Here is an 81,508-nt window from a genome sequence, read left to right as displayed (position 1 = left end):
CGGGGGCGGCGGCGCCGACGGGAGCTGCGCCGACGGGAGCAGCACCCGCGAGCGCCGGTTCCGGAGGCGCCGGAGGAAGTTCGAGTTCCTCGGGGGCCGGGGGCAGAGCGGGCTCAGCCGCCGCCGGGGCGCTCACCGCAGCCGCGGGCGGAACAGCGGCGTTCGCGGCCGCCGTCGCCGCTGCGACGGTCTGCTCGTCGGCGGAGCGGGGGCCGGGCACGGCGACACCGTCCTTGACGGCGCGCTTCTTCTCCGCACTCGGGGTCGCGGTCGTCGCTGCTGCCTTCGCCGTCGAGGCCTTTGCGCTCGAGCCGGCGGTCTTCGCAGCAGCGGGCTTCTTTCCCGCAGCGGCTGCGGACTTCGACGCGGTGGACTTGGACGCGGCGGGCGCCGACGCAGCGGACTTCGATGCTGGTGACGTCGACGCGGTGGGCTTCGACGCGGTGGAATTGGACGCGGCGGGCGCCGACGCAGCAGGCTTCGACGCGGTGGAGGTCGCAGCGGTCTTCGCGGAGGACGAGGACTTCGCGGCGCCCGCAGGCGACTTCGCTGCTGACGTCTTCGTGGAAGCAGTGGAAGTCTTCGTCGTCGAGGGTGTCGACGTCGACGCGGCCGAGGGGGATGACCCGGTCGCTGTCGTCGCTGCCGCGGATCCGGACTTCGGTGCGGCCGACTTGGCGGGAGCCGCCTGTGCCGAGCCCTTTTCCGCGACCGTGCGGGCCGCCGATTTCGCGGCCGTCGTCTTCGCCGCCGCACCCGCCGACATCGACGACGTCGTGGGTGCGGACGCTGCCGAGTTCGCTCCGGTCGTCGCAGCCGCAGGCTTCTTCTCCGCTGACGTCGAGGCCGACGCCTTGGTGGCAGCCGCGGGCTTCTTCGTCCCCGACGTCGAGGTCGACGCCGTGGTCGCCGACGTCGACGCGGATGTCTTGGTCGCCGAGGACTTCGCCGCCGACTTCGACGCCGCCGACTTCGACGCCGTTGCCTTCGCCGCGGGCTTCTTCGCTGCCGACGCCTTCGAGGTCGACGCCTTCGTCGCCGAGGACTTCGAGGTCGAGGACTTCGCTGCCGACTTCGAGTCAGACGCCTTCGCGGTCGACGTCGAGTTCGTCGACTTCGACGACGTCGACTTCGATGCTGTCTTCGAGGCAGCCGGCTTCGTCTTCGCCGCAGAGCCCGCAGTGCTCGTCGAGGTGGACGACCCCGCGCTCTTCGTCGCAGCGGTCCTGCGCGTCGAACCCGCCCCGCCTCCGCTCGCCTTGTCGTTCTTCGTGGTGGGGGTGGTGCTGCTCGAGGGGTGGTTCGTCATGGCAGTGCTCCTTACGGGAAACCGTCGGGCGCCATGGCGACGACCGAGGTCTCGTCGGCTCCGCTGTCGGCCCGGGAGACGTGCCTACAGCAAATGTGATGGGGACAACCTATCTCAGTTTTCAGCGTCTGTGGCTGATGGTTCAGCAAATGTGTGAATGGGAGGCGAAATCGTGACCACCGGGCGGTGCCCGGCAGTGGAAGCATCGGCGCTCGCCGATTCCCGCTGCCCGCATTCCGGAAGCTAGGCTTGAGCCGACCGATGCCTCTTTCGAAAGTGAGCTGATATGCCGGTGAACGCGGAGAAGCAGGGGGCGACCTACTCCCTGCCGCGCCCCTACGATGTCTCCCGGGAGGAGATCGCGGAGTTCGCTCGCGCGACGAACGCGGGGGCCGACTACCATTTCGACGCCGAGGCGGCTCAGGCCCTCGGATACCGCGACGTCATCGCCCCGACGACGTTCGCCGTGATCATCGCGCAGAAGTCCGAGGCGGCCTACATCACCGACCCGGACTCCGGCATCGACTTCTCGAAGGTCGTCCACGGCTCCGAGCAGTTCAGCTTCAACCGGCCCATCGTCGCCGGTGACAGCCTCAAGGCGACGACCCATGTCGACGGCGTCCGCGCCGCCGGCAGCAACGCGATGATCACCACCCGCACGGAGATCATCGACATCGCCGACCAGCCCGTGGTCACGGTGACCTCGACCATCGTCGTGAGAGGAGACGGAGAATGAGCCTCATCGATCTGTCCGAGCTGACGATCGGCGACGTCGTCGTCGAGACGGAGATCCCGCTGTCCCGGGCCTCGCTCATCGACTATGCCGCGGCCTCCGGCGACCACAACCCGATCCACTGGTCCGAGCGCTTCGCCGAGGAGGTCGGCCTCGAGGGCGTCATCGCCCACGGCATGCTCTCGATGGCCGTCGTCATCGCCCCGATCGTCGAGTGGCTCGGCGATCCCGGTGCCGTCGTCGACTACCGCACCCGCTTCTCCGCCCCGGTCCTCGTGCCCGACGCCGAGTCGGGACCGCCTTCGACCCCGACGACCTCGCTGCACCTCACGGCCACCGTCGGCGCCGTCGACGCGGCCGTGGGCACCCTGCGCATCGATGCCGCCGTCACCGCCGGTGATGCCGACGTGCTCAGCCGCACGCAGATCCGAGTCGGACGGTGAACCTCTCCGAGTTCACGACGTTCCACCTCGGCGGGCCCGCCCCGGATCTCACCGTCGCCCGGTCCCGGGACGACCTCATCGCCTTCGCCGAGGCGAACGGACTCGCACCCGGCGACCGGTCGATGCCGGACATCCTCCTCATCGGGGGCGGGTCGAACCTGCTCGTCTCCGATGCCGGATTCGCCGGGCCCGTCGGCGTCGTCGCGACGACCGGTGTGACGTTCACGGAGATCTCGGACACGGAGATGCAGGTGACCGCCGAGGCGGGGGAGAGCTGGGATGACTTCGTCGCCGCCACGCTCTCCTCCGGTCTCTCCGGACTCGAGGCCCTCTCCGGGATCCCCGGCTCCGTCGGCGCCACTCCGATCCAGAACGTCGGGGCCTACGGCACCGAGGTGGCCGAACTCATCACCTCCGTCGAGGTCTACGACCGGCTCTCCGGGCAGGTGCGGCGACTGACCGCCGCGGAACTCGAGTTCGGCTACCGCACCTCGGCGCTCAAACGCGCGGCACGAGCGGCGGGCACGCCCGCGCACATCGTCCTCTCGGTGACGTTCGCCCTGCCCCGCGGCACGGATTCCCTGCCGGTGCGCTACGCGCAGCTCGCCGGCGCCCTCGACGTCGCGATCGGAACCCGCGTGCCGGCCCTGCGGGTGCGCGAGGCCGTGCTCGACCTGCGCCGGTCGAAGGGAATGGTCCTCGACGAGGACGACCACGACACCTGGTCGGCGGGATCGTTCTTCACCAATCCGATCGTGGAGAGCCCCGAGGCACTGGCGGCGCTGCCGGCCGAGGCGCCGCGGTTCCCCGTCACCGATCCGCTCAGCGGGGCGACGATCCCCGGGCTGACGAAGACCTCGGCGGCGTGGCTCATCGAACGCGCGGGTTTCGGGAAGGGCTACGGCTTCAACGACCGGGCGAGCCTGTCGACGAAGCACACCCTGGCCCTGACGAACCGGGGAGGGGCGACGACGTCCGATGTCGTCGACCTCGCGCGCACGATCGTCGCCGGCGTCAATGAGCGGTTCGGGATCGTCCTCGAACCCGAACCGACCTTCATCGGCACCGAACTCTGACACGACGCCGCGCTTGACGCCGCGCCGGGCCCGCTGCGGCCCGCGCGCTAGTCGCTGCGGTCGGACTCGGCTTCTCCCCGCTCGGCATCGCCCCGCCCGGCCGCCCATGCATCGATGTCGGCTTCGGCCCGGGCGACCACCTCGGCGGGGGCCGCGGAGATCGCGAACGAGGACTTCGCCAGACCCGCGAGCTCGCCGTCGGTGAGACCGAGCTCAGCGGCGAACCGGTACTGGTCGGCCAGTCGGGTGTGGAAGATCAGGGGGTCGTCGGCGCCGAGGGCGATGTCCGCGCCGGCGTCGAGGAGCCGGCGCAGCGGGACGTGCTCGATGTCGGGATAGACGCCGAGGGCGACGTTCGATCCCGGGCAGACCTCGAGGCCGATGCCGGCCGCGACGATCTCGTCGAGCAGGCGCGGGTCCTCACCGGCGCGGATGCCGTGGCCCAGCCGGTTCGGCGCCAGCTCGGTGACGACGGCGCGGATGTGATCGGGCCCGAGCAGCTCCCCGCCGTGCGGGACGGAGAGCAGTCCGGCCCGCCGCGCGATGTCGAAGGCCCGGCCGAAGTCCGCCGTGGTGCCGCGGCGCTCATCGTTCGACAGGCCGAAGCCGACGACCTTGCCGGGGCCGGTGCCGGCATGGTGGGCCGCGAGCCGCGCGAGCATCCGCGCGTCGAGGGGGTGGCGGGTGCGCGAGGCCGCGACGACGATCGCCATCCCGAAGTCCTCATCGCTGGCCGCTGCCGCCTCGTCGAGGATGATCTCAAGCGCCGGGGTGATGCCGCCGACGTACGGGGCATACGAGGTCGGGTCGACCTGGAGTTCGAGCCACCGGGACCCCTCGGCACGGTCGGCGGCGACCGCCTCGCGGACGAGCCGCCGCATGACCTCCTCCCCGCGGACGACGCCGCGGGCCATGTCGTAGAGGCGCTGGAAGCGGAACCAGCCGCGCTCATCGGGGCTCAGCCCGGTCACCCTGTCGCCGAGCAGCTGCTCGGACATCGGCATCCCCGCCTCGGCGGCGAGGTCTTCGAGGGTGTCGGCCGACATCGAACCGGTGAAGTGGAGATGGAGGTGTGCCTTCGGCAGGGACACGAGCGGGTCCGTCATCTTCTCAAGGATAGCCGTGTTCGCCTGACGGACACCTGGGTGCCGCCTCCCTAGAATGGGTCCGTGTCACCCCGCCGCAAGACCTCAGCTCTCATCGTCCTCCTTGCCGTCATCGCCGCCCTCACGCTGCCCTGGGCGATCTTCTCGGCGCGGGCCGACCTCAGCTTCGGCCCCCATGAGGCGCAGTACCGGGTGACGGCGGATGCGCGGCTGACGCTCGACTTCGGGCCCTTGGGCTCCCTGCTCGTGCCCGCGGACGAGTTCCTCCCGCTCGGTCTCGGCCTGTCCGTCGACGTCGGGGAGATCCCGGTCTCCGGGGAGACTGAGGATGCCGCCTCGGCGCTGGGCACCGATGCCGCCGGCGGGGTCGGCGGGGGAGTCGTCGACGCCCTCGGCGGGGACATCGCCTCCTATGCCTCCCTCTTCTCGGCCCCGCAGACGCAGATCGATGAGATCGTCACCGGCCTGACCCGGGACATCCTCATCCGCTGGGCGCTCGCCGTCTGCCTCACCACAGGCATCCTCGTCGGGGTGACGGCGCTGCTCGGACCCGCCCGGATCGCCGCCCTCGGTCGGGCCCTGGCCGGGCGTGAGCTCATCGCCATCGGCTCCGTCGTCGTCCTCGTCCTCGGCGGTCTCAGCGCCCTCGTCCTCACCCGTCCCGCCCCGCCGCAGCCCGATCCGGCGTTCGCGGGCACTCCGCTCGCCGGCGCCGAGGTGACCGGCCGCCTCGGCGGCATCATCGATGAGGCGTTCACCGCGGTCAAGGAGTTCTCCGACGAGAACGACGCGTTCTACGACGCGGTCATCGCCGGTCTCCACGCCGGCTGGACGAACCGCCCGCTCAGCGGCGACTGGTCGGCTGCGGGCATGGTCCCACCGGCGTCGGGCAGCGCCGATGTCTCGACGTTCGTGCTCAGCTCCGACGTCCACTGCAACTACGGGATGGCGCGCGTCGTCGGCGACGTCGCACGGCTGACCGGGGCCGACGGGATCATCGACGCCGGCGATGTGACGATGACGGGCACCTCGGCGGAGAACTACTGCTTCGACGTCCTCGACGACGAACTGCCGCAGGACGTGCCGAAGATGTTCGTCAAGGGCAACCACGACTCGCAGGAGACCGCGAAGCACGCCCGCAGCCGGGGCTGGGCGGTGCTCGACGATTCGACCGCGCAGCTGGCCGGGGTGCGCTTCCTCGGCGGCCCCGACCCGCGGCGCACCGTGTTCGGCTCGGGCCCGGAGCTCGAGACGGAGCTGACCGCCGACGAGTACGCGGCGAAGCTGCGCGACGAGGCGTGCCGGACCGACTTCGACATCATGCTCGTCCACGACCCGCGCATCGCCCAGCCCGCCCTCGAGTCCGGGTGCGCCCCCTACGCCCTGAGCGGACACTGGCACCGGCAGGTGGGTCCCGAGCAGTTCGGCAGGGGAGTGCGCTACGTGAGTTCCACCACCGGCGGGGCGCTGGCGAACGCGCTGACGCCGGGTCCGCTGAAGATGGACGCCGAAGTGAGCGTCATCCGCGTCGACACTGTGACGAAGACGCCGATCGACGTCCAGACGATCACCGTCACCCCTGGTGAGGACGTGTCGATCGGCCCGTGGGTGCGCTTCCCCGCACCGCTGCCGCTCGTTGCGAGACCCGTGGCACCCGCGCCGTGAGGCGGGTGTCGGGGTGCGTGTCGGGCTCGGTTCGACGGAACCCGGTGGGAGACGGTATGCTCGTTTCTCGTGGTTGGGCACACCCTCGGATGGGGGCGTCGCCGAATCGAAGGGGTGTGGCGCAATTGGTAGCGCAACGGTCTCCAAAACCGTAGGTTGCAGGTTCGAGTCCTGTCACCCCTGCGCAGTTGACATCTGCCGCGGCTCTCAATCGCCGGGCAGGGCGCAGTCCTCGATTGGCTGAAGCAATTGTGCGATCCCCTGAAGATTCCGACCGAGTGAGGATGTGTGAGCGACACACCGGCAAAGAAGACTGGACAGGCTCCCGAGGCCACGTCCCGTCGCAAGAAGCTCGGATTCTTCGGACGAATCATCCAGTTCCTCCGCGAGGTCGTGGCGGAGCTGAAGAAGGTCGTCACCCCGACGCGCAAGCAGCTGGTCAACTACACACTCGTCGTGCTGGGATTCATCCTCGTCATGATGGTCATCGTCACGGTCCTCGACCTCGTCTTCGGCAAGCTCGTCGGGTTCGTGTTCGGCGGAACTCCGCTCTGGCCGCTGTGGTGACTCGCCGGCAGCGGCGATAACCTGGATACGATAGAACTTCTCACAATCCCCGTGCAGGGGACCACTACACGCGAAGCGAGGAATTGATCGGTGTCGGATACCAGTTCACCTGAAGAGGTCGACGCACCTGAGACCCCGGACGTCGCCGGTGAGGCGTCGACGGAGGATGTCGCCGAGGTGACCGCCGACGACGCGACGACCGCAGAGACCGACGCGACGGCTGCCGATGAGGGCGCGTCCGCCGACGAGGCTGCTTCCGCGGACGATGCCGCCGACGACTCGGCTGCCGACGACACGGACACCGCGGATGCGGACGAGTCCGCCGAGGCTGACGAGACCACCGAGGCTGCGGCCGGCGACGACGTCGACCCCGCCGAGGAGTTCAAGTCGGAGCTGCGCATGCAGGAGGGTGACTGGTACGTCATCCACTCGTACGCCGGCTACGAGAACCGCGTCAAGCAGAACCTCGAGAACCGTGCGGTGAGCCTCAACCTCGAAGACTTCATCTTCGAGTCGCAGGTGCCGATGGAAGACGTCGTCGAGATCAAGAACGGCCAGCGCAAGCAGGTCCGCCGTGTGCGCGTGCCCGGTTACGTGCTCGTCCGCATGGAGCTCACCGATGAGTCGTGGGGCGCCGTGCGCCACACCCCGGGCGTCACCGGCTTCGTCGGCAACGCCTACGATCCGGTGCCGCTGTCGATCGACGAGGTCTTCACGATGCTCGCCCCCGTCTTCGAGGAGCGTCAGGCCGAGGCCGCCGCTGCTGAGGGCCACGCCGCCGAGCAGGCCGCGAAGTCCGCTCCGATCACCGAGGTCGAGTTCGAGGTCGGCGAGTCCGTCCTCGTCAAGGAGGGCTCCTTCGAGGGTCACCCGGCGACGATCCAGGAGATCCGCCCCGACTCGCAGAAGCTCACCGTGCTGCTCTCGATCTTCGAGCGCGACGTTCCCGTCGAGCTCGGCTTCGATCAGGTCTCGAAGCTCTGACCTGAGAAACGCACTTCAGTCGCGACGGGGCCCGGTGAGAACCGGGCCCCGTCGCGTTCTGCGTCCACCCGCCCACGGTGCTGTGTTCCCGCTCACGACCATTTGCCTGGGGGAGAGCGGACATGGAATACTGGTGTGGTTTGATTGTCGTCTCTGTATCGGCGGAGGCGGCAGCGAATGATGCGCCGCTCGGCGCATGGAAACTCTCAAGATTAAGGACCGCATATGCCTCCCAAGAAAAAGGTAGCCGGCCTCGTCAAGCTCCAGATTCAGGCAGGTGCCGCCAACCCGGCGCCTCCGATCGGTCCGGCGCTTGCCCAGCACGGCGTCAACATCATGGAATTCACCAAGGCGTACAACGCTGCGACTGAATCCCAGCGCGGGAACATCGTTCCCGTCGAGATCACCGTGTACGAAGACCGTTCGTTCACCTTCGTTCTCAAGACCCCGCCCGCCGCTGAGCTCATCAAGAAGGCTGCAGGCGTGAAGTCCGGTTCGGCGACCCCGCACACCGTCAAGGTCGCTCACCTGAGCGCCGACCAGGTGCGTGAGATCTCGACGACCAAGATGCCCGACCTCAACGCCAACGACCTCGACATGGCTGACCGCATCATCGCGGGCACCGCGCGGTCGATGGGCATCACCACCGACATCGAGGTCTGAGGCTCCCCCTCGCACGGGTGAGTCACCAGACATTCCACTGTGGCAGGGCGGATGCGCCGCCCACACCACGACTGCAAGGAGAGAAGCAGATGGCAAAGCGCTCAAAGGCCTACCAGGCCGCGGCTGAGAAGATCGCCGCTGATGTGAAGTACGAACCGGCTCAGGCGATCGACCTGGCCAAGGAGACCTCGGTGTCGAAGTACGACGCCACCGTCGAGGTCGCCCTCCGCCTCGGGGTCGACCCCCGCAAGGCGGACCAGATGGTGCGCGGCACCGTCAACCTTCCGCACGGTACCGGCAAGACCGCCCGGGTCCTGGTGTTCGCCGCCGGCGACCGTGCAGAGGCAGCCCGCGAAGCAGGTGCCGACTACGTCGGTTCCGATGACCTGCTGGAGAAGGTGGCCAACGGCTTCACCGACTTCGACGCCGCGGTTGCCACCCCCGACATGATGGGCAAGGTCGGACGTCTCGGCAAGGTGCTCGGTCCCCGTGGCCTCATGCCGAACCCGAAGACCGGCACCGTGACCATGGATGTCGCCAAGGCCGTCACGGACATCAAGGGCGGAAAGATCGAGTTCCGCGTCGACAAGCACTCGAACCTCCACTTCGTCATCGGGAAGGCCTCCTTCTCCGAGCAGGCGCTGCAGGAGAACTTCGATGCCGCGATCGAGGAGATCCTCCGCCTCAAGCCGTCCTCGTCGAAGGGCCGCTACATCACCAAGGCGACGATCACCACGTCGAACGGTCCCGGCGTTCCGGTCGACGCAGCCGCGCTGCGCGCCTGATGCCGGCCGCGGACTGATCCGCGACCGACGCCTGAGTGGGGCGGGAAGTGAGACTCTCACTTCCCGCCCTTCGTCGTTCCCGCGCTTCGTCTTTCGCGCGCCGAGGCGGTGCACCGGCTGTACTCCACAGGTCATCTCGCCCCGCCCTGACCGCAGGGCCCCTCCCGCACCTTGCTCCCGGGACGGTTCGCGATAGGATTGTCCGTATCCTGGTCAACTGACTGACACCCGCCGATGGAGGTGGCACGGATCGCGATGCACTCGACACCGCTGCTGCGCGACGACTATCAGCTGATCGTGCGTCGGGCCCATGACAACCTCGCGAGTCCGGCACTGGCACCGCAGCCGGGCCTCGGCGTGCGCTCGACCGTCCTCGAATCCTGGACCCGCAGCCTCGACCGACTCCGCGATCCGGCGGGTGTGCATCCGACGGTCGCCTACGATGAGGCACAGCTGACCGAGGTCCGCCGCCGGCACCCGTTCCACTCGATCATGCCGCTGCTGCGGTCCCATCTCATCGAACCCGCCACCGAGGCGGGACTCCTCGTCGCACTCGGCGACGAACAGGGCTGCCTCCTCTGGGTCGAGGGGGAGAAGCCGGTCCGCAATCGTGCGGAGTCCATGGGCTTCGTTCCCGGGTCCGATTGGTCCGAGGACGCCATGGGCACCTCGGCGCCGGGCCTGGCGCTCCGCTCACGTTCAGCGGTGCAGATCAGCCGGGCCGAGCACTTCGCTAGCGAAGTCCACCCGTGGAGCTGCAGCGCCGTGCCGGTCACCCATCCCGTCACCGGCGAGGTCATCGGGATCATCGACGTCACCGGGGGAGACGATGCGGTCTCCGCGATCGTCCTGCCGCTGCTCAGCTCGACGGCGCAGGCCGCCTCGGCGGGACTCTCGCAGCTCTACGCCTCCGGCGACGGGACGACCGGGCCGGCTCCCGAGGCGACGACGGATGCGTTCCTCGAGGTGAGCGGTCCGACTCCGGTGATCAGCGGGACCGGCGGGCAGCGCATCGACCTGTCGAAGCGCCACGCGGAGATCCTCCTCCTGCTCCACCGCCACCCCACCGGCCTGACGAACGCGGAGCTCGCCGATCGGCTGTGGCCCCTCGGCGGCAGCGACGTCACGGTGCGGGCGGAGATCGCACGGCTGCGCAAGACGATCAGCCGCCTCGGCGACATCGAGGTCCTGGGTCGGCCCTACCGGATCCGGGGACGACTCGACAGCGACGTCGAGCGCACTCATCGGGCGCTGGCCGCCGGCGACGCCGAGACCGCGCTGTGCGCGTACCGGGGCGCGGTGCTGCCGGAGTCGGAGGCACCGGGGGTGCGGGAGATCAGTGCCGAACTCGATGTCCTGCTGCGGGAGACGCTGCTGACCGACGGGACCTGGCAGCAGCTGTGGCGCTACGCTGCGATGCCGCACGCCCAGGCCGACACCGAGGTGCTCATGGCCGTCCTCCGACTTGCGCCGCCCGATGCGCCTGAGCGCACGGCGGCTGTCGTCAGGCTCGAATCCCTCGGGCACTGACCGGCCGGACGACGATGCAACTGTGATGCAACGTTGCCGCCGGTAGCGTGAAGTCCAATCGGAGAGACCTCTCCCGAGGACATCGCAGCAAAGGAGTTGCCATGACTGTGTACGCCCGGCCCGGCGAGGACGGATCCCTCGTCACCTTCAAGCCCCGTTACGAGAACTTCATCGGCGGGGAGTGGGTGGCCCCGACGAACGGAAACTACTTCGAGAACCCCACCCCGGTGACGGGCCAGCCCTTCACCGAGGTGCCGGCGAGCACCGCCGAGGACATCGAACTCGCCCTCGACGCCGCCCACGCCGCCGCACCGGCCTGGGGGAAGACCTCGCCGACGGAGCGGTCGAACATCCTGCTGAAGATCGCCGATCGGATGGAGGAGAACCTCGAGATGCTCGCGGTCGCGGAGACCTGGGACAACGGCAAGGCCGTGCGGGAGACGCTCAACGCCGACCTGCCGCTGGCCGTCGATCACTTCCGCTACTTCGCGGCGGCCATCCGGGCGCAGGAGGGCGGGATCTCCGAGATCGACGAGGACACCGTCGCCTACCACTACCATGAGCCGCTCGGCGTCGTCGGCCAGATCATTCCGTGGAACTTCCCCATCCTCATGGGCACGTGGAAGCTCGCCCCGGCGCTTGCGGCCGGCAACGCCGTCGTCCTCAAGCCGGCCGAGCAGACTCCCGCGTCGATCCTCGTGCTCATGGAGCTCATCGGCGATCTGCTGCCGCCCGGCGTCGTCAACGTCGTCAACGGCTTCGGGCTGGAGGCGGGCAAGCCGCTGGCGTCGAACAAGCGGATCTCGAAGATCGCGTTCACCGGTGAGACGACGACCGGTCGCCTCATCATGCAGTACGCCTCGCAGAACATCATCCCCGTCACCCTCGAACTCGGCGGCAAGAGCCCGAACATCTTCTTCGCCGACGTCATGAGCTCCGACGACGCGTACTGGAACAAGGTGCAGGAGGGCTTCACGATGTTCGCCCTCAACCAGGGCGAGGTCTGCACGTGCCCGTCGCGCGCGCTCGTCCAGGAGTCGATCGCGCCGGAGTTCCTCGAAGCCGTCGTCAAGCGGACCGAGAAGATCATCCAGGGCAACCCGCTCGACACCGACACGATGATGGGCGCGCAAGCGTCGAACGATCAGCTCGAGAAGATCGTGTCCTACCTCGACATCGGCAAGCAGGAGGGCGCCGAGGTGCTCATCGGCGGAGAGCGGGCCGAACTCGACGGCGACCTCTCCGGCGGGTACTACGTGCAGCCGACGATCTTCAAGGGCGACAACGGCATGCGGATCTTCCAGGAGGAGATCTTCGGACCGGTCGTGTCGGTGACGACGTTCAGCGACTACGACGATGCGATCAGCATCGCCAACGACACGCTCTACGGCCTCGGCGCGGGCGTGTGGAGTCGCTACGGCAACACGACCTACCGGGCCGGACGGGACATCCAGGCCGGCCGCGTGTGGGTGAACAACTACCACGCGTATCCCGCGCATGCGGCGTTCGGCGGGTACAAGGCCTCGGGCATCGGGCGTGAGAACCACAAGATGATGCTCGACCACTACCAGCAGACGAAGAACCTGCTCGTCAGCTACTCGGACGAGGCCCTCGGCTTCTTCTGAGGGCTCGCCTCGAGCACCCGAACCCGTCCCGCGCGCAGCGCACCGACCCAGCTGCGCGCGGGGCACCCAAACCCCCTCGAGTCCCGGCGCTCACCCCAGCCGGAGGCGGCACCTGAACCGGACGATCCCTGCGATCCCGATGGTCTCTGCTATCACGGTGATCTCAGCGATCGACCCGCGAGGCCACCCCCACCTCGGCGCGATCTGTTCCCACCCGCCCCGGCTCCGGCAGCACGAGCACACCTTGTCACTTCGAACAGCACGGCGAGCCCAGGGCTGCCCACCCTGCTGCCCCCAGCCCCGGACGGTCCCGGCCACCCAGACCACGGCCCTCCGGACCATCCCGACCACGTTGCCCTCGGCCTCGAACACACCCGCCCCTCTGCCCGACCATCCCTCCGGCCCCGACCACCCAGGCCACGCCCTCCCAGATCACCCCGGCCTCACGCCCCTCTCACCCGGACGACCCCGACCACCCAGGCCACGCGATTCGCTCCGTGGCCCCAGCCTCACACCCCACCCCTCGCTGACGTGCTCCACGCCAGCCCCGCCTCGGCGATGCCCCTGTGCTCCCGCGGCGCCTCAAGCCAAACCCCGGCACCACCTATCACCGCATGACCATCACAACGAAGGAGTCGATGATGTCGGAAATGAAAGCAGCAGTCGTCGAAGGATTCGGCGAGGATCTCGTCGTCGGAGACAACACGATCCCCGAGCCCGGGCCCGGCCAGGCGCTCGTCAAGCTCATCGCCTCGGGCGTGTGCCATACCGACCTCCACGCCGCACATGGCGACTGGCCGATCAAGCCGCAGCTCCCGCTCATCCCCGGCCACGAAGGGGTCGGGATCGTTGAGAAGGTCGGCGAGGGCGTCACCGAGGTCGAGGTCGGCCAGATGGTCGGCAACGCCTGGCTGTGGAGTGCGTGCGGCGTCTGCGAGTTCTGCCGGCAGGGCTGGGAGACGCTGTGCGAGTCCCAGGTCAACGGCGGGTACGGCATCGACGGGTCGTTCGGGGAGTACATGCTCGTCGACGAGAAGTTCGCCGCGGTCATCCCCGACGGCGCCGACCCCTATGAGATCGCCCCGGTCCTCTGCGCCGGCGTCACCGTCTACAAAGGACTCAAGCGCACCGAGGTCAAGCCCGGTCAGTGGGTCGTCATCTCCGGCATCGGCGGACTCGGGCACATCGCCGTGCAGTACGCCGTCGCCATGGGCATGCGCGTCGTCGCCGTCGACGTCGCCGACGACAAGCTCGCACTGGCGAAGAAGCACGGTGCGGAGATCACCGTCAACGCGTTCGCCGAGGACCCTGCCGAGGTGATCCAGGAGAAGATCGGCGGCAGCCACGGAGTGCTCGTCACCGCCGTCCATCCGGCGGCGTTCGGCCAGGCGATCGGGATGACCCGCCGAGGCGGCACGATCGTCTTCAACGGCCTGCCGCCCGGCGACTTCCCGGCCCCGATCTTCGACATCGTGCTCAAGGGCCTGACGATCCGCGGCTCGATCGTCGGTACTCGCCAGGACATGGTCGAAGCTCTCGAGTTCTATGCCGCCGGGAAGATCCACCCGACGTACACGAAGCGCCCGCTCGAGGACATCAACGCGATCTTCGACGAGATGATCCACGCGAAGATCGACGGTCGCGTCGTCATCGAGTTCTGACCCGCCGAGGCGGTTCCGCCGCGGCGACGTTCGCGTTCGGTGGGCGAACGCTCGTGCTCGGTGAGGCGGGCATTTCGTCCGCCGAGGCGTGAGTCCCGCGTGCCGGAGCGCGAGTCCGCTCGTGGAGGCGTCGGTGCCGCGGGCCGGAGCGTTGATTTCTCCCGCCGCGGTGTCCCCAATCAGCCGTGGCCCCGTTGTCAGTGACGGGGCCACGGTTCTTCTGCGCATTTCTTCCTGCAGGCGGCTGCACTTCGCGCGGCCGACTGCGCAGCGGCCCGACACCAAGCGGGTCCTCGCTCCACCGGGCCGGCAGCCCCACGCGCCGGGCAGTTTGCGCCAGTTGGGTCTGAGATGGCCAAGGCAGCCTTGGCCATCTCAGACCCAACTGGCGCAAACCACTGGTCAGTCTGATCGGTGCGCGGTGCCTGCCACTGGTTGGGCTCACTTCGGTATCCAGGGCTCAGGTATTGAACTGAGCCCTCCGGCCCAGGGTGAGCCGGTTCACGGGCAAGAGCCGGTCGACTGCCTCGAGTGGGCACACGGTGACAGAGCACCACCTCGGCGAGAGCACATCTTGACCGAGCACCACCTCGGCGAGGACCGCGGTGCCCACCCACCACCTCGGCGAGGGCCGCGGGGCCCACCCGCCACCTCGGCGACCGACGCAATCCGGAACCGCGTAATGCAGTACTGGCCCGGGCAGCACTCCGCGGAACCGGACAGCGCCGCGCGGCCCTGGCGCGCAGTGCGGGGGAGGGAGCGGAACTGTGACCAGGCTCTCCGCGGTGGCGAACGATCTCGATTGGACGGGGCGCGGTCGACCTCGGTAAGCTGGAACCACCGAAGACCGTCGGTCTCTGTGGGAAATCAAGAATCCGCCATCGGATGATTGTGCTCGCAGACGAAGACTCCGCAAGGAGTGACCCTCGCAGGTGAGCCAGAGATCCTTCTGAAGTGAGAACCCCGTTCTCAGCCTCGAAGCGTTTCGCGCCTATCTGCGTGGAGCGCTTTTTTCGTTGTCAGGACCAGACCGGCGCCTGTACGAAAGGAATACCATGGCGAGGCCAGACAAGGCAGCCGCAGTCGAGGAGCTCAAGCAGCAGTTTGAGAACTCCGACGCTGTATTGCTGACCGAGTACCGCGGTCTCACCGTCGCGCAGATGAAAGAACTGCGCGTCTCTCTTGGTGAGAACGTCAGCTACGCCGTGGTAAAGAATACGCTGACCAAGATTGCAGCCAAGGAAGCCGGCATCGCCGGTCTCGATGAGCTCCTCAACGGGCCCACCGCGATCGCGTTCGTCAACGGCGAACCGCCTGAGGCTGCCAAGGCTCTGCGTAACTTTGCCAAGGCGAATTCTCAGCTCGTCATCAAGGGTGGCTACTTCGACGGTGCCGCCCTGACCGCTGAGAATGTCAACCAGCTCGCCGACCTCGAATCCCGCGAAGTGCTGCTTGCAAAGGCAGCCGGTGCCATGAAGGCAAGCCTCCACCAGGCGGCTTACCTCTTCACCGCTCCGCTGGTCAAGGCCGCGCGCACCGTCGATGCTCTCCGCGAGAAGCAGGACTCCGCTCCTGCCGAAGACGCCTGAGCACCACCCCACAAACCCGGTCACCGCAGGTGACCACCACAGGAAGGATTGGCCACCATGGCTAAGCTCACCGCAGACGAGCTCATCGAAGCTTTCAAGGAGCTCACCCTCATCGAGCTCTCCGACTTCGTCAAGAAGTTCGAAGAGGAATTCGACGTCGAGGCTGCTGCCCCGGCCGCTGTCGCCGTTGCCGCTCCGGCAGCCGGTGGCGGAGAAGCCGCTGCTGAAGAGAAGACCGAATTCGACGTCATCCTCGAATCGGCCGGCGAGAAGAAGGTCCCCGTCATCAAGGAAGTTCGCGGGATCACCTCCCTCGGACTGAAGGAAGCCAAGGACCTCGTCGACAGCGCTCCCAAGGCTGTCCTCGAAGGCGCTTCGAAGGAAGACGCCGACAAGGCCAAGGAAGTCCTCGAGGCTGCCGGCGCCACCGTCACCATCAAGTGACTTCTCTCGCGGCAGTCTGACTGACCGCGGATCGCAGAACCCCGCAACCGGCAACGGCTGCGGGGTTCTTCGCGTCCTCTCAGCCGTCGCGCACGCCCGCCGCACCGCAGCCGCCCGGGTCGCAGCCGCGGACGCAGAGTGTCGATGTCGAGAACGCAAATCGACATTCTCCGACCGGAAGTCGCCCGGCCCGGCCCTCGCACCGAGGCGATGGTGCCGATCCGCTACAACCCGACCGGCCCATTGCGGTCGGCCAGACCATAGAGTTGAGACCATGACGACGACCGACCGCCTTGCGAGGCAGCTGCGCGACCGGATCCGCACAGCCTGGGAAGCCGGTCCGCTGTTCATCGACCCCATCGTCGTTCCCGGCCTCACCGCCCGCCAGCGCGCATCCCTCGAAGCCGCCGTCGCCACCGCCGAGGAGTCGGGCATCCCGGTCTACGTCGCCGTCACTCCTCCGGCCTGGCTCGGAGCAGAGGAGGCCTGGTCGCGCTTCACCGCCGATCTCGCGTACTCGATGTTCGAGGGTTCGAACGCGGAGCAGGCCATCGTCGTCTTCGCAGAGACCGACGGCGGCGCGCGGCTGCTGTCCTACCTCGTCGACGACAACGGTCCGGCCGTCCCGCCCGGCATCGACGAGCTGCCCCGCTCGACCACCGACGATTTCCTGCCCCTCGAGCTTGCGGTGCCGTACCACCTCGAGATCCTCGTCGCTGCGGCCACCGGCGCACCTCCGCCTCCGCCTCTCGACTTCGATCCGGCGGACGCCGGGGAAGGCGGCAGCCGCGACTACATCGAGGCCACGGGACTCGACGATGCCAGTCCCGACACTCTGGTCCTCGCCGCTTCGGGTCTCGCCGCCCTGGGGCTGACCGCGTGGGTGCTCTCGCGGCGGGAGAAGTACGCGTGGCGATCGCAGCTGACCACCGGACCTGAACTCGTGCGCCGACACAATCTCGTCACGGCCGTCGAGAAGTCGCAGGCGGAACTCCCCGTCCCGAAGTCCACCGGTGATGAGGTCTGGGCCCTGCGCGATCGCGGTCTCCGCATCCAGGAGGCGATCGCCGCGATCGTCGCCGCGCACCCCGACTGGACCGAGCACCCCGACCATTCCCACCGGCAGGCGATCTTCGCTCTCACCCGCTCGGACAAGTGGGTGCGTTCGATGCTCGGTCGCCCCACGCTGCCGGACCCGGGAGACGCCGACGAGAGGAAGTCCTGCTACTTCTTCCCGGCTCATGCCAAACCGGTCAGCAGCTATGCGATGAGGCAGGCCGGCACCGTGCTCACGGTCAACGCGTGCGCGACCTGCATCGCCGACCTCGAGGCCGGACACGATCCCGTCTGCCTCATGGTGCCGAAGGATCCGAAGTCACCGCGGTCCCGCGCAGTTCCGTATTTCCAGCGTGACGACGCCTACGCGACCTCCGGATTCGGCAGCTTCGTCGACCTCGAGGTCGCGATCCTCGACTACGGGGTGCCGGGTGCATCGCGTCGGGCGCTGACGGAGGACAGGTCATGACATCGATGAGCGCACCCCGGAACCACTCCCGGACGAAGAACTGGACGCCCCTCGTCGTGCGGCTCGCGGCGGCGATCGTCGTCTTCGCCGCCGTGACCGTCGGCGCCGCACTCGTCAGCGCCTCCCTCTTCGATGATGCCAAGCAGGAGCGCATCGCCGTCGAGGACAGTGGGGAGATCAGAGTCGACTCCGTCTATTCCGACCGCATCGCCAGCGGTCTCGACGCCGACTACGATCGCACCCCCTACCAGCAGATCGCGTCCGGATTCGCCGAGGATCCCGTCTATGTCGACGACTACGCGGCATGGTCGGTCACCGATGCGGACCTCGAGGCGATCCGCTCCGAAGTCGAGGGTCTCGACGATCCGATCTTCGTCGCGTTCCTCACGACCTCCGACCTCGACGCCACCGACGGCGACCTCGACCTCGCTGCCGCCAGGATCAGCCGCGAGCTGCCGACGGAGACGGGGACGGTGCTCGCCTTCGACAGTATCCTCGAGGGCAGCGCGGAGAAGGGCATCGACAGGGAGGCGTTCTGGAACCGCCCGGACATCACCTCCGATGAGACCGTCTCCGGCGCCGCTCTCGCGTGGGTGCGCGAGCTGAAGACTGTCACCCCCGAGGAGCCGTACACCGATACGGAGTACGTCGCCGATCCCGGGGACGAGCAGGACCCCCGCGACCTCGCCTACCACCCCGGTTCGGCGATCACCGGAGCGACCATCGGTCTGGTCCTCGGTGCTGGCGTGGCCGCCGTCGCCGTGCCGCTCATCGTCTGGATCCGTCAGCGCAGGGAAGGGCGGCCGTCGACGGGGACGACGAAACGCGACGGCAACCGGTCGCGAACGAAGGAGGGGAACAGGCGATGAGCACGACACCCCAGCAGATCGCCGAGGCGCTCAAGGCCGATCCGTTCTGGATCGATCCGGCCCTCGCCGACACCCTCAATCCGACGCTCATCGACAAGGCGAAGACGACCGTCGACGGACTCGACTTCCCCGTCTACGTCATCGCCGTCGATGCCCACCGCGTCGATCGTGAGGAGCTCGAGCAGATCAAGGTGTTCCACGGCGGTGAAGGCGCATACGTCATGATCAACGGCACCGAGGACCTCGCCGTCGACGAGACGTTCGCCGACACGGACGAGAAGCTCGAGGTCATGGACCAGAACCTCAACGCCTCCGACGACTGGAACGTCTCCACCCCCTCGACGACGAAGCTCAACATCCTCCTCGGCTACTATGCCGATCCGCAGGAGCGCACCGACACCGAGGCGGTCACCGGGCAGGAGGTGCCCGGCACCGAGGTCGTCGACGACAGCGGATCCGGATCGTTCGCCCCGCTCTTCCTCGGTGCGGCGATCCTCGTCCTCGCGCTCGTCATCGCCGGTGTGTGGCTGGCGAAGTCAGCGCGGGAGCGCAAGCAGGACCGTGAACGGGAGCATGCCTTCACACTGCCGTCCCGGCTCCTCAACCGCGTCGACTCCCTCCAGCGCAGCGCGCTGCGGGACTCCATCAGCGGCGAGACGGCCGAGCTCGCCGAGACGCTCGGCCGCCTGCAGACCGCCGACCTCGATGCTGCCGAGGCCGACCGGGTCGAGCGCGCCCTCGACGCCTACCAGATGGCCCGCCGCATCGTCGATGACGAGACTGCGACGCGTCTCGACCTCGCCGGTGCGATGGTCCTCATCCGGCAGGCCGGACATGAGATCGCCGAGGCGGGTCGCAGTCCCAGGAAGCGCGGGGCCCGCAGGTCGACCGTTCCGCAGAGCCTGTGCACGATCAATCCGCTCCACGGCGAAGCGCAGACGACGTCGCGCGTCGACGCCGACGGGCAGAGCGTGCGGGTTCCCGTGTGCCGGGCGTGCGGCGACGACCTGCGCGCCGGCCGCGAACTCCGCTGGATCTTCGACGGTGATACGCCCTACGTCGAGGGGAACAGCGTGTGGTCGCGCACGCTCTTCGGTGCGATCGGCGGCGATCTCGTCACCGCCCTCCACCGCGAGCGCCCCGACCTCGACTGAGCCACACGAAGTTCCGGACGCGGAGTGTCGATTCGAGCGAACAACATCGACACTCTGCGTCCGGAAATCGCTGTGGCTCCGCCGCCTCGCCGCGGCTCAGGCCTGGGGGAGTGTCGTCTCCCTGGGGATCGTGCGGTCATGGTCACCGGGCATCGCACGGGAGGGCAGGGTCACCTCGGCGTCGGGTCCATGCTCATGCTCACGCTCCTGGGCCCCATCCCAGGCGTCCTCATCGTCGGCACCGAAGCCTCCGGTCGCCAGATCGGCACCCTCGGCCGGCTCACCGCCGAGATCCGACCCCGGGCTCTGATTCGGCACCGACGCGAGCCGGAAGCCGTCGAGGTCGGCGACCTGCCGCTCGACGAACGCCCGGTCGACCGGCACCCCGTGCCCGGGGACGAAGACCGTCGCCTGCGGGAACGCGAGGAGGGCGTGGAGGCTCTCGACCCAGTGGCTCAGCGACGCGTCGCTGCCGGCCTGTGGGGGAGCGCCCTCCTCGATGAGGTCGCCGGTGAAGACGACGCCGGCCTCGGGGAGGCTGACGACGACGTCGGCCGTGGAGTGTCCGCCGAGTACGGAGAGTTCGACGGCGGCATCGCCGAGGTCGATCGTCGTGGGCGCCTCACCCGCCTCGGCGATGGGGGTGACCTCGACGAGGAGGTCGCCGGGATCCTCGGGCAGCTCCCGCGTGAACGCGGCGGTGTCGGGATTCGACCGCAGCGCGTCGAGGGCGATCCACGTGCTCGCGGCCTGGTCCGCGGCGAACGCGGGGGAGGCGAAGACCCGGTCGATGCCGGCGTCGACGAGGGCCGCCGCACCGAGGTAGTGGTCCCAGTGATCGTGGGTGATGACGAGGTCGATGGGATTGGCGACGCCGTTGGCCTCGCGGCTGATCTCGGCCGCACGCGCGGCAAGCGCACCTGCCGCAGTGGGGCCGGGGCCGGCGTCGACGATGAGACTGCGATCGGCGCCGGTGATGATCCCGCAGTTGACGGCGGCCGGGTCGAACGTGAGCACGGTGATGGTCGTCATGGGCACAGTCTAGGACCGGTCGGACGCCGCGGACGGGAGGCGGTGGAATAGGATCGCTGATGCGGGGCAGCGTCCCCGCTCACCGACCACGGACAAGGAGATCGATGGAGATCACCCGCATCCTCGCAGGAACCCTGCCCGCTGAGCGGATCGACGCGACCGTCGCCGAGGTGGTCGCCTTCGACCGGATCATCAACGCCGACTCCGGGATGGGCGAGGATTTCGATCCGCTGCCCGCCGAGGTGCGGAAGCGACTGACCCAGCCGACCGACTACACGACGAACGAGTTCTGGCTCGGCCGCCTCGGCGGACGGATCGTCGCGAAAGGCATCGCCTATCTCGATCTCAAGGACAACCTCAACGGCGCGGAGATCCATGTCTCCGTCCACCCCGCGCACCGGCGGCGGGGACTCGGCGGCGAGCTCCTCGCCGTCATCGAGGCGGATCTGCGTGCGGACGGGCGGACCCGGCTGACGAGCTTCAACGAGGTTCCCGCGACCGCGGTCGCAGCGGATCTTCGGGGTGCGCGGATCGCCGCGGCCTCCGGGACCGGAGCGCTTCCGGCAGACCTGGCCGATGTCGCCTTCGCCCGCCGCTGCGGATACTCCCTGCGGCAGATCGAGAGGTGCGCGATCGCCCGACTCCGGCTACCGGAACATGACGTTGCCGAATTCGGCGACGGCTATGAGATCCTCACCTGGTCGGGGCCGGTGCCCGAGGAGCACCTCGATGCGCTCGCCGTCGTCCATCGGGCGATGTCGACGGACACTCCGGGGGCGGCCGACCTCGAAGAGGAGGAGTTCTGGGACGCCGAGCGCGTCCGTGCACTCGATCGGCAGCGCGCGGACGCGGGCGAGCGGATGCACACCGCACTCGCTGTGCGACGTCCCAGCCGGCACGACGGCGGCCCCACCGACCACGGGGAGTCCCCGGAGTTCGAGGTCGCAGGCTACACCGAGGCGGCTCACTTCGACGACCGCCCTGCCGTCGCCTTCCAGGGTGGGACGCTTGTGCTGCGCGACCACCGCGGGCATGGACTCGGGGCGAGGCTCAAGCGGGCCAACCATGGACAGCTGCTGCGGTCGAGTCCGGTCGAGCGCGTCTACACGTGGAATGCGGTGGAGAACGCCTGGATGCTCGCGATCAATGTCCGGGCCGGCTTCGAGACGTTCGCGTGGACCGGAGTGTGGAAGAAGGAGCTGCCGACGACCGCCTCGGCGGGGGAGAGGAACCACGCGAAAAGCATGCTTGCGTGACTTGACCGAATGCTATAAGCTTGATATTTGCGTTGCTGTGCCTGTGGCGTGCCTTCATATAGCGGGGGGCAGGTCAGTTCCACTCCAGTGAACCACGTTGTCGCCCGGTGTCGAAATCGACACACCCGGGGATCGGCAGCCGGTGAGCGAGTGGGGTAGCGACGTATCAATTGGTGAAGCACTCGGAAGGATCCCATTGGCCGCCGCCAACGATAACACCAGGACCGCTAATCCCCCCAAGAGAATCTCATTCGCGAAGATCCGCGAACCGCTTGAGGTTCCCGACCTGCTCGGACTCCAGACCGACAGCTTCGACTGGCTCATCGGATCGGAAGCGTGGCAGGACCGCGTCGCCGAAGCCATCGAAATCGGAGACGACTCCGTCGCGACCACGTCCGGTCTCGAGGACATCTTCGAAGAGATCTCACCGATCGAGGACTTCGGTGGATCGATGTCGCTGTCGTTCCGTGAGCACAGGTTCGAAGCTCCCAAGTACTCGATCGACGAGTGCAAGGAACGCGACATGACCTACTCGGCGCCGCTCTACGTGACCGCTGAGTTCATGAACAACAACACCGGCGAGATCAAGAGCCAGACCGTCTTCATGGGCGACTTCCCGCTCATGACCGACAAGGGCACGTTCATCGTCAACGGCACCGAGCGCGTCGTCGTCTCGCAGCTCGTCCGCTCGCCCGGCGCCTACTTCGAGTCGAGCGTCGACAAGACCACGGACAAGGACATCTTCTCCGCGAAGATCATCCCCTCCCGCGGTGCCTGGCTCGAGTTCGAGGTCGACAAGCGCGACCAGGTCGGCGTCCGCCTCGACCGCAAGCGCAAGCAGTCGGTCACCGTCCTGCTCAAGGCCCTCGGCTGGACCGAGTCGAAGATCCTCGAGGAGTTCGGCGAGTTCGAGTCGATCCGCGAGACCCTCGCCAAGGACACCGTCTCGACGCAGGAAGAGGCCCTGCTCGACATCTACAAGAAGCTGCGTCCGGCAGAGCCGGCGACCGCCGAGGCCGCCCGCAACCTGCTCAACAACCTCTACTTCAACCCGAAGCGCTACGACCTGGCCAAGGTCGGCCGCTACAAGGTCAACCGCAAGCTCGGCGTCGACGCTCCGCTGTCGGACTCCGTGCTGTCCGTCGACGACGTCGTCGCCACCATCCGCTACCTCGTCTCGCTCCATGCCGGAGTCGAGACGACGAAGGGTGTGCGCGACGGCGAGGAGATCGAGCTGCGCGTCAAGCTCGACGACATCGACCACTTCGGCAACCGCCGCATCCGCGCGGTCGGCGAGCTCATCGAGAACCAGGTCCGCACGGGTCTGTCCCGCATGGAGCGCGTCGTGCGCGAGCGCATGACGACCCAGGACGTCGAGGCGATCACGCCGCAGACGCTCATCAACATCCGTCCCGTCGTGGCCGCGATCAAGGAGTTCTTCGGAACCTCGCAGCTGTCGCAGTTCATGGATCAGAACAACCCGCTCGCGGGTCTGACCCACAAGCGTCGCCTGTCTGCGCTGGGCCCCGGTGGTCTCTCCCGCGACCGCGCCGCCATGGAGGTCCGTGACGTCCACCCGTCGCACTACGGCCGCATGTGCCCGATCGAGACCCCCGAGGGTCCGAACATCGGTCTCATCGGTTCGCTCGCCTCGTACGCGCGGATCAACCCGTTCGGCTTCATCGAGACCCCGTACCGCAAGGTCGTCGACGGTGTCGTCACCGACGAGACCGAGTACCTCACCGCCGATGACGAGCTCGACTACAACATCGCGCAGGCGAACGCTCCGCTGACCGACGATCAGCGCTTCGCGGAAGAGGAAGTCCTCGCCCGTCCGAAGGGCGGCGGCGGCGAAGCCGAGCTCGTGCTCCGCGACCAGATCGACTTCATGGACGTCTCCGCGCGTCAGATGGTGTCGGTCGCCTCGGCGCTCATCCCGTTCCTCGAGCACGACGACGCCAACCGCGCCCTCATGGGTGCGAACATGCAGCGTCAGGCCGTGCCGCTGGTCATGTCCGAGGCCCCCGTCGTGGGCACCGGCATGGAGTACCGCGCCGCGGTCGACGCCGGTGACGTCATCGTCGCCGAGAAGTCGGGTGTGGTCACCGAGGTGTCGGCTGACTTCGTCACCGTCCTCGCCGACGACGGCACCCAGCAGACCTACCGGGCCTCGAAGTTCAAGCGCTCGAACCACGGCACGTCGTACAACCAGCGCATCATCGTCGACGAGGGAGACCGCGTCGAGGTCGGTGCGGTGCTCGCCGACGGACCCTCGACCGAGGGCGGCGAGATGGCTCTCGGCAAGAACCTCCTCGTCGCGTTCATGTCGTGGGAGGGCTACAACTTCGAGGATGCGATCATCCTCTCGCAGCGCCTGGTCCAGGACGACGTCCTCTCCTCGATCCACATCGAGGAGCACGAGGTCGACGCCCGCGACACCAAGCTCGGTGCCGAGGAGATCACCCGGGACATCCCGAACATCTCGCCCGACGCCCTCGCCGACCTCGACGATCGCGGCATCATCCGTATCGGCGCCGAGGTCACCGACGGCGACATCCTCGTCGGCAAGGTCACCCCGAAGGGTGAGACCGAGCTGACCCCGGAGGAGCGTCTGCTCCGGGCGATCTTCGGTGAGAAGTCCCGTGAGGTCCGCGACACCTCGCTGCGCGTGCCCCACGGCGAGATCGGCACCGTCATCGGTGTGCGGGTCTTCGACCGTGAGGACGACGACGAGCTCTCGCCCGGCGTCAACCAGATGGTCCGCGTCTACGTCGCCCAGCGACGCAAGATCACGATCGGCGACAAGATGGCCGGCCGCCACGGCAACAAGGGCGTCATCTCGACGATCCTGCCGGTCGAGGACATGCCGTTCCTCGCCGACGGAACCCCCGTCGACGTCATCCTCAACCCGCACGGTGTTCCGCGTCGTATGAACATCGGACAGGTCTTCGAGATCCACCTCGGATGGATCTCCAAGCAGGGATGGAAGATCGAGGGCAGCCCCGAGTGGGCCGAGGAGCTTCCGCAGCTCGCCCGCGAAGCCGAGCCGGGCACCAACCTGGCCACCCCGGTCTTCGACGGTGCGCACGAGCAGGAGCTGCGCGGACTGCTCGACGCGACGACCCCGAACCGCGACGGTGATCGACTCATCGACTCCTCGGGCAAGGCCCAGCTGTTTGACGGCCGCTCCGGCGAGCCGTTCCCGTACCCGATCTCCGTCGGATACATGTACATGCTCAAGCTCCACCACCTCGTCGACGACAAGATCCACGCGCGCTCGACCGGTCCGTACTCGATGATCACCCAGCAGCCGCTGGGCGGTAAGGCGCAGTTCGGCGGTCAGCGCTTCGGTGAGATGGAAGTGTGGGCCCTCGAGGCCTACGGTGCGGCGTACACGCTGCAGGAGCTGCTGACGATCAAGTCCGATGACATCCCGGGCCGTGTCAAGGTCTACGAAGCCATCGTCAAGGGTGAGAACCTGCCCGATCCGGGAATCCCCGAGTCGTTCAAGGTCCTCATCAAGGAGATGCAGTCGCTGTGCCTCAACGTCGAAGTCCTGTCGTCCGACGGCGGCCAGGTCGAGATGCGCGACTCGGAGGACGAGGTCTACCGGGCAGCTGAGGAGCTCGGCATCGACCTGTCCTACCGCGAAGCCCAGACCGTAGAAGAAGTCTGAGCACTTCCACTTCAACCGACACAGATTTTCGATGAGCCCTGAGCTCATCACCAGGAAAGAGGATTTACGTGCCTGACGTCAATTACTTCGATGAGCTGCGGATCGGTCTCGCCACCGCCGATGACATCCGCGGTTGGTCGCACGGTGAGGTCAAGAAGCCGGAGACCATCAACTACCGCACCCTGAAGCCGGAGAAGGACGGACTCTTCTGCGAGAAGATCTTCGGCCCCACCCGTGACTGGGAGTGCGCCTGCGGCAAGTACAAGCGCGTGCGCTTCAAGGGGATCATCTGCGAGCGCTGCGGCGTCGAGGTGACCCGTGCCAAGGTGCGCCGTGAGCGCATGGGCCACATCGAGCTCGCCGCTCCCGTCACCCACATCTGGTACTTCAAGGGCGTTCCCTCGCGCTTGGGCTACCTGCTCGATCTCGCGCCGAAGGACCTCGAGAAGGTCATCTACTTCGCCGCATACATGATCACCTCTGTCGACGAGGAGTCCCGGCACCGGGATCTGCCGAGCCTGCAGAACAAGATCGACGTCGAGAAGCAGCAGATCGGCGACCGCCGTGACGCCGACATCGACCGTCGTGCCAAGAAGCTCGAAGAGGACCTCGCGGCCCTCGAAGCCGACGGCGGAACCGCGCAGGCCAAGAAGAAGCTGCGCGACGTCGCCGACAAGGAGATGGACAAGCTGCGCAAGAACGCCGATCGCGAGATCGACCGTCTTGAGCAGGTGTGGGACCGGTTCAAGAACCTCAAGGTCAACGACCTCGAGGGCGACGAGAGCCTCTACCGCGAGATGTTCGCCCGCTTCGGCCTCTACTTCACGGGTGCCATGGGCGCCGAGGCGATCCAGAAGCGCCTGCTCGACTTCGACCTCGAAGCCGAGTCCGAGAAGCTGCGCGAGCTCATCAACACCGGCAAGGGACAGCGCAAGACCCGCGCGCTCAAGCGCCTCAAGGTCGTCAACGCGTTCCTCACCACGGACAACAACCCCGAGGGCATGGTCCTCGACGTCGTCCCGGTGATCCCGCCGGAGCTGCGTCCGATGGTCCAGCTCGACGGTGGTCGCTTCGCGACCTCGGATCTCAACGATCTCTACCGTCGCGTCATCAACCGCAACAACCGCCTCAAGCGCCTGCTCGACCTCGGTGCTCCCGAGATCATCGTCAACAACGAGAAGCGGATGCTCCAGGAAGCCGTCGACTCGCTGTTCGACAACGGTCGTCGCGGTCGTCCCGTGACCGGACCGGGCAACCGCCCGCTCAAGTCGCTGTCGGACATGCTCAAGGGCAAGCAGGGCCGGTTCCGCCAGAACCTGCTCGGCAAGCGCGTCGACTACTCGGGCCGTTCGGTCATCGTCGTCGGTCCGCAGCTCAGCCTCCACCAGGCGGGTCTGCCGAAGACGATGGCGCTCGAGCTGTTCAAGCCGTTCGTCATGAAGCGCCTGGTCGATCTCAACCACGCGCAGAACATCAAGTCGGCCAAGCGCATGGTCGAGCGTCAGCACCCGCAGGTGTGGGACGTGCTCGAAGAGGTCATCACCGAACACCCGGTGCTCCTCAACCGCGCACCGACCCTGCACCGTCTGGGCATCCAGGCGTTCGAACCGCAGCTCATCGAGGGCAAGGCCATCCAGCTGCACCCGCTCGTGTGCTCGGCGTTCAACGCCGACTTCGACGGTGACCAGATGGCCGTCCACCTGCCGCTGAGCCCCGAGGCGCAGGCCGAGGCCCGCATCCTCATGCTCTCGGCCAACAACATCCTCAAGCCCTCCGACGGCAAGCCCGTGACCATGCCCTCCCAGGACATGATCATCGGTCTGTACCACCTCACCTCGGAGCGCAGGGGACTCGCCGGTGAAGGCCGGTCGTTCTCCAGCCTCGGCGAAGCCATCATGGCCTTCGACCACGGCGAGCTCGACCTCGGTTCGGCTGTGACGATCCGTCTCGAGAACGTCGTTCCCGGAACCGATCTCGATGTTCCCGAGGGCTGGGAGCCGGGCACGCCGCTCGACGTGGAGACCACGCTGGGCCGCGCGCTGTTCAACGACTACCTGCCCGCGGACTACACCTACGTGAACTCGACGATCGACAAGAAGGCGCTGAGCCGGATCGTCAACCACCTCGCGGAGGAGTACCCGAAGGTCGAGGTCGCGCACACGCTCGACAACTTCAAGTCCGGCGGCTTCCACTGGGCGACGCGCTCGGGCATCACCGTGGCGATGTCCGATGTCGTCTCGCCTGAGGCGAAGACGGAGATCCTCGAAAACGCCGAGGCGCTCGACACGAAGGTGCAGCAGCAGTACGAACTCGGTGCGCTCACCGATGACGAGCGTCGCAATGAGCTCGTCAAGCTGTGGACCGAGACCACCGAGAAGGTCGACCAGGTTATGCGGACGAACTTCCCGGAAGAGAACTCGGTGCTCCGCCTCGTCGAGTCCGGTGCATCCGGTAACTGGATGCAGGTCCGTCAGCTCGCCGGTATGCGCGGTCTGGTGACGAACCCGAAGGGTGAGATCATCCCACGTCCGATCACCTCGAACTACCGCGAGGGCCTGTCGGTGCTCGAGTACTTCATCGCCTCCCACGGCGCCCGCAAGGGCCTCGCGGACACGGCGCTGCGTACCGCTGACTCCGGCTACCTGACCCGTCGCCTCGTCGACGTGTCGCAGGACGTCATCATCCGCACCCAGGACACGGATTCGACCAAGGGCATCACCCTGCCCGTGGCCGAGCGTGACCACGAGGGCAACCTCGTGCCCCACGAGTACGTCGAGACGAGCCTCTACGGCCGCCTCACCGTCTCCGATGTCACGGACGCCGACGGCAACGTCATCGTTCCGGCGAAGACCGACGTCACGGCGGATGTCATCGACACCCTCGTGGCCGCCGGCGTCGAAGAGCTCAAGGTCTACTCCGTGCTCACCGCGGATTCGGACACGCAGATCTCGGCGATGCACTACGGTCGGTCGATGGCCACCGGCAAGCTCGTCGACATCGGCGAGGCGATCGGCACCGTCGCGGCTCAGTCGATCGGCGAGCCCGGCACCCAGCTGACGATGCGCACCTTCCACACCGGTGGTGTGGCGGCGTCCTCGGGTGACATCACCCAGGGTCTGCCCCGTGTCACCGAGCTCTTCGAGGCTCGCACCCCGAAGGGCTTCGCCCCGATCGCCGAGGCGACCGGTCGTGCGAAGATCGACGACAGCCGCAAGACCCGCTTCGTTGTCATCACCCCCGATGACGGCAGCGACGAGATCGAGCACGCAGTCTCCAAGCGTGCCCGCCTCCTCGTCGAGGACGGTCAGCACGTCAAGGCGGGCGAGCAGCTCGTCGTCGGCGCGGTCGACCCGAAGCAGGTGCTGCGCATCCGCGGTCGTCGTGAGGCCGAGCGCTTCCTCGTCGAGCAGGTGCAGAAGGTGTACCGCTCGCAGGGCGTGGGCATCCACGACAAGCACATCGAGGTCATCGTGCGCCAGATGCTGCGTCGCGTCACCGTCATCGAGTCGGGCGACACGAACCTGCTGCCCGGCGAGCTCGTCGACCGTGGGCGCTACCAGGCGGAGAACCGTCGCGTGGTCGCCGAAGGCGGTCAGCCCGCCTCGGCGCGTGATGAGCTCATGGGCATCACGAAGGCCTCGCTGGCGACCGAGTCGTGGCTCTCGGCTGCGTCCTTCCAGGAGACGACGCGCGTCCTCACCGAGGCCGCGATGGAAGGCAAGTCGGACACGCTCATGGGTCTGAAGGAGAACGTCATCCTCGGTAAGCTCATCCCGGCCGGCACCGGTCTCCAGACGCACCGCAACATCGTTGTGGAGCCGACGGAGGAGGCGAAGGCGGAGATGTTCACCAACAGCTACGGTGACTTCTACGCGGGCATCGGATCCGATTCCGGCTCCGCCATCCCGCTCGAGGACTACGACTACGGCGCCTTCAGCTGAGTCGGCATTGAGCTGCCGCAGTCCGGTCCGCTGACCGGCTGAGGCGACTCGGCCGCCTCCGAGTGCACGCAAGGGGCACCCACCGATTCGGTGGGTGCCCCTTCTGCATGCCCGCGACATGCTTGTGCCGATTGTGACTGTCGGCCAAAAGTCGTTCTGCAGGCAACCAGTCGATGGGCAGAACGACTTTTCGCCGACACAGCGTGCGTGTCGCAAACTTCTCGCCGGCAGAACCACTTTTGCCCAGCGCAACCGCTTCCGGCGCGGACACACTTCCAGCAGGCTGACTCACTTCCAGCCGGCGCACACTCTTCCAGCAGGCAGACACACTTCTGGCCGGCGTACGCGCTTCTTGCGGGCACTCGCCCGCGACACGCTTGTGCCGATTGTGACTGTCGGCCAAAAGTCGTTCTGCGGGCAACCAGTCGATGGGCAGAACGACTTTTCGCAGGCGCAACGTGCGTGTCGCAAACTTCTCGCCGGCAGAAACACTTCTGCCCAGCGCAACCGCTTCCAGCGCGGACACGCTTCCCGCCCGCAGCTGCACCGCAGACTCTCAGCCGAAGAGGACCTGCGCCTCTTCCCACCGGTCGAGCGGCACGGTCTTGAGGCTGTCGACGGCCGAGGCCATCTCGACGGCGACGATGTCGGTGCCCTTGAGGCTCGCCATCTTGCCCCACTGCTCACCGTGGGCGAGGTCGGCCGCGGCCATGCCCAGACGCGTCGAGAGAACCCGGTCGTAGGCGGTGGGGGAGCCGCCCCGCTGCAGGTGACCGAGGATCGTCGCGCGGGTCTCGATGCCCGTCTGCTCCTCGATGAGCGGCGCGAGGTAGTTGGCGATGCCGCCGAGGCGGGCCCGGCCCCGGGAGTCGACTCCGCGGTCGGCGATCTGCTCGTCGAGGCCCTCGGGCACGAAGCCCTCGGCGACGACGACGATCGGGGCGCGACCGCGATCCCGCGCCGAGGTCACCCACTGCCCGATCTGCTCCATCGACACGGGGAACTCCGGCATGAGGATCGCGTGCGCCCCGCCGGCCATGCCCGAGTGGAGGGCGATCCAGCCGACGTTGCGGCCCATCACCTCGATGACCATGCACCGGTGGTGGGACTCCGCGGTGGTGCGCAGACGGTCGATCGCCTCGGTGGCAATCGACTGGGCGGTGTCGAAGCCGAACGTGTAGTCGGTGTTGTCGAGGTCGTTGTCGATCGTCTTCGGCACGCCGACGATGTTGATCCCCTCCTCCTCGACGAGGCGGGAGGCCCCCGAGAGCGTCCCCTCACCGCCGATCGCGACGATCGCGTCGATGTCGTGCGCGGCGAGCACCTCCCGCATCCGCGCGGGACCCCCGTCCTCGTAGGGGTGGGTGCGGGAAGTGCCGAGGATCGTGCCGCCGCGTCCGGAGAGGCCGCGGACGTCGAGCATCGACATCTCGAACATGTCGTCCTCGAGCAGACCCCGCCAGCCGTCGCGGATGCCGACGAACGACGAACCGTGCGAGCGGATGCCCTTGCGGACGATGCCGCGGATGACGGCGTTGAGGCCGGGGCTGTCGCCGCCGGAGGTGAGGATTCCGATTCTCATGTCAGCTGTCCCTGGTCCTTTCCTCGGTAGCCTTTGGCCAAGTGCACGTCGTGGCCGGCCATGAGCGAGAACCCCTTGAGCACGACGGTGCCGTTCGAGCCGTCGCCTCTGGCCGACTGCCGGATCTCGTTGCCGGCCATGATGTTGATCGTCTCGTCCTTGATCTGCACGCCCGGCGGCACGTAGATGTCGTTGCCGGCCCACATCGAATACGCCACGAGTTCGACGGTGACGCCGGGACCCATGACCTCGGTGAGGTCGATGTTGTCCCCGCCCATGAGCGCGTACGTCGTCACCTCGGCGGTGCCGGCGGGCACGTCGATCTCCCGCCCGGACATGATCGCCACCGAGTTCACGGGGCTCGCCGAGCCCGGCGGGGCAGTCGGCGAGAGCGGCGCGGGTGCATTGCGCGGCACGATCTGGGCACCCGGGGTCGTTCCGCCCGTCTGCTGCTCGAGGCGGTGGTGGAGTTCGCGTCCTTCGGGCAGGTCGACGATGAGCGGAGCGAGCTCGTCGAGGTACTTCGCCCGGATCGCCTCGTCCTGCCGCTCGGCGGTCTCATCGGGGTCGAGGCGACCGCTGCTCACCGCCTCGGTGATGACGGCGAGGACGGCGTCGCGGTCGGCGTCGGAGGCCCGGATCCTCGGGCGGGACGGTGGTTCGAGCTGTTCGTCGGGCATGACCCCCAGTGTAGCGGCGGACACACTCTCCGGTGTCGGACGATTCACCGACGAGGCGGGACACGACGAAGGCGGTGCCCCGATAACGGGACACCGCCTTCTCACCTCTCCTCACAGGGCAGGTCATCCTCGCCGAGGCGGCCCACCACGGCGAGGAGAGACTGACCTCAGCGCTTGAGGTCGTAGCGGTCGGCCTCGACGACCTTCGACCAGGCATTGACGAAGTCGTTGACGAACTTCTCCTGTGCATCGTCGGAGGCGTAGACCTCGGCGATCGCGCGCAGCTCGGAGTTCGACCCGAAGAGCAGGTCGACACGGCTGCCCGACCACAGCTTCTCACCGGCCGGGGAGTAGGACTCGTAGAGGTTGGTCGTCGCCGAATCGCCGACGGCCTTCCACGTGTTGCCGAGCTCGAGGAGGTTGACGAAGAAGTCGTTCGTCAGCTCGCCCTTGCGGTCGGTGAACACACCGAGCTCGGAGTCCTCGTAGTTCGCGCCGAGGACGCGGAGTCCGCCGATGAGCACCGTGAGCTCGGAGGTGGTGAGCCCGAGCAGGCTCGCCTGGTCGAGGAGGAGATACTCGGCGGCCAGCGGCAGGCCCGGGGTGAGGTAGTTCCGGAAGCCGTCGTGGGTCGGCTCGAGGTAGGAGAAGGACTCGACGTCCGTCTGCTCCTGCGAGGCGTCCCCGCGTCCGGTCGACACGGGCACGGTGACGTCGAAGCCCGCAGCCGCGGCGGCGGTCTCGACGCCGACGGCCCCGGCGATCGCGACGACATCGGCGAAGGAGGCGCCGGTCTCGGCGGCGATGCGCTCGAGCACGCCGATCACCTCGGCGAGCTTGGCCGGCTCATTGGCCGTCCAGTTCCGCTGTGGTTCCAGCCGCAGGCGACCGCCGTTGACGCCGCCGCGCATGTCGGAGACGCGGTGCGAGGACGCGGCGGCCCACGTCGTCGACACGAGCTGGGAGACGCTGAGGCCCGAGTTGCGCACGGCCGCCTTGACGAGTTCGACCTCGCCGTTGTTGAGCGGGGTGCCCGCTGGGATCGGATCCTGCCAGATGAGGTCCTCGTTCGGCACCTCGGGTCCGAGGTAGCGGGTCGCGGGTCCCATGTCGCGGTGCGTGAGCTTGAACCACGCACGGGCGAACGCGTCCTCGAAGGCCTTCTGATCGTCCTTGAAGCGACGCGAGATCTTCTCGTAGGCGGGGTCGAAGCGCAGCGAGAGGTCGGTCGTGAGCATGCGGGGCTCACGGCGTCCCTCACCCTGGGCCATCGGCACCATGTCGTCGCCGCCGCCGTCGACCGGACGCCACTGGATGTGGCCGCCCTCGTTCTCGAACTTCTCCCACTCGTACGCGAAGAGGATGTGGAAGAACTCGTTGTCCCAGCGGGTCGGGTGGTAGGTCCACGTGACCTCGATGCCGCTGCCGATCGCGTCGTTGCCCGAACCGGTGCCGAAGTCGGACTTCCAGCCGAGCCCCTGCTCCTCGAGGGCACCGGCTTCCGGATCCGCACCCTTGTGGCTCTCGGGGCCGGCGCCGTGGGTCTTGCCGAAGGTGTGGCCGCCGGCGATGAGGGCGACGGTCTCCTCGTCGTTCATCGCCATCCGGCCGAAGGTCTCGCGGATGTCAGCGGCGGCCTTGACCGGGTCGGGTTCGCCCTCGGGGCCCTCGGGGTTGACGTAGATGAGGCCCATCGTCGTCGCCGCGAGCGGCTTCTGCAGCTCACGGTTGCCCGCGTAGCGCTTGTCGGTGCCCAGCCATTCGGTCTCCGAACCCCAGTAGACGTCGTTGTCGGGCTCCCACACGTCGGCACGACCGCCGGCGAAGCCGAAGGTCTTGAATCCCATCTGCTCGAGGGCGACATTGCCCGCGAGGATGAAGAGGTCGGCCCACGAGATCTTCTTGCCGTACTTCTTCTTCACCGGCCACAGGAGGCGGCGGGCCTTGTCGAGTCCGACATTGTCCGGCCATGAGTTGAGCGGCGCGAAGCGCTGCTGGCCCTCACCGCCGCCGCCGCGGCCGTCCTGGACGCGGTAGGTGCCGGCGGAGTGCCAGGCCATGCGGATCATGAACGGACCGTAGTTGCCGAAGTCGGCCGGCCACCAGTCCTCGCTCGTCGTCATCAGCGCGGCGAGGTCCGCCTTGAGCCCGTCGTAGTCGAGGGTGGAGAACTCCGCCGCGTAGTCGAAGTCGGCGTCCATCGGGTCGCGGGCGGGCTGGTTCTTCGCGAGGATCTTGAGGTTGAGACGGTTGGGCCACCACTGGGCGTTGGCGTCGCCCTGCAGGGGAGTGGTCAGCGATCCGGGTTCGGACGTCGGGTTGGCACCCGAAGACGTGTGGACGACTGGGCAGCCGCCTGCAGTGGAGGTGTCGGTCATGGTGTTCCTTTCGGTGTCGAGCCCCGGGCGGGCTCAGCTGATGGCGACGGAAGGGCGCAGCGAGAGCGCCTCCCGGCTCAGACGACAGAGGGCAGTTCGAGTTCGGGCTCCGGAGCCGCACTGCGACGGGCGCAGTCCGGGCACAGACCCCAGAACGTCACCTCGGCCTCGTCGATGACGAAGCCGTGATCGTGTGATGGGGTCAGGCACGGGGCCTGACCGACCGTGCAGTCGATGTCGACGATCCGGCTGCACTCCCGGCACACGAGATGGTGGTGGTTGTCGCCGATGCGCCGCTCGTACCGGGAGACGGACCCGGACGGTTGGATGCAGCGGAGGAGACCCGCCTCGGTGAGGGTGTGGAGTGAGTCGTAGACGGCCTGATGGGAGACCTCGGGGAGGTCCTGTCTGACCGCGCGGATGACGGTCTCGGTGTCGGCGTGGGGATGGGAGTCCACCGCTGCCAGCACCGCGACTCTCTGCTTCGTCACGCGCAGGGAGCTGGTCCGCAGGATCGCGGAATAGTTCCCCGTCGGCGCCTGTTGTTCCTCTGTCACCCCTTCACCCTTGCATGGTTTTCTTGAATGAGTCAAGGAAGCGACCCTGCTATATCGTGACCCGTGTCTCTCCGCCCGAGGGCGGCCGGGCGGAGCAGGATACGCCGCTTCCGGCGATTTTGACCGGAGGCTCGCGCACGCGATATTCTGGGAGGCGACTGATTGTGTTATCTGCGTCGTCGGACGATCATGCCAGGTGTGTTGTGAGGCCTGGACCCCGTGTGAGTGCGACCGGCGCAGGCCGCCCGACCGAGCAGAACCCTGCGCGCGCGTGTCCTTGCGACACTCCCGAGCGCAGGGTGCGTGAGGCCGCGTGGTTACTGGCATCGGGAGTCAAGCTTCACCCGGTGTTCAGTCGGATATGTCCCACGGTTCACAAACGCGACCTGCGTCGCGGCCGATGTGGGAATTAGGTTCATCGAGAAGCAATGGAGAACGCTTAGTGCCGACAATCCAGCAGCTCGTCCGCAAAGGACGGCATAACAAGTCCGCAGGGTCCGACGCCCCTGCCCTGAAGGGCAGCCCCCAGCGTCGCGGCGTGTGCACCCGTGTGTACACCACGACCCCCAAGAAGCCGAACTCGGCTCTTCGCAAGGTCGCTCGTGTCAAGCTCTCGAGCCAGATCGAAGTGACCGCGTACATCCCCGGTGAGGGACACAACCTGCAGGAGCACTCGATCGTGCTCGTGCGCGGTGGCCGTGTCAAGGACCTTCCGGGTGTGCGCTACCGGATCGTGCGCGGTTCGCTCGACACCCAGGGTGTCAAGGGCCGTCAGCAGGCCCGCAGCAAGTACGGAGCGAAGAGGGAGAAGAAGTAATGCCGCGCAAAGGTCCTGCACCGAAGCGACCGATCGTCGTCGACCCGGTCTTCAACTCGCCGCTCGTCACGCAGCTGATCAACAAGATCCTGCTCGACGGCAAGCGCTCGACCGCCGAGCGCATCGTCTACGGTGCCCTCGAGGGCACCCGCGAGAAGAACGGCAACGACCCGGTTGCCAACCTCAAGAAGGCTCTCGACAACATTCGCCCGTCCCTCGAGGTCCGCTCCCGCCGCGTCGGCGGTGCGACCTACCAGGTGCCGGTCGACGTCCGTCCTGCTCGTTCGACGACCCTGGCACTGCGCTGGCTCGTGGGCTACGCCCGCCAGCGCCGTGAGAAGACGATGACCGAGCGCCTCATGAATGAGATCCTCGACGCGGGCAACGGCCTCGGTGCCGCTGTCAAGCGCCGTGAGGACACCCACAAGATGGCCGAGTCCAACAAGGCCTTCGCCCACTACCGCTGGTGATCGTCGCCCTTGCCGCCCGATCGGTCTGCTGCGCAGACCGGTCGGGAGGGAAGGGTCTGCGGTCAAGTCATCGATTGAGAGAGAGACACCGTGGCACTTGACGTGCTCACCGACCTGAACAAGGTCCGCAATATCGGCATCATGGCCCACATCGATGCCGGTAAGACCACTACGACCGAACGCATCCTGTTCTACACCGGTGTGAACTACAAGATCGGCGAGACCCACGACGGTGCCTCGACGATGGACTGGATGGAGCAGGAGCAGGAGCGCGGCATCACGATCACGTCGGCCGCGACGACCTGCTACTGGCACGATTACCAGATCAACATCATCGACACCCCGGGACACGTCGACTTCACCGTCGAGGTGGAGCGCTCGCTCCGCGTCCTCGACGGCGCCGTCGCCGTGTTCGACGGCAAGGAAGGCGTTGAGCCGCAGTCCGAGACCGTGTGGCGTCAGGCTGACAAGTACAACGTTCCGCGTGTGTGCTTCGTCAACAAGATGGACAAGCTCGGTGCGGACTTCTACTTCACCGTGCAGACCATCAAGGACCGCCTCGGTGCGAAGCCGCTCGTCATCCAGCTGCCGATCGGCGCCGAGTCCGACTTCGAGGGCATCGTCGACCTTCTTGAGATGAAGGCCTACATCTGGCCTGACGAGTCCAAGAAGGGTCAGGACATGACCGAGATCGAGATCCCCGCGGATCTTGCGGACAAGGCCGAAGAGTACCGTGCCCAGCTCGTCGAGGACGTCGCCGAGAGCTCGGAAGAGCTCATGGAGAAGTACCTCGAGGGTGAGGAGATCTCGGTCGCCGAGCTCAAGGCCGGCATCCGCGCTCTCGTCATCGAGTCCGAGGCCTTCCCGGTGATGTGCGGTTCCGCGTACAAGAACAAGGGCGTCCAGCCCATGCTCAACGCTGTCCTCGACTACCTCCCCTCGCCGCTCGACGTGCCTCCGATGATCGGACACAACCCGAGCAACGAGGAAGAGGAGATCGTCCGCAAGCCCTCCGTCGACGAGCCGTTCTCGGCACTCGCGTTCAAGGTGGCCACGCACCCGTTCTTCGGTGCGCTCACCTACGTCCGCGTGTACTCGGGACAGGTGAAGTCGGGCGAGCAGGTTCTCAACGCCACGAGCGGAAAGAAGGAGCGCGTCGGAAAGCTCTTCCAGATGCACTCCAACAAGGAGAACCCGGTCGAAGAGGCGATCGCCGGTCACATCTACGCGTTCATCGGTCTCAAGGACACGACGACGGGCGACACGCTGTGCGATCCCGCACACCCGATCGCTCTCGAGTCGATGACCTTCCCCGAGCCCGTCATCTCCGTGGCCATCGAGCCCAAGACGAAGGGCGACCAGGAGAAGCTCTCGGCTGCCATCCAGAAGTTCGTCAAAGAGGATCCGACCTACCAGGTCGAACTCGACCCGGAGACCGGCCAGACCGTCATCCGCGGCATGGGCGAGCTCCACCTCGACATCCTCGTCGACCGCATGCGTCGCGAGTTCAAGGTCGAGGCGAACGTCGGCAAGCCGCAGGTCGCGTACCGCGAGACGATCCGTCGCGCCGTCGAGAAGTACGACTACACCCACAAGAAGCAGACAGGTGGATCGGGACAGTTCGCCAAGGTCCAGGTGACCTTCGAGCCTCTCGAGGTCGACGGCGACACGATCTACGAGTTCGAGAACGCCATCACCGGCGGTCGCGTGCCTCGTGAGTACATTCCGAGCGTCGACGCCGGCATCCAGGATGCGATGCAGCTCGGCGTCCTCGCCGGCTACCCGCTGGTCGGCATCAAGGCCACTCTGGTCGACGGTGCCTACCACGACGTCGACTCCTCGGAGATGGCGTTCAAGATCGCCGGTTCGATGGTCCTCAAGGAGGCCGTGAAGAAGGCGAACCCGGTTCTGCTCGAGCCGGTCATGGAAGTCGAGGTGCGCACCCCTGAGGAGTACATGGGCGACGTCATCGGCGACCTGAACTCTCGGCGTGGCCAGATCCAGTCCATGGACGACGCTTCCGGCGTGAAGGTCGTCAAGGCTGTGGTCCCGCTGTCGGAGATGTTCGGCTACATCGGAGACCTGCGGTCGAAGACCCAGGGCCGCGCGGTGTACTCGATGCAGTTCTCCAGCTATGCGGAGGTCCCGAAGGCTGTGGCCGACGAGATCATCCAGAAGATGCGTGGCGGAGAGTAATCTCCACAGCTCATCGCCAAGGTGATGTAGAACAACATCACTGGAATGAAAGATAACCAACAAAGGTCTAAGATATGAACCGCATATCTTTTGCCAACCACGAGGAGGAACCCAGTGGCAAAGGCTAGTTTCGATAGGACTAAGCCGCACGTCAACATCGGCACCATCGGCCACGTTGACCACGGAAAGACCACCTTGACCGCTGCGATCACCAAGGTCCTGGCGGACAAGTACCCCGATCTCAACGAGGCTCGCGCCTTCGACCAGGTGGACAACGCACCTGAGGAGAAGGAGCGCGGCATCACCATCAACGTCTCGCACGTTGAGTACCAGACCGAGAAGCGTCACTACGCTCACGTCGATGCCCCTGGTCACGCCGACTACATCAAGAACATGATCACCGGTGCTGCTCAGATGGACGGCGCGATCCTCGTGGTCGCCGCCACCGACGGTCCGATGCCGCAGACCCGTGAGCACGTCCTGCTCGCGCGTCAGGTCGGTGTGCCCTACATCGTCGTGGCTCTCAACAAGTCCGACATGGTCGACGACGAAGAGCTCCTCGAGCTCGTCGAGTTCGAGGTCCGCGACCTGCTCTCGAGCCAGGAGTTCGACGGCGACAACGCTCCCGTCGTCCAGGTCTCCGCTCTCAAGGCCCTCGAGGGCGACGAGAAGTGGGTCAAGACCGTCGAAGACCTCATGGATCAGGTCGACGAGTACGTTCCGGAGCCGGAGCGCGACATCGACAAGCCCTTCCTCATGCCCGTCGAGGACGTCTTCACGATCACCGGTCGTGGAACCGTCGTCACCGGTCGTGTCGAGCGCGGCGTCCTCCTCCCCAACGAGGAGATCGAGATCGTCGGCATCAAGCCGAACTCGTCGAAGACGACCGTCACCGCCATCGAGATGTTCCGCAAGACCCTGCCGGATGCCCGTGCAGGTGAGAACGTCGGTCTGCTTCTCCGCGGCACCAAGCGCGAAGACGTCGAGCGCGGCCAGGTCATCGTCAAGCCGGGTTCGATCACCCCGCACACCAAGTTCGAAGGTCAGGTCTACATCCTGAGCAAGGACGAGGGCGGCCGTCACAACCCGTTCTACTCGAACTACCGTCCGCAGTTCTACTTCCGGACCACCGACGTCACCGGCGTCATCACGCTGCCCGAGGGCACCGAGATGGTCATGCCCGGCGACAACACCGACATGTCGGTCGAGCTCATCCAGCCGATCGCCATGGAGGAAGGCCTCCGCTTCGCCATCCGCGAAGGCGGCCGCACCGTCGGTGCAGGTCGAGTCACCAAGATCATCGAGTGATCTGATTCTTCTCCACTGAGCCTCACCGCTCAGCGCTGAAGCCCACAGGGGCCGCAATCATCATGATTGCGGCCCCTGCGGCGTCTATGCTGGACTTTCGCACAGCCCGCATCGCACAGTGAGGAGACAGAGCATGACAGAGGGGCGGAACTGGGCGGCCGACGCCGTCATCTACCAGGTCTATCCGCGCTCGTTCGCCGACGGCGACGGCGATGGGATCGGCGACCTGCCGGGGATCCTCGAGCGCTTCGACCACTTCGCCGACCTCGGCGTCGACGCGATCTGGCTCTCCCCGTTCTACCCCTCGCCCGGCAACGACGCCGGCTACGACATCAGCGACTACCGGGACGTCGATCCCGTCTTCGGCACGCTCGCCGACTTCGATGCGCTCATCGCCCGCGCCCATGCCGCGGGAGTGCGGGTCATCGTCGATCTCGTCCCCAATCACACGTCCGCCGCCCATCCGTGGTTCCAGAAGGCCATGAGCGCCGAGGCGGGGGACCCTGCCCGTGACATGTACATCTTCCGCACCGGTCGGGACGGCGGGGAGGCGCCGCCGAACAACTGGACGTCGGTCTTCGGGGGTCCTGCATGGACCCGGGTCGACGGCAGCGACGACTGGTACCTTCATCTCTTCGATCCCACGCAGCCCGACCTCAACTGGGACAACCCTGCCGTGCGGGAGGCGTTCGAGGGAGTCCTGCGTTTCTGGCTCGACCGCGGCGTCGACGGCTTCCGCGTCGATGTCGCCCACGGTCTCATCAAGGCCGAGGGCCTGCCCGATCACCAGCCCGCCGGCGACGGAGACGCGGGCCTGGCGGCGTCACCGACTGCGGCCTCGCCGTTCTTCGACCAGGACGGTGTCCATGACGTCTACCGGGCGTGGCGGCGGGTCCTCGACGGCTATCCGGGGGAGCGGATCCTCGTCGCCGAAGCCTGGGTCGAACCGCTCTCGCGCCTCTTCCGCTACGTCCGCGACGACGAGATGGATCAGGCCTTCAACTTCACCTTCCTCATGGCCGGCGTCGACCCGGGGAACCTCCACCGCGCCGTCGACGAGACCTTCGCGGCAGCCGCCGAGGTCGGGGCGAGCCCGACGTGGGTGATGTCGAACCACGACACCGTCCGCCATGCCAGCCGCTTCGGACTTCCCACCCCGCCGCCGCATCAGCGCGGCATCGGGCCCGCGGACCCGCAGCCGGACGAGGCGCGGGGCCGGCGGCTCGCGGCCGCGATGGCGCTCGTCGAACTCGGCCTGCCCGGCTCCGCCTACGTCTACCAGGGCGACGAACTCGGCCTGCCCGAGCACACGCAGCTGGCAGCCGATGAGCGACGGGATCCGGTGTTCGCCCGCAGCGGGGGGACCGAACTCGGACGGGACGGGGCGCGCACGCCCTACCCTTGGTCGGACACGGATGACCACCTCGGCTTCGGCACCCGCGCCGGCGCTCAGACATGGCTGCCCCAACCCGAGTCGCACCGCGGCCTCGCCCGCGACGCGCAGCGCGCCGCCGCGGACTCACAGCTTCGCCTCTACACCGAGCTCATCGCCCTCCGACGCGCCCGGGGGATCGGAACCGGAGCCTTCGCGTGGCACGCCCTCGACGATCCCGGCGCCGGTCTCCTCGCCTTCACGAGCGCGACCGCCACCGGCACCTTCCTCGTGATCGCGAACCTCACAGCCGCGCCGCGGGTGCTCACCGGGCTGCCGGCGGGGGACCTCATCGCCGCAAGTCACCCTGACGCAATGTCGGAGGGGGTGCTGAGTGCGGACAGTGCCGTGTGGATCGCGCTCGAGTGATTCCATTCCGCCTGACTTGGGGTAATGTGGCTCACAGACGACCATGACATGTGCAACGCTGCAGAGTGGCAGGTGAGCGATGACGGAGAAGGCAAGGAAGCACCGACCGTGGCGACTGGCGCTGGCCGGCGGCGCGCTGCTCGGTCTCGTCGCAGTCACCGGCTGCAGTGCGAACACCTCGACACCGACCCTGACGTGGTACATCAACCCCGACAACGGGGGACAGGCGACGATCGCCGAACAGTGCACGGCCGAGGCCGACGGGGCGTACCGGATCTCGACGAGCCTGCTGCCCAACGATGCACCCAGCCAGCGCGAGCAGCTCATCCGCCGCCTCGCCTCGGCGGACTCGTCGATCGACATCATGAGCCTCGACCCGGTCTACGTCGCCGAGATGGCCAACGCCGACTACCTCGCTCCCGTCCCCGAGGAGTACATCGGGGAGTTCACCGACGGGGTCATTCCCTCCTCGGTCGAATCCTCCACCCGGCAGGACGTCCTCGTCGCCGCCCCGTTCTGGGCCAACACCCAGCTGCTGTGGTACCGCAAATCCGTCGCCGAGGCGGCCGGGCTCGATATGTCCCAACCGGTGACCTGGGACGAGATCATCGATGCCGCCGAGGGTCAGGACAAGCGCGTCGGCGTGCAGGGCATCAGGGCCGAGTCGCTGACGGTGTGGATCAATGCGATGGTCGAATCCGCCGGCGGGCAGATCGTCGAGAACCCCGACGCCGATTCGCCCGACCAGGTCACCCTCGGCCTCGACTCCGAGGCCGGTCGGAGTGCTGCGGGCATCATGGAGCGGATCGCCGAGACCGGCGTCGGCGGCCCCGCGCTGTCGAACCTCGACGAGAACGGGGCGATGCTCGAATTCCAGAGCGACGACGGCGGCTTCATGGTCAACTGGCCCTTCATCTACTCGGCCTCGCAGGCCGCCGTCGAGGACGGCAGCCTCGACCAGGCGGTCCTCGACGACATCGGGTGGACCCTCTACCCCCGCGTCGACGAGGGGCAGGAATCGCGGCCGCCGCTGGGCGGGATCAACCTCGGCGTCGGTGCCTTCTCGGAGAACCCGGACCTCGCCTTCCAGGCCGTCGACTGCATCCGCTCACCGGAGAAGCAGTCCGCGTACTTCCTCACCGACGGCAACGCCCCGTCGAACCTCGCCGCCTTCGACGACCCGGAGGTGCAGGAGGCGTTCCCCGCGGCACCGGTCATCGCCGAATCGCTCCAGGTCTCCGCCGCCCGGCCGCTGACGCCCTACTACAACGAGGTGACCGGCGGAATCCAGAAGTCGTGGCACCCGCCGGAGGCGGTCCGTCCGGACTCCACGCCCGCGCGGTCCCAGGAATTCATCCTCGAGATCCTCAAGGGGGAGAGGCTGCTGTGAAAGCAAAGGTGTCGAACCGGCAGCGCGGTGAGACGAGACTCGGGTGGATGCTCTCGGCCCCCGCGGTCATCATCCTCCTCGCCGTCACCGGCTATCCCATCCTCCAGGCGGTGTACTTCTCGTTCTTCAACTACCGGATGACCGACCCGGACAACCGCTACGTCAACTGGGGGCAGAACTACCTCGTCATCCTCACCGATCCGCTGTGGTGGCAGACGGTCGGGGTGACCCTGCTGCTCACGGTCGTCACTGTCGCCGTCGAACTCGTCCTCGGGTTCGCGCTCGCGCTCGTCATGCTCAACGCGCTGAAAGCAGTGCGGCCGTGGGTGCGCACGGCCATCCTCATCCCCTACGGCATCATCACCGTCGTCGCGGCGTTCTCCTGGAAGTATGCCTTCGACCTCGGCACCGGCTTCGTCGGCACGTGGCTGTCGATGCCGGCCTTCGACTGGTTCGGCGACTTCTGGTCCTCGTTCATCGTCATCTGCGCCGCGGAGATCTGGAAGACGACGCCGTTCATCTCCCTGCTCCTCCTCTCCGGTCTCGCGCAGATCCCCAGCGACATGCTCGAGGCGGCGACCGTCGACGGCGCGACCTGGTGGCAGCGGATGTGGAAGGTGATCATCCCGAACATGAAGGCGGCCATCATGGTGGCGCTGCTCTTCCGCACCCTCGACGCGTTCCGCGTCTTCGACTCCGTGTTCGTCATGACCGCCGGCGCGCAGAACACCGCGACGGTCTCGTTCCTCACGTACAACCAGTCGATCGGCCAGCTGCAGCTGGGCATGGGCTCGGCGCTGTCGGTGCTGCTCTTCCTCAGCGTCGCCCTCATCTGCTTCATCTTCATCAAGTTCTTCAAGGTCGACCTGGCCCAGGCGAGAGGTGAGTGAGACGATGTCCGGCCGCAAGCACACCGTCTGGTGGATCGTCATCAGCCTCGTCGTCGCCGTCTACGCGCTCTTCCCCGTCGTGTGGATCGTCTCCCTGTCGCTGAAATCTCCCGGCGACATCGCGAACAAGCAGTTCTGGCCCACCGCGATCGACTGGTCGAACTACGAGCTGATCTTCACCGGGGCCGCGAAGGACCTCTTCCTCCCCGCGCTCGTCAACTCGATCGGGATCTGCCTCATCGCCACCGTCATCGCCGTCGTCCTCGCCACGCTCACGGCCTACGCGGTGGCCCGTCTCGACTTCCCGGGCAAGAAGCTCATCCTCACGATGGCCCTGGCCGTGTCGATCTTCCCCGTCATCTCGCTCGTCACCCCGCTGTTCCGGATCTGGTCGGCGATCGGGCTCTACGACACGTGGGCGGGCCTCATCATCCCGTACCTCTCGCTCACCCTGCCGATCTCGATCTGGACGCTTGCCGCATTCTTCCGCCAGATCCCGTGGGAGCTCGAGCAGGCCGCGCAGGTCGACGGGGCGACGAGCTTCCAGGCCTTCCGCAAGGTCATCGTGCCCCTGGCCGCCCCCGGCGTCTTCACCACGGCGATCATCGCGTTCTTCATCGCGTGGAACGACTTCGTCTACGGGATCTCGCTGACCTCGACCTCTGCGGCCCGACCGGTGCCCGCGGCCCTGTCCTTCTTCACCGGCGCCAGCCAGTTCGAAGAGCCCGCCGGCGCGATCTCCGCGGCGGCGATCATCGTCACGATCCCGATCATCATCATCGTCCTGCTCTTCCAGCGCCAGATCGTCTCCGGTCTGACCTCGGGAGCCGTCAAGGGATGAGCCCCACGCCCACCACCCCACACCAGCGGAGTTGAGAACCATGTCCGAGATCGAACTGCGGAACATCATCAAGCGCTACGGCGACGGGTACCCCGCGATCAGCGATGTCAGCCTGCGGATCGCCGAGGGCGAGTTCGTCATCCTCGTCGGCCCCTCGGGCTCGGGCAAGTCGACCCTGCTGCGGATGATCGTCGGCCTCGAGGACATCACCGAGGGCGACCTGCGCATCGACGACGAACGCGTCAACGACTCCGCACCCCGCGAACGCGACCTCGCCATGGTGTTCCAGAACTACGCCCTCTATCCGCACCTGACCGTCGCCGAGAACATCGCGTTCCCGCTCATGCTCGCCAAGGGGCAGTACTCGAAGGAGGAGATCGACGAGCGGGTCAACCGGGCGGCGACGCTGCTCGAACTCCGCGACCACCTCGACCGCAAACCCGCGAACCTCTCCGGCGGGCAGCGCCAGCGGGTGGCGATGGGCCGGGCGATCGTCCGCGACGCGAAGGCGTTCCTCTTCGACGAGCCGCTGTCGAACCTCGATGCGAAGCTGCGCATCCAGATGCGCACCGAGATCTCGCGGATGCAGCGCAACCTCGGCGTCACCACCGTCTACGTCACCCACGACCAGACCGAGGCGATGACCCTGGGCGACAAGGTCGCGGTGCTGAAGAAGGGCGTGCTCCAGCAGTACGCGAGCCCGCAGGAGCTCTACGACGAGCCCGTCAACCTCTTCGTCGCCGGCTTCATCGGGTCGCCGCCGATGAACTTCCTGCCGGTGGAGAACGTCGACGGGCGGCTCCGCTCCCCGTTCGGAGAGTTCAGCCTCCCGGCCGCCGAGGCGGAGAAGCTGCGCGGCGCCCCGCAGTACCTCGTCGCCGGCATCCGGCCCGAGGACTTCCATGATGCGGCGACCCTCGACGAGGCGAAGCGCGGCGGGGGAGCGCTCCTCAGCGCCGAGGTCGATGTCACCGAATGGCTCGGCAACGAGGTCTACGCCTACATCCCCTTCGAAGCGGAGCCGGCGGTGAGGAAGGCACTTGAGGAGCTCGACCGCGACCTCGACGGCGAGGGCGCGCGCACGCAGGTCGTCGCGGTCCTCGACCCGTCCACCTCGGTGCGCGAGGGCGATACCATGGAACTCTGGTTCGACCCGGCCAAGGTCATGGTCTTCGATCCCGAGACGGGAGAGAACCTCACCCGCGACCCGGAGAACGCGCAGCGCCTCGCCGCGGAGTCCGAAGCCGCCCGCCAGCGGGCCCTCGAGCGGGCGAAGTCACAGCAGGCGGCCAGCGTCTGAGACTTCACTCACAAGCACAACCCCCGGAATTGCGCGGATGCACGCGGCTGTGAAAAGATAGTCAGGTTGCGTTCTGGGTGTTGACCCCTGCACTGCGGCCTTCTGGCCGCGAACAGCCCGGAACACTATCGGATCGATGAATCTGCGAAATCGCGGGTTCGGACCGAGCAGCCAATGAGTAGAAGCGCCGTCGGCCCTGACAGATGAGAAGCGAGAGCTTCGTCCGCCAGGATCAGCCGACACGCCCGACCTCGGGGGTCGGTCATGGTCAGCCGGCACAGACCCCTGTCGCATCCGCGGCGGGAGGTTGATGGCCGGAAGGAACAAAAGAAAGAGACGACGCCATGGCGGGACAGAAGATCCGCATCCGGCTCAAGTCGTACGACCACGCTGTGATCGACAGTGCTGCGCGAAAGATCGTGGACACCGTCACTCGCGCTGGTGCGACTGTTGTGGGCCCGGTGCCGTTGCCGACGGAGAAGAACGTGTACTGCGTCATCCGTTCGCCGCACAAGTACAAGGACAGCCGTGAGCATTTCGAGATGCGCACGCACAAGCGTCTGATCGACATCGTCGATCCGACGCCGAAGGCCGTCGATTCGCTCATGCGTCTCGACCTCGCCGACGACGTCAACATCGAGATCAAGCTCTAAGGGAGGGAAAAATGGCGAACACTCGTTCCTCAGCTCTCCCGACCACCCGCAAGGTCAAGGGCCTTCTGGGTACCAAGCTGGGCATGACCCAGGTGTGGGATGAGCAGAACAAGCTCGTGCCGGTGACCGTTGTGGCCACCGGAAACAACGTTGTCACCCAGATCCGCGACGAAGAGACCGACGGCTACCCGGCCGTGCAGATCGCCTTCGGCGAGATCGACCCGCGCAAGGTCAACAAGCCGACCGCTGGTCACTTCGAGAAGGCCGGCGTGACCCCGCGCCGTCACCTCGTCGAACTGCGCACCGCTGACGCCGGCGAGTACTCGCTGGGTCAGGAGCTCGGTGTCGACACGTTCGAAGCCGGAGTCAAGGTCGACGTCACCGCGAAGACCAAGGGCAAGGGCACCGCTGGTGTCATGAAGCGCCACGGCTTCTCCGGTGTCGGCGCCTCGCACGGTGCTCACCGCAATCACCGCAAGCCGGGTTCGATCGGTGGAGCAGCTACGCCTGGTCGCGTGTTCAAGGGCATGCGCATGGCCGGCCGCATGGGTGCCGTCAAGCACACCACCCAGAACCTCACGATCCACGCCGTGGACACCGAGAACAACTTCCTGCTCATCAAGGGTGCCGTTCCCGGCCCCAAGGGCGCCGTCGTTCTCGTTCGCTCGGCTTCGAAGGAGGCCTGAACGACATGACTGATGTCAAGACAGTCGACGTCGTCGATGCCACCGGTGCGAAGACCGGTTCCGTTGACCTGCCTGCCGAGGTCTTCGGCGTGGCGACCAACGTGCCGCTCATCCACCAGGTCGTCGTCGCACAGCTCGCAGCTGCCCGCCAGGGCACGCACAAGACCAAGACCCGCTCCGAAGTTCGCGGCGGCGGTCGCAAGCCCTACCGTCAGAAGGGAACCGGCAACGCCCGTCAGGGTTCGATCCGCGCTCCCCAGTACAACGGCGGTGGAATCGTGCACGGTCCGGTGCCGCGCGACTACTCGCAGCGGACCCCGAAGAAGATGAAGGCCGCCGCTCTGCGCGGAGCCCTCTCCGACCGCGCACGCCTCGATCAGGTCTTCGTCGTGAAGAACCTCATCACCGGCGACGCCCCGTCGACCAAGCAGGCGAAGCTCGCTCTGGGCGGCCTCTCCGATCGCAAGAACACCCTCGTGGTGCTCGACCGTGACGACGAGCTCACCTACCTCAGCGTTCGCAACCTGCCGCACGTGCACGTGCTCACCTCCGACCAGCTCAACACGTACGACGTGCTGGTCGCCGATGACATCGTGTTCACCGAGGCAGCTCTTGCCGCGTTCCTGGGCGGAAACCGCAATTCGGAGGACGCATCATGAGTCTCAACTTCAAGGATCCGCGCGACATCATCATCGCGCCGGTCGTCTCGGAAAAGACCTACAGCCTGATGGACGAGGGGAAGTACACCTTCATCGTCGATCAGCGCTCGAACAAGACCGAGATCAAGAACGCCATTGAATCGATCTTCGATGTGCAGGTCGCCAAGGTGAACACCCTGAACCGTCAGGGCAAGCGCCGCCGCACCCGCACCGGTTGGGGAAAGCGCAAGGACACCAAGCGTGCCATTGTCGCCCTCAAGGACGGATCGATCGACATCTTCGGTGGATCGCTCTAAGCGATCCTTCGCATAAGAAGGACAAGACTCATGGGAATTCGCAAGCACAAGCCGACGACCCCGGGCCGCCGTGGCTCGTCGGTCGCCGACTTCGTCGAAGTGACCCGGTCGACGCCGGAGAAGTCGCTTCTGCGCCCGCTGCCCAAGCGCGGCGGCCGCAACAACCAGGGACGCGTGACCACTCGCCATCAGGGCGGCGGTCACAAGCGCCAGTACCGTGTCATCGACTTCCGCCGCCACGACAAAGATGGTGTCCCGGCGAAGGTCGCACACATCGAGTACGACCCGAACCGCACCGCGCGCATCGCCCTCCTGCACTACGCAGACGGTGAGAAGCGCTACATCATCGCCCCGCAGAACCTCAAGCAGGGCGCTCAGGTGGAAGCCGGACCGGGTGCAGACATCAAGCCGGGCAACAACCTCGCCCTGCGCAACATCCCAGTCGGCACCGTCGTGCACGCCGTTGAGCTGCGCCCCGGTGGCGGAGCCAAGATCGCCCGTTCTGCCGGCTCGTCCGTGCAGCTCGTCGCGAAGTACGGCCGTTTCGCTCAGCTGCGGATGCCTTCGGGCGAGATCCGCAACGTCGACGCCCGCTGCCGTGCCACGGTCGGCGAGGTCGGCAACGCCGAGCAGTCGAACATCAACTGGGGCAAGGCAGGTCGCATGCGCTGGAAGGGCAAGCGCCCGTCCGTGCGTGGTGTCGTCATGAACCCGATCGACCACCCGCACGGCGGTGGCGAGGGCCGGACCTCGGGTGGTCGTCACCCGGTCAGCCCGTGGGGTCAGCCAGAAGGCCGCACTCGCCGGCCGAAGAAAGAGAGCGACAAGTACATCGTGCGCCGTCGCCGGACCGGCAAGAAGCGCTGATTGGAGTACTGACTTATGCCTCGTAGCCTCAAAAAGGGTCCTTTCGTCGATGAGCACCTGTACCAGAAGGTCGCTCGTCAGAACGAGAAGAACACCAAGAACGTAATCAAGACCTGGTCGCGTCGCTCGATGATCATCCCGGACTTCCTGGGACACACCATCGCCGTTCACGACGGACGCAAGCACGTGCCGGTCTTCATCACTGAAGCGATGGTCGGGCACAAGCTCGGCGAGTTCGCACCCACACGGACGTTCCGTGGCCACGAAAAGGACGATCGCAAGGGTCGCCGCCGCTGAGGCGGGGGACCAGCGATCTCAGACAGGAGAGAAGGAAGCGATGGAAGCCAAGGCTAAGGCGCGTTACCTGCGCGTCACGCCTCGCAAGGCTCGGCGCGTCATTGACCTCATTCGTGGTCAGCAGGCAACCGAAGCACTTGCAGTGTTGAAGTTCGCCGAGCAGTCGGCGTCCGACCCGATTTACAAGCTCGTCGCCTCGGGCATCGCGAATGCGCGTGTCAAGGCCGACGAGGAAGGTCTCGCGTTCGACGAGAACGACCTGGTCATCTCGGAGGCGTTCGTCGACGAGGGACCGACCATGAAGCGGTTCCGCCCGCGTGCTCAGGGACGTGCGTTCCGCATTGAGAAGCGCACCAGCCACGTCACCGTGGTCCTGGCCAGCGGAGACGACCTGCCGCAGCAGAAGAGCCGGAAGGGGAACCGCTGATGGGCCAGAAGATCAATCCGAACGGATTCCGACTCGGAATCACCACGGACCACAAGTCGAAGTGGTTCGCTGACTCGACCAAGCCGGGGCAGCGCTACAGCGACTACGTGCTCGAAGATGTCAAGATCCGCCAGATGATGACCAAGGGCCTCGAGCGGGCCGGCATCTCGAAGGTCAACATCGAGCGCACCCGTGACCGTGTCCGCGTGGACATCCACACCGCCCGTCCGGGCATCGTCATCGGACGCCGCGGTGCCGAGGCCGACCGCATCCGCGGTCAGCTCGAGAAGCTCACCGGCAAGCAGATTCAGCTCAACATCCTTGAGGTGAAGAACCCGGAGATCGACGCTCAGCTCGTCGCTCAGGGCGTTGCCGAGCAGCTCGCCAGCCGCGTGGCCTTCCGCCGCGCGATGCGCAAGGCGATCCAGAGCGCCCAGCGCGCCGGTGCCAAGGGCATCCGCGTGCAGTGCTCGGGCCGCCTCGGCGGTGCTGAGATGAGCCGGTCGGAGTTCTACCGCGAAGGCCGTGTGCCCCTGCACACGCTGCGCGCGAACATCGACTACGGATTCCACGAGGCGCACACCACCTTCGGACGCATCGGCGTCAAGGTGTGGATCTACAAGGGCGACATGACCGACAAGGAGCTTGCCGCCGAGCAGGCGAAGGCTCCGGCAGCGCGCGGCCCCCGTGGTCGCGGTCGCGGCCGCGGCGGTCGTGGACGGGGTCAGGAAGGCGGAGCCCGCCGGAACGACTCGGCCCGCACGACTGAGAACAACGCTGAGGCCCCCGCGGCTGAGGCCGGAACGGAGGGCTGAGACATGTTGATCCCTCGTCGAGTGAAGTACCGCAAGCAGCACCACCCCAAGCGGGGCGGCGCCGCCAAGGGTGGCACGACGGTGGCCTTCGGTGACTACGGCATCCAGGCTCTCGAGCCGGCCTACGTCACCAACAGGCAGATCGAAGCCGCACGTATTGCCATGACGCGCTACATCAAGCGCGGTGGCAAGGTGTGGATCAACATCTACCCCGACCGACCGCTGACGAAGAAGCCCGCCGAGACCCGCATGGGTTCCGGTAAGGGCTCTCCCGAGTGGTGGGTTGCCAATGTCAAGCCGGGACGGGTCATGTTCGAACTCGCCGGTGTGTCCGAGGAAGTTGCTCGTGAGGCGCTGCGCCTGGCGATCCACAAGCTTCCGCTCAAGGCCCGCATCGTGGCCCGCGAAGGTGGTGAGTGAGCATGGCGATCGGTTCGAAGAACCTGTCCATGGACGCGCTTGACGGTTACGACAACGAGCGTCTGGCGGAAGAGCTCAAGAAGGCCAAGGCCGAGCTGTTCAACCTCCGCTTCCAGTCGGCCACCGGCCAGCTGGAGAACCACGGCCGCCTCAAGGCCGTGCGTCGCGACATCGCTCGTATCTACACCGTGCTCAATGAGCGGGAGCTGGACATCCGTCCGAACCCCGCTGACGCCAAGGAAGAGGACAAGTGATGGCAGACACGACCAACACCGAGGCGACGTCTGTCGACCGCAACTCCCGCAAGACTGCGCGTGGCTACGTCGTCTCCGACAAGATGGACAAGACCATCGTCGTCGAGATCGAAGAGCGCAAGAAGCACCGCCTCTACGGCAAGGTCATGCGCAAGTCGGTCAAGCTCAAGGCCCACGACGAGGAGAACACCGCCGGCATCGGCGACCTCGTCCGTGTGGCTGAGACGCGTCCGGTTTCGGCCGCGAAGCGCTGGCGGCTCGTCGAGATCATCGAACGCGCCAAGTAATCCAGCGTTCGCCCCTCCCTCCCGGTCCCGCCCATGGCCTGAGACTCTCAGGCCATGGGCGGCTACCGGGAACGGGGCGAGTATGTCAATGAATCCGTTCCGCAAGGCTCGCAGCGATGTGAGAACCAGCGCGACGACAGGAGAAAACAGTGATTCAGCAAGAGTCGCGACTCAAAGTCGCCGACAACACCGGAGCCAAGGAGATCCTGGCCATCAGGATCCTCGGCGGTTCCGGTCGGCGCTACGCCTCGATCGGTGACACCATCGTGGCCACCGTCAAGGACGCAATCCCCGGCGGCAACGTGAAGAAGGGTGACGTCGTCAAGGCCGTCATCGTTCGCACGGCCAAGGAGCGCCGCCGCCCGGACGGCTCCTACATCAAGTTCGACGAGAATGCAGCTGTCATTCTCAAGGCTGATGGGGAACCCCGCGGCACCCGCATCTTCGGACCCGTGGGACGCGAATTGCGTGACAAGAAGTTCATGAAGATCGTCTCCCTGGCACCGGAGGTGTTGTGAGCATGGCGAACAAGCTCAAGATCAAGAAGGGCGACCTCGTCCAGGTGATCGCAGGTGCCCGTCAGTCGCGCGGCGGCGATCGTGGGAAGCAGGGCAAGGTCCTTGCCGTCTACCCCGAGCGCAACCGCGTCCTCGTCGAGGGCGTCAACCGCGTGATCAAGCACAAGAAGGCAACGCAGACTCAGGCCGGCGGCACCGCCGGTGGCCGTGAGACTCACGAAGCCCCCATCCATGTGTCCAACGTGGCGCTCGTTGATCCCAAGGACAACAAGCCGACCCGCGTCGGATACCGCGAAGAGCAGGTGGAGCGCAACGGTCGCACCAAGACCGTGCGGGTCCGCTACTCGCGTCGCACCGGGGAGGAGATCTGATGACGGAGACAAGCACGAACCGTCCGGCGCCGCGCCTCAAGCAGGTCTACCGCGATGAGATCGTCGGTAAGCTGCAGGAGGAGTTCGACTACGCCAACCCGATGCAGGTTCCCGGCCTCACGAAGGTCGTCGTCAACATGGGTGTGGGTGACGCAGCGCGTGACTCGAAGCTCATCGAGGGCGCGATCAACGACCTCACCCTCATCACCGGCCAGAAGCCGATCGTGACGCGGGCGAAGAAGTCCATCGCTCAGTTCAAGCTGCGCGAAGGCCAGCCCATCGGCGCCCACGTCACCATGCGCGGAGCCCGGATGTGGGAATTCGTCGACCGGGTCATCTCGCTGGCACTCCCGCGCATCCGCGACTTCCGCGGACTCTCGGACCGCCAGTTCGACGGCAACGGCAACTACACCTTCGGTCTCACGGAGCAGTCGATGTTCCACGAGATCGATCAGGATCGCATCGATCGTGTCCGCGGTATGGACATCACCGTTGTGACGACGGCGAAGACCGACGATGAGGGACGGGCCCTGCTCCGCCACCTCGGCTTCCCGTTCAAGACAAAATAATCTCTACGTTGCAGGTCCAAGCGCGCATGCCGCGGGCGGAAACCGTAACGAGGAAGGGCACGAGCCCACATGACAATGACTGATCCAGTCGCAGACATGCTCACGCGTCTGCGCAACGCCAACTCGGCTTACCACGAGGACGTCAGCATGCCGTTCTCGAAGCTGAAGTCGAACATCGCCGAGATCCTCAAGGCCGAAGGCTACATCACCGGATGGAGCGTCGAAGACGCGACCGTCGGGAAGACCCTGCGCCTCGATCTCAAGTTCGGTCCCAACCGTGAGCGTTCGATCGCCGGCCTCCGCCGTGTGTCGAAGCCGGGACTGCGCGTCTACGCGAAGTCGACCAACCTGCCGAAGGTCCTCGGTGGACTCGGCATCGCCATCCTGTCGACCTCGTCGGGTCTCCTGACGGATCGCCAGGCCGCCAAGAAGGGTGTGGGTGGGGAAGTCCTCGCCTACGTCTGGTAAGGAAAGGGGAGAAGAGCATGTCACGCATCGGCAAGAACCCGATCTCCGTTCCGTCTGGCGTCGAGGTCAAGATCGACGGCCAGGATGTGGCCGTCAAGGGCCCCAAGGGCGAACTGTCCGTGACCATCGCCGAGCCGATCACCGTGTCGCTCGATGAGGGCACGGTCACCGTGGCCCGTCCGAACGACGAGCGCGAATCGCGGTCGTTGCACGGACTGTCGCGCACCCTGATCAACAACATGATCATCGGTGTCACCGAGGGCTACACGAAGGGTCTCGAGATCGTCGGCACCGGTTACCGTGTGCAGGCGAAGGGATCGAACCTCGAGTTCGCTCTCGGCTACAGCCACTCGATCACCGTCGAACCGCCCGAGGGCATCTCGTTCTCCGTCGAAGGACAGAACAAGGTGGCCGTCCACGGCATCGACAAGCAGCTGGTCGGCGAGACCGCTGCGAATATCCGGAAGCTGCGCAAGCCCGAACCCTACAAGGGCAAGGGTGTCCGCTACGCCGGAGAGAATGTCCGTCGCAAGGTCGGAAAGGCTGGTAAGTAGAGATGGCCTTTGGCAAGAAGGAAAGCTACGGCAAGGGCAGGGCAGCTGCTCGCAAGCGCCGTCACACTCGTTTGCGCAAGCATGTCAGTGGTACGGCCGAGCGTCCCCGTCTCTCAGTGACCCGTTCCACGCGCCACGTCTTCGTCCAGGTCATCGACGACACCGTCGGCAAGACCCTGGCCTCGGCCTCCACCATGGAAGCCGATCTGCGCGCACTCGAAGCAGATAAGACCGGCAAGGCACGCAAGGTCGGCGAGCTGGTTGCGCAGCGCGCCAAGGAAGCCGGCGTCGAGGCCGTCGTGTTCGACCGTGGAGGCAACGCCTACCACGGCCGTGTGCAGGCCATCGCCGAAGGTGCCCGTGAAGGAGGATTGGCGCTATGAGCGAAGAGAACAACGTCTCGCAGGAGACTGCTGAGAACCGCGGTTCCGACAACCGCGGCGGTGACAACCGCGGCGGACGCGGCCAGGGTCGCGGACGCGGCGAGGGTCGCGGTCGCGGCGGTCGCGGAGACCGCGAAGAGAAGAGCCAGTTCATCGAGCACGTCGTCACGATCAACCGCGTGTCGAAGGTCGTCAAGGGTGGACGTCGGTTCTCCTTCACCGCCCTCGTCGTCGTCGGTGACGGTGACGGCATGGTCGGCATGGGCTACGGCAAGGCGAAGGAAGTTCCCGCCGCCATCGCGAAGGGTGTCGAGGAGGCGAAGAAGAACTTCTTCCGCGTCCCCCGCATCCAGAAGACGATTCCCCACCCCGTCCAGGGTGAGGAAGCGGCAGGCGTCGTCCTGCTCCGTCCCGCCGCTCCGGGTACCGGCGTCATCGCCGGCGGTCCGGTCCGTGCAGTGCTCGACGCTGCCGGCGTCCAGGACATCCTGTCCAAGTCGCTGGGTTCGTCGAACGCGATCAACATCGTCCACGCTGCGATCAAGGCTCTCCAGAGCCTCGAGCGTCCCGAGGAAGTCGCGGCTCGCCGTGGACTGCCCGTCGACGAGGTCGCACCGCACGCGCTTCTGCGCGCGGCTGCTGAAAGCGGGGCGAAGGCCTGATGGCGAAGCTCAAGGTAACTCAGAAGAAGTCCGAGATCGGCGGCAAGCAGAACCAGCGCGACTCGCTGCGTTCGCTCGGCCTCAAGCGGATCAACGACGTCGTGGTGCACGACGATCGCCCGGAGATCCGGGGCATGATCAACGTCGTGCGTCACCTGGTGACAGTGGAAGAGGTGGACTGAAATGGCGAACAACGACGCACTGAAGATCCACGATCTCCGTCCGGCCCCCGGCGCCAAGACCGCGAAGACCCGTGTGGGTCGCGGTGAGGGCTCGAAGGGCAAGACCGCCGGTCGCGGAACCAAGGGCACGAAGGCCCGCTACCAGGTTCCGCACGGCTTCGAGGGTGGACAGACGCCGATGCACATGCGTCTGCCCAAGCTGCGTGGGTTCAAGAACCCCGCGAAGGTGACCTTCCAGGTCGTCAACCTCGACAAGCTGTCGGCTCTGTTCCCGGAAGGCGGCGACGTCACCGTCGCCGATCTGGTCGCCAAGGGCGCTGTGCGCCCGAAGCAGCCGGTCAAGGTTCTGGGCACGGGTGAGATCACCGTGGCGATCAACATCACTGCAGACAAGTTCTCGGGCTCGGCGCTCGAGAAGATCGCAGCTGCAGGCGGAAGCGCCACCGAGGCCTGAGTGCGGGCCCGCACACGCGGGCACGGCATCAGGACCCCGAGACGGAAGGGGCGGTCACACTGTGACCGCCCCTTTCGGCATCCCCGTACCCCGGCAGCGGGCATTGGGCACACCTGAGGAGAACCCGGGCGCCGCCTCGGCGAGACCCTCCTCACGATGGGACCCGAGACCGGCGCGAGACCGGGGGAGAGGGGCCCGCTCGGTTTCTGCCTGAGACCCGCACCCTGGTAGTCTTTTGCAGGTATTTGTCTCATTCGCCAGGTCGTGACAGCGACCCTGACTTCCATCCCCCTGAGGAGGACGCTTGATCGGCGCAATTCGGAGGGCCTTTTCCACGCCCGACTTGAGGAACAAACTCCTCTTCACCCTGGGCATCATCGTCCTCTTCCGCCTGGGCTCCTTCATCCCCTCGCCTGGCATCGACTACACGCAGGTCCAGCAGTGCGTGGCGTCCCCGCAGCTCAATGAGGGCGGGTTCGCGATGATCAACCTCTTCAGCGGCGGCGCCCTGCTCCAGCTGTCGATCTTCGCCCTCGGCATCATGCCCTACATCACGGCGAGCATCATCGTCCAGCTGCTCCGCGTCGTCATCCCGCGCTTCGAGGCCCTCCACAAGGAAGGCGCCTCCGGCCAGGCCAAGCTCACGCAGTACACCCGCTACCTCACGATCGGCCTGGCGATCCTCAACGCCACGACCCTCGTCGCGACCGTGCGCTCCGGTGCGCTGTTCGGTCAGATCGAAGGTTGCACGAACCTCATCACCAACGACACGTGGTGGGGCATCACCGTCCTCGTCATCACGCTCACCGCCGGCACCGGCCTCATCATGTGGCTCGGCGAGCAGATCACCGAGCACGGCGTCGGCAACGGCATGTCGATCCTCATCTTCACCTCGGTGGCGGCGGCCTTCCCGTCCTCGCTCGGCGCGATCCTCCGCGAACAGGGCATCGACGTGTTCCTCATCGTCATCGCCGTCGGCCTCGTCCTCGTCGCCCTCGTCGTCTTCGTCGAGCAGTCCCAGCGCCGCATCCCCGTCCAGTACGCCAAGCGCATGGTCGGGCGCCGGATGTTCGGCGGCACCTCGACGTACATTCCGATCAAGGTGAACATGGCCGGCGTCATCCCCGTCATCTTCGCCTCCTCGGTGCTCTACCTGCCGAGCCTCATCGCTCAGTTCTTCAACCCCGAGACGAACTGGGTCGAATGGATCAACACGTACTTCACCACCGGTGACCACCCGATCTACATCGCCGCCTACGCGGTGCTCGTCATCTTCTTCTCGTACTTCTACGTCGCGATCACCTTCAACCCGGAGGAAGTCGCGGACAACATGAAGAAGTACGGCGGCTTCATCCCCGGCATCCGGGCCGGACGTCCCACCGCGGAGTACCTGAGCTACGTGCTCAGCCGCATCAACTTCCCCGGATCGCTCTACCTCGCGTTCGTCGCGCTCATCCCGCTCATCGCCCTGGTTCTCATCAACGCGAACCAGAACTTCCCCTTCGGCGGCACCTCGCTGCTCATCGTCGTGGGTGTCGGCCTCGAGACGGTCAAGCAGATCGACGCGCAGATGCAGCAGCGCCACTATGAGGGCCTGCTCCGCTGATCCCACGGTCAGCGCATTTCTCCGGAAGGACAGATATGAGTTCACGCATCATCCTCATCGGCGCGCCCGGCGCCGGCAAGGGCACCCAGGCGGCACGACTCGCCGAGGCGCTCGACATCCCCGCGATCTCGACCGGGGACATCTTCCGCGCCAACGTCAAGGGCGAGACCGAGCTGGGCACGCTCGCGAAGCGCTACATGGACGCCGGTGAGTACGTGCCCGACGAGGTGACGAACAAGATGGTCGCCGATCGTCTCGCGCAGGACGACGCCGCGTCCGGCTTCCTCCTCGACGGCTACCCGCGCACCGCCGCGCAGGTCGCCGAACTCGATCGGATGCTCGAGGCCGGCGGCCACGAGCTCTCCGCCGTCGTCGAGCTCACCGCCGATGTCGACGAGGTCGTTGCCCGGCTGCTCGCCCGAGCGGAGAAGGAAGGCCGCAGCGACGACAGCGAGGACGTCATCCGCCACCGCCTCGACGTCTACGCCGAGCAGACGCAGCCGCTCACCGACATCTACCGCGAGCGCGGACTGCTCCGTGAGGTCGACGGCCTCGGTGAGGTCTCCGCGATCACCGATCGCATCCTCGACTCCCTGCGATGATCTTCGGTCCCCGGATCGAGCTGAAGTCGCCCGCGCAGCTGAAGAGCATGCGGGCGGCCGGCGCGGTCACGCGGGCCGCGCTCGACGCCGCCCGGGCCGCCGCGGTGCCGGGCGCGACGACCGCTGAGGTCGATGCCGCCGCGGAAGCGGTCATCGCCGAGGCGGGGGCGACGTCGAACTTCAAGGGCTACCAGGGCTTCCCGGCGGTCCTGTGCATCTCCGTCAATGAGGAGATCGTCCACGGTATCCCCGGGCAGCGCGTGCTCGAGCCGGGCGACCTCGTCTCGATCGACGGCGGTGCGATCGTCGACGGATTCCACGGGGATTCCGCCTTCACGATGATCGTCGGCGGGGACGCCGCGGGCACGGCGGCCGACCGGGCCCTGTCTGCCGCGACCGAGCGGGCCATGTGGGCCGGGATCGCGGCGTTCGCGACGGGCACGAAGGTCAGCGACATCGGGGATGCCATCGACGACTATGTCACCGAGGCGGCTCCCGACCTCGGTCTCGTCGAGGAGTTCACCGGTCACGGCATCGGCACGTCGATGCACATGCCGCCGGAGGTCCTCAACTACCGCGCGAAGTCGAACGGTCCGAAGATCAGGCCGGGCATGTGCCTGGCGATCGAGCCGATGCTCACGGCCGGCAGCCCGGAGACGGTGACCCTCGCCGACGACTGGACGGTCGTCACCGCCGACGGCTCTCGGGCGAGCCATTGGGAGCACAGTGTCGCCCGGCACGACGGCGGAGTGTGGGTGCTCACCGCACCCGACGGCGGGGCCGCCGAACTCGCCGAGTTCGGGATCACCCCGGTGCCGCCGGGGCAGTGAGCGCAGTGCCGTCGCGGTGCGACGGCATCCGGGTGAGGGGAGTGGGGCCTCAGCTGCCGACCGTGGTCCCGCGCGTCGAGGCCGCGACCCCGAGGTACGTGGCGACGAAGACCCCGGAGAACGTCATCAGCCCGAGGGCGAACATCCACACGGCCGTCTCGAGGATCTCGGCACCGAAGATCTGGAAGAGGCAGAAGGCGATGAATGCGGCCGCTGAGCCCGCGAGCAGACCCGTGATCTTCGCCGTCGAATAGACCCGCTGCCTGCGCTCGAACCTGTCGTTGTCCATGATCATTCGTCCCTTCTCATCAGCCCTGGTGGGATGGCTCTCACGGTAGGATTGAGGCATGAGCGACGTCCAACTTGCCACGAAACGTAGGCGAGATGTGGGCGATCGCTATCGGCTGACGCGGATCGCCTTCGACGTCGTCTCCGTCTTCGGATGTCTGCGGGCGAGCGGGGTGCCCGGCCCGATCATCGTGCGCATCCTCGCCGACCACGGCTATTCGGCCTCGAGCGTGCGCAACCAGCTCACCCGCATGGCCCAGCGCGACCTCATCTCCCTCGAGCGCTGCGGTCGCGTCACCCAGTACCGGCTCAGCCCGCGGATCCTCGCGCAGTTCCGCGACATCAGCGGCGACCGCGAACTGCCGGAGTTCACCGGCCGCTTCCACGCCGCCCTCTACACGATCCCCGAGACCTCTCGCCCCCTGCGCGACCGCTTCCAGTACGTCGCGCGCATGCTCGGGTACCGGCAGCTGCGCGCCGGGGTCCTCATCGGATTCGCCGATCGCAGCCACGCTCTGCGCGCCCAGCTGCCGGGCGACATCGACGGCGGCTGGTACGAGTGCACGCAGATCGTTCCCGCCGACCACGCCGCGGCGAAGCGGATGACCGCGATCGCCTTCGAACTCGCCGGTGCCCGCCGGCAGATCGAGGAGTTCGAGGTCGAGATCAGCCGCCTCGGCGGGCCGCGCGACAAACCGGGGGCAGGTCTGCCGGAGCTGCCGATCGGCCGGTTCTTCGACCTCTACTACCGGGTCGGGCGCGCGGTCATGGAGAACCCGCTGCTGCCGGCGGAGATCGTCGGGTCCGAGCAGCCCTCGCAGCGCTTCCGGACGTTCATGGACCGCTGCAACCTCGAGTACTATCTCCGCTACGACCAGCAGGTGCGGGAGGCGGCGGCGGAGAACGCGGCCTTCGACCTCATCGAATGGCTGCCGGAGGGCTGAGGCTGCGACACCGCTGGCCTGACGGCTGGGTGCTCAGTCGTGCGGTCCGCGCCGGACCGCGGCGACGAGGCGGTACACGGCCTCCTCGAGGAGGGGACGGGGGAGGGCGAAGTTGATCCGGACATGGCCGGCGCCGACCCTCCCGCAGAGGCGCCCCTCGGTCACTGCGACCTTCGCCGCCTCGTTGAAGTGCGCCGAGAGCCCTGACTCGAACCCGTAGCCGCGCAGGTCGAGCCACGCGAGGTAGGTGCCGTCGGGCGGGATGTAGGCCGCGTTCGGCAGCTCGGAGGTGAGCAGATCGGTGAGGACGTCGCGGTTGCCCTTGAGGTACGCGGTGATCTCGGCGAGCCAGTCGCCGCCCTGGGAGTAGGCGGCGGTCGTGGCGAGGATGCCGGGGTTCGCGGCCGCACCGGAGACGAAGTGCCCCTTCCGGGCCCAGGTCTCACGGTCGTGGGGATTCGTGAGGATGAGCTGCGCGCATTTGAGGCCGGGGATGTTGAAGGCCTTCGACGCCGCGGTCGCCGTGGCGGTGTGTCCGGCGGTCACCTCGCTCAGGCTCGCATACGGCACATGGTGGGCGGGATCGTAGACGAGGGGAGCGTGGATCTCATCGGAGAACACCCGCGCGCCCGCGGCCTCGACCACCTCGGCGATCGCGAGCAGCTCCGCGGGCGAATAGACCTTCCCGATCGGGTTGTGCGGATTGCACAGGACGAGGGTGGCCCCCGGGGTGAGCGCTTCGGCCACGGCGTCGAGGTCGACCTGCCAGTCGGTCTCCGTCCGCAGCATCGGCACCTCGATGAGTTCTCGGCCGGTGACCGCAGCGACGTCGAAGAACGGCATGTACGCCGGGGTCGGCAGGACGATCGGTGTGCCGGCCGGGGTGAGGTGCTCGAGCACGCCGATGAAGGCTGCGAGGACGTCGCTGGCGAGGTGGACGTGCGCGGCGGGGAACTGCCAGCCGTAGCGTTCGGCACAGAACGCCGAGGTGGCGCTGCGGAGATCGGAGACGAGACTCGTCGGCGCGTAGCCGTAGAGGTCGCGGGCGTCGATCTCGGTGAGCGCCTGCCGGATGACGGGAGCGACCCCGAAGTCCATCTCGGCGATGAAAGCACCGAGGCTGCCCGGGAACGACGACCATTTGCGGCCCCCCTTCGCGACGAGCGATTCCTCGGTGATGGCGTCGAGATCGTCCATGGTGCTCTCCTCCCTGTGCGCGGCAATGACTGTGCTCACGCTAGCAGTCGCCGCGGCCGGTCCTACGGGGACGACGACATGGGAGGTCACGGGGCGGATCGCCGGATGCAGAGGCAGGGCGGCGACGCGGGGGCGATCATTGTCACGAAACGATAACGAAGAGTATGAAAAAATGCTGACCGTTATCTGTGCGTTACGATGGCGACCATGACCCACATCACATTGAGAGGGTCTTCGCGTGTCCTGGGAGCGTCGATCATCGGCGCTTCACTGCTGTTCGCGGGCAGTCTGCCCGCCGTCGCCACAGGCACCGCGGAGTCACCCGCGTCCACCCAGCAGACCCTGCCGACGGCAGACTCGGCGACCGACACCGACCTCGAGATCACACTCGGCATCGACGCCGAGGTGACCGCGTCGCCGGACCTCACGATTCCCGTCACCGTCGCCGCTGATCCATCCGGCCCGACCACGCTCACCGTCGTCCGCGCCGCCGGCAACGACCCCGTCGACGGGGCCGAGGCCACGGTCGAGGCCGGCACCGGCACCGTCGAGACCGAGATCGACGGTGCGCCGCTGACTCCCGGCACCTACATCGTCAAATCCGCGGACAGTCTGAAGACGAGCGACGACTTCACCGTCATCGCCGACCCCACGGCCGAGCCCACCGAGACTGCCACTCAGAGCCCCGCCGCGCCGGAACCGAGCGAGCCGGCGCCGACCGAGCCGGGAGCGACGGAGGGACCGACGCAGGAGCCGAGCCCGAACGCCGAGGAGCTCGACAAGTACTACCCGCAGCTGGCGAAGGAGCTCTTCGGGCAGGACGACGGCACATACCGCATCCCCGATCCGCAGGGCGGGGGCACAGGTGCCGGCAACGTTCCCGCCGGATTGGAGAAGTACTATAACCAGAAGGTCGACCTGAGCGCGGAGAACTGCGGCAAGCTCGGCTACCCCGACTACTCCGAGCGGATCGGGCGGGCACCGCTGTGCGGTTACCTCATCGCCCCGATCGACGCGGAGGACCCAGCCGCGGGCAATGTCGCGATCGCGATGATGAAGGTGCCCTCGGGCAAGATGGTCGGCGGGAAGTTCGAGAAGACGACGTCCCAGGGCACCGTCGCGTGGAACCCCGGCGGACCCGGCGGCTCGGGCATGACGCTCGGCGTGGCCGGTGCCCTCTACGAACCCGACCTCGCCGCGAACTTCGACCTCGTCGGCTTCGACCCGCGCGGCACCGGCGGCTCCATGCCGTTCTCCCAGTGCTCGACCGATGAGCAGATCGACGCCGACCGCGCCGAGGACGCCTGGTCGGGTGACCGCGACAATGCCGAGGACATCCTCAACGATCAGGCCGAGCGCTTCGCCAACGACTGCATCGAGAACACCGGCAAGCTCTTCGACCTCGGCGAGGGCGGCCAGGAGAATCTCATGAAGCACCTGGGCACGTGGGACGCCGTGGGCGATCTCGACCTCATCCGCTCGACGAGCGGAGACGACAAGCTCGACTTCATCGGCTTCTCCTACGGCACCCGCCTCGGCTACGTCTACGCCCAGAAGTTCGGTGACAGCGTCGGCCGCCTCGTCCTCGACGGTGCCGTCGACCCCGGCAACGTCTCCGCCTACAAGGCGCTCAAGGACATCAACGCCGACCCGCAGGCGTACCTCGATGCCAGCGGCAAGCTCGTGGCAAAGGAGGACGCCGAGGAGGACGCCGACGACTCCGTCAACCAGATCGCCGGCTTCCAGGGCACCTTCGAGCAGTTCGCCCTCGACTGCTCGGCCAAGGGCACGGACGGCAGGACCTGGGGTGAGACCTACCCCGACCTCGAGTTCCCCGCCCGCCTGGCCGAGCTCAAGGACCAGCCGTTCACGTGCGCTCTCGGCGACGGCATCACCGACCGGGAGGAACTGACGACGGCCGTGCAGGGAGTGCTCCGCTCACTCGAGGGCAACCCGCTGCCGACGGGCATCGACGGCGACGACCGCGAGGTGACGTTCGGCGATGCGCGCACCGGCGTCATCCAGGCCCTCTACTCGGAGACGCTGTGGTCGAGGCTCGCCCTCGGTCTCACCGAACTCAAGGCAGGGGAGTCCGCCGGTGAGCTCATGCGACTCGCCGACGACTACAACTCCCGCGACGAGACCGGCCACTACGATCCGATGCTCCAGGCGTTCACGAACATCCGCTGCACGGATGAGAACAGCTACGGTGACAAGCCGGACCTCGCGGCGCTGCGCGACCTCGCGGAGCGCTACGACGAAGCCGGACCGTTCCAGGCCGCCTCGGTGTCCCCGGGCGTCTACGACTACTGCGACTTCTGGAAGTTCAAGGGCACCCTGCCCAAGCCGGAGAAGCTCACCGCCGTGCCGAACATCCTCGTCGTCTCCACGTCCCACGACTCGGCGACCCCGTACGCCTCGGGAGTCAAGCTCGCCCGCACGATCGACGGCAGCCTGCTCTCGGTCTCCGGGGCCTCGCACACCTCGTACATGTCACGCGATGAGAACAAGGCATGCACGGACGAGACGGTCAACGCGTTCCTCTCGCAGGGCACGGTGCCCGAGGTCGGCGACTTCGGTCCCAAGCTGCCGACACCCGACACGGCCGTCGACGACCGCGGTGAGACGATCACTCTGCCCAACCGGTGCCGGATGGACACGTTCCGAGCCGAGGACTTCTCCCTGTCCAAGGACACCGCGTCGGCCGGGGAGAGCCTCGAGGCGACCGTGAAGCATCAGGCCTCGGAGGAGACGTACACCGTCGCCTTCGAGACCGGCGGCAGCCTCGGGACGCTGACGACCGACAACGGCGGCAACGCCGTGGGCCGGATCACCGTGCCGCAGGACGCGAAGCCGGGCACCTACGTCGTCCAGCTGCTCGATGAGGGCGGCAAGACGACGGCGAACACGACGCTGACCGTGACCGGTGACGACGGCAAGGGCGACGACGGCGGCAAGGACAGCGACGGTGCCGGCTCCGACGGCGGCGGCTCCGAAGGCGGCGGCAGCGCCGACGGGGACGACCCGAAGGGCGGCGGTGACGCCCCCGGCGGCGGCTCAGCCGGCGGCGGTGACGATGGCGGCGGCAGCCTGCCGCGCACCGGTGCCGACATCTGGGCGCTGCTCGCCGAAGCGCTCGCCCTGCTCACCGCCGGTGGGCTCGTCTACCGGGCCGCGAAGGTCCGGAAGCCACGGCACTGACTGAGAACGCGGCCGGGAGTGCGCTCCCGGCCGCGTCGCCGTCGGTTAGCATCGAGGCAGAGCACAGGCGCACCCGGTCCGGCGATGCGGCGGGGCCGGGGACGCGCTGCGACGACGCGGCGCGATCGGCGGCGCACAGGCAGGTCAGAGGGTGAGAACGACGGGACGGACATTCCGACACAACCAGTGGGCGCTCAGCCTTGCGCAGCTGTTCGCCGGCATCGGCGTGGCCACGGGCTTCGCCGTCGGCGGGATCCTCGCCGAGAGGCTGACCGGGCGCACCGAGCTCGCCGGCTTCGCGCAGACGGCGTCGATCCTCGGCGCCGGACTCCTCGCCCTGCCGCTGGCCCGGCTCGCCGCCGCACGGAATCGGCGGTGGGCGCTCGGCGTCGGCTACGGACTCGCCCTCATCGGGGCGCTGCTCATCGTCGCTGCGATCCTCGCCGGCATCTCCCTCCTCTTCTTCGTCGGCATGGGCTGCTTCGGCTCCGCGACCGCCGCGGGGCTGCAGAGCCGGTACGCGGCGACCGATGCGGCACCGGCGAACCTCAAGGGGCGGGCGATGTCGCTCGTCGTGTGGGCGACGACTGTGGGGTCCGTCGTCGGACCCAACCTCGCCGAACCCGGGGCCAGGCTGGGGGAGGCCCTCGGCATCGACCCCTTCGCCGGGCCCTTTCTCATCGCCGTCGCGGGCTACCTCCTCTCCTTCGTCTGCGTGATGTTCCTCCGCACCCCTGCCGTGTACTCGCCCGCGGAGGTCCCCGCGTCAGTGGCATCCCCGCAGCCGGGTGCGACGGTGGGCGGATCCGCCGAGGGGGAGACCCCGGTGGAGCAGGTGTCCGTCGGCGATGTCCGCACGGCCGCCTCGGTGACGGAATCATCCCGCCGAGGCGGGGCCTGGCGAGCTGTGCGCCGGTCCCCGGGTGCCCTCTTCGGCCTGCTCTCCGTCGTCACCGGACACATGATCATGGTCTCGACGATGGTGATGACGCCGGTGCACATGGACCATCAGGGGTTCGGCCTCGGCGTCATCGGGGTGACGATCGCCGGGCACATCTTCGGGATGTACGGTCTCTCCCCGGTCTTCGGCTACCTCACCGACCGCTTCTCGCCGGGACGGGTCATCGCGCTCGGTCAGGCGCTCTTCGCGCTCGCCCTCGTCCTCGGGTTCATCGACGCCGCGGGAGAATCGTCGTTCACTCGGATCTCGATCGCCCTCTTCGTCCTCGGCCTCGGCTGGTCGGCGTGTCTCATCGCCGGGTCGACGCTGCTCACACAGGACACCGACGAGGCCCACCGGATCGAGGTCCAGGGGCTCTCGGACGCCGGGATGAACCTCGGCGCCGCAGCCGTCGCGGCCTGCGCCGGACCGCTGCTCGCGCTCGGGGGATTCGCGTGGATCACCGTGCTCGGCGCCCTCGTCCTCATGGTCGCCGTCGTCGTCGGCCTGCGCACCGGATACGGCACCCGCGCGCACACCTGAGCCGGGCGGGCGCCTCGGTCGTGCTGGGAACGAGCGGCCGCCTCGGTGCCGGGGTCGGGATTGTAGGGGAACTCACGCACAGAATCCAGGACCGCCTGGAAGATCTTCGCATCGTCGTGTAGAGTAGATGATTGGTCTGTTCTCACTCAACTCACCCATTCCCGGTTGTGGGCGGCGTCACGCCATCCACAACTTTTCATGTGGGAAAGTCGGGTCCGAATCGGCCGATGGGATCGCCGGTGTTCATCGGCGATCGACGATTACGTCGAACGCGAAGGATTCGCGGGAATACGAGGTTAGCGAACGATATGGCCAAAAAAGAAGGGGTCATTGAGATCGAGGGCACCGTCGTCGAGGCTCTCCCGAACGCATCGTTCCGGGTCGAGCTGAGCAACGGGCACAAGGTGCTCGCGCACATCTCAGGGAAGATGCGTCAGCACTACATCCGCATCCTGCCCGAGGACCGAGTCATCGTGGAGCTCTCTCCTTACGATCTCTCGCGCGGACGAATCGTCTACCGCTACTAGTAAGGATCTTCGATCATTCGCGCCGGACTCCCTCACCCGGGGAGACCGGCCGAGAGAAGGAAAAACGATGAAGGTTAAGCCCAGCGTCAAGAAGATCTGCGAGAAGTGCCAGGTGACCCGCCGTCACGGTCGAGTCATGGTGATCTGCTCCAACCCGCGCCACAAGCAGCGTCAGGGCTGAGCAGCTCTTCGAGCAGACGAAGTCCCGCATAGGGACTTCACGCAGCACCACACCCACGCAGACCTCGCCCCCTGCGCGGCGCCTGAGCGCCGAGCAGGACGATACCTTCGGTCGGGGGCCGAGGACCTTGAGGTGAGAACCCGAGGACAGGTCTGCATCAGCACCTCCGAAACATCATTACAGGAGTAAGAACCTATGGCACGTCTTGCCGGAGTCGACATTCCGCGTGAAAAGCGCGTGGAAGTCGCCCTGACATACATCTATGGTGTGGGCCGCACCCGTGCGCGCCAGACCCTCACGGAAACCGGCATCAGCCCGGACACCCGTGTGAAGGACCTGACCGACGCGGAGCTCGTGCAGCTGCGTGACTACATCGAGGGCACGTTCCAGGTTGAGGGCGACCTCCGTCGTGAGGTTGCCGCCGACATCCGCCGCAAGGTCGAGATCGGCAGCTACGAAGGCCTGCGCCACCGCCGCGGTCTCCCGGTTCGCGGACAGCGGACCAAGACGAATGCGCGCACCCGCAAGGGACCGAAGCGCACCGTGGCCGGTAAGAAGAAGTAACATGCTCACCCGGTTGACCGGCGTCAACCACCTCGATCAGGAGTAAAACATATGCCTCCCAAGTCACGCGCCGCTTCAGCGCGCAAGCCTCGCCGCAAGATCAAGAAGAATATCGTTGCCGGCCAGGCTCACATCAAGTCCACCTTCAACAACACCATCGTGTCGATCACCGATCCGACCGGTGCTGTCATCTCCTGGGCCTCCTCCGGTGAGGTCGGCTTCAAGGGCTCGCGCAAGTCGACTCCCTACGCCGCTCAGATGGCTGCGGAGTCCGCTGCCCGCCGCGCACAGGAACACGGCCTGAAGAAGGTCGACGTGTTCGTCAAGGGACCGGGCTCGGGCCGCGAAACCGCGATCCGCTCCCTCCAGGCCGCCGGTCTGGAACTGGGCACCATCCAGGATGTCACCCCGGTTCCGTTCAACGGCTGCCGTCCGCCCAAGCGCCGCCGCGGCTGACCCTTTCCGTGACACTCACCGCAGGTGACGGGCCGACCGGCCCGCCACCCGCGGCGATGCGGATTCTTTGCATAAAACCGAACCGTTCTTCATGACCCGTACGCGGTCATGACGTGCAGTGCGAACGTCATATAGCGGATGTTCGCTGAAAGGAAGCCCACGTGCTCATTGCACAGCGCCCAACACTCACGGAAGAAGTCGTCTCCGATAACCGCTCGCGGTTCGCCATCGAGCCCCTCGAGCCGGGCTTCGGATACACTCTCGGCAACTCGCTTCGTCGCACTCTGCTGTCGTCGATTCCGGGAGCCGCCGTCACCTCCATTCGGATCGACGGAGTGCTCCACGAGTTCAGCACCGTTCCAGGCGTGAAGGAGGATGTCACCGAATTCATCCTCAACCTCAAGTCCCTGGTCGTGTCGTCTGAGTTCGACGAGCCTGTCGTTGCGTACCTGCGCAAGCAGGGCCCCGGCACCGTGACCGCCGCCGATGTCTCCGCTCCCGCCGGAGTCGAGATCCACAACCCCGACCTCCACATCGCCACGCTCAATGGCGAAGGCCGTCTGGACATGGAGCTCACCATCGAACGCGGACGCGGCTACGTGTCGAGCGCGCAGAACAAGAACGCGGATGCCGAGATCGGCCGGATCCCGGTCGACTCGATCTACTCGCCTGTTCTCAAGGTCACCTACAAGGTGGAAGCCACTCGTGTCGAGCAGCGCACCGACTTCGATCGCCTCGTGCTCGATGTCGAGACCAAGCCGTCGATGACCCCGCGCGACGCCATCGCGTCTGCGGGCAAGACCCTGGTCGAGCTGTTCGGACTCGCCCGTGAGCTCAACGTCGAAGCCGAAGGCATCGAGATCGGCCCGTCGCCGGTCGACGCCGCGCTCGCCGCTGACCTCGCCCTGGCGATCGAGGACCTCGACCTGACCGTGCGCTCCTACAACTGCCTCAAGCGTGAGGGCATCCACACCGTCGGTGAGCTCGTTGCTCGCAGCGAAGCCGACCTCATGGATATCCGCAACTTTGGTTCGAAGTCGATCGACGAGGTCAAGGCCAAGCTCAACGAGCTGGGTCTGAGCCTCAAGGACAGTCCTGCCGGGTTCGAATCCGGTCTCGCGGAAGAGGACCAGTCCTACGTCGAAGACGAACAGTACTGATCTAGACCTAGGAGTTTCTCACTATGCCTACCCCCACGAAGGGCCCCCGCCTCGGCGGATCGCCCACGCACGAGCGCCTCATGCTCAACAACCTGGCAGCTCAGCTCTTCGAGCACAAGCGCATCACGACGACCGTGACGAAGGCCAAGCGCCTCCGCCCGGTTGCCGAGCGCCTCATCACCGCAGCGAAGAAGGGCGATCTCGCCGCTCGTCGCCGCGTGCTCGCGCAGATCGGCGACAAGTCGATCGTCCACGAGCTCTTCACCTCGATCGCCGAGACGATGGCCGAGCGTCCGGGTGGATACACCCGCATCACGAAGATCGGCCCCCGCAACGGCGACAACGCCCCGATGGCCGTCATCGAGCTCGTCCTCGAGCCCTACTCGCCGAAGCAGGCGACGGTGAAGGAGGCCGAGCAGGCCACCGCCGCCGCAGCCGCTCCCGCTGACGAAGAGGTCGTCTCCGACGACGTCACCGTCACCGAGGATGCCGACGGCGATGTCGTCGTCGACGAGGTCAAGGTCACCGAGGATGCCGAGGGCAACGTCGAGACCGACGAGACCGTCGAGGTCATCGACCCGGCGGCCGGCAAGGACAAGTGACCCCAGCCTCCACGTGAGGCCGGGCGCACGTTCTGCGCGCCGTTCACTTCAGGCGGGCACCCCAGCGCGGGTGCCCGCCTGAAGTGCATTCACGGGGACTTTGCGGTGGCAGCGGCGCATCGTGTGCGTGCCGCTGGTCCCTCGTTCAACAGGTGCCGTGAATATCGCGTCTTGGGGGACGACTTTTTCGCGGGAAGTGTTGAGTGAGCGCAGTGGGTATGTGCTGTGCGCCTCCTTCAACAGCTGGCGTGAATATCGCGTCTTGGGAGACGACTTTTTCGCGGGAAGTGTTGAACGGGCGCGACGGCGAACCTGCATGACACCGAACCTGTACGACACCGAACGCGAACGGCCCGCTGGTCCTGGTAGACCGGCGGGCCGTTGTGCTCACGCAGTGCAGGCGAAGGCGTTCACTGCACCTTCGAGAGCTCCACTCCTTCATCGAACTCGCGCTCGATCTCCGGGTTCGGCTTGTAGGTGGCGAGGCTGACGACGACGGCGACGATGAGATTGATCGCGAAGCCCGGGATGATCTCGTAGATCGCATCCGTCAGCGGGGTGTTGAGCTGCCCCCACACGAAGGCGACGACGGCACCTGCGATGAGTCCGCAGAGCGCGCCCCAGTTCGTCAGCTTCTTCCAGAACAGGGTGAGGAGGACGATCGGACCGAACGAGGCGCCGAATCCGGCCCACGCGAAGGCGACGAGGTCGAGGATGCTGTTCGACGGCGAGATCGCGAGCAGCACGGCGATGACGGCGACGACGAGGATGCCGAGGCGACCGAGGAGGACATACGTCTTGTCCTGCAGGGTGCGCTCTGATCCGACGCGCGCGGCGACGATCTTGAAGAGGTCCTCGACGAGCGCCGAGGAGGTGACGACGAGCTGCGAGGAGATCGTCGACATGATCGCCGCGAGGACGGCGGCGAGCACGAGACCGGCGATGAACGGGTGGAAGAGGATCTGCGCGAGATCGAGGAACACGGTCTCGGGGTCCGTCGGCGCCTGGTCCGCATGCTGCGAGAAGTAGGAGATGCCGACGATCGCGGTGGCGATGGCACCTGCGGCGGAGATCGCCATCCAGCCCACGCCGATCCGGCGGGCGACGGTGGCGTCGGCGGGAGTGCGCAGAGCCATGAAGCGGACGATGATATGCGGCTGCCCGAAATACCCGAGGCCCCAGGCCAGGGAGGAGATCACGGCCAGGTAGGTGCCGCCGGCCCAGAACGGTCCGGAGCCGAAGAGGCTGAGCAGGCTCGGATCGATCGCACGGACGTTGGCGATCACCTCGGCGGGGCCGCCGGCGTTGATGACGGCGACGATCGGCACGGCGATGAGGGCCGCGAACATCAGCAGCCCCTGGGCGACGTCGGTGAGCGTCGCACCGAGGAAGCCGCCGAAGAGCGTGTAGACCATCGTGATCGCGGCGACGATGAGCATGCCGGCGAGATAGTTGAGGCCGAAGCTCGATTCGAAGAACTTGCCCGCCGCGACCATGCCGGAGGAGACGTAGAACGTGAAGAACACGAGGATGATGAGGCCGCAGACGATCCGCAGGAGGTGAGTCCGGTCCTGCAGCCGCTCTTCGAAGAAGCTCGGAATGGTGATCGAGTCACCGGCGGTCTCCGTGAAGGCGCGCAGGCGCGGGGCGACGAATTTCCAGTTCACCCAGGCGCCGACGGTCAGGCCGATCGCGATCCACGCCTCGACGAGGCCGGCGAGGTAGATGGCGCCGGGCAGACCCATGAGCAGCCACCCGGACATATCGGAGGCACCGGCGCTGAGGGCCGCGACCGACGGGCGCAGACCGCGGCCGGCGAGCATGTAGTCATCGAGGCTGTCCTTGGTCTTGCGGTACGCGAACCACCCGATCGCGAGCATGCCCGCGAAGTACAGGATGATGGCGATGGTCCGGAATGTCGGCTCCGACATGATGATGTGCCTCCTTGTCTCAGCATCGGAGACTCTACATCACCTCGGACGTGTGGTGTGAATAACGTGTGAGTAACATCAGAGCCCTGGATTTTCGCGGCTCCTGCCTCTACACGTGCGCTCACGTCGTCGTTCCCGGTCAGCGGCGAGCCGACCGGGGCACCGGGGTCGTCGAGCGGCCGATCGAGAACGCGGCGAGCGGTCGCGTCGTCGGTCCGTCGCCGAGGCGGTCGCGCAGTCTCGCGTGCGTCGCCGGGCAGTCCTTGATCTCCGAGTGGACGTCGACGCGCAGGCCCGCCCGATCGAGGAGCAGCCACGTCCGCAGCAGATCTCGGCCGAGTGCGATCTCGCGGGCCGCATCATCCTTATCCTCGGTGACCGCGAGGACGACGTGGTGCGGGGCTCCCGTCCGCGCCGAGGAGGTCGCCGGGTCGTCGGCGGTCGTCGAATCGTCGATCGGCGCCGGGTCTCCTGGCTCGTGACCGACGAGAGGAAGACCTGATCCACGGCGCGGGCCGCGGAGACGGTCCCGGAGACCGTCGACCCATCCGGCCGGGGCGAGGGCGGTGGCGAGGCCCCTAGCGACGAGCGGCCGGAGGCGGGGACGGTTGAGGACCCCGGCGAGTCGGGCGGCCGCGGTGGGGATCCGCAGGCAGGCGGCGCTCAGTCCGTCCTGTCGGTAGGCGGGGTCGGCAGGATCGAAGCGCAGCCAGGTGAGGGTTTCGGCGAAGACAGCCGGGTCGGCGAAGGAGTGTCGGGTGGCGCGCGTGAGCAGGGCGGTCCACTCGTCGTCGGGGATCTCGACGAGGCGCGCCCCCGATCCCGCCAGTGCCGCGTCGGCGTGGCCGACCGCCTCGGCGAACGCGGTGTCATCGCGGGACAGCGGACCGCGGTCGACCTGACGGTGACGGAGATCGGCAGTGGTGAAGGACGGCCAGTCTCGGTGGCCGCCGGCCGGCACCTCACGGTCGTCACCGCTCGCCGTGTCCCGCAACCCGCGTCGGTCGCCGGGATCGGCGCTGACGGTGACCCTCAGCCGGACGTCGAGACTCGGTCCCCACCCGTCGACGGAGGTGACCGCGGTATCGAGTCCCGCCTCGGCGGCGGCGATCGACAGCGCCTCGACCCAGCACCCGATCGAGAGGTGGAGATCCTCGGACCGCGGGTCGCCGACCGGGAGGGTGCGGGCGGGATCGACGGTGAGTGCGACCTCCGCCGATGTTCCGTCGTCGGCGATCCGCACGATTCTCGGCACCCACGGCTGCGTGTTGTGCGCCGAGGGGGAGCGTCCCGCCGTCGCGAAGAGGTCGGTGAGGAGCGCGGCGTCGATGCGCGCCGCCGGGGTTGCAGGTGCGACAGTCGCAGACTGGGTGCTCGGTTCCGCGGAAGTCGGCTCCGCGGGGATCGGCTCTGCGGAAGTCACTGCCACGGTCGCCGTTGCTGCAGTCGCAGCTGCGGTCACCGGGACTGCAGTCGCGGACGCAGGTACGGCCGGCCCGACGGCGGGATCCGCGGCGGTGCTCGCTGCGCGGTGCCGGTCGAGGAAGCACAGGGAGTGCAGCGGCGTGCCTCCGGCCTTGGCGAAGACCGCCGCGGAGGCGGGATTGTCCTCGGCGATGAACGTCACCCGCAGGCGCCGGTAGCCGCCGGCGGCGAGTCCGGCGTAGACGTCGCCGAGGACGAGGGAGAGCAGGCCGGTGCCCTGGAAGCGCGGATCGGTGCCCTGGATGATGAGCACGGCGTCGCGGAGACGGGAGCGGTGCCGCAGCAGGTCGGCGATCGCCGCCGGACCGAGGCGACCGCCATGCCGGCGCAGCACCGGCGCGGGGTCGGGGATGACGAGGGCGAAGCAGCGGGAGGGGGCGTCGTCGGCCTCCATCTCGCCGACGACGTCAACGATGAGGGACGGATCCATGAGAGCGGCCATGCCCGCCATCTGCGACCGCAGCTGGGCAGGGGAGATCGGCGTGTAGTACGGCAGAGCCGCGAACGCCGCGTTGAGCGCCGGCAGCATCCGCCCGGCGAAGCTGCGCAAGCCCCACCGGGACACCGGACGGCGGCGCAACCCGTGCGCGGCCCACGCGGTCGCGGTCGCCCGTGCGTGCGGGACCTCCCCGACGGCGACCTCCCACGTCTGGGCGGGCCCCCACTCCCGGAAGCCCGCGGCCCGGAACGCGGGAGCGAAGAACGCCGGGTTCCACGCGGTGTCGAAGAACCCGGGATGGTCGTGGCCGGCGGTGACGAGCCCGCCGGTGACGTTGGGCAGCGGAGAGACCGGACCGAAGACGCGGGCGGCGCCGAGGTGGTGCGCCCGCTCGTCGATGAGCGCGATGATCGCGGTCAGGGCGGTCTCGTCGGCGGCCTCGAGGGCTCCGAAGAAGAGCGTCTCCGGTGCCTCCGCGATAGGGCCGTCGCTGATCCGCTCGGCGAGCAGTCGCGAACGGTGGCACATCACGCGCCCGACCGGGGTGCCCGCGCTGTCACGGACGAGCCAGAGTTCGACCGCCTCGGCGAACCATCCCGTGCCCGACTGCCACTCCGCGATGTCGGCGGCGAACAGCGGCACCGCTCGTTCGGTCTCGCCGCGGAGCGCGGCGATCCGCGGGCCGAGGTCGATGAAGGTCCGAAGGTCCGCCCGCGAGGCCACGCGATGGGCGGTCATCCCCGTCCCAGTGGGCACGCTCGTCCCGTGCCCGGCAGATCCGGTCATCCCGGTCCCACCCTCATTCCTCGCTCGTCGGGGTGAAGGTCTCGATCATCCCCAGGCGGCCGTCCTCGGCGCGGAATTCGCCGTTCGTGTACCCCCACTCCTCGGCGTCGAAGATGCGGATGAAACCGCCGCGGGCCGGGGAGCTGTCCCCGGCGCCGACGAGCCAGTGCATGATCTCGACGTGTTCGGGGGTGCGGGCGAAGCGCATGAGATCGTCCCGGGTCGCGAAGGCGACGAGGAGGCCGATCCGGTCGGGGAACTCGTAGTAGCTGCGGTGCCACAGATAGCCGGGGGCGCGGCGCAGGGCCTTCGCGAGCTTCGGCCAGCGGCGCACCTGGCCGAGCATGCTCAGCGGATTGCGGTACCGGTTGGCCCCGAGGAAGAACGACTCGGCGCGCGCCTGCGGAGGGGCGAGGGAGAAGTCATTCGATCGCATTGCTCTCCTTGGGTTGGAGGTAGACGTTCTTGATCTTCGTCGAGGCGGTGGCGAAGGGACCGGTGCCGAAGTCGTGGATCTCGATCTCGAGCTCTGCTGTCGTCGGATCCTCCTTCATGCTCTGCGCGAAGTCCCTGGACACCGAGGCGAGATGGCCGAGCACGCCGGCCCGGATGGTCTCGGCGAGCTCCTCGCGCTCGCCGGCGCTCAGCTCCTCGTTCCCTTCGGCGCCGGTCTCGCGGAGTTGGATGTGGAGGGCGGGGCGGTGCTCGTGGTCGGCGAGTTCGCGCAGTTCGATGCGGAAGGACTCGATGAGGTGGGCGCGTGGGTTGTCCCGGTAGAGGCCGTTCTCGATGTCGAGCGGGTAGATGTTGGCACCCATATAAGAGATCGTCGAATCCGACCGGCCGAAGAGGAGGACGAACGGCAGCTTCATTCCGTTGTCGGCGAAGGCCTGTGAGCACTGCCGGGCGAGCTCGTGGTGGGCGCGGGTGAGCTCGACCATCGTCGGGAAGTCGATGAGCTTTGCCTCGTCGCCGATGTTGTAGCGCAGCCGGGGACTCATCACCGATGCCGAGTTGATCGTCGCGACGAGTTCCCCGTCGGCCGTCGTCTCGAGGTAGGTCTCGAGGGGGTTGTACTGGAAGACCATGGGCACGCGGGACTCCTCGGGGCCGAGCACCTCGGCGCGGAAGGCGAGGTCATGGGCCAGGGCCCGGCGGATGACGACGGAGAGGTCGGACTCCCCGGCCATGCCGATCGTGAGATCCGAGGCCCCGTACCCGGAGTAGACCCGGTGGAACCGCTGCTCGAGATAGTCGCGCAGGCCCTCGGTCATCGCCTCCCCGCCGACGAAGCCGTTGATCCGGTACTCGTCCCAGACTCCCGGCTCGGCGTCCATGCGGTCGACGAGGTGCTTGAGGAACGGGGGATAGGCACTGATGAGGTACGTGTGGCCGGGGCCGAAGTGGCGCATCGTGTCGAGGATCTTCTCGAGGTCGGGTCCGGTGTTCTTCACCATCGCGACCTTCGCCATCGCCAGGCCCGTGTTCGTCCCCGTCGCCCACGCGCCCATCGAGAACGCGTTGATGCAGAAGAGGTCCGCATCCCCGAAGAGCATCGTCACATACCCGGCGACGTTCTTGTGGACGGTGTCGAGCTCGCGCTTCGACCGCATCCAGTTGAACGGCGTGCCCGAGGAGCCCGAGGACTCGTCGACGACCGTGCCGATCCGCTCGATCCGCCCGCCCCAGCAGCGGTGCTCCTCGCTGTAGACGCGGACGAAGTCGTCCTTCGACGTCGGAGTGTAGGCCTCGAGGTCCCACCACGTGAACGTGAACCCGGTGCGCGCGAGGTAGTCCTGGTAGGCGGGCACGTCGAGGGAGGCCTGCTGGCAGATCATCCACGCGTTGAGCCGGGCGAAGGGCTCGAGCTTCGGCGAGTAGTGCCGGGCGGTGAAGCGCCAGATCGCCGGGTGGAGCCGGTACGTGCCGTAGGCGGCCGTCAGGCCGAGGTTCGCGGTGCGCAGCAGGGCTTGGCGGGCGAGGTTGATCGGTCCGCGGGGGATCGGCAGGCGCCGCAGGTGAGTCTCACTCATAGTCGAACGGTAGCCCAGGTTGACCGCCCGGGACCCGTGTGCGGCGCAATTGTGTCAGAACCGCACCACCGGGGCCGGTTGCGTCGACGGCGGAGGGCGGAGAGCGGGCTGGGTCCGCACCGCCCCGTGAGCGAGCGGTGATGCCCGCCTCGGTGGGCCATGGGGACGATCCTCGCCTCGGTGGGCCGTGGGGACGTTCCCCGCCGAGGCGGTGGCCCGTGACGATGCCCGCCGAGGCGGTGCGGCGTGGGGTCAGTCGAAGACGACAGTGCGATGACCGTCCATGAGGACGCGGCCCTCCGCGTGCCAGCGGACCGCACGGGCGAGCACGGCCGCCTCGACGTCCTGGCCGCGGGCGACGAAGTCGGCGATGTTGCGGTTGTGGTCGACGCGGGCGACGTCCTGTTCGATGATCGGGCCCTCGTCGAGGTCGGGGGTGACGTAGTGGGCGGTCGCTCCGATGATCTTCACCCCGCGGGCGTGCGCCTGATGATAGGGCTTGGCGCCCTTGAAGCTCGGCAGGAACGAATGGTGGATGTTGATGACCCGGCCCTCGAGCGCCGCGCAGAGGTCGGGGGAGAGGATCTGCATGTAGCGGGCGAGGACGATGAGTTCGACGTCGAGGTCGGTGACGAGGCGACGCAGCTGCGCCTCGGCGGTCTCCTTCGTCTCCGGGGTGATGGGGATGTGGTGGAAGTCGTGGCCGTGGAACTCGGCGAGGGGGCGCAGCGCATCGTGGTTGCCGGCGACGGCGACGATGTCGATGGGCAGCTGGCCCGCGCTCTGCTGGAAGAGGAGGGTGTTGAGGCAGTGGGCGGCCTTCGAGACGAGGACGAGGGTGCGGGTGCGCTTCTGTGCGGGCTGGAGACCGAGCGTCATCGAGAACCGGGCGGCCGCCTCGGCGAGGGCCGTCTCCAGGTCCGCCTCACTCACGGGAGCCGGGGTCGTGAAGTGGACGCGGAGGAAGAACTGGTGGGAGTCGGGGGAGGAGAACTGCTGCGATTCGGTGATGTTCGCACCGAGCCCGGCCAGCGCCCCGGTCACGGCGTGGACGACTCCGGTCGCATCGGGGCAGGTGACTCGCAGGATCCATTCTTCGCTCATAGCCGCGAGTCTAATCGGGTGCGACATCGTCCCCGGTCAGCCGTCCGACATCCGGCAGCGCAGGCAGCAGTGACAACGCGGCTGTCGGCCTGCTGTCCAGACGACCGCGCAGACGGCCTCAGCGGCGACCCCAGCGGCGACCCGGGCGGGCCGCTTGGACCCGCACCATCCCGGGCTTCCGGCAGACGGGCGGCCGGGCGGGGGCCGGGGCTTCGCTGTTAGCATTGCCTCGGAACGCGCGCGGGGGAAGACCGCGCCGCCGAATCTCGACGCCACAGGAGTGCAACCATGTCCGAATCCTCGCTGCAGGCTTCGCTTGCAGACATCGACCCGCAGATCGCCGAAGTCCTCGACCTCGAGCTGGGGCGACAGCGGTCGACGCTTGAGATGATCGCCTCGGAGAACTTCGTGCCGCGCGCCGTTCTCGAGGCGCAGGGGTCGGTGCTGACGAACAAGTATGCGGAAGGGTACCCGGGCAAGCGCTACTACGGCGGCTGCGAGTTCGTCGACATCGCCGAGGACCTCGCGATCGACCGCGCCAAGAGCCTCTTCGGCGCCGAGTACGCCAACGTCCAGCCGCACTCCGGAGCCTCGGCCAATGCCGCTGTCATGCACGCGCTCGCCCGTCAGGGCGACAAGATGCTCGGCCTCTCGCTCGCCCACGGCGGCCACCTCACCCACGGCATGAAGATCAACTTCTCCGGTCGCCTCTACGATGTGGCGTCGTACGAGGTCGACCCCGACACGTACCGCATCGACATGGACCAGGTGCGGCAGAAGGCCCTCGACCACCGCCCCGAGGTCATCGTCGCCGGATGGTCGGCGTACCCCCGCCAGCTCGACTTCCAGGCCTTCCGCGACATCGCCGACGAGGTCGGAGCGAAGCTGTGGGTGGACATGGCCCACTTCGCCGGTCTCGTCGCTGCCGGACTCCACCCCAACCCGGTGCCCTTCGCCGATGTCGTCTCCTCGACGGTGCACAAGACGATCGGCGGACCCCGGTCGGGCTTCATCCTCGGCAAGGAGGAGTACGCGAAGAAGCTCAACTCGGCCGTCTTCCCCGGCCAGCAGGGCGGACCCCTCATGCATGTCATCGCCGCGAAGGCCGTGGCCTTCAAGCTCGCCGCCTCCGAGGAGTTCCGCGACCGGCAGGAGCGCACCGTCCGCGGCGCGCAGATCCTCGCCGATCGCCTCCTCGCCGCTGATGTCGCCGAGGCGGGTGCCACCGTGCTCACCGGCGGCACCGACGTCCACCTCGTCCTCGTCGACCTCCGCAACTCCGCCCTCGACGGCCAGCAGGCCGAGGACCTCCTCCACGAGGTCGGCATCACCGTCAACCGCAACGCCGTGCCCTTCGATCCGCGTCCGCCGATGGTCACCTCGGGGCTGCGGATCGGCACCCCGGCGCTCGCGACCCGCGGTTTCGGCGACAAGGAGTTCACCGAGGTCGCCGACGTCATCGCCGAGGCGCTCAAGCCCGGCGCCGACGTCGAGGCGCTCGCCGCCCGCGTGAAGAAGCTCAGCGACGACTTCCCCCTCTACGAAGGACTGGAGCAGTACTGATGGCAGCGCAGATCCTCGACGGCAAGGCCGTCGCAGCGCAGATGAAGGACGAGATGCGCGCCGAGGTGGCCCGTCTCGCCGCACAGGGCATCGTCCCCGGACTCGGCACCGTCCTCGTCGGCGACGATCCCGGGTCGAAGTGGTACGTCGCCGGCAAGCACCGCGACTGCGCCGAGATCGGCATCGAGTCGATCCGCCGCGACCTGCCCGAGACGATCACCCAGGACGAGCTCTTCGCGGTCATCGACGAGCTCAACGCCAACGACGCCTGCACCGGCTACATCGTCCAGCTGCCGCTGCCGGACCACATCGACACCGATGCCGTCCTCGAGCGCATCGACCCGGCCAAGGACGCCGACGGACTCCACCCGACGAACCTCGGCCGTCTCATGCTCAACGTCAGCCGGAAGATCACGACGCCGCTGCCGTGCACACCGCGCGGTGTCATCGAACTCATGGTGCGCAACGGGATCGACCTGCCCGGCAAGCACGTCGTCGTCATCGGCCGCGGCGTCACCGTCGGCCGGTCGATCGGCTCCCTGCTCACCCGCCGGGAGTACAACGCGACGGTCACCCTGACCCACACGGGAACGACGAATCTGCCGGAGCTGCTCGCCCAGGCCGATATCATCGTCGCCGCCGCCGGGTCCCCGCGCCTCGTCAAGCCCGAGGACGTCAAGCCCGGCGCGATCGTCCTCGACGTCGGCGTCTCCCGGGAGGAGGACCCCGAGACCGGGAAGTCGAAGATCGTCGGCGACGTCGATCCCGGTGTCGCCGAGGTGGCCGGGTGGATCTCGCCCAACCCCGGTGGCGTCGGTCCGATGACCCGGGCCCTGCTGCTGCAGAACGTCGTCGACATGGCGGCACGCTCCGCCGAGTGACTGAACCTCGATCGTCGAGCGCCGAGTGTCGAGCGACTGCCCAGCGTAGACCGTCGAGTGGAAACGGCCCGGATGATCCGGGCCGTTTCCGCATTCACCCCAGACCGGTTGGCGACCGGTCAGGCAGGGCTGTTCACACTGTGCCGGTCACCGTGCGCCGGTGTCCGTCAGTCGCCGCCCCTCCGCGGTGAGCGCCTCGAGTCCGGCGGCGATCGTCGGATGGGTGGCGCTGCCGGCGCGGATGTAGGCGCGCAGGCGTCGGTGCGGCACGGTGGGGGAGTCCGGCCAGCCCAGCTCGAGACGACGGACCCCGGCATCCGGGGCGATCCTGATCGTGCGGGGGAGCAGGGCGATGCCGTGCCCGTATTCGACGAGGGCGATGATCGCACCCCAGTCGAGGGCGTCGTGCCGCAGGTGAGGGGTGAATCCCGCCTGGGCGCAGAGGCGGAGGAAGAGGGCCTGCTGGTCGATGAGGTCACCGGCGCCGATCCATGTCTCCGCGGCGAGAGCGGAGAGTCCGACCCGCTCGCTGCCCGCGAGCCGATGCCCGGGTCCGACGATGACGTCGAGGGGCTCGGTGAGCAGCTCGCGCACCTCCCAGGCCCCGCCGTCGTCGGCCGGCGCCGCCGTGCGGGCCGTATCGGCCGACGTCGCGAGAGCGGTGTCCGGGGGTGTGGCGTCCAGCGTCACGACGATGTCCGTCTCGGACTCGGCGAGCATGCGGAACCGGTCGCGCACCGCGTCCTCACCGATCTCCACCGCGACCTCCGGCAGCCGGGCCACCGCGGGACAGACGAGGGCGACGATCGCCGAGGCGACGGCGGAGATCCGCAGCCGGGCGCGGCCGGCTGCCCGCAGCGCTGCGAGGTCGGCGAGAGTGCGCTCCCACTCGGCGTTGAGTGCCGTCGCATGCGCGAGGACCACCTCGGCGGCGGGAGTGAGCCTGACATTGCGACCGACGGGTTCGACGAGATCGGCACCGACGACGCGGGCGAGTCCGCGCAGGTGCTGGGAGATCGTCGACGGCGTGACGTGGAGGAGAGCGGCGGCCGCGGTGACCGTGCCGGTGTCGCGGACGGCGGCGAGCGATTTGAGGCGCGGGTCGATCATAGTGATTCACTGTACAGTTCGTCGTGAATTATTCGATGGACGCACACGATGCGCACCGGGCACGGTGGAGGCATGTGGGCAACCTTCGGATTCGGACTCTGGGCAGGCTTCGGACTGGCGATCCCGGTGGGCGCGGTGGCCGTGCTCCTCATCCAGCGCACGGCGACGTCCTCGCTGCGTCACGGTCTCGCCGCCGCGACGGGAGCGGTCACCGCCGATGCGCTCTACGCTCTTGCGGCGGTGATCGGCGGGACCGCGGCCGCCCGGCTGATCACACCGTGGCAGGTGCCGGTGACGGTCGCCGGGGCGGGTCTCCTCCTCTTCCTCGCCGGGCGGACCGCCATCGACGGCTTCCGGCGCGAGGACGACGATGCGGACGCGAGCGACGGCTCAGCCGTGGGGAGGAACCCTGCCGCGGGGGGTGTTCCCCGCACAGCAGACGAACCGGGTGCGAGGCGCGGCCTGGCCGCGAGGGGCGAACCGCGCTCAGCGCTGCGTGAGGCGCTGCTCTTCTTCACCCTCACCGGGCTCAACCCCTGGCCGCTGCTCTACTTCGTCTCCGTAGTGCTCTCGGGCGGACTGCCCGCCTCCGCCGGTGCTGCAGACTCCGCAGCCCTGCTGGCCGGCATCGTCATCGCCTCGGCGTCCTGGCACTGTGTCCTCGTCCTCATCGGTCGCGGTGCCGGACGTCTCCTCCTCTCACCGACCGGTCGCCGGGTCGGGGGAGTCGTCTCCGCGAGCGTCATCGCGGCACTGGCGATCCGACTGCTCAGCGGGCTGTGACCCGCGTCGCCGGACTCTCCCGGTGCCGTGACTCTCCCGGTGCCGCCACCGTCTCGCGGTCCGGGAGGCGGCAAGACGAAGGGGGGG

At 67.3% G+C, this 81,508-nt stretch carries 79 protein-coding genes and 1 tRNA gene; 65 read left to right on the top strand and 15 right to left on the bottom strand.

Going from position 1 to position 81,508, the window contains the following annotated elements; all coding sequences use genetic code 11:
- On the bottom strand, positions 1-220 hold a 220-nt coding region (locus ABD154_RS14515; RefSeq protein WP_344251509.1), incomplete at its 3' end, for a hypothetical protein.
- A gap of 13 nt (positions 221-233) precedes the next feature.
- Here ABD154_RS14515 and ABD154_RS14510 point away from each other — a divergent pair.
- From ABD154_RS14510 to ABD154_RS14495, 4 genes are all read left to right on the top strand, one after another.
- Positions 234-1,466, top strand: coding sequence for a hypothetical protein (locus ABD154_RS14510; RefSeq protein WP_198498190.1), 1,233 nt, complete (start codon positions 234-236; stop codon positions 1,464-1,466).
- A 129-nt stretch (positions 1,467-1,595) separates the two neighbouring features.
- Positions 1,596-2,045: an FAS1-like dehydratase domain-containing protein gene (locus ABD154_RS14505; protein ID WP_137826935.1), complete on the top strand. Its 450-nt coding sequence runs from the start codon at positions 1,596-1,598 to the stop codon at positions 2,043-2,045.
- On the top strand, positions 2,042-2,485 hold the full coding sequence (locus tag ABD154_RS14500) for a MaoC/PaaZ C-terminal domain-containing protein (RefSeq protein ID WP_211977988.1): 444 nt from the start codon (positions 2,042-2,044) through the stop codon (positions 2,483-2,485). The genes ABD154_RS14505 and ABD154_RS14500 overlap by 4 nt, the downstream gene beginning before the upstream one ends.
- The gene (locus ABD154_RS14495) at positions 2,482-3,561 is read left to right on the top strand and encodes a UDP-N-acetylmuramate dehydrogenase (RefSeq protein WP_211977987.1); all 1,080 of its coding nucleotides are present in this window, start codon (positions 2,482-2,484) and stop codon (positions 3,559-3,561) included. Before ABD154_RS14500 ends, ABD154_RS14495 begins: the two co-directional genes overlap by 4 nt.
- A gap of 47 nt (positions 3,562-3,608) precedes the next feature.
- Here ABD154_RS14495 and ABD154_RS14490 read toward each other — a convergent pair whose 3' ends face one another.
- Complete coding sequence (locus ABD154_RS14490) at positions 3,609-4,667, bottom strand: adenosine deaminase (protein ID WP_344251506.1); 1,059 nt, start codon at positions 4,665-4,667, stop codon at positions 3,609-3,611.
- A gap of 63 nt (positions 4,668-4,730) precedes the next feature.
- Here ABD154_RS14490 and ABD154_RS14485 point away from each other — a divergent pair, with 63 nt between their 5' ends.
- From ABD154_RS14485 to ABD154_RS14420, 14 genes are all read left to right on the top strand, one after another.
- Entirely contained in the window at positions 4,731-6,332 is a 1,602-nt protein-coding gene (locus ABD154_RS14485; RefSeq protein ID WP_211977985.1) for a metallophosphoesterase family protein, read from the top strand.
- A 110-nt stretch (positions 6,333-6,442) separates the two neighbouring features.
- Positions 6,443-6,515, top strand: a tRNA-Trp gene (locus ABD154_RS14480).
- A gap of 105 nt (positions 6,516-6,620) precedes the next feature.
- A complete protein-coding gene (gene secE / locus ABD154_RS14475) occupies positions 6,621-6,899 on the top strand; it encodes a preprotein translocase subunit SecE (RefSeq protein ID WP_140955542.1) in 279 nt (92 codons plus the stop codon).
- A 90-nt stretch (positions 6,900-6,989) separates the two neighbouring features.
- On the top strand, positions 6,990-7,883 hold the full coding sequence (gene nusG / locus ABD154_RS14470) for a transcription termination/antitermination protein NusG (RefSeq protein WP_211977984.1): 894 nt from the start codon (positions 6,990-6,992) through the stop codon (positions 7,881-7,883).
- Between the two features lie 225 nt (positions 7,884-8,108).
- Complete coding sequence (gene rplK, locus ABD154_RS14465) at positions 8,109-8,546, top strand: 50S ribosomal protein L11 (RefSeq protein WP_009379129.1); 438 nt, start codon at positions 8,109-8,111, stop codon at positions 8,544-8,546.
- 89 nt (positions 8,547-8,635) lie between these two features.
- Entirely contained in the window at positions 8,636-9,331 is a 696-nt protein-coding gene (gene rplA, locus ABD154_RS14460; protein ID WP_137826928.1) for a 50S ribosomal protein L1, read from the top strand.
- Between the two features lie 255 nt (positions 9,332-9,586).
- Entirely contained in the window at positions 9,587-10,861 is a 1,275-nt protein-coding gene (locus ABD154_RS14455) for a helix-turn-helix domain-containing protein (protein ID WP_211977983.1), read from the top strand.
- Between the two features lie 101 nt (positions 10,862-10,962).
- Positions 10,963-12,486 carry an aldehyde dehydrogenase gene (gene adh, locus ABD154_RS14450; RefSeq protein WP_137826927.1) on the top strand — a complete coding sequence of 508 codons (1,524 nt, stop codon included), beginning with the start codon at positions 10,963-10,965 and terminating at the stop codon, positions 12,484-12,486.
- Between the two features lie 641 nt (positions 12,487-13,127).
- Positions 13,128-14,147, top strand: coding sequence for an alcohol dehydrogenase AdhP (adhP, locus tag ABD154_RS14445; RefSeq protein ID WP_198500913.1), 1,020 nt, complete (start codon positions 13,128-13,130; stop codon positions 14,145-14,147).
- A gap of 1,055 nt (positions 14,148-15,202) precedes the next feature.
- Positions 15,203-15,736: a 50S ribosomal protein L10 gene (gene rplJ, locus ABD154_RS14440; RefSeq protein WP_137826094.1), complete on the top strand. Its 534-nt coding sequence runs from the start codon at positions 15,203-15,205 to the stop codon at positions 15,734-15,736.
- Between the two features lie 57 nt (positions 15,737-15,793).
- Positions 15,794-16,180, top strand: coding sequence for a 50S ribosomal protein L7/L12 (gene rplL, locus ABD154_RS14435; RefSeq protein WP_137826095.1), 387 nt, complete (start codon positions 15,794-15,796; stop codon positions 16,178-16,180).
- Between the two features lie 274 nt (positions 16,181-16,454).
- Positions 16,455-17,705, top strand: a complete 1,251-nt coding sequence (locus ABD154_RS14430) for a hypothetical protein (RefSeq protein ID WP_344251504.1) — start codon at positions 16,455-16,457, stop codon at positions 17,703-17,705.
- 5 nt (positions 17,706-17,710) lie between these two features.
- Complete coding sequence (locus ABD154_RS14425; protein WP_344251503.1) at positions 17,711-18,574, top strand: hypothetical protein; 864 nt, start codon at positions 17,711-17,713, stop codon at positions 18,572-18,574.
- A complete protein-coding gene (locus ABD154_RS14420; RefSeq protein WP_344251502.1) occupies positions 18,571-19,728 on the top strand; it encodes a hypothetical protein in 1,158 nt (385 codons plus the stop codon). Before ABD154_RS14425 ends, ABD154_RS14420 begins: the two co-directional genes overlap by 4 nt.
- A 96-nt stretch (positions 19,729-19,824) precedes the next feature.
- On the opposite strand, the gene ABD154_RS14415 is transcribed toward ABD154_RS14420, so the two are convergent.
- Complete coding sequence (locus tag ABD154_RS14415) at positions 19,825-20,760, bottom strand: MBL fold metallo-hydrolase (RefSeq protein ID WP_344251501.1); 936 nt, start codon at positions 20,758-20,760, stop codon at positions 19,825-19,827.
- 104 nt (positions 20,761-20,864) lie between these two features.
- Here ABD154_RS14415 and ABD154_RS14410 point away from each other — a divergent pair, with 104 nt between their 5' ends.
- The 3 genes from ABD154_RS14410 to ABD154_RS14400 all read left to right on the top strand — a co-directional run bounded on the left by ABD154_RS14410 (position 20,865) and on the right by ABD154_RS14400 (position 29,633).
- Positions 20,865-22,016, top strand: a complete 1,152-nt coding sequence (locus ABD154_RS14410) for a GNAT family N-acetyltransferase (protein WP_344251500.1) — start codon at positions 20,865-20,867, stop codon at positions 22,014-22,016.
- Between the two features lie 169 nt (positions 22,017-22,185).
- Complete coding sequence (gene rpoB, locus ABD154_RS14405) at positions 22,186-25,692, top strand: DNA-directed RNA polymerase subunit beta (protein WP_376912076.1); 3,507 nt, start codon at positions 22,186-22,188, stop codon at positions 25,690-25,692.
- Positions 25,693-25,760: 68 nt separating this feature from the next.
- Positions 25,761-29,633: a DNA-directed RNA polymerase subunit beta' gene (locus ABD154_RS14400; protein ID WP_140955544.1), complete on the top strand. Its 3,873-nt coding sequence runs from the start codon at positions 25,761-25,763 to the stop codon at positions 29,631-29,633.
- A 556-nt stretch (positions 29,634-30,189) separates the two neighbouring features.
- Here ABD154_RS14400 and ABD154_RS14395 read toward each other — a convergent pair.
- The 4 genes from ABD154_RS14395 to ABD154_RS14380 form a co-directional block, all read right to left on the bottom strand.
- Positions 30,190-31,215, bottom strand: a complete 1,026-nt coding sequence (locus ABD154_RS14395) for a 6-phosphofructokinase (protein ID WP_198498198.1) — start codon at positions 31,213-31,215, stop codon at positions 30,190-30,192.
- Positions 31,212-31,895, bottom strand: coding sequence for a DUF1707 SHOCT-like domain-containing protein (locus ABD154_RS14390; RefSeq protein ID WP_211977974.1), 684 nt, complete (start codon positions 31,893-31,895; stop codon positions 31,212-31,214). The genes ABD154_RS14395 and ABD154_RS14390 overlap by 4 nt, the downstream gene beginning before the upstream one ends.
- Before the next feature lie 167 nt (positions 31,896-32,062).
- Positions 32,063-34,273: a catalase/peroxidase HPI gene (gene katG / locus ABD154_RS14385; RefSeq protein ID WP_211977973.1), complete on the bottom strand. Its 2,211-nt coding sequence runs from the start codon at positions 34,271-34,273 to the stop codon at positions 32,063-32,065.
- 77 nt (positions 34,274-34,350) lie between these two features.
- Complete coding sequence (locus ABD154_RS14380) at positions 34,351-34,830, bottom strand: Fur family transcriptional regulator (protein ID WP_211977972.1); 480 nt, start codon at positions 34,828-34,830, stop codon at positions 34,351-34,353.
- Between the two features lie 442 nt (positions 34,831-35,272).
- On the opposite strand from ABD154_RS14380, the gene rpsL reads away from it, so the two are divergent.
- From rpsL to map, 32 genes are all read left to right on the top strand, one after another.
- The gene (gene rpsL, locus ABD154_RS14375) at positions 35,273-35,647 is read left to right on the top strand and encodes a 30S ribosomal protein S12 (protein ID WP_009379175.1); all 375 of its coding nucleotides are present in this window, start codon (positions 35,273-35,275) and stop codon (positions 35,645-35,647) included.
- Complete coding sequence (gene rpsG / locus ABD154_RS14370) at positions 35,647-36,117, top strand: 30S ribosomal protein S7 (protein ID WP_137826106.1); 471 nt, start codon at positions 35,647-35,649, stop codon at positions 36,115-36,117. The genes rpsL and rpsG overlap by 1 nt, the downstream gene beginning before the upstream one ends.
- A gap of 90 nt (positions 36,118-36,207) precedes the next feature.
- Positions 36,208-38,313: an elongation factor G gene (gene fusA, locus ABD154_RS14365; RefSeq protein ID WP_211977970.1), complete on the top strand. Its 2,106-nt coding sequence runs from the start codon at positions 36,208-36,210 to the stop codon at positions 38,311-38,313.
- Positions 38,314-38,427: 114 nt separating this feature from the next.
- Positions 38,428-39,621 (top strand): elongation factor Tu, encoded by a 1,194-nt coding sequence (gene tuf, locus ABD154_RS14360; protein ID WP_198498203.1) that lies wholly within the window; start codon positions 38,428-38,430, stop codon positions 39,619-39,621.
- Between the two features lie 133 nt (positions 39,622-39,754).
- Positions 39,755-41,422: a glycoside hydrolase family 13 protein gene (locus ABD154_RS14355; protein WP_211977969.1), complete on the top strand. Its 1,668-nt coding sequence runs from the start codon at positions 39,755-39,757 to the stop codon at positions 41,420-41,422.
- A 79-nt stretch (positions 41,423-41,501) separates the two neighbouring features.
- On the top strand, positions 41,502-42,812 hold the full coding sequence (locus ABD154_RS14350) for an extracellular solute-binding protein (protein WP_211977968.1): 1,311 nt from the start codon (positions 41,502-41,504) through the stop codon (positions 42,810-42,812).
- A 47-nt stretch (positions 42,813-42,859) separates the two neighbouring features.
- A complete protein-coding gene (locus tag ABD154_RS14345; RefSeq protein ID WP_211977967.1) occupies positions 42,860-43,702 on the top strand; it encodes a carbohydrate ABC transporter permease in 843 nt (280 codons plus the stop codon).
- Positions 43,703-43,706: 4 nt separating this feature from the next.
- Complete coding sequence (locus tag ABD154_RS14340) at positions 43,707-44,543, top strand: carbohydrate ABC transporter permease (protein WP_198500914.1); 837 nt, start codon at positions 43,707-43,709, stop codon at positions 44,541-44,543.
- A gap of 40 nt (positions 44,544-44,583) precedes the next feature.
- Entirely contained in the window at positions 44,584-45,843 is a 1,260-nt protein-coding gene (locus ABD154_RS14335) for an ABC transporter ATP-binding protein (RefSeq protein ID WP_211977966.1), read from the top strand.
- 344 nt (positions 45,844-46,187) lie between these two features.
- A complete protein-coding gene (gene rpsJ / locus ABD154_RS14330; protein WP_009379191.1) occupies positions 46,188-46,496 on the top strand; it encodes a 30S ribosomal protein S10 in 309 nt (102 codons plus the stop codon).
- An 11-nt stretch (positions 46,497-46,507) separates the two neighbouring features.
- Entirely contained in the window at positions 46,508-47,182 is a 675-nt protein-coding gene (gene rplC, locus ABD154_RS14325; RefSeq protein ID WP_137826113.1) for a 50S ribosomal protein L3, read from the top strand.
- Between the two features lie 5 nt (positions 47,183-47,187).
- Complete coding sequence (gene rplD / locus ABD154_RS14320; protein ID WP_211977965.1) at positions 47,188-47,841, top strand: 50S ribosomal protein L4; 654 nt, start codon at positions 47,188-47,190, stop codon at positions 47,839-47,841.
- The gene (gene rplW, locus ABD154_RS14315; protein WP_009379194.1) at positions 47,838-48,137 is read left to right on the top strand and encodes a 50S ribosomal protein L23; all 300 of its coding nucleotides are present in this window, start codon (positions 47,838-47,840) and stop codon (positions 48,135-48,137) included. Before rplD ends, rplW begins: the two co-directional genes overlap by 4 nt.
- A gap of 30 nt (positions 48,138-48,167) precedes the next feature.
- A complete protein-coding gene (gene rplB, locus ABD154_RS14310) occupies positions 48,168-49,004 on the top strand; it encodes a 50S ribosomal protein L2 (protein WP_137826115.1) in 837 nt (278 codons plus the stop codon).
- Between the two features lie 15 nt (positions 49,005-49,019).
- Positions 49,020-49,301, top strand: a complete 282-nt coding sequence (gene rpsS, locus ABD154_RS14305) for a 30S ribosomal protein S19 (RefSeq protein ID WP_113905439.1) — start codon at positions 49,020-49,022, stop codon at positions 49,299-49,301.
- 40 nt (positions 49,302-49,341) lie between these two features.
- A complete protein-coding gene (rplV, locus tag ABD154_RS14300) occupies positions 49,342-49,728 on the top strand; it encodes a 50S ribosomal protein L22 (RefSeq protein WP_137826116.1) in 387 nt (128 codons plus the stop codon).
- Positions 49,728-50,543 carry a 30S ribosomal protein S3 gene (rpsC, locus tag ABD154_RS14295; protein WP_137826117.1) on the top strand — a complete coding sequence of 272 codons (816 nt, stop codon included), beginning with the start codon at positions 49,728-49,730 and terminating at the stop codon, positions 50,541-50,543. Before rplV ends, rpsC begins: the two co-directional genes overlap by 1 nt.
- 3 nt (positions 50,544-50,546) lie before the next feature.
- The gene (rplP, locus tag ABD154_RS14290) at positions 50,547-50,963 is read left to right on the top strand and encodes a 50S ribosomal protein L16 (protein ID WP_009379199.1); all 417 of its coding nucleotides are present in this window, start codon (positions 50,547-50,549) and stop codon (positions 50,961-50,963) included.
- A 2-nt stretch (positions 50,964-50,965) separates the two neighbouring features.
- Positions 50,966-51,217 (top strand): 50S ribosomal protein L29, encoded by a 252-nt coding sequence (gene rpmC / locus ABD154_RS14285; RefSeq protein ID WP_137826121.1) that lies wholly within the window; start codon positions 50,966-50,968, stop codon positions 51,215-51,217.
- Positions 51,217-51,504, top strand: coding sequence for a 30S ribosomal protein S17 (rpsQ, locus tag ABD154_RS14280; RefSeq protein WP_140955548.1), 288 nt, complete (start codon positions 51,217-51,219; stop codon positions 51,502-51,504). Before rpmC ends, rpsQ begins: the two co-directional genes overlap by 1 nt.
- Positions 51,505-51,653: 149 nt before the next feature.
- On the top strand, positions 51,654-52,022 hold the full coding sequence (gene rplN, locus ABD154_RS14275) for a 50S ribosomal protein L14 (protein ID WP_137826777.1): 369 nt from the start codon (positions 51,654-51,656) through the stop codon (positions 52,020-52,022).
- A 2-nt stretch (positions 52,023-52,024) separates the two neighbouring features.
- Positions 52,025-52,393, top strand: coding sequence for a 50S ribosomal protein L24 (gene rplX, locus ABD154_RS14270; protein ID WP_137826776.1), 369 nt, complete (start codon positions 52,025-52,027; stop codon positions 52,391-52,393).
- On the top strand, positions 52,393-52,962 hold the full coding sequence (gene rplE, locus ABD154_RS14265) for a 50S ribosomal protein L5 (RefSeq protein ID WP_137826775.1): 570 nt from the start codon (positions 52,393-52,395) through the stop codon (positions 52,960-52,962). Before rplX ends, rplE begins: the two co-directional genes overlap by 1 nt.
- Positions 52,963-53,031: 69 nt before the next feature.
- Positions 53,032-53,430 (top strand): 30S ribosomal protein S8, encoded by a 399-nt coding sequence (gene rpsH / locus ABD154_RS14260; protein WP_137826774.1) that lies wholly within the window; start codon positions 53,032-53,034, stop codon positions 53,428-53,430.
- A gap of 17 nt (positions 53,431-53,447) precedes the next feature.
- Positions 53,448-53,984, top strand: a complete 537-nt coding sequence (gene rplF / locus ABD154_RS14255) for a 50S ribosomal protein L6 (protein WP_137826773.1) — start codon at positions 53,448-53,450, stop codon at positions 53,982-53,984.
- Positions 53,985-53,986: 2 nt separating this feature from the next.
- On the top strand, positions 53,987-54,367 hold the full coding sequence (gene rplR, locus ABD154_RS14250) for a 50S ribosomal protein L18 (protein WP_137826772.1): 381 nt from the start codon (positions 53,987-53,989) through the stop codon (positions 54,365-54,367).
- Positions 54,364-55,029 (top strand): 30S ribosomal protein S5, encoded by a 666-nt coding sequence (rpsE, locus tag ABD154_RS14245; protein WP_232623529.1) that lies wholly within the window; start codon positions 54,364-54,366, stop codon positions 55,027-55,029. Before rplR ends, rpsE begins: the two co-directional genes overlap by 4 nt.
- The gene (gene rpmD, locus ABD154_RS14240) at positions 55,029-55,211 is read left to right on the top strand and encodes a 50S ribosomal protein L30 (protein WP_198498209.1); all 183 of its coding nucleotides are present in this window, start codon (positions 55,029-55,031) and stop codon (positions 55,209-55,211) included. Before rpsE ends, rpmD begins: the two co-directional genes overlap by 1 nt.
- 1 nt (position 55,212) lies before the next feature.
- A complete protein-coding gene (gene rplO, locus ABD154_RS14235) occupies positions 55,213-55,665 on the top strand; it encodes a 50S ribosomal protein L15 (RefSeq protein ID WP_137826771.1) in 453 nt (150 codons plus the stop codon).
- Between the two features lie 304 nt (positions 55,666-55,969).
- Positions 55,970-57,271 carry a preprotein translocase subunit SecY gene (gene secY / locus ABD154_RS14230; protein ID WP_198498210.1) on the top strand — a complete coding sequence of 434 codons (1,302 nt, stop codon included), beginning with the start codon at positions 55,970-55,972 and terminating at the stop codon, positions 57,269-57,271.
- 35 nt (positions 57,272-57,306) lie between these two features.
- The gene (locus tag ABD154_RS14225; RefSeq protein WP_198498211.1) at positions 57,307-57,873 is read left to right on the top strand and encodes an adenylate kinase; all 567 of its coding nucleotides are present in this window, start codon (positions 57,307-57,309) and stop codon (positions 57,871-57,873) included.
- Positions 57,870-58,703 (top strand): type I methionyl aminopeptidase, encoded by an 834-nt coding sequence (gene map, locus ABD154_RS14220; protein ID WP_211977964.1) that lies wholly within the window; start codon positions 57,870-57,872, stop codon positions 58,701-58,703. Before ABD154_RS14225 ends, map begins: the two co-directional genes overlap by 4 nt.
- A 49-nt stretch (positions 58,704-58,752) precedes the next feature.
- Here map and ABD154_RS14215 read toward each other — a convergent pair whose 3' ends face one another.
- Complete coding sequence (locus ABD154_RS14215) at positions 58,753-58,992, bottom strand: hypothetical protein (RefSeq protein WP_198498213.1); 240 nt, start codon at positions 58,990-58,992, stop codon at positions 58,753-58,755.
- A gap of 58 nt (positions 58,993-59,050) precedes the next feature.
- Here ABD154_RS14215 and ABD154_RS14210 point away from each other — a divergent pair, with 58 nt between their 5' ends.
- Positions 59,051-59,935 carry a PaaX family transcriptional regulator gene (locus ABD154_RS14210; RefSeq protein WP_344251499.1) on the top strand — a complete coding sequence of 295 codons (885 nt, stop codon included), beginning with the start codon at positions 59,051-59,053 and terminating at the stop codon, positions 59,933-59,935.
- Positions 59,936-59,968: 33 nt separating this feature from the next.
- Here the strand turns inward: ABD154_RS14210 and ABD154_RS14205 are convergent, their stop codons facing one another.
- A complete protein-coding gene (locus ABD154_RS14205) occupies positions 59,969-61,132 on the bottom strand; it encodes a MalY/PatB family protein (protein ID WP_211977963.1) in 1,164 nt (387 codons plus the stop codon).
- Positions 61,133-61,339: 207 nt separating this feature from the next.
- Here ABD154_RS14205 and ABD154_RS14200 point away from each other — a divergent pair, with 207 nt between their 5' ends.
- The 8 genes from ABD154_RS14200 (at position 61,340) to rplQ (ending at position 69,306) form a co-directional block, all read left to right on the top strand.
- Positions 61,340-64,333, top strand: a complete 2,994-nt coding sequence (locus ABD154_RS14200; RefSeq protein WP_211977962.1) for an alpha/beta fold hydrolase — start codon at positions 61,340-61,342, stop codon at positions 64,331-64,333.
- Between the two features lie 151 nt (positions 64,334-64,484).
- Positions 64,485-65,816 (top strand): MFS transporter, encoded by a 1,332-nt coding sequence (locus tag ABD154_RS14195; RefSeq protein ID WP_211977961.1) that lies wholly within the window; start codon positions 64,485-64,487, stop codon positions 65,814-65,816.
- Positions 65,817-66,124: 308 nt separating this feature from the next.
- The gene (infA, locus tag ABD154_RS14190) at positions 66,125-66,343 is read left to right on the top strand and encodes a translation initiation factor IF-1 (RefSeq protein WP_344251498.1); all 219 of its coding nucleotides are present in this window, start codon (positions 66,125-66,127) and stop codon (positions 66,341-66,343) included.
- A gap of 67 nt (positions 66,344-66,410) precedes the next feature.
- Positions 66,411-66,524, top strand: coding sequence for a 50S ribosomal protein L36 (rpmJ, locus tag ABD154_RS14185; protein ID WP_009379247.1), 114 nt, complete (start codon positions 66,411-66,413; stop codon positions 66,522-66,524).
- A gap of 195 nt (positions 66,525-66,719) precedes the next feature.
- The gene (gene rpsM / locus ABD154_RS14180) at positions 66,720-67,088 is read left to right on the top strand and encodes a 30S ribosomal protein S13 (protein WP_137826764.1); all 369 of its coding nucleotides are present in this window, start codon (positions 66,720-66,722) and stop codon (positions 67,086-67,088) included.
- Positions 67,089-67,139: 51 nt separating this feature from the next.
- Entirely contained in the window at positions 67,140-67,544 is a 405-nt protein-coding gene (rpsK, locus tag ABD154_RS14175; RefSeq protein WP_009379251.1) for a 30S ribosomal protein S11, read from the top strand.
- Positions 67,545-67,705: 161 nt separating this feature from the next.
- Positions 67,706-68,704: a DNA-directed RNA polymerase subunit alpha gene (locus ABD154_RS14170; RefSeq protein WP_009379253.1), complete on the top strand. Its 999-nt coding sequence runs from the start codon at positions 67,706-67,708 to the stop codon at positions 68,702-68,704.
- 23 nt (positions 68,705-68,727) lie between these two features.
- On the top strand, positions 68,728-69,306 hold the full coding sequence (gene rplQ / locus ABD154_RS14165) for a 50S ribosomal protein L17 (protein WP_211977960.1): 579 nt from the start codon (positions 68,728-68,730) through the stop codon (positions 69,304-69,306).
- A 410-nt stretch (positions 69,307-69,716) separates the two neighbouring features.
- On the opposite strand, the gene putP is transcribed toward rplQ, so the two are convergent.
- The 5 genes from putP to purU form a co-directional block, all read right to left on the bottom strand.
- Positions 69,717-71,237 (bottom strand): sodium/proline symporter PutP, encoded by a 1,521-nt coding sequence (gene putP / locus ABD154_RS14160; RefSeq protein WP_211977959.1) that lies wholly within the window; start codon positions 71,235-71,237, stop codon positions 69,717-69,719.
- Between the two features lie 139 nt (positions 71,238-71,376).
- On the bottom strand, positions 71,377-73,947 hold the full coding sequence (locus ABD154_RS14155; protein ID WP_211977958.1) for a nitroreductase family protein: 2,571 nt from the start codon (positions 73,945-73,947) through the stop codon (positions 71,377-71,379).
- Positions 73,948-73,960: 13 nt separating this feature from the next.
- Positions 73,961-74,383 carry a hypothetical protein gene (locus ABD154_RS14150; protein WP_211977957.1) on the bottom strand — a complete coding sequence of 141 codons (423 nt, stop codon included), beginning with the start codon at positions 74,381-74,383 and terminating at the stop codon, positions 73,961-73,963.
- Positions 74,370-75,980 carry a phenylacetate--CoA ligase family protein gene (locus ABD154_RS14145; RefSeq protein ID WP_211977956.1) on the bottom strand — a complete coding sequence of 537 codons (1,611 nt, stop codon included), beginning with the start codon at positions 75,978-75,980 and terminating at the stop codon, positions 74,370-74,372. The genes ABD154_RS14150 and ABD154_RS14145 overlap by 14 nt, the downstream gene beginning before the upstream one ends.
- Before the next feature lie 252 nt (positions 75,981-76,232).
- Entirely contained in the window at positions 76,233-77,084 is an 852-nt protein-coding gene (gene purU, locus ABD154_RS14140; RefSeq protein WP_198498221.1) for a formyltetrahydrofolate deformylase, read from the bottom strand.
- Between the two features lie 288 nt (positions 77,085-77,372).
- Between purU and glyA the strand changes: the two genes are divergently transcribed.
- Both glyA and ABD154_RS14130 read left to right on the top strand, forming a co-directional pair.
- Entirely contained in the window at positions 77,373-78,647 is a 1,275-nt protein-coding gene (gene glyA, locus ABD154_RS14135; RefSeq protein WP_211977955.1) for a serine hydroxymethyltransferase, read from the top strand.
- Positions 78,647-79,528, top strand: coding sequence for a bifunctional methylenetetrahydrofolate dehydrogenase/methenyltetrahydrofolate cyclohydrolase (locus tag ABD154_RS14130; RefSeq protein WP_198498222.1), 882 nt, complete (start codon positions 78,647-78,649; stop codon positions 79,526-79,528). The genes glyA and ABD154_RS14130 overlap by 1 nt, the downstream gene beginning before the upstream one ends.
- Positions 79,529-79,675: 147 nt before the next feature.
- Here the strand turns inward: ABD154_RS14130 and ABD154_RS14125 are convergent, their stop codons facing one another.
- Positions 79,676-80,638: a LysR family transcriptional regulator gene (locus ABD154_RS14125; RefSeq protein ID WP_198498223.1), complete on the bottom strand. Its 963-nt coding sequence runs from the start codon at positions 80,636-80,638 to the stop codon at positions 79,676-79,678.
- Between the two features lie 72 nt (positions 80,639-80,710).
- On the opposite strand from ABD154_RS14125, the gene ABD154_RS14120 reads away from it, so the two are divergent.
- On the top strand, positions 80,711-81,421 hold the full coding sequence (locus ABD154_RS14120; protein ID WP_198498224.1) for a LysE family transporter: 711 nt from the start codon (positions 80,711-80,713) through the stop codon (positions 81,419-81,421).
- Positions 81,422-81,508 lie beyond the last annotated feature (87 nt).

The organism is Brevibacterium sanguinis, assembly GCF_039528855.1.
GTDB classification, from domain to species: Bacteria; Actinomycetota; Actinomycetes; order Actinomycetales; family Brevibacteriaceae; genus Brevibacterium; species Brevibacterium sanguinis.
The sequence above is the reverse complement of the archived record's forward strand: the minus strand, read 5'-3'. Positions and strand labels throughout refer to the sequence as shown.

Excerpts from the sequence above, each read along its gene's own strand:
- ABD154_RS14505 (WP_137826935.1), top strand. The coding sequence starts at position 1,596 with ATGCCGGTGAACGCGGAGAAGCAGGGGGCGACCTACTCCCTGCCGCGC.
- ABD154_RS14500 (WP_211977988.1), top strand. The coding sequence starts at position 2,042 with ATGAGCCTCATCGATCTGTCCGAGCTGACGATCGGCGACGTCGTCGTC.
- ABD154_RS14490 (WP_344251506.1), bottom strand. The coding sequence starts at position 4,667 with ATGACGGACCCGCTCGTGTCCCTGCCGAAGGCACACCTCCATCTCCAC.
- rplK (WP_009379129.1), top strand. The coding sequence starts at position 8,109 with ATGCCTCCCAAGAAAAAGGTAGCCGGCCTCGTCAAGCTCCAGATTCAG.
- rplA (WP_137826928.1), top strand. The coding sequence starts at position 8,636 with ATGGCAAAGCGCTCAAAGGCCTACCAGGCCGCGGCTGAGAAGATCGCC.
- ABD154_RS14455 (WP_211977983.1), top strand. The coding sequence starts at position 9,587 with ATGCACTCGACACCGCTGCTGCGCGACGACTATCAGCTGATCGTGCGT.
- adh (WP_137826927.1), top strand. The coding sequence starts at position 10,963 with ATGACTGTGTACGCCCGGCCCGGCGAGGACGGATCCCTCGTCACCTTC.
- adhP (WP_198500913.1), top strand. The coding sequence starts at position 13,128 with ATGTCGGAAATGAAAGCAGCAGTCGTCGAAGGATTCGGCGAGGATCTC.
- rplJ (WP_137826094.1), top strand. The coding sequence starts at position 15,203 with ATGGCGAGGCCAGACAAGGCAGCCGCAGTCGAGGAGCTCAAGCAGCAG.
- rplL (WP_137826095.1), top strand. The coding sequence starts at position 15,794 with ATGGCTAAGCTCACCGCAGACGAGCTCATCGAAGCTTTCAAGGAGCTC.
- ABD154_RS14430 (WP_344251504.1), top strand. The coding sequence starts at position 16,455 with ATGACGACGACCGACCGCCTTGCGAGGCAGCTGCGCGACCGGATCCGC.
- ABD154_RS14425 (WP_344251503.1), top strand. The coding sequence starts at position 17,711 with ATGAGCGCACCCCGGAACCACTCCCGGACGAAGAACTGGACGCCCCTC.
- ABD154_RS14420 (WP_344251502.1), top strand. The coding sequence starts at position 18,571 with ATGAGCACGACACCCCAGCAGATCGCCGAGGCGCTCAAGGCCGATCCG.
- ABD154_RS14415 (WP_344251501.1), bottom strand. The coding sequence starts at position 20,760 with ATGACGACCATCACCGTGCTCACGTTCGACCCGGCCGCCGTCAACTGC.
- ABD154_RS14410 (WP_344251500.1), top strand. The coding sequence starts at position 20,865 with ATGGAGATCACCCGCATCCTCGCAGGAACCCTGCCCGCTGAGCGGATC.
- ABD154_RS14395 (WP_198498198.1), bottom strand. The coding sequence starts at position 31,215 with ATGAGAATCGGAATCCTCACCTCCGGCGGCGACAGCCCCGGCCTCAAC.
- ABD154_RS14390 (WP_211977974.1), bottom strand. The coding sequence starts at position 31,895 with ATGCCCGACGAACAGCTCGAACCACCGTCCCGCCCGAGGATCCGGGCC.
- katG (WP_211977973.1), bottom strand. The coding sequence starts at position 34,273 with ATGACCGACACCTCCACTGCAGGCGGCTGCCCAGTCGTCCACACGTCT.
- rpsG (WP_137826106.1), top strand. The coding sequence starts at position 35,647 with ATGCCGCGCAAAGGTCCTGCACCGAAGCGACCGATCGTCGTCGACCCG.
- ABD154_RS14355 (WP_211977969.1), top strand. The coding sequence starts at position 39,755 with ATGACAGAGGGGCGGAACTGGGCGGCCGACGCCGTCATCTACCAGGTC.
- ABD154_RS14350 (WP_211977968.1), top strand. The coding sequence starts at position 41,502 with ATGACGGAGAAGGCAAGGAAGCACCGACCGTGGCGACTGGCGCTGGCC.
- ABD154_RS14345 (WP_211977967.1), top strand. The coding sequence starts at position 42,860 with ATGCTCTCGGCCCCCGCGGTCATCATCCTCCTCGCCGTCACCGGCTAT.
- ABD154_RS14340 (WP_198500914.1), top strand. The coding sequence starts at position 43,707 with ATGTCCGGCCGCAAGCACACCGTCTGGTGGATCGTCATCAGCCTCGTC.
- ABD154_RS14335 (WP_211977966.1), top strand. The coding sequence starts at position 44,584 with ATGTCCGAGATCGAACTGCGGAACATCATCAAGCGCTACGGCGACGGG.
- rpsJ (WP_009379191.1), top strand. The coding sequence starts at position 46,188 with ATGGCGGGACAGAAGATCCGCATCCGGCTCAAGTCGTACGACCACGCT.
- rplC (WP_137826113.1), top strand. The coding sequence starts at position 46,508 with ATGGCGAACACTCGTTCCTCAGCTCTCCCGACCACCCGCAAGGTCAAG.
- rplD (WP_211977965.1), top strand. The coding sequence starts at position 47,188 with ATGACTGATGTCAAGACAGTCGACGTCGTCGATGCCACCGGTGCGAAG.
- rplW (WP_009379194.1), top strand. The coding sequence starts at position 47,838 with ATGAGTCTCAACTTCAAGGATCCGCGCGACATCATCATCGCGCCGGTC.
- rplB (WP_137826115.1), top strand. The coding sequence starts at position 48,168 with ATGGGAATTCGCAAGCACAAGCCGACGACCCCGGGCCGCCGTGGCTCG.
- rpsS (WP_113905439.1), top strand. The coding sequence starts at position 49,020 with ATGCCTCGTAGCCTCAAAAAGGGTCCTTTCGTCGATGAGCACCTGTAC.
- rplV (WP_137826116.1), top strand. The coding sequence starts at position 49,342 with ATGGAAGCCAAGGCTAAGGCGCGTTACCTGCGCGTCACGCCTCGCAAG.
- rpsC (WP_137826117.1), top strand. The coding sequence starts at position 49,728 with ATGGGCCAGAAGATCAATCCGAACGGATTCCGACTCGGAATCACCACG.
- rplP (WP_009379199.1), top strand. The coding sequence starts at position 50,547 with ATGTTGATCCCTCGTCGAGTGAAGTACCGCAAGCAGCACCACCCCAAG.
- rpmC (WP_137826121.1), top strand. The coding sequence starts at position 50,966 with ATGGCGATCGGTTCGAAGAACCTGTCCATGGACGCGCTTGACGGTTAC.
- rpsQ (WP_140955548.1), top strand. The coding sequence starts at position 51,217 with ATGGCAGACACGACCAACACCGAGGCGACGTCTGTCGACCGCAACTCC.
- rplX (WP_137826776.1), top strand. The coding sequence starts at position 52,025 with ATGGCGAACAAGCTCAAGATCAAGAAGGGCGACCTCGTCCAGGTGATC.
- rplE (WP_137826775.1), top strand. The coding sequence starts at position 52,393 with ATGACGGAGACAAGCACGAACCGTCCGGCGCCGCGCCTCAAGCAGGTC.
- rpsH (WP_137826774.1), top strand. The coding sequence starts at position 53,032 with ATGACAATGACTGATCCAGTCGCAGACATGCTCACGCGTCTGCGCAAC.
- rplF (WP_137826773.1), top strand. The coding sequence starts at position 53,448 with ATGTCACGCATCGGCAAGAACCCGATCTCCGTTCCGTCTGGCGTCGAG.
- rplR (WP_137826772.1), top strand. The coding sequence starts at position 53,987 with ATGGCCTTTGGCAAGAAGGAAAGCTACGGCAAGGGCAGGGCAGCTGCT.
- rpsE (WP_232623529.1), top strand. The coding sequence starts at position 54,364 with ATGAGCGAAGAGAACAACGTCTCGCAGGAGACTGCTGAGAACCGCGGT.
- rpmD (WP_198498209.1), top strand. The coding sequence starts at position 55,029 with ATGGCGAAGCTCAAGGTAACTCAGAAGAAGTCCGAGATCGGCGGCAAG.
- rplO (WP_137826771.1), top strand. The coding sequence starts at position 55,213 with ATGGCGAACAACGACGCACTGAAGATCCACGATCTCCGTCCGGCCCCC.
- ABD154_RS14225 (WP_198498211.1), top strand. The coding sequence starts at position 57,307 with ATGAGTTCACGCATCATCCTCATCGGCGCGCCCGGCGCCGGCAAGGGC.
- map (WP_211977964.1), top strand. The coding sequence starts at position 57,870 with ATGATCTTCGGTCCCCGGATCGAGCTGAAGTCGCCCGCGCAGCTGAAG.
- ABD154_RS14215 (WP_198498213.1), bottom strand. The coding sequence starts at position 58,992 with ATGGACAACGACAGGTTCGAGCGCAGGCAGCGGGTCTATTCGACGGCG.
- ABD154_RS14210 (WP_344251499.1), top strand. The coding sequence starts at position 59,051 with ATGAGCGACGTCCAACTTGCCACGAAACGTAGGCGAGATGTGGGCGAT.
- ABD154_RS14205 (WP_211977963.1), bottom strand. The coding sequence starts at position 61,132 with ATGGACGATCTCGACGCCATCACCGAGGAATCGCTCGTCGCGAAGGGG.
- ABD154_RS14200 (WP_211977962.1), top strand. The coding sequence starts at position 61,340 with ATGACCCACATCACATTGAGAGGGTCTTCGCGTGTCCTGGGAGCGTCG.
- infA (WP_344251498.1), top strand. The coding sequence starts at position 66,125 with ATGGCCAAAAAAGAAGGGGTCATTGAGATCGAGGGCACCGTCGTCGAG.
- rpmJ (WP_009379247.1), top strand. The coding sequence starts at position 66,411 with ATGAAGGTTAAGCCCAGCGTCAAGAAGATCTGCGAGAAGTGCCAGGTG.
- rpsM (WP_137826764.1), top strand. The coding sequence starts at position 66,720 with ATGGCACGTCTTGCCGGAGTCGACATTCCGCGTGAAAAGCGCGTGGAA.
- rpsK (WP_009379251.1), top strand. The coding sequence starts at position 67,140 with ATGCCTCCCAAGTCACGCGCCGCTTCAGCGCGCAAGCCTCGCCGCAAG.
- rplQ (WP_211977960.1), top strand. The coding sequence starts at position 68,728 with ATGCCTACCCCCACGAAGGGCCCCCGCCTCGGCGGATCGCCCACGCAC.
- putP (WP_211977959.1), bottom strand. The coding sequence starts at position 71,237 with ATGTCGGAGCCGACATTCCGGACCATCGCCATCATCCTGTACTTCGCG.
- ABD154_RS14155 (WP_211977958.1), bottom strand. The coding sequence starts at position 73,947 with ATGACCGGATCTGCCGGGCACGGGACGAGCGTGCCCACTGGGACGGGG.
- ABD154_RS14150 (WP_211977957.1), bottom strand. The coding sequence starts at position 74,383 with ATGCGATCGAATGACTTCTCCCTCGCCCCTCCGCAGGCGCGCGCCGAG.
- ABD154_RS14145 (WP_211977956.1), bottom strand. The coding sequence starts at position 75,980 with ATGAGTGAGACTCACCTGCGGCGCCTGCCGATCCCCCGCGGACCGATC.
- purU (WP_198498221.1), bottom strand. The coding sequence starts at position 77,084 with ATGAGCGAAGAATGGATCCTGCGAGTCACCTGCCCCGATGCGACCGGA.
- glyA (WP_211977955.1), top strand. The coding sequence starts at position 77,373 with ATGTCCGAATCCTCGCTGCAGGCTTCGCTTGCAGACATCGACCCGCAG.
- ABD154_RS14130 (WP_198498222.1), top strand. The coding sequence starts at position 78,647 with ATGGCAGCGCAGATCCTCGACGGCAAGGCCGTCGCAGCGCAGATGAAG.
- ABD154_RS14125 (WP_198498223.1), bottom strand. The coding sequence starts at position 80,638 with ATGATCGACCCGCGCCTCAAATCGCTCGCCGCCGTCCGCGACACCGGC.
- ABD154_RS14120 (WP_198498224.1), top strand. The coding sequence starts at position 80,711 with ATGTGGGCAACCTTCGGATTCGGACTCTGGGCAGGCTTCGGACTGGCG.